Below are 115,343 nucleotides of genomic sequence, written 5' to 3'. Positions count from 1 at the left end.
GGGCCTGCTGGCCAGCCGCTGACCCCCGGGCTGGCATCTTTGATGCAGGCGAGTCTGCGTCAAACAGGTTAAGGTAGTGTCATGGGCCAAGGGGCCCTTGACCATGAAGCGGGCAACGAGCGTGCCCCCTATCGCGAGAAGAGCATATGAGTCAGCATTTTTACGTACATCCCGACAATCCCCAGGTTCGCCTCATCAGCCAGGCGGTGCAGATCCTGCAAAACGGCGGCGTCATCGTCTATCCCACCGACTCCGGCTACGCCCTGGGCTGCCAGATGGGCAACAAGGATGCCCTGGAGCGCATCTGCCGCATCCGTCGCATCGAGCCGAACCACGACTTCACCCTGGTGTGCCGGGATCTCTCGGAGATCTCCACTTACGCCAAGGTGGACAACACCGCCTTCCGGCTGGTCAAGAACAACACCCCCGGACCCTACACCTTCATCTTCAAGGCCACCAAGGAGGTGCCGCGCCGCCTCATGAACGAGAAGAAGAAGACCATCGGCATCCGGGTCCCGGCCAACAACATCGCGCTGGCCTTGCTCGAGGCCCTCGGTGAGCCGCTGCTCTCCACCACTCTGATCCTGCCGGGCTCCGAGATGGCGGAGTTCGACCCCGAGGAGATTGCCGACAAGCTCGGCAAGCAGCTGGATCTGGTGGTCAACGGCGGGTATCTGGGCGAGCAGCCCACCACTGTGGTGGACTTCTCCGACGACGAGCCCGTGCTGCGTCGCCGCGGTGCCGGGGATCCGACGCCATTTGAGTGATCTTGCCGACCCCGTGCCCGCGCTGACAACCCCCGCGGGCACGACGGGGGACGCTTCCCTTCCCCCGCCCATCGCCACCGTGCTGGGGCAGCCCTACCATGAGCTGCCCCAGGACTTGTTCATCCCCCCCGATGCGCTGGAGGTGTTTCTCGACACCTTCGAGGGGCCGCTGGATCTCTTGCTCTACCTCATCCGGCGCCAGCAGCTCGACATCCTCAACCTGCCCATCCTGCAGATCACCGCCCAGTACATGGAGTACGTGGAGCTGATGCAGGGTCTCAACCTCGAGCTGGCGGCGGAATACCTGCTGATGGCGGCCTGGCTCGCGGAGATAAAGTCCCGCCTGCTGCTGCCCAAGGCCCCGGAGCTGGAAGACGAGGAGGAGGGAGAAGACCCTCGCGTCACCCTCATTCGTCGCCTGCAGGAGTACGAGCGCTACAAGCTGGGGGCGGAGCGGGTCAATGCCCTGCCGAGGGTGGAGCGGGAGATCTTCGTCGCCGCCGCCATGGCGCCGGATTTTGGTGCCTTGAAGCCATTGGCGCCCGATGTTTCTCTGGTTGAACTCGCCCTTTACATGCAAAGTGTGGTAAAACGCGCGACTCATTTTGAACATCACCAGATCCGCCGCGAGCAGATCCCGACCCGGGTACGGATGGCGGAGATCCTCGCCATGCTCTCCCTGGGCCAGACCCTGCGCCTGGAGCAGGTGCTGCGGGCCGAGGAGGGGCGCATGGGGGTGCTGGTGACCTTCCTGGCCCTGCTGGAGCTGTGCAAGGAACAATTGATCTGGATCTTGCAGGCGGAGCCTCTGGGGCCCATCCATTTTGCCCTGGCGAGTCAGGGGAAGGGGGAGGAGCATGAGCATCTACACTGAGCGAGGGGCTGCGCCAGGGGCGCGGACCCGGGAGGTCCACCGTGGCGCTGCCTGCTGAACGATTGAAGACCCTGATCGAGGCGGCGATCTTCGTGGCGGGGCGTCCCCTCACGGTGAGCGAAATCAAGGGCAGCGTGCTCTCGGACTACCCGGTCACCGGCCGCTATGTCCAGCTGCTGCTGGCAGAGCTCAGACAGGATTACAGCGAGCGGGGGGTCGAGCTCAAAGAGGTGGCCTCCGGCTGGCGTTTCCAGGCCCGCCAGGAGTATGCCGAGGAGCTGTCGCGCCTGTGGAGCGAGCGGGCTCCCCGTTATTCCCGCGCCGTGATGGAGACGCTGACGCTGATTGCCTATCGTCAGCCCATCACCCGGGCGGAGATAGAAGCCATCCGCGGGGTGGCGGTGTCGAGCCAGATCGTCAACACCCTCAAGGAGCGTGGCTGGGTGCGCAGCATCGGCCACAAGGAGGTGGCGGGTCGCCCCGAGCTGCTCGCCACCACCCGTGAATTTCTGGACTATTTCAACCTGCAGAGTCTGGAGCAGCTCCCCGAGCTGGATCCCGAGCTGCAGGCCCCCTTGTCGCTCATGCCGGGCGAGGGCGGTGACGGTCAGCCTCTGGCAGGCCGTGCTGAGCATGAACATGGTGGGGAGACCAACGGGGCCTTCCCACAAGAGCCAAGGTTGTCCGCGATGTCGGCGGGCAGCGATCAACAATCAGGTAAACCCGATGAGTGAAAAACTGCAAAAAGTATTGGCCCGCGCGGGTCAAGGCTCCCGTCGTGAGATGGAGGCCCTGATCACCGCAGGTCGGGTCAGCGTGGATGGCAAGGTCGCCACGCTGGGGGATCGCGTCGAAGTGAACGCCGTGATCCGGGTGGATGGCCACCAGGTCAAGACCCGCGCCGCAGAGGAAGTGATCTGCCGCGTGCTGGCCTACCACAAGCCCGAAGGGGAGATGTGCACCCGTCACGATCCGGAAGGACGTCCCACCGTGTTTGATCGTCTGCCCAAGATGGATGGCGCCCGCTGGATAGCGGTCGGCCGCCTCGACGTCAACACCTCAGGCCTCTTGCTGTTCACCACCGACGGTGAGCTGGCGAACCGCCTGATGCACCCGAGCCACGAAGTGGAGCGGGAATACGCGGTGCGGGTCTTTGGCGAGATCACCGAAGCCATGCTGCAGCGCCTGCGCAAGGGCGTGCAGCTGGAAGACGGCATGGCCAAGTTCAACAAGATCAAGCCGGCCGGCGGTGAAGGGCTGAACCAGTGGTTCAACGTCACCCTGACCGAGGGCCGCAACCGGGAAGTGCGCCGCCTGTGGGAATCCCAGGAAGTGCAGGTGAGCCGCCTGATGCGTATCCGCTACGGCGACGTCAAGCTGGATCGCGGGATCCCCCGCGGCGGCTGGCAGGAGCTGAAGTTGCCCGAAGTGAACTACCTGCGCGGCCTGGTCAACCTGCCCAACGAGACCGAATCCAAGGTCGATCTGCAGCAGGATGGCAAGAGCACCCGCCACAAGCAGGCCGCCCAGATCCGTCGCGCCGTGAAGCGCCACAAGGAGATGCAGGGCAAGGAGCCGCGCGCCCGTGCCACCACCGCCCGTCGCAAGCCGACCTCCTCCACCCGCAATTCCGGCACCGGCAGCAAGTAAGCCGCCGCCACGGGCCGCTCGCCCCCGACACGCCACAAGCCCGCACCCCAAGGTGCGGGCTTTTTTGTTTTCTGTTCCTGCCGGGCTCCTTGAGACTGAATCGCACAGGGGAGAGAAAGGGCCAGACAAGCTCCTCCCCCTTTTGAAGGGGGAGGCTGGGAGGGGGTGAGTAGTTGTTATGCTGACAGGGGTCATAGTCGGAGGAATACTGTCATGAACGAGAAGCCAGTTCGTGTTTTCAACCGCGAGGCCACGCTGGATAAACGGCGTGAACAGCGAAACAATCCAACAGAGCCTGAACGGCGATTGTGGCAGACGCTTCGGGCTGGGCAACTCGGAGTCAAGTTTCGCCGTCAGCAAGGTATAGGCCCATACATTGCGGATTTTTACTGCCCCGGGCGGTTGTTGGTCATTGAGGTTGATGGCGACAGCCATTTCGACATGCGGGGTCTGCGTCATGACAAGCGACGGGATGCCTACATGGCGGCCCTGTCGCTGACGGTACTGAGATTTAGCAACAGGGAGGTGATGGAAAATCTACCCGGGGTGGTTGTCTCTATTCGGGCATGGCTTGATCGCGTCTGACCCCACCCCAGCCCTCCCCTTGCCAGGGGAGGGGGCCAGAGTGCCCTCTGTACGGGCTGGAAAGCGTCATACACTTCCCTTTTTTGAAGGGGAGGTGGTTGCAGACGGGGATGTGCATCAGGATGGTTGCCCTGTCGGGACGGGCTTGTTAGCCTTTCGCGCACAAAGACAGGAGAAACCAATGAGCAAGGTACTGGATGAGCTGCTGGCGTTGCTGGCGCTCGAAAAGATCGAGGAGGGCCTGTTTCGGGGCCAGAGCCAGGATCTCGGGTTGCGATCCGTGTTTGGCGGACAGGTGATGGGGCAGGCCTTGTCAGCCGCCAAGCAGACGGTGGCAAGCGACCGCCAGGTCCACAGTTTCCACTCCTACTTCCTGCGCCCCGGGGATGCCAACAAGCCCATCGTCTACGACGTGGAGAACATCCGCGACGGCCAGACCGTCTCCACCCGCCGGGTCAAGGCCATCCAGAATGGCAAGCCCATCTTCTACCTCAACGCCTCCTTCCAGGTGGAAGCCGAGGGCTTCGAGCACCAGGCGAAGATGCCGGCCGGCATCACGCCCCCCGAGCAGCTCAAGAGCGAGCTGGAGCTGGTGCGTCCCTACGAGCAGATGATCCCGGCGGCCCTGCGGGACAAGATCCTGTGCGAGAAGCCCATCGAAATTCGCCCCGTGACCCTAGTGGACCCCATTCGCCCGGATGTCCACGAGCCCCTTCGCTACACCTGGTTCAAGGCCAATGGCCCGGTGCCGGACGATCAGCGGGTCCACAACTACCTGCTGGCCTATGCCTCCGACTTCCACTTCCTGTTCGCCGCCCTGCAGCCCCACGGGGTCTCCTACTGGGAGCCGGACATGCAGGTGGCCACCATCGATCACTCCATGTGGTTCCACCGGGAGTTCCGGCTGGACGACTGGCTGCTCTACGTGGTGGACAGCCCGAGCGCCAGCGGCGGTCGGGGTCTGGTGCGCGGCCAGTTCTTCACCCGGGATGGGGTATTGGTGGCGAGCACCATGCAGGAAGGGGTGATCCGCCGCCGGGGCTGAGACGCCCTCTTGCGCCAACGAAAAACGGGAGCCGATGGCTCCCGTTTTTTATTGCCTGCGCTATCAGGCTGCGTCCTGCTCGGTGCTGAGTGCTGGCTCGCCCCGGGCGAAGCGGTCGGCCCACAGGGCGATGACGCCGTCACCGGTGACGTTGCAGGCGGTGCCGAAGCTGTCCTGGGCCAGGTAGAGGGCGATCATCAGGGCGATGGAGGCCTCACCGAAGCCGAGCATGGAAGTGAGCAGGCCGAGCGCGGACATGACACCGCCACCCGGTGCGCCCGGCGCGGCAATCATGATGACGCCCAGCATCATGATGAAGGGCACCATGGTGCCGTAGCCCGGAATGGCCAGGTGTTCGGAGAGGAACATCACCGCCGTGGCGCAGGTCACCAGGGTGATGGTGGAGCCGCACAGGTGGATGGTGGCGCACAGGGGCACGGTGAAGTTGGCGATGCCGTCGCTCACGCCGTTGCGCTTGCTGGCTTGCAGGGCCACCGGAATGGTGGCGGCGCTGGACATGGTGCCAAGGGCGGTGAAGTAGGCGGGCAGCATGTTCTTGATGAGCATGACGGGGGAGCGCCCCTGAGCGAGGCCGGTGCCGACGAACAGGACGCAGAGCCAGATCCAGTGCATGACGATGGCCATCACCAGCACCACTCCGAAGGTCTTGAGGGTGGCGAAGACGGTGCCTTCCACCGTCATCTCGACGAAGACGCCGGCGATGTAGAAGGGGAGCAGGGGAATGATCACGCGTGCCAGCAGGCGGTCGATGATGTCACGGCCCTGATCGGCGACCCGGCGCAGGTCGGTGGCCTGGGTGGCGCTGATGCCGATGCCGAACACGAAGGCGGCGGCCAGGGCCGACATCACCCCGAACAGGGGCGGGATCTCGAGATTGATGTAGGAAGCGAGCTTGGTGGCTGCCTCGGCGGTGGGCTCGGCGGCCGTGGTCAGGTGCGGGATCAGGTGGCTCGCCACGGTGAAGGCGAACAGGCCCGCCAGTATGGTGGAGCAGTAGGAGAGCCCCACTGTCTTGCCCAGCAGCTTGCCGGAGTTCTTCGGCAGGCTGGCGATGCCGCTCATGATGAAGAAGAGGATGATGAGCGGGATGGTGAAGGTGATGAGCTGGCCTATCACCGTCTTGGCGGTGAAGAGTACGCGGGCGACCCATTCGGGGGCATAGAGACCGAGCAGCAGGCCGGCGAGGATACCGGCAACCAGATTGAGAACGAGTTTCATGGGGGAATCCAGGTGTTGGTGTCTGATTTGTTATTTAATTTTGATTTTAATGCCGCTTTTTAACACAAACACCGCATCTTGTCTGCTTTATGGTGGTTAACTCAGGGTTAAATATTGTTAACGGGCTGAATGCCGTGAGGTGTCACTGTCCCCGGGGGGGGCGCGGATCAGCGCCGCACCAGCAAGGCGTGCAGCCAGGGGCCGTTCACTTCATCTTCCGCCACCCAGCCATGGTGCAGGGTGAAGGGGAGGGGAGCGATCAGGCGTCGCAGCCCCGCCTCGTCGAGCCGGGTCTGCAGGGGATATTCCCCCGACCGTGGCAGCGGTTCGCCCTTCCCGTGGGGGAAGGAGGCGTAGAGGGGGCCCCCGGCCTTGAGCAGGGTGGCCAGATGACCGAGCGCCGGGGCTATCTCGTGTTCGGGCAGACAGGGGAGGGAGCCGCTGGCCCAGATGCCGTCATAGGGAACGACGCTTTGCATCTGCTCAAAGCGGCAGACCCGCACCGGCTGGCCGCACAGGCGCGAGGCGGCGGCGGCCAGCGCCCGGCTCGCATCGAAGGCGGTCACGGTGAGGCCTTGCTGGCGAAAGAGGCGCAGATCCTCTCCTGCCCCGCAACCGGCCTCCAGCAGATGACGGCCGCTGCCCAGCAGGGCCAGGAAGAGGGCATGGGCGCCTGCCACGAGGGCGGGGCGAGGGGCGGCGTCGTTCGCCGGCGCGGGGGCGTGTGGCAAGGGTGTCGGGCTCATCGTGGTGGGGGACGTTACTCTAGCAGGTTTGCCCCCGGCTGTTGAGCATTGGCGGGGGCGGCGCGTCTTGCCGACTCAGGGGTGGCGGCGAAGGGTGGGGCTCGCGATGAGCGTGAACAGGGTATCGAGGAGAAAGTCCGACTCCTCAATCAGATCGATGCGATCCGGGAAGTGCAGCCAGTTGATGATGTAGCCGTCCAGGGTGCAGTGGAGCAGGGTGGCGGCGCGGCGCAGATCCAGCCCCTCGGGCAGTTGGCCGCGACGCACGGCATTGGCCAGGGTGATCTCCAGATCCCGGAAGAAATTCATGGATTGCAGGTGCATGTGCTCGCGCATGACGGCGGCCTCTCCCTCCATGGATTCCAGATTGAACATGATGGTGAACATCTGCTGGTGGGCGGGCTCGGTGCTGATCTTGAGCATCACCTCCTTGAGAAAGCTGCGCAGCTTGCCCAGAGGATCCGGCTCCGCCTCGTCGACGCAGGCATCGAGCTGGTGGGAGAGGGGGGCACACAGCTCCTCCCACAGGGTGACGAACAGCTCTTCTTTATTCTTGAAGTGCCAGTAGATGGCGCCCCGGGTGAGGTCCGTCGCCTTGGCGATATCGGTCAGGCTGGTGCGCGCCAGCCCCTGTTGGCAGAAGAGATCCAGGGCCGTGCTCATGATGTTGCAGCGGGTTTGCTGCGCCTCTTCTTTGGTGCGTCTGGCCATTGACTCCGGTCCTGTTTAAAAGTGAAAAAAGTTTCTTACATACATTCATGAATGTATGTATATTGCCTCATCTTCGCCGTTTTACCAACAGGGGCCTTATAAACCCTGTGGTTTTGTCACTTCTTTTTGATTGAAACTGAGGTTCAGAGACTTGATGCATAAACATATTCTCGCACGTTCGGTCGGCCTTGCCTTGCTGGCAAGCGGCCTGCTGGCTGGCTGTGGTGACAAGGACGGGGCCCAGCAGGCCATGGGGGAGATGCCTCCCGCCGCCGTGGACGTGGTCACCCTCCATACGGCCCCCCTGCAACTGTTGTCCGAGCTCACCGGTCGCACCGCCCCCCTGCGGGTGGCCGAGGTGCGTCCCCAGGTGAACGGCATCATCCTCAAGCGCCTGTTCACCGAGGGGAGCGACGTCAAGGCCGGTCAGCTGCTCTATCAGATTGATCCCGCCGTCTATCAGGCCGAAGTGGCCTCCGCCAAGGCCAACCTCGCCAAGGCCGAGGCCAACGAGCGCAGCGCCCGCCTCAAGGCCCAGCGCTACGCCGAGCTGGTGAAGGTGAAAGCCATCAGCAGCCAGGAGTATGACGACGCCGACGCGGCCTGGAAACAGCAGCTGGCCGAGATCGGGGCCGCCAAGGCTGCGTTGCAGACCGCCAACATCAACCTGGCCTACACCCGCATCACGGCCCCCATCAGCGGCCGTATCGGCAAGTCGGCGGTGACCGAGGGAGCCCTGGTGACAGCCCAGCAGGCGGACAGCCTCACCTCTATTCAGCAGCTCGATCCCATGTACGTGGACGTGCGTCAGTCCACCGCCGACCTGCTGCGCCTCAAGCGCCTGGTGGCCGAGGGCAAGCTGACCCAGGGGGAGAAGGACGGGGCCGGTGTCAGCTTCCAGCTGGAAGATGGCAGCCAGTATGGCGAGAAAGGAGCCCTCCAGTTCTCCGACGTGACCGTGGACGAGGCGACCGGCATGGTGACCCTGCGGGTGATCGTGCCCAACCCGGATCAACTGCTGCTGCCCGGCATGTTCATGCGCGCCACCCTGCAGGAGGGCGAGCGCCCGCAAGGCCTGCTGGTGCCCCAGACTGCCGTGACCCGTACCCCCAAGGGCGGTGCCACCGTCATGGTGGTGACGGCGGACAACAAGGTGGAACTGCGTGAAGTGCAGGTCGGCCGCATGTCCGGCGACAGCTGGGTGGTGGAGTCCGGTCTCAAGGCTGGCGAGAAGGTGATCGTCGCCGGTCTGCAGAAAGTCAAACCCGGGGTCGTGGTGGCGCCCACTGAACGTGCCGGTAACAGCGCACAACAGACCCCGGCAACCAAGCAGTAGGATGGAGTAGTCGCCTCATGGCACGTTTTTTCATAGATAGACCCATTTTCGCCTGGGTGATCGCTCTGGTGATCATGCTGGCCGGGGCCATGGCCATCATCGGCCTGCCGGTGGCCCAGTACCCGACCATCGCCCCGCCGGCGGTTGGCATCTCCGCCAGCTACCCGGGGGCCTCCGCCAAGACGGTGGAAGACTCGGTGACCCAGATCATCGAGCAGAACATGACCGGGCTGGATCACCTGCTCTACATGTCGGCGCAATCCGACTCGTCAGGGAACGTCAGCGTGACCCTCACCTTCAAGCCGGGCACGGATCCCGACATCGCCCAGGTGCAGGTGCAAAACAAGCTGCAACAGGCCATGTCGCTCCTGCCCCAAGAGGTGCAGCAACAGGGCGTGCGGGTCCAGAAGACCTCCAGCAGCTTCCTGATGGTGGCCGCCTTCATCTCCACCGATGGCGCCATGACCAACGATGACCTGGCGGACTATGTGGTAGCCAACATCAAGGAGCCCCTGAGCCGTCTGGACGGGGTCGGTGACATCACCTTGTTCGGCAGCCAGTACTCCATGCGCGTCTGGCTCGATCCCCACAAGCTCAACCGGGTGCAGATGACCCCGGCCGACATTCAGGCCGCCATCAAGGCCCAGAACGCCCAGGTTGCCTTCGGCAAGCTGGGGGGGACCCCTGCGGTGAGCGATCAGCAATTTACCGCCACCATCATGGGCCAGACCCGGCTCTCCACCGTGGAGGAATTCAACAACATCCTGCTGCGGGTGAACCAGGACGGCTCCAAGGTCCAGCTCAAGGATGTGGCCCGGGTCGAACTTGCCGGTGAAAACTACGACGCGACCGCGCTCTACAACGGCCAGGCCACCGCCGCCGTCGCCATCAAGCTGGCGACCGGTGCCAACGCCCTGGACACCGCCGAGCACGTGCGGACCAAGCTGGGTGAACTCTCCGAGTACTTCCCGGCCAACATGGAGATCGTCTATCCCTACGACACCACGCCGTTCGTGAAGATCTCCATCGAGGAGGTGGTGCAGACCCTGATCGAGGCGATCTTCCTGGTGTTCTGCGTCATGTATCTGTTCTTGCAGAACTTCCGGGCAACCCTGATTCCGACCATCGCGGTGCCCGTGGTCCTGCTCGGCACCTTCGGGGTGATGGCGGCCTTCGGCTTCTCCATCAACACCCTGACCATGTTCGGTCTGGTGCTCGCCATCGGCCTCTTGGTGGATGACGCCATCGTGGTGGTGGAGAACGTGGAGCGTCTGATGAGCGAGGAGGATCTCTCCCCCCTCGAGGCGACCCGCAAGTCCATGACCCAGATCACCGGCGCCCTGGTGGGCATCGCCCTGGTGCTGTCGGCGGTGTTCGTGCCCATGGCCTTCTTCGGTGGCTCTACCGGTGCCATCTATCGCCAGTTCTCCCTCACCATCGTCTCGGCCATGGTGCTCTCAGTGCTGGTGGCCCTGATCCTGACCCCGGCCCTGTGCGCCACCCTGCTCAAACCCATGAAGCACGGTGAATTCGGCGCCCAGCGCGGCTTCTTCGGCTGGTTCAACCGCTTCTTCGACACCAACGCCAACCGTTACCAGAACGGCGTGCGCAAGGTGATCAAGCAGGGCACCCGCTACGGCATCATCTATCTGGCCATGCTGGCGGTGCTGGCGGTGCTCTTCATGCGCATGCCCACCTCCTTCCTGCCGGAAGAGGATCAGGGGGTCATCATGTCCATGGTGCAGCTCCCGGTGGGGGCGACCAAGGAGCGGACCGAGGTGGTGCTCGGGGAGATGCGCGACTACTTCCTCGAGAACGAGAAGGAGAACGTGGACTCCGTGCTGACGGTGGCGGGCTTCAGCTTCGCCGGTAGCGGTCAGAACAGTGGCATGGCCTTCATCAAGCTCAAGGACTGGAGTGAGCGCAAGGGAGAAGAGCGCAGCGCCAATGCCATCATCGGCCGCGCCATGGGGTTCCTGTTCAGCATCAAGGAAGCCCAGGTCTTCGCCTTCAACCTGCCCCCCATTCCGGAACTCGGCACGGCCACCGGCTTCGACTTCTTCCTGCAGGACCGCGGCGGTCTGGGTCACGAGAAGCTGATGCAGGCGCGCAACCAGCTGCTCGGCATGGCGTCGCAGGATCCCAACCTGGTGCGGGTACGCCCGAACGGGATGGAAGACACGCCCCAGCTCAACATCAAGATCGATTACGAGAAGGCGCTGGCCCAGGGGCTCTCCATCACCGACATCAACAACACCCTGTCGGCGGCCTGGGGCTCCTCTTATGTGAACGACTTCGTCGACAGAGGCCGGGTCAAGAAGGTCTATCTGCAGGCGGATGCCCCTTTCCGGATGAACCCGGAAGATCTGAAGCTGTGGTACGTGCGCAACAGCGCGGGCCAGATGGTGCCCTTCTCCGCCTTTGCCAGCACGGAGTGGAGCTTCGGCTCGCCCCGTCTTGAGCGCTACAACGGTGTCTCCGCCATGGAGATCGTCGGTGAGGCGGCCCCTGGCAAGAGTACGGGTGACGCCATGGCGGCCATCGAGGAGATGGTGAAACAGTTGCCGGAAGGGATCGGCATCGAGTGGACCGGCCTCTCCTTCCAGGAGCGTCAGGCAGGCTCCCAGGCGCCGGCCCTGTACGCCATCTCGCTCCTGGTGGTCTTCCTCTGTCTGGCGGCCCTCTACGAGAGCTGGAGCATTCCGTTCTCGGTCATGCTGGTGGTGCCGCTCGGGGTGCTGGGGGCCATTTTGGCCGCGACCCTGCGCGGGCTTGAGAATGACGTCTACTTCCAGGTGGGCCTGCTCACCACGATCGGGCTGTCGGCCAAGAACGCCATCCTCATCGTCGAGTTCGCCAAGGAGCTGCACGACAAGGGGATGAGGCTCGGGGATGCGGTGGTGGAGGCCTCGCGTCAGCGCCTGCGCCCCATCCTGATGACCTCGCTCGCCTTCATCCTGGGGGTACTGCCCCTGGTGATCAGTACCGGGGCGGGCGCCAGCAGCCGAAACGCCATCGGGACCGGCGTGATGGGGGGGATGATCAGTGCCACCGTGCTCGCCATCTTCTTCGTGCCGCTGTTCTTTGTGCTGGTGATGCGCTATTTCACCGAACGCAAGCATGCCGGGGAAGAGAGTGTCCACACCAAGGAGATCAACCATGACTAAGACCCTGATCGCCCTGGGCGTGACCCTGATGCTGGGGGGCTGCTCCATGGCCCCCGACTACCAGCGCCCCGAGCTGCCCCAAGGCGCCTCCTGGCAAGCTGACCTGGCCGCCAAGGGGGAACTTGCCCCCTGGCGCCAGCAGTTCCAGGACCCGGCCCTGCAGACGCTGATCGGCACCGCCCTTGAGAGCAACCGGGATCTGCGCCTGGCAGCCCTCAACGTCGAGGCCTACGAGGCGAAATACCGTATCCAGCGGGCGGCCCAGTTGCCGACCCTGGCCGCCAGTGGCAGCGGTACCCGCCAGCAGGGATCCGATGATCTCAGTAGTACGGGGCAGGGCACCATCAGCAGCCAGTATGGCGCCAACATCGGCATCACCGCCTATGAGCTGGATCTGTTTGGCCGGATCCAGAGCCTGAAAGATCAGGCCCTTGAGACCTATCTGGCGCAAATCGAGACCCAGCGCAGCACCCAGATCGCCCTGGTGGCTTCGGTGGCCAATGCCTACTTCACCCTGCTGGCGGATCAGGAGTTGCTGGCCCTGAGCCAGGCGACCCTCGCCACCGAGCAGGAGAGCTATGCCCTGACCGAGCACAAATACCGCCTGGGCGCTGCCTCCGAGATGGAGCTGGCCCAGGGGCGCACGGCACTGGAAAACGCCAAGGTCAGCCAGGCGCAATACCAGCGTCTGGTGAAACAGGACAGAAACGGTCTGGCCCTGCTGCTTGGCACCGATATCCCGGTGCTGGCGGCACAACCGGCCACCCTGGCCGAGGTGAAACTGGCGCCGATCCCGGTGGGGGCTCCTTCCAGCCTGTTGCAGCAACGCCCGGACATCCTGGCGGCGGAGCACAACCTGAAGGCGGCCAACGCCAACATAGGGGCGGCCCGCGCCGCGTTCTTCCCGACCATCTCGCTCACCGCGACGGCTGGCACCGCCAGCAACCAGCTGAGCGGTCTGTTTGACGGCGGCACCGGCACCTGGACCTTCATGCCCCAGATCAATCTGCCCATCTTCGATGGCGGCAAGCGCGTTGCGGATTTGGACGTGGCCGAGGTGGGGACCAGGCAGGCGGTGGCCAGCTACGAGAAGAGCATCCAGACCGCCTTCAAGGAGGTCGCGGACACCCTCGGTGCCCAGGCGGACTACGCGCAGCAGTTGCAGGCGCAACAGGCACTGGTGGATGCCAACCAGACCTACTTCAGGCTGGCGGAGGTGCGTTACGAGCAAGGGGTGGACAGCTACCTGACCCGCCTCGATGCCCAGCGCTCCCTGTTCAGCGCCAAGCAGGGGCTCATCAGCACCCGGCTCGCCCAGCTGAGTAACCAGGTCGCCCTCTACAAGGCCGTCGGTGGCGGCTGGCAGGCGCCGAAGGACGCAGAGTTGGCATCAGACAAACAGGGTTGACCCGTCGGGGTTGACGTAAAAAGCATCAGGGGTGAACCACTAGGTTCGCCCCGTTTTTTATCTGTCATGTCGAGAAGCCAAATCGAGGCAGGTGACAACGGCGCTCCCTGCCCGGGGCAGGGAGCGGGCAGGAGGTGCCCCACGCTCATGGGCGCCGTCCTCAGCAGCCATCATGGCCCGCCTGGAGGTGACTACCTCATCGCCGTCATCCGTTGCGCCGGACCCAGGAGATGCCATTTATCGCATAAGCTGAGCAGTAATTATTCTTTCAAAGAATAAATGGTCGGCTCTTATAGTCAGTCACTCGCCCCTCATTCCAAGGATGTGAAATGAAACGACTCGTGCCCGCCACCCTGCTTGTTGCAGGACTGGCTCTCGCCCCGCTGGCCCAGGCGACCACCCTGCTCAACGCCTCCTATGACGTGATGCGCGATTTTTACAAGGAGTACAACGGAGCCTTCCTGAAGCACTGGCAGGCCGAAGGCGGGGAGCCACTGCAGATCAACATGTCCCACGGCGGATCGAGCAAGCAGGCGCGCGCCGTCATCGACGGCCTGCCCGCCGATGTCATCAGCATGAACATGGCCACCGACATCAACGCCCTCGCCGAGCATGGGGGCCTGGTGCCCAAGGGGTGGGCGGATCGCCTGCCGGATCACAGCGCCCCCTTCACCTCGGCCACCGTGTTCATCGTGCGAAAGGGCAACCCCAAGGGGTTGAAGGATTGGCCTGATCTGCTCAAGGAGGGGTACAGGTCATCGTGCCCAACCCCAAGACCTCGGGGAACGGCCGCTACACCTATCTGTCTGCCTGGGGGTATGTGCTGGAGCAGGGGGGCGATGAAGATGCGGCCAGGGCATTTGTCGGGAAGCTGTTCACGCAGGTTCCCGTGCTCGACACCGGCGGCCGCGCCGCCACCACCACCTTCATCCAGAACCGCATAGGGGACGTGCTTGTCACGTTCGAAAACGAAGCCGAGATGATTGCCCGGGAGTTCGGCCGTGGCAGCTTCGAGGTGGTCTATCCGAGCGTCACTGCCGTGGCCGAACTGCCGGTGTCAGTGGTAGACAAGGTGGTCGACAAGCAGGGTACCCGCAAGGAGGCCGAAGCCTATCTGGCCTATCTCTGGTCTGACGAAGGCCAACGCATTGCTGCCAGCAACTATCTACGCCCGCGCAACCCGGCGATCCTCGCCGAGTTTGCAGACCGTTTCCCGAACGCCACCTTCCTCGACGTGGTGAAGACCTTCGGAGCGTGGCCTGTGATCCAGCGCACTCACTTCAAGGAGGGCGGGGTGTTCGACCAGATCTATGCCCAGCGCTGAGGCGCCCCGGGATAACGATGCTTGCCCAGGTGCAGCCGAGACGTGGCTGCCTGGCAGCCCTCTCTGTCGGTGGGGCCAGGTTGGTGCATCAGGCTCTGAATGATAAACAGGGCCGTCGCGGATGGCGGTGTCCTGGAGGGGGAGGGGGTTCTGGCGCAGTCACACCGGCGTCTTGGCCAGAGACCCGAGACAAACAGCACGAAGGGTTGGCCTCGCACTGAGGCCAACCCTTCGTCTGTCTGGTGCCGGTAATAGGAGTCGAACCTACGACCTTCGCATTACGAATGCGCTGCTCTACCAACTGAGCTATACCGGCGGTTTGATGTTCAGAGTCGTGAAAAAAGCCGGACAAGTCAATTGAGCCAACTCGATTTTATGAGTTGGCTCATGATGTTAAGGCATATCAGAGGTCAACGAACTCCGGGATGTGAGCACGGCCGCGGCTCTCGAGAAAATCGAGCAGTGCGCGGGGGGTGCGGGCCAGGATCCGCTCATGTGGGAAATTGGCTTCGGTGACCAGCCGATGGCAGTGATCAAAGTCGCCGAGGCTGAATGCCACGTGGGAGTCGGAGCCGAAAGTGAGGTAGGCACCCAGATCGCGCGCTGCCTCGACGATGGCGCGGCAGTTGCTTTCACTACCTGCACGGGAGTGACTGAACGAGGAGTTGTTGAGCTCCAGCGCCACTCGATACTCAGCCGCTGCCTTGACCACCGCCTGGATATCGATAGGGAAGGCGGGGTTGCCGGGGTGGCTTATCATGTCGACCCGACCACTTCGAATGGCGTTGATCATGGCCTGGGTATGGGTCGCCTGATCGCAGGGGGGAAACACCGGTTCGTGAAAGCCCGCCATGATCATGTCGAGCCGCGATTCGTAGCGCTCGGGGAAGTCTATTTCACCGTCGATGTTCTTGATGTTGGCTTCGATGCCGCGCAGGATGCCGACCCCGTCCACGACCCTGGGCAACACGTGCAGATTGACGAAATGCCAGTAATGCGGAGCATCTGCCATGTCCGGGCCATGGTCCGTGATGGCGAACAGCTTGATCCCCTTGGCTTTGGCGATGGGCAGGTAATCGTGAATGGTGCTGTAGGCGTGGGTGCTGGCGACGGTGTGCGTGTGGGTATCGACCGTATACTTCATCTTCTCTCCCCTCTGGCATGAGGCGACAGCATAGCAAGATTGGCGAAGCCGGGCCATGTGGCTGGTTGCCATACTTTGTCACAATTTGGGTCTGTGCTGACAAAGTCTGATGACGTTTCACTGCGAGGATAGCGACATCGATGCAAGCCTGAACACCCATCGATGGGTCGACACTGGATGGTCAGACCCGTTTTCCCCGCCGTCGCCCCTGCGACGGTTTTTTTTGGTTCTCTGTCGGCGCCTCGGGTAGCGGCAGGACAAAAAAATGCCCAACTAGCATGATGCAGGTTGGGCGAGACTTAATGTTTAATTGCAGTGGCATAGATATAGAGTGCCGTCTCGCTGCGAAGTTCCCGCCATCTTCCCTCTTTTTTGATTAAAAACATTTAGCCAACACCTGTTCACATTCTCTTGACATGGGTGGGCGTGAAACGTAATTTTTAAACATTCGTTTAAGTGAGGTGTCCAGTGAGTAAAATCGATACCAAGAACCGTATTCTCGATGCCGCCGAGGTGCTGTTTGCCGAGCGGGGGTTCGCCGATACCTCGTTGCGTCTGATCACCAGCGAGGCCGATGTGAACCTGGCTTCGGTCAATTATCACTTCGGCTCCAAGAAGGAGCTTATCCAGGCGGTGCTCGACCGTTATCTGAGCCTCTTCATGCCGGCACTGGACGGGCGGTTGCAGACGTTGATGGCGCAGGATCAGTTGACCCTGTTGCAGGTGTTCGAGAGCTTTGTCGAACCCCTGATGAAACTGTCGGCCGTCAGGGCGAATGGCCCGGCGCTCTTCATGCAGTTGCTGGGGCGCGGCTATATCGACAGTCAGGGTCACCTGCGCCGCTTTATTACCACCCATTATGGGGCGACCCTGCACGGGATCACCCAGGCCATCTCCAAGGCCAATCCGGATTTGTCGCCAGCGGATCTCTTCTGGCGCCTGCACTTCACCCTGGGCACCGTCGTCTTCACCATGGCCTCTGCGGATGCCCTGCGTGACATCGCCCAGGCCGATTTTGGCCAGCAGCTCGATGTGGAAGGGCTGGTGCGCAACGTCATTCCTTATCTGGCGTCCGGTGTCGGGGCGCCCGTGGAGTCGACCAGGCTCTCCCTGGCCGTGTAACACCTAACAATAATCAACGGAAACAGTGAAATAGAAGGAACTTCGGTATGATCACATTGCTTGTCCTGCTGGTGCTGGCGATAGCCGTGGTGCTCGGTGTCCCCGCCATCCGTAAAAAGGTGGTGACCCGCCCCGTGTTCGGCATCTTCAAGAAGATACTGCCGCCCCTGTCGGCCACCGAGCGGGAGGCCATGGAGGCCGGCTCCGTCTGGTGGGACGGGGAGCTGTTTCGCGGTAACCCGGACTGGAAGAAACTGCACGGCTACGGCAAGGCCGAGCTGAGCGCAGAAGAGCAGGCCTTTATCGACAATCAGGTCGAAACCCTGCTCGCCATGGTTGATGACTTCAAGATCGTCAACGAAACCAAAGACCTGCCGGAGCCGGTCTGGGACTATCTGAAGAAGGAAGGCTTCTTCTCCCTGATCATCCCGAAATCCTACGGCGGCCGCGAATTCTCGGCGATTGCCAACTCCACCATCGTCACCCGCATCGCCACCAAGAGCCTGAGCGTCGCGGTCACCGTCATGGTGCCGAACTCCCTCGGCCCGGGCGAGCTGCTGATGCACTACGGCACCCAGGCCCAGAAAGATTTCTGGCTGCCGGGGCTGGCCAATGGCAAAGAGGTGCCCTGCTTCGCCCTGACCGGGCCGGAAGCAGGCTCCGATGCGGGCGCCATTCCTGACAAGGGGATAATCTGCAAGGGGATGCACAAGGGTGAAGAGGTGCTGGGCATTCGCCTGAACTGGAACAAGCGCTACATCACCCTGGCGCCGCGCGCCACCGTGCTGGGGCTGGCGTTCAAGCTCTATGACCCGGAAAAACTGCTGGGTGACAAGGAAGAGATCGGCATCACCTGTGCGCTGATCCCGACCAGTCACCCTGGCGTGCGCGTCGGCGATCGCCACTACCCCATGGGGTTGGCGTTCCTGAATGGCCCGACCTTCGGCAAGGATGTGTTCATTCCGCTCGACTGGATCATCGGTGGCCCGGATTACGCCGGCCGCGGCTGGCGCATGCTGGTGGAGTGCCTCTCCGCCGGTCGCGGCATCTCGCTGCCGGCCCTTGGCACCGCCTGCGGTCACATGGCGAGCCGCACCGTGGGCGCCTACTCCTATGTGCGCAAGCAGTTCGGCATGTCCATCGGCAAGTTTGAAGGGGTGCAAGAGGCGCTGGCCCGCATTGGCGGCCTCACCTATCAGCTCGAAGGCGCTCGTCGCATGACCGCAGGTTCCCTGGACTTGGGTCAGGCACCGGCCATCGTCACTGCGATTTCCAAGTACCACATGACCGAGATGGCCCGCCAGGTGATGGATGACTCCATGGACATCCATGCCGGTCGCGCCATCCAGCTGGGCCCGAAAAACTACACCGGCTACGCCTACATGGGCATTCCGGTAGCCATCACGGTGGAAGGGGCCAACATCCTGACCCGCAACCTGATGATCTTCGGGCAAGGGGCCACCCGCTGCCATCCGTATGTGTTTGCCGAGCTGGAAGCGGCGGCCGACACCGATGTGGAGCGCGGTCTCGAGAAGTTTGACGCCCTGTTGATGAAGCACATCGCCTTCGGTACCGGCAACTTCTTCGGTGCCCTGTTCCAGGGGCTGACCCTGGGCCAGTTCAACAGCGCGCCGGTAGCTGGCGAAACCGCCCGCTACTACAAGCAGCTCTCCCGCATGAGCAAGGGGCTGGCCCTGTGCGCCGACGTCTCCATGCTGATGCTGGGCGGGGATCTCAAGCGCAAGGAGATGATCTCCGCCCGTCTGGGTGACGTGCTGAGCCACCTCTACCTGGCCTCCGCCACCCTCAAGCATTACGAGGATCAGGGCCGCATGGTCTCTGACCTGCCGTTCGTGCAGTACGCGGTGGAGCGCAACCTCTACCTGATTGGCAAGGCGTTCGAGGGCTTCTTCCAGAACTTCCCGAACAAGGTGGTGGGTGCCGTACTCAAGCGGGTGGTGTTCCCGTTCGGCGTCGGTTACAAGATGCCGGCGGACGATCGCTGCCATGCCATCTGCCTGGCCATGATGACGCCGGGCGAGTTCCGGGATCGTCTGACCGCGCTCTGTTACGTGGGCAAGGACGAGGCGGATCCGGTGGGGCTGATGGAGCGTGCCTTCCAGGCCATGGTCTCGGTGCAGCCCATCGAGAAGAAGCTGGTGCAGGCCCAGAAAGAGGGCAGACTGCCCCGCAAGCTGGCGCTGCCTGAGCTGGTGGCTGCGGCCCTGTCCCAGTCCATCCTCGGCAAGGAGGAGGCGGACAAGCTGCTGGCCGCCGATGCCCTGCGCTACGAGGCTATCCAGGTGGACAACTTCGCTCCTGGCGAGCTGGAAGGATTGTCTCAACCGAACCCGGTCGAGCATGCAGCCTGACCCCGAGCATAAACCGACAACCGGCCCTAGTGGCCGGTTTTTTTGTTGTTTAACCAGGCATTTACAAGGTCGATTAATTCCAGTTTAATGCAATGGCCCCCACCCTTGGGGCAGGAAGCAAGGCCATCGGAATGGCCGATAACAACAACTCAGGAAGAGTGAATGAACCTCGCCAAAATGGCGATCGAACGCCCCATCTGGGTGGCGGTCTCGGTCGTGCTGATTTTTTTGCTGGGCCTGCTCAGCATCCGGGGACTGCCCGTCCAGCTGTTTCCCGACATAGACCGTCCTCACCTCAACATCACGGTGGACTGGCGCTCGGCCTCGCCCCAGGAGATGGAGTCGGAGATAACCGATCCCATCGAGCAGGAGATGCAGGGGGTACAGGGGCTCAAGAGTCTCAGCAGCAACAGCTACCCCGGCTTCACTGAAATCGACATGGAGTTTGCCCTCGGCACCGACATGCAGCGGGCCCAGCTTGACGTCATCTCCCGCCTGAACCGGGTCTCGGGGCTGCCGGACAACATCGGTGGCCCTTACGTCAACAACTACAGCAGCAACGACACCCTGACCTTCTTCTTCATCCAGCAGCTGCCCGGCGCCAAGGGGGAGATAGACGATCACCAGGCGCTGATCGAGGCGCGGGTCAAGCCCGAGCTGGAGCGGATCCCCGGGGTGTCCACGGTCGACATCGAGGGGATCAACGAGCGCCAGATCCAGATCCGTTTCGACCCTTACCGCGCCGCTGAGCTGGGGGTGGAGATCCCGGTGCTCGCCAGCCGGGCAACGACGGGCTGGGATGTGTCGGCCGGCACCCTCGACATCGGACGCTGGGAGTACAAGCTGCGCTTTGCCGGTCGCTATGACGTGGCGGCCCTCGGGGACAAGGTGGTGGACTGGCGTGACGGCCTGCCCATCTATCTGCGGGACGTTGCCGAGATCAGAGTGGCCCGGGAGGAGAACCCGGTGCTGCGCATCCAGAACGGCAACACCGCCATCGCGGCGCAGATCTTCAAGGAGAGCGGTGCCAATGCCCTGGCGGCGCTCGAGGGGATCAAGGCCAAGGTCGGGGAGCTCAACCGGGAGGTGCTGGAGCCGGTTGGCCTGCACATGGAGCAGTCGTTTGACGCTTCCCTCTACATCAACCGGGCGGTGAGCATGGTGACCGCCAACCTGGGGCTCGGGGTGCTGCTCTCCTGCGCCATCCTCTGGGTCTTTCTGCGCCAGCTCAAGGCGACCCTGATGATCGCGATCGCCATCCCCATCAGCATCATGCTCACCTTCTGCCTGCTCAAGGTGATGGGGCGGACCCTCAATATCATCTCCCTTGCGGGCATTGCGTTTGCGGTCGGCATGGTGCTCGACGCCGCCATCGTGGTGCTGGAGAGCATCTACCGGCGCCATGAGCGGGGTGACATCAGCAAGGGAGAGGCGGCGCTGGCGGGCACCCGCCGGGTGTGGACCGCTCTGGTGGCGTCCACCCTGACCACGGTCGCCATCTTCCTGCCGGTGCTCCTGCTCAACGACGTGGAAGGGCAGTTGTTTGCCGATCTTGCGCTCACCATCGCCTGCGCCGTGACCGTCTCCATGGTGGTGGCGGTGACTGTGTTGCCTGCGGTGGCGGCGCGCTGGATGGGGCACGAGCGGCTGATTGATCCCTTTGAGCGCCTGTGGTGCCGCGCCACCCGCCATGTGATCCGCTGGACTGCCACCGCCCCCAGGCGCTGGGCCATCATCGTCCTGATGATGACGGGGCCTGTGCTGGTGAGCTGGTTGATGTTGCCCAAGATGAACTACCTGCCGGATGTGAAGCGGGACGCCATCGACGTCTGGATGAGTTTCACCCCCGGGGTCAATCTCAAGGCCCAGCGGGAGGAGGTGATCGATACCCTGATTGCCCGCCTCGACCCCTATATGAAAGGGGAGAAGGAGCCTGTCCTCAAGAACTACTACATCCTGCGCTACCCGGGCGGTGCCCAGATCGGGGTGCGGCCAAAGGAGGATAACCAGATCAAGGCGCTGGAGCAGCTCTTGATGAAGCAATTGCTGGTGGGCATTCCCGACACCCGGGTATTTGGCGGTCAGGGGTCCCTGTTTGGCGGTTTTGACAGTGAAAACAGCATCTCCCTGCTGATCCAGGGGGGCGGGCTGCCCGAACTCTATCAGGCGGCCAGGGAGAGCATGACCATAGTGCAGCGGGACTTGCCCGGCGCCCAGGTCAGGCCAGAACCTGGACTCGATTTCACCGCTCCCGAGCTTCGGCTGGTGCCCCAGGACAGGCGCCTGGCCGAGGTGGGCTGGGATCGCTCCCCCATGCCCGCCATCATCCAGACCTTCGGCGATGGTCTGCGGGTCGGCGAATATTTCGACGGGGATGAGCGGCTCGACATCCTGCTGATGGGGCAGGCCTCAGCCAACCCGGACGAGCTCAAGGCGGTGCCGCTTGCTACCCCGTCCGGGCGCATCGTTCCCCTTGGGGAACTGCTGCGGGTGGAGCCGCAACTCGGGCCTGAGAGCATCTTCCGATCCGATGGACGGCGCAGCATCAGCCTGCAGATTTCGCCCCCTGCGGGGATGAGCATGGAGCAGGTGCTCGACACCCTGCAGCACAAGAGCTTTGCCGCCATCCGGCCGTTGCTGCCTGCCGGGGGGGAGCTGCGGGTCGCCGGCAATGCCGACAGCCTGCAACAGGCGCTCGGCAACCTCGGCAGCATCTTCCTGTTCGCCGTGATGATACTGCTGATTCTGCTGTGGGGGGTCTTCGCCTCCCTCAAGGATGCCGTGCTGGTATTGCTCACCTTGCCGCTCGCCACCGTAGGCGGCGTGCTGGCGTTGCACCTGAGCGGTCTGGTGGCGCCGCTGCCGATGGACTTGCTCACCATCATCGGCTTCGTCATCCTGCTCGGGTTGGTGGTCAACAACGCCATTCTGCTGGTACACCAGACCAGGATGGCCGAGCGGGAGGGGATGAGCCGACAGTCGGCAGTCACCGATGCCCTGCAAAGCCGGATGCGTCCCATCGCCATGACCAGCCTCACCAGCATCTTCGGCATGCTGCCCCTGATGCTGAGTCCGAGCGAGGGGAGCGAAATCTACCGGGGGCTGGCCACCGTCATCGTCGGCGGCATGAGTTGCAGCACCCTCTTCACCCTGATCCTGTTGCCCGCCTTCCTGCGGTTGGGGGAGCAGACCGACATACCGCACGCCCTTCGGCAGCGTGCCTGAGCAAGGAGCTCATCGATGACACAAGGTTTCACAAGGATAGTGGTGGGGGCTCTGCTGCTGGCTGGCGGGCTGCCTGCGCTTGCACAAAGCAAGATGGTGACGCTGGCGGAGGTGGCCCAGGGAGAGGCGGGGGCCAGCATCTGGGTCAGCGGCACGGTGGCGAGCCGCCAGCAGGCGGCGCTCAGCGCCGAAGTGAGCGGCCGGGTGGAGTGGATAGCCGAGTTTGGCAGCCGGGTGAAGGCGGGGGACGAGTTGCTGCGCCTGGACAGCGCGACTCTGCGCCTCTCGCTGGAGCAGGCGAGGGCGGAACAAGCCAGAGAGGGGAGCAACCTGCGTTACGCTCGCGCCGAGTTCCAGCGCCTGGATCGTTTGCACCAGCAAAAGAGTGCCTCCCAGAGCCAGTATGACAAGGCGCGCTATGACGTGGAGCAGGCTGAGCTGGCCGAGCAGCTGGCGCGGGTGCAGGTGCGCCAGATTGAGGAGCAGCTGCGCAGAAGCCGCATCTTTGCCCCGTTTGACGGAGTGGTGAATGAACACTTCATCCAGCCGGGGGAGCATGTGGATGCGGGCGAACAGGCGCTTGAGCTGGTCAATCCGGACCAGCCGGACATCCGGTTGCGTGCGCCTATCGCCTGGGCCCGGCAACTGGTCACCCAGACCCGGTTGCGGGTGGAAGGGGAGCAGCTCAGCAGCCACGCCATCTATTACCAGCGGGCGGCGAGCGCCGATCCCAAGTCCCGGCTCATCGAGCTGCGCCTCAAGCCGGAAGCGGGCACGTTCATCATCGGCTCGCCGGTGCGGGTGGCGCTGCCGATGGGAGAGCAGCACACCATGCTGCTGCCACGGGATGCCCTGGTGCTCGGCACCGAGGGAAGCGTGGTCTATCAGGTGGAGCAGCGCGGCGAGGCGCTCACGGTGAACCGGGTGCCGGTCACCGTGCTCTTTGGGGACAGCCGGTCAGTGGCGGTGAGCGGCGCTCTCAAGCAGGGAGACAAGGTGGTGGTGCGCGGCGCCGGCAGCCTGCAGGATGGGGACAAGGTGGAGCTGTTTCGCGGTTGAACCTGGGCAGATCCCATAAAAAACGGCTCCCGCGGGAGCCGTCTTTGTTGCAGGGAGGAGGGGCGATTACTCGACCATCATCACCTTGCAGGTGTTGGTGCTGCCGACGGTCTCCATCTTGTCGCCGTGGGTGAGCAATACCATGTCGCCGCTTTGCAGCAGTCCCTTGGCCTTGAGCACGTCCAGCGCGTCGCGGCACACCTCGTAGACCGGCTTGGTCTCGTCGCCATCAAACAGCACGGGGGTGACGCCGCGGTAGAGGTTGGCCCAGGCCAGGGTCTTGTTGTGAGGAGACATGGCGAAGATGGGCAGGCCGGAGCTGATGCGGGACATCAGCAGCGGGGTGGTGCCCGATTCGGTCAGCGCCACGATCGCCTTGACCCCTTCCAGGTGGTTGGCCGCATACATGGTGGACATGGCCACCGCCTCTTCCACCGAGGTGAAGGTGTAGCTCATGCGGTGGTTGGAGACGTTCAGGCTCGGGTGCTTCTCGGCGCCCACACAGACGCTGGCCATGGAGGTCACGGTCTCGATGGGGAACTGGCCGGCGGCGGTCTCGGCGGAGAGCATCACCGCATCGGTACCGTCCAGCACGGCGTTGGCCACGTCCATGACTTCGGCACGGGTCGGGAGCGGCGCGTTGATCATGGACTCCATCATCTGGGTCGCGGTGATGACCACGCGATTCAGGCGGCGGGAGTGGCGAATGAGCTTCTTCTGCACACCCACCAGTTCGGGGTCGCCGATTTCGACGCCGAGATCGCCACGGGCCACCATGACGGCATCGGAGCCGAGGATGATGTCTTCCATCGCCTCGTCGCTGGCGACGGTCTCGGCGCGCTCGACCTTGGCCACGATCTTGGCGTTGGAGCCGGCTTCGCGGGCCAGTTCGCGGGCGTAGCGCAGATCATCGCCGCTGCGGGGGAAGGAGACCGCCAAGTAGTCCACGTTCATGCGGGCGGCGGTCTTGATGTCTTCCTTGTCTTTCTCGGTCAGGGCCGGTGCGGAGAGGCCGCCACCTTTCTTGTTGATGCCCTTGTTGTTGGAGAGAGGGCCGGCCACGGTCACCGTGGTGTGGATGCGGGTGCCTTCGACCTGCTCGACCTTCAATTGCACGCGGCCATCGTCCAGCAGCAGGATGTCACCGGATACCACGTCCTGCGGCAGGCTCTTGTAGTCGATGCCGACCTGCTCCTGGCAGCCTTCGCCCTTGCCGAGGGCGGCATCGAGAATGAACTTGTCACCGATGGCGAGGTAGATCTTGCCATCCTTGAAGGTGGAGACGCGGATCTTGGGGCCTTGCAGATCGCCCATGATGGCCACGTGGCGGCCCAGCTTGGCGGCGATGTCACGCACCTGGTTGGCGCGCTGGATATGATCTTCAGGAGTGCCGTGGGAGAAGTTCATCCGCACCATGTCGGCACCGGCGCGAATGATCCCCTCGAGAATGCCGTCGCGATCGGTCGCCGGACCGAGTGTGGTAACAATCTTTGTACGTCTTGGCATGAAAGACTCCAATGTGAAGTTGATATGACTTGAAATACTGCCCCGTCAAGCATGTGGCATGGCGCCAACTGGCAGGCCATCTGGGTGGCCTTGTTTGATTGAATTTCGATACTACACCAAGCCCGTTGGCATAGACAGTCGGGGGCGGACCCCCGAATGATCAGGAGGAGTGCGGGGTATCAAAGCGGGATTCGCGCAAACCTTCTTTGACTTTCTTCAGGTTTTCGCGAAATTTCATGCCACGGCGCAGGGTGAAACCGGTGGCCAGCACGTCCACCAGGGCGAGCTGGGCGATGCGCGAGGCCATGGGCATGTAGACGTCGGTGTCTTCCGGCACGTCCATGGAGAGCACCAGGTTGCATTCGCGGGCCAGGGGAGAGTCCTTGGCGGTCATGCCGATGACGGTGGCATCGTTTTCCCGGGCCAGCGCGGCAATTTCCACCAGAGCCTTGGTGCGGCCGGTGTGGGAGATGAGGACCACCACGTCCCCTTCGCTGCTGTTGATGCAGCTCATGCGCATCATGACGATGTCATCGAAGCTCACGACGGGGATATTGAAGCGGAAGAACTTGTTCTGGGCATCCCGGGCCACGGCGGAGGAGGCGCCCAGACCAAAGAAGCTGATCTTCTTGGACTGGGTCAGAATATCGACGCAGCGGTTGATGGCCGAGATGTCCAGGCTGTTCTTGGCGGCATCGAGGCAGGCCATGGTGGATTCGAAGATCTTGGCGGTATAGGTATCCGGGCCGTCTTCCGCTTCCACGTGGCGGTTCACATAAGGGGTGCCGTTGGCCAGGCTCTGGGCCAGGTGCAGCTTGAAATCGGGAAAACCCTTGGTATCGAGGCGACGGCAGAAACGGTTGACGGTCGGTTCGCTCACATCGGCCAGCTTGGCCAGGGTAGCAATGCTGGAGTGAATGGCGGTCTGGGGTGAGGCCAGGATCACTTCAGCCACCTTACGCTCTGATTTACTGAAACTTTCCAGATTGTTCGTAATTTTATCGAGGGTATTCATCATTACCACCAGGCATTTTTGTAATTTAACTTCAGTGTCTGTGCACTAAATTCACAGCTCAAGCAGGTTTCCAGTCTCCGCGATGACTATACAAGACAAGCGCTTATCGGAACTAATCTCGGCCCTGCAAAGTATGACTCATGTCTAATTATTTCGTGTTTTTAGTTGCAAACTTCCATTTTCGTCTTGAAAACGCTTACAAATGTTGCAAAGCAACAACACTGTGAGCGGGCGCACACTTGTCTGCATAAATCGCGCAGCCCGGCTGCGGGCTCGAGTAGTATTGCAGCCAAATAATAATGTCGGGACGGTAAGGGCCGCCCCGAGTCGGTAACGAAGGAGTTTGTTATGCAGCATACCCATGCGCTGGTGGGCGACGTTGGCGGTACCAATGCCCGGCTGGCCCTGTGCGAACTGGCGACGGGCGCCATTTCCCAGGCAAAAACCTATTCGGGGCTGGCCCATCCCAGCCTGGAGGCCGTGGTGCGCCTCTATCTCGAAGAGCACGATGCCACCGTGGGCGAGGCGTGCATCGCCATCGCCTGTCCCATCAATGGTGACTGGGTCGCCATGACCAACCACAGCTGGGAGTTCTCCATCCGCGAGATGCAGGCTAACCTCGGCCTGGCACGCCTGCAGGTGATCAACGATTTCACTGCCGTCTCCATGGCGGTGCCCGTGCTCGGCGAGAGCGATCGCATCCAGCTCGGGGGCGCGGCCCCAGTCGCCGGCAAGCCCATCGCCATCTATGGCGCAGGGACCGGCCTTGGCGTTGCCCACCTGGTGCAGGCCGGTGAGCAGTGGCTGAGCCTGCCGGGTGAGGGCGGTCACGTGGACTTCGCCGCCAACACGGAAGAGGAAGATGCGGTGCTGCAGGTGATGCGCGGCGAGCTGGGCCATGTGTCGGCGGAGCGTTTCCTCTCGGGCCCCGGGCTCGTCAATCTCTATCGCGGCCTGGTCAAATCCGATGGCCGCGAGCCCGAACCCTTTGCCCCCAAGGACATCACCGAGCGCGCGCTGGCGGGGGATTGCCTCGATTGCCGTCGCACCTTGAGCCTGTTCTGCGTGCTCATGGGCCGCTTTGCCGGCAACCTAGCCCTCAACATGGGCACCTTCGGTGGTGTCTACATCGCCGGTGGCATAGTGCCGCGCTTCCAGGAGTTCTTCATCGGATCGGGCTTTCGGGTCGCCTTCGAGGACAAGGGGCGCTTCAAGCCTTATCTCAAAGACATTCCGGTCTTCCTCATCACCCATGAAGGGCCGGGGCTGCTCGGGGCAGGGGCCTATCTGCGCCAGTCGCTCGGGATCCGTCTCTGAGCGTTGCCAGGGTGGACATGGTTCAGTCCCGATTCAGTGACCGGGGCGTAAAGTGAACCTACGTACTCAAGAGGACGGGGCTTCATAGGGAATTGAAACCGGTCTTCATCCGCTGGGTGCGCATTGTCACCTGACAAGCCTGAACTGTTTTACCGGCCCTCGCGGCCGGTTTTTTTATGCCTGTCGTTTCTGCGCGAGCATGGGGCCGAGGGGAGCGGCAGGCCAGCTTCTGATGGGGGTGCAAGCTCGTCAGCCCCGCTGCCATGTGCTTGGCCTGGTCGAAGCATAAGGAGTGAGGCGTGAGACAGGGAAAGCACCGGGATGGCAACGCCCGAATGCGGCAGAAGCCAGGTACTGGCCTCTGCGCTGTCAGGGGAGGGTGATGTGGAATCTCGCGCCGCCGAGCGGGGAGTCATCCACCCGGATCTCGCCGCCGTAGCTGTGCACGATTTCGGTCACCACGGCGAGGCCAATCCCCTGGCCGGGGGAGCTGTCAGCCCGCACGCCGCGCTGGAAGATCTGCTGCGATTTGCCGGGGGCGATGCCGGGGCCGTCGTCTTCCACCACGATGAGCAGACCCCTCTCCCGGTGGCGGACATGAACCCGGATCTCGCTGATGGCGAATTTGCAGGCGTTGTCCAGCAGGTTGCCCATCAGCTCCATCAGATCGCCCTGCTCGCCGTGAAAGAAGACATCGTCGTCAAACTGGAAGCCGGTCTGCAGCTTCTTGTGGCGATAGACCTTGGCGAGGCTGGCCAGCAGCTTCTCGATGAGGGGAACCGGTTCGGTGCCCTTGCTCGCGAGGCGCTTTCGCCCGGTGACGGCGCGGCGCAACTGGTACTGGATGATCTGATCCATGGTGGTGATCTGTTCATTGATGTTGTCATGGATGTCGTGGCCGAGCTTGAGCTCCTGGGCGGTGATCTGGATGAGCGCCAGCCGGGTTTTCAGGCTGTGGGCGAGATCGTTGAGGGCGTGCTGGTAGCGCTGGGTCTGCTGGCGTTCGTTCTCCAGCAACTGGTTGACCGAGCTTGTCAGGGGGGTCAGCTCGCGCTCGTAGTCGTTTGACAGCGCCTCTCGCGTACCGGCGCGGATCTCGTCAATCTGGCGCGCCATGGTGCGCAGGGAAGAGAGGCTCCAGAAACTGGTGAGCAGCAACAGAGCGCCCAGCAGACAGTAGGCGAGCAGCGCCTGGCGAATGCAGCGGTAGAGGTAATCGCGGGTCTGGGCCTGATAGCGCCGGGCGGAATCGACCATCACCACGTAGTAGGTGGTGGGGCCGGCGCCATGATTGCGCAGGAAACGCAGGCTGTAGATGAAGTAGCTCTCGCCGTTCTTGATGGTATGCAGCTTGAAGAAATAGTCCTGATCCAGTCCCCCCAGGTATCTCATCAGATCCCGGCAGATGGTCTCCTTGATGGAGACCACCTCCGGCATGTGGAGGCTGGACCAGCTCAGCACTCCGTCGGCGCGGCAGATCAGGGTATCGAGATTGGGATCGATGGCATCCGGGGTGAGCTTGCCTAGATCCGTCATGGCGTGGGGCTCCGGCTGCTTGGACGAGAACAGCTTGGAGAGGTTCTCCTGCATGCGGACACTGGCTTTCTGGGCCTGCTCCTCGGCATGGCCGAGGTAGAGGATGTAGACGGAGAAGGCCATGATGAGCGCGATGACCAGCATGGCACTCAGCATCAGCTTGAGGTGCAGGGAGCGGCGGATCAGGGTCAGGGGATGCAACATGGCAAGGCGCATCAGCTGCAGGCGAGGTTGAAGATGTAGCCCTGGCGGCGGATGGTGGAGATGGGCTGGATGCTCCCTTCCGGATCCAGTTTTTTGCGAAGCCGGCTCACCATCACCTCGATGGTGTTGGGATCCCCTTCACCATCCCCATAGAGCTGATCCAGCAACTGCTGTTTGGAGACCACCTGACGGGCATTTCGCATCAGGTATTCCAGGATCAGATATTCGAAACTGGTCAGCACGGTGACCTCGCCGGCGATGGTCAGCTCCTTGCGGGAGAGATCCAGCTCGTAGTCACCCGCCTTCACTCTGGGGGAGATGAAGCCGGCGCTGCGGCGTACCAGCGCATTGAGACGGGCCAGCAGTTCGTCCTTCTGGAAGGGTTTGACCAGGTAGTCGTCCGCCCCGGCCTCCAGTCCTTCCACCTTGTCCTGCCAGTTGCCTCTGGCCGTCAGCACAATGATGGGAAAGGGGATCTGCTGCTCGCGCAGGCGGGTGATGAGCTGAAGGCCATCCATGTCAGGCAGGCCCAGATCGATGATGGCGACATCGATGGGGTAGTCGGCCGCATAGTGCTGCGCCACCTGGGCATTGTCCGTGCTGTAAACCTGGTTCTGGGCCTCGGTCAACAGGGTGGAGAGGTGGTGATTGAGCAGCTTGTCGTCTTCAACCAGTAGGATTTTCATAAGATGCATGATGATGAGGGTCCAGGCTGCCAATTAGAGGGTCAACAAGAGGGAGAGTCAATCCGGATCCTACCTGACCCCGCTGTATCGGGACTGAATCATCCCAGACTGAACTCCTCAATAGAGTGTTTAATAAGATGCCAAAACTCTGTGACACGAAGCGATTTACATACGGTGACAGCAGTATGCGACCGTTATGATCGCAGTGGAGGGGTAGTAAGGTACGTTAATGGATCAACAGAAGAGCTCACTCTTGATCTCTTGGAAGCTGATGCCCAAGAATGAAGCGATCAGAGCATACATGCTAGATATGTTGTTTCTATTTTTCATCGAGAGGTTTCAATAGAGGATTATGAGTAGAAACATCGGTGATGCTGATGTCAGTTGAGGTTAGTGGGAATGCTGTTTAATCCTTATCCTATTCAGGGTCTTTCACACCTTGTGACTATTCACTCTTGGGTTAAACAAGATAGAATCTGATCCGCGATCGGGTTTGGGGCACAAAAAGCCCTAGATGTGAGCAATGCAGGTTCCGGACGGCTGCTACGGCAAGGGAATGCTGCTAAATTGTTAAACATCAATCAAAACAAGAAGCTGGAGGATCTGATGGCCAACAGCACGGACAATCAGGTTAAAAGCAGCATGTTGGGAGCTGTAACCCAAGGGCGGTAGCGTTTTCGTTTGACAGTGAGTGCATAATTTTAGTTACCATCCCTCCTAAATCTCACTATAAATGAGAATTATTTCTTTTTTATAGAGTCTATAGACTTTCAAAAAACAACCAACTTTGTACCTCCATAGATGCCTTTAAGGTACTAGAAGCATTAACATTCAACGTTGAGTGTCCGGTTTAAGCAAAACTTGTAGTGATAATGCTTGAACGCAAATATCAAATTAATATCTTGCAATTTCGTTACCTTGAAATCGGGAACCCTTGAATGAAGATCCTTGTGACAGGCGGTGCCGGCTTTATCGGTTCAGCCGTTGTTCGCCATATTATCCAACATACCCAAGACTCAGTGATCAACCTCGACAAGCTAACCTATGCGGGCAACCTGGAATCCTTGGTCGCTGTCTCTGCTAGCGATCGCTATGTGTTTGAGCAAGTGGATATCTGCAACCGCTCCGAACTGGATCGGGTGTTTGCTACCCATCAACCCGATGCCGTGATGCACTTGGCCGCCGAGAGTCACGTTGATCGCTCCATCACCGGCCCGGCCGACTTTATCGAAACCAATATCGTCGGTACTTATATGTTGCTCGAAGGGGCTCGCGCCTATTGGAACGGCCTGGACGAGATGCGCAAGTCTGCTTTTCGCTTCCATCATATCTCTACTGACGAGGTGTATGGCGATCTGCCCCATCCGGATGAAGTCGCTGCAGGTACTGAGCTGCCACTGTTTATCGAAACCACGCCTTACGCCCCAAGCAGCCCCTATTCAGCCTCCAAAGCTTCAAGTGACCATCTAGTGCGCGCTTGGCGCCGCACCTACGGCCTGCCCACCATCGTCACCAACTGCTCTAACAACTACGGCCCGTACCACTTCCCCGAGAAGCTGATCCCGTTGGTGATCCTCAATGCGCTGGATGGCAAGCCACTGCCAGTTTATGGCAAGGGTGACCAAATTCGTGATTGGCTCTATGTGGAAGACCATGCGCGTGCGCTCTACAGGGTAGTGACCGCGGGAGTGGTAGGGGAGACCTACAACATCGGTGGTCACAACGAAAAGCAAAACTTGGAAGTCGTGCATACCATTTGTGACCTGCTCGATGAAATGGTACCGAAAACGGGCTCCTATCGTGAGCAAATCACTTATGTGGTGGATCGCCCCGGCCACGATCGTCGTTATGCCATCGATGCCCGCAAAATGAGCATTGAGCTGAACTGGCAACCTCAAGAGACTTTCGAGTCTGGTATTCGAAAAACTGTGCAGTGGTATCTGGAAAATCAGCAATGGGTAAATAATGTCAAGAGCGGAGCCTACCAAACGTGGATAGTTCAACAATATGGGGATAGAAAATAGTGAAAGGTATTATTCTTGCCGGCGGCTCTGGCACACGTCTTTATCCAATTACCATGGGCGTCTCAAAACAGCTTTTGCCAGTTTATGATAAACCTATGATTTACTACCCCTTGTCTGTATTGATGCTGGCAGGCATTAGGGATGTACTTATTATTACCACTCCAGAAGATCAGGCTAGCTTTCAACGTCTTTTAGGCGATGGTAGTCAATTTGGCATTGAACTGGAATATGCCGTACAACCAAGCCCAGATGGGCTTGCACAAGCATTTATTATCGGTGAGAAGTTTATTGGAAATGATTCGGTATGCTTGATCCTGGGGGATAATATGTTTTGGGGGCAAGGATTCTCACCGATGTTACGTGAGGCTGCCAAAAGGGAAAAAGGTGCAACAGTGTTTGGCTATAAAGTTCAAGATCCAGAACGATTTGGAATCGTTGAATTTGATGATAAGCAAAGTGTTCTTTCTATTGAAGAAAAGCCAACACAACCTAAGTCGCACTTTGCTGTAACTGGACTCTATTTTTACGACAGTCAAGTAGTCAGCATTGCCAAGCAAGTAAAACCGTCCAAACGAGGAGAGCTAGAGATAACTAGTATTAACCAAGTGTATTTGGAGCAGGGACAGCTGAATGTAGAGTTATTGGGGCGAGGTTTTGCCTGGCTTGACAGTGGAACACATGAAAGTTTACTCGAAGCATCGAATTTTGTGGCAACGATTGAAACTAGACAGGGTTTCAAGATTGCATGTCTTGAAGAAATTGCATTGCGAAATAATTGGTTAAGTAGAAATGAAGTGGCTGTTACAGCAGAACGCATGGCTAAAAATAGCTATGGTCAATATCTACTAGATTTGATAAGGAATTAAAATGAACCTTATTAAACTAATTGAGTTTCCAATGCTCGGTGATGAGCGAGGTTCTTTGCTATCATTGGAAGGAAATAAGAATATCCCTTTCGAAATAAAACGGGTTTATTATATTTTCAATACAGTAAAAGGCATATCTCGTGGATATCATGCCCATAAAGCACTAAAACAGCTTGCTATTGCGGTGTCTGGATCTTGCCGTTTTGTCCTTGATGATGGAATGGTTAGATCAGAAGTTATTCTTGATAGACCGACAAAAGGGTTGTTAATAGAGTCTTTTATGTGGCGTGAGATGCATGATTTTTCTGAAGATTGTGTCCTGATGGTATTGGCTGATCAAGAATATGATGAATCTGACTATATAAGAAACTATGAAGATTTCTTGTGCCTAGCTAGGAGAAATATAAATGTTTATTCATCATCTTAGCGACGTGATGTCAAATAATATAGGTGATGACACTCGTATTTGGCAGTACTCGGTTGTATTGCAAGGCGCAAAAATTGGTAAGGAATGTAATATATGTGCACATACTTTGATTGAGGGGGACGTCACAATAGGTGATCGTGTCACGATCAAATCTGGTGTGTATGTCTGGGATGGTATCACAATTGAGGATGACGTTTTCATTGGTCCCTGTGTTGCATTTACAAATGACAAACATCCTCGCTCTAAAATTTACCCAGTACAATTTCCTAAAATGATAATAAAATGTGGCGCATCGTTAGGTGCCAACGCAACTATATTACCTGGTATCACCATCGGAAAATATGCAATGGTAGGCGCTGGTGCCGTTGTCACCAAAGATGTACCAGATTATGCTGTTGTCGCTGGAAATCCAGCTAAAATAATTCGTTATGTTGAGATGGAAAAATGATTAACTTCCTCGATTTGAAAGCTATAAATAATCAGTATAAAAATGAACTGAAAGATGCCTGTGCCAGAGTCATTGATTCTGGATGGTATATTATGGGGCATGAGCTTGCTCAATTTGAAAAAGAATTCTCTCACTATTGTGGAACCAAGCATACGATTGGTGTAGCAAATGGACTAGATGCTCTTAATCTAGTACTGAGAGCATGGAAAGAACTTGGTAAGTTACAAGGTGGCGATGAGGTTATAGTACAAGCAAATACATATATTGCTTCCATTTTAGCAATAACTGAGAACGACTTGGTTCCTGTTTTAGTCGAACCCAATCCAGAAACTTTTAATCTGGATCCAGCCCAAGTGAGAGAGGCTATCACACCTAGAACTAAAGTTATACTACCTGTACACCTGTACGGCCAGCTATCTCCTATGCCAGAACTGATGACAATTGCTACGGAGTTTAATTTATTAGTGTTGGAAGACTGTGCCCAAGCGCACGGAGCTGAAATTCATGGAAAGCGTGCTGGTAACTGGGGAGATGCTGCAGGTTTCAGCTTCTATCCAGGTAAAAATCTAGGTGCTTTAGGAGACGCCGGTGCTGTGACAACCAATGATGATGAATTGGCACAGACAATCAGTGCACTGCGCAATTATGGTTCACATAAAAAGTATGAAAACTTGTATCAAGGAGTCAATAGTCGGTTAGATGAAATTCAGGCTGCTATGATGCGCGTGAAACTACCTTATCTGGAAAAGGAGACTGCTCGTCGTCAGAATATCGCTCAATCTTATCGTACAAGAATTAAAAACCCTTTAGTGAAATTACCTAATGTGGAAAATGAAGGTGCACATGTGTGGCATTTATTCGTTGTACGCTGCGATGTACGCGAGAAGCTTCAGCAGTGGTTATTGGAACAAAAAATCCAAACTCTGATCCACTATCCAATACCTCCTCATAAGCAACAAGCATATCCACAGTATCGGGATTACCTATTGCCAGTGACAGAACGCATTCATCAGCAAGTACTTTCCTTGCCTATGGATCCTACCATGAGCGATGAGGCAGTGACACAGGTGATAGATGCGGTAAATGGCTTTACAGCATGAGACGCTTGCTAAAAGTGACTGCCATGACAGGGCTTTTAACATTGCTCAAAATGGCGATGGGTTTTGTTATTGCAAAAGTTGTCGCTATATATACAGGCCCTACTGGTATGGCTATGTTAGGCCAAGTACAAAGTCTGGTGGGCAGCCTCAATGGAATTATTAATGCTCCTGTTGGTAGTGGTGTAGTACGTTATACCGCTGAAAATAAACAGCAGGGTTTTGAGTCTTGTGCACCTTGGTGGCGAGCATCACTGCAGTGGGTTTTAGTCATTTCTGCTCTACTCATCCCTAGTGGACTGTTATTGGCTGAGCATATTGCTAACTGGCTGTTCCAAGATACGAAACTGGCTTGGGTTGTGATGGCTACTGTGTGTGTTTTGCCTTTATCTGCTGTAGGCACACTTTGTAATTCAGTTATAAACGGTCAGCAACTTTATCGTCGCTATGTTTTACTGGGTATGTTATCGGTAGTCATATCCAGTAGTGTGATGTTGATGATGATTGTGATGGCGGATATCCGAGGTGCCTTATTTGCAGCGGCAGTACAAGCCGGACTGATAGGGTTGGTTATGTTGATCGCGAACTTCCATCAAGCCTGGTTTCGAGTACAGTATTGGTGGGGGGGGACAAGTGTTGAGGCAAGGAAATCAATTGGTGGATATATGCTGATGGCGATCACCAGTGCTTTAACATTTCCAATATCACTCATCTTGGTCAGGACAATTTTAATCAAATCAGTTGGATGGGAGGCTGCTGGGTATTGGCAAGCAGTGTGGAAAATATCTGAAGTTTATCTTGGTGTTATCACGATGGCTCTAAGTACATATTACCTTCCACGTTTGTCATCTTTAGTTGGTGTTGATGCCATTGTCGATGAAATTCATAGAACTGCTCGGGTTGTAATCCCTGCTGTAGCAGTGATGGCATTGTTAGTTTATTTGTTACGTGATATAGCTATTTGGCTTCTTTTCACTGCAGAGTTCAGTGCTGCACGTGATTTATTTGCCATTCAGTTGTGTGGTGACATAATGAAGATCGCCAGCTGGTTGTACGCATATCCCATGTTGTCCCGTGGTGCTACCAGAATTTTTATTACGAGCGAAATATTATCCTCAATGACACTTGTGGCTTTATCGTATTCGCTTATCAGTGTTATAGGGGTTGAGGGAGCACCTATGGCATATCTAATTAATTATTGCATATATTTTATTTTTGTTTTTTTCAATGTAAGAAAAATATCCAAGTGAATTGCATTAATTATCATCACCGAGACTAAATATATAGCCATGAAAAAAACAATATCTGTTGCTGTTATAACTTACAATTCAGCAAATACTGTTACTGAAACATTAGACAGTATCTATAGTCAAACGTATGGTGCGGAAAATATTGAATTGATAATTTCCGATGATGCATCACCAGATAATACTGTGGCAGTTATTCATGACTGGTTGACACTACATGAGTCTAGTTTTAACAGAGTTGTCTTTTTCGAAAACAAAAAAAATGGTGGTGTTTCAAAGAATATCAATGTTGCATGGACTGCATCTACTTCAGAATGGATAAAAACTATTGCGGGAGATGATATACTCTTGCCAAATTGTCTCGATGACAATATTGACTATGTTCTTGATAAAGGAAACCATGAAGTTGGTGCTGTCTTCTCATTAATGCAAGTTTTTTATGTTGATGAACAGTCTAATAAGATCAACTCTCATTTAATGCCATCATCAGCGTATCATCACTTTTTTGATCTGACTTCTGAAGCTCAGTATGACTATTTGAAAATTAATGGTATTCCCATCGCTCCCTCATCCTTTATTAAAAGAAGTGCATTGATATCGGTAGGCTACGCAGATGAACGATTCAGATTAATAGAAGATTACCCGTTATGGCTTAAACTGACAAAGCATGGTTACACGCTTAGATTTTTAAAAAAAACCACTGTTCAATACCGTAAATCTGATAGCATTAGCAGCAGTCGATCAAAAATCATCAATGAACATTACTTCAATGAGATGGCATTAATTGATGACATAGTTGTAATACCTGACCTGAAGAAAAGTCAGTATATTTTAAAGTTAAGAAAAAAAGCATGGCCAAAAGCGATGGTGTATGTAGCCAGGATTTTTAATAATACTCCCAATGCCATTTCCAATATCATTGTTGGTTTGATTAACTTCTTGAAGCCAGGATTTATATCTCTTCAATTGAGGAAGTTTAAAATATATATTGGTTGTTAATTTTCAATGCTTGTTATTGAATGCAGTTGAAATTTACTATGTGTAACTTACTTCACAACTAAGGACTAAATAATGGTTAGTGAGGTTATCATAGCAGTTCTAGTTGGGGTGCTTTTTAGTATACTGGTGATAAGCATGCTCCAACGAAAAGAGCAAAGCATGTCTTGTTCTATATTGATAGCATTTAATATTTTCTTTACCTCTTGGCTTTCTACAGTGCTGGTTGTATTTGTTCCAGATATATCGGCTAGACTAGATGGGTTCAATAAAGAAGTCATACATAATGTTTATTACATGACATCGTTTTCAGTAATTATTATTTTAACAGGGTTGCTCGTATACTTTTTTTCAGTAGATAATAAAAGAGTTTCGTTACATGACCAAGCGGAAGTTAATGAAGCTGTATATATCATCAATCCATTATCTTTACTTTTTATTATATACTGCTTGGTAAAATTTATACTTTTTTATCAACAATCCCCACTCTACTATGTTGCGATAGGTGATTATACGCAAGCTGCATTATCTAGAGCTTCGATTCAGAAAGGGGATGTTTTTGTGGATATCCCTTATATCGGGAAAATATTTTATTTCTTCTGTTTTTATATAACAATATCCACGATGATATTGGTAAGCAATAATAAAGCATCTAGAGCGAGACTATTCCTTATTATTGTAATATCTTCAATTCAGCTCACGTTTGATGGTCAGAAAGCACATTTATTCTTGCTCTTTATGATGATGGGAGTGACGTATTTTTTGCTATCTAAATCAGTATTTAAAATCGTCATTTTTTTGATCGTCTTCGCTTTTTCTAGTGGTTTAATTTATTCTACGATGATGTCTGGGGATGGGAACGCCTTAGTCAGAATTCTTGATCGAAGTATATTTGGTCAAGCGCAAGGTATGTACTATATCATGCAGTATTATAAACCCCAGCTTACAGGAGTATTCTCTGATTTACCATTCTCACATCTTCTTGGATTAAAAGAATTAAAGCCAGATGAATGGATAGTTCCATATATATATAATGATAGCGGACATGTAATCAACTCTAACACATTTGTTGTTGGTGAGATGTGGGCATACTCTGGAGAGTCAGGAGTGTATTTGTTCTCTTCTTTCATATTATTCTCATTGTTGGTCTATCTGATATTCTTTCGATGGTTGACATCGCTGAACAATATAGTTTACTGGCCAATTTCACTTATATTTTTCTCAACATTGCCAATAAACCAATCTTTACAGTTTATTATATATCAAAAGTATTTTTTATATGTTTTGTTTTTTTTGGTTTTGCCAATATACACTGTTGGTGCTCTAAGGTATTGGGGATGTCATAAAGTAGGTGATAATAGTGATCAATCAATGCTAATAAAATGACGAGATACAATCTGAGCATTTTAATTAAAACATTAAACCTTTCTAAGTGATTATATGGCCTTTTTGTCAATAGCAATTTCTACATATGCTAATAGGGTTAGCAATTTAAAGCTGGACTTCAACCCAAATGTTGAATATGTGATTGTTCACCAAAAACCACATGAGGCGCTTTTGGATGTAGTCAATAAATTTAAAAATAGAGATGATGTCTCATATATCCCCACTGATACCAATGGCTTGTCTATTAGCAGGAATATAGCATTAGAAAATGCTAATGGTGAATACGTGATGATCATGGATGATGATGTCGTTTTTTCCATCGAAAAAATTCTAGACATTATCAAGAGAATGAAGAGAGATAATGCTGATGTAGGTACCTATTATCATAGGTACCTAGATGGAAGAACTACGCTAAGTACCCAAGTGTCACATAAATTAAATTTTTTTACTATCGCCAAGCCCTCATCAATTGACATCTGCTTTAATAGGGACGCCATTTTAAGTAACCAGATTAGGTTTGATGAAAAGTTTGGGTTAGGGACAGATAATCCTTCAGGTGAGGAAATGATTTTCCTGTCAGACTGTTTGAGGAATGGATTATCCATCCAGCGTTATCCTGTTGAAGTATCTTCGCACCCACCGATTACTTCAGGGGCTGACTTTTATTCAACGGATAAAAAAATAATAGCTAAGAGAAATATGTTTGTAAGAGTCTCTCCTCGCTACGGTCTATTTCTCTTTATTCTATTTGTTATGAAAAAAAGTGCTATCGCATACAAAGCTGGCTTTGGGTTTTTCTTTATCAAAACGGCACTAAAATCCGTTCTATGGCGAGGTTGAATCAGGTTATGAAAAAAACATCGCAACCCTTGGTTTCAGTTATAATGCCAACGTATAACTCATCCAATACTGTTGTTGATAGCATAAACAGTGTATCGCATCAAAGCTATGATAATTGGGAGCTAATTATTACGGATGACTGCTCTGAAGATAATACTGTGGATCTCATTGAGAAAATGGCAATAGATGAACCAAGAATTTCCATTGCTGTTAACGACAAAAATAGAGGTGCTGGTTTTTCAAGAAATGCATCTATTGAGCGGGCTAGTGGAAAATACATTGCATTTCTAGATGCGGATGATCTTTGGTCTACAAATAAGCTGGAAATGCAAATCTCATTTATGGAAAAGAATAACTATTTTTTCACTTTTACATCTTACCAGATGTTTTCACATCTTGGTGATGGAAAAATAATTAATACACCGGAGTCTGTGTCATATAATGAGCTTCTCTATGGTAATGTAATAGGGTGTCTTACTGCCGTATATAATGCCGAGGCTTTAGGTAAACAGAGAATGCCCTTAATAAGAAAAAGGCAAGATATGGGGCTTTGGCTAACTCTTCTTACAAAATGTAGTAAAGCCTATGGTTTACCGGATATTTTGGCGAAATATAGAACTGATTCAGGTATGACTCAAAACAAAATGAATGTTGCAAAATATCAATGGGAATTTTACAGGGAGGTAGTCAAGCTAGGTTTTCTAAAATCCTCTTGGTATTTTTTCTGGTATGCCCTTAATGGGATTAAGAAGCATAAACAATAATAATCAACGCTTGATGTTTTCTGTAACTTTAACATCTGACATATAACATGCAATGTGTGATTGTTTCTTCATGGATAGATCATTCTATTTAAATTTAATCTAGAGGTTTTTACAAGTAATGTAGCTTGGGATATAACAAGAGCTGTAGTGCAAACCTTGATGACATGTGTTAAGCAATCTACACTCTAGAATTGTTATACTCCTGGCTTCCGAGCGATGTTGAATTTCATTTTATAAGAATAATCCCGAGGTAATAATTGAGCTACCAACGCCGTCACTCACGCTGGTATGAGCGTGTATTATTTAGCCCACCCTCTTTGTTTCTGTTTGGAGCCTTACTAGCCGTATGCGTCCCTGCAATTGAACGCTGGGGATGGGGTTTTTGGGGAGGACTCGATGCTGTAAGAGTCAATACCTTGGCCGGAGCCTTTGTTGCCTTCCTACTCACAGGCATCGTTCTTCATCGTTTTCTGAGATACCCAGGTGCAAGCCCTGTTGCCTACATGATCCCAACAGTGACGGCACTTTATGGTCTGCTGGTCGGAATTCTTTTCTTCCTGCGTTTACCTTACAGTCGTCAGGTTTTGTTTGAATCATATGTTGTGGCGTTGCTCTGCTGTTGGCTTGTTTATTTTATCGGCCGTCGTTATCGGACACCCAAGTATGCCTTGCTCCCATTTGGGGATTATCAGCCTCTGACCAGGCATGAGAGTGTACAGTGGCGCCTGCTGGATAAACCTGATCTAGGGGAAGTTCGTTATGATGCAGTAGTGGCAGATCTTCGAGATGAGAAGTTGGCGGGGGAATGGGAGCGCTTTCTGGCACGTTGTGCTTTGGCTCATATCCCCGTTTATCACATCAAGCAGATCAGTGAGACCCTGACAGGGCGTGTCAAGATAGACCACCTCCATGAGAACCAGCTTGGCTCCCTCTTGCCGTCACCCATCTATGCCTTCATCAAACGGGGAATGGATATTCTGGCTGCGTTGATCGCGATTCCGGTGTTTTCCCCCTTGATGCTGGTGACGGCGATCATCATCAAGCTTGAGAGTCCGGGCCCCGTGATGTTCCTGCAAAATCGGGTAGGGAAGGGGAACAAGGATTTTCGCATCTACAAGTTCCGCAGCATGTGCAAGGATTCGGAAAAAGCCGGCGCCCAGTTTGCCCAGGACGGTGACATGCGCGTCACCCGGGTGGGCAAAGTGATCCGCAAGCTGCGCATCGACGAGCTGCCGCAATTCTTCAACGTCCTTAAAGGGGACATGAGCCTGATTGGTCCAAGACCGGAGCAGCGCACGTTCGTCAATCAGTTCGAGCGGGAGATCCCGTTCTACATGTACCGTCATATCGTGCGGCCCGGGATCAGCGGTTGGGCCCAGGTCGTGCACGGCTATGCGGCTGATGCCGATGATACCCGCATCAAGATCGAGCACGATTTTTACTACATCAAGCATTTCTCCCTCTGGCTGGATGTGCTCATCGTGTTCAAGACCATTCGTACCATTCTGACCGGTTTTGGCGCACGGTAATCGCAATGAAGATCTTGTTGCTAGGGGCTCGTGGCCAGCTGGGACGAGCCTTTTTTTCTACACTGTCTCTGAATTATCCTCATTGGCCCGTGGCTGCTTTGGGCAGAGACGAGTGTGACATTACAAAGGCGGCTTCCTTGAAAGGTGCCATGAACCGCTATCACCCCGACGTGATTATCAATTGTGCAGCATATACGGCTGTCGATGAGGCACAGACCAAGACTCAGCTCGCAGAGCTCATCAATCATGAAGCTGTCGTAACTCTTGCACGAGAGGCAAGGACATACGGCGCTTTCTTGGTGCATTTCTCGACCGATTATGTCTTCGATGGCAGCGGTACCGAACCTTGGATAGAGACGGATGAACCCAGACCTCTGAATATTTACGGCACCAGTAAATACGCAGGTGAACAAGCTATTCAAGCCTTATGCCCTGACCATTTGATTGTGCGTACCAGCTGGCTTTATGGTGGCGAGGGGAGGCATTTTGCGAGCACCATACTTGGCCGAGCCAGAGAAGGACTCCCCCTCCAAGTTGTAGATGATCAATGGGGTGCTCCGACTCAAGTGCATTGGTTGGCGCGTATGGTGCTATCTGCCTTGGAGCAGGTGTCGATGGTTCCTGGCAAGCGAGGCCTCTATCATCTGAGTAGCCAGGGAGAAACGAGTTGGTATGGTTTTGCATCCGATCTGGTGCATGCAGCCTATGGGTTGGGTCTATTGGCTAAACCCGTACCGGTGAAACCCATTTCTTCGGCAATCGGGTCCCAGGTAGCTACCCGGCCTCTGAACTCCAGGCTCGATTGCGGATTATTCTCCACCACCTTTGGTATCGTTCAGCCCTCTTGGCAGGAACAGATGATGGATTGGTTGCTCAGATTGAAGGCTGAAGCCAATCCCAGGGATGAGGAACACCTCCCATAATATCCACCACATCCACCGTATTGTTGGCTATCTCTATTCGCTAGCGTTGCCTGCAATTTCCCTGTCGAGTGAATGAGGCATGTGATAGCTCTCCTCCATTTGCTACAACGCAACCTCCTGATTCAACATCTGAAAAGGCTTATGAAATACCAATCTCTTGCGATTCCAGACGTCAAATTGTTGCTGCCTACTCGTCGTACGGATGAGCGTGGTTTCTTCATGGAGACCCTGCGCCAGAATGAGTTTGAACGCCAATGTGGCCCATACACCCTGGTGCAGGATAATCACACTCGCTCCTGGCAAGGCACGCTACGTGGGTTACATCACCAAGTGGATAAGCCACAAGGAAAATTGGTGAGGGTTGTTCGGGGCTGTATCTTTGATGTGGCGGTGGACGTGCGCCCTGACTCACCGTCATATGGTCAATGGGTTGGCCAAATTCTGTCAGAAGAGAATGACCACCAGATGTGGATTCCGCCTGGTTTTGCTCACGGTTTCTATGTATTGAGTGACGTGGCTGACCTGCTTTATCGGTGCAGTGACTATTACTACCCTGCGGGAGAAAGGGCCCTGCGCTGGAATTCCCCCCATCTGGCTATCGATTGGCCTCTGCTGAATGAAGTGCCATTGCGCTTGTCCGAAAAGGATGCCAATGCTCCCTGCTTCTACCCCCGGGATTAGTGTAAGTCCGTGTTTTTGTGGCACAATTGCTGACTAGAATCAGACCCTTAATTTAATTAATCAGGTAGTCCCATGGTGAAAATTGCCGTAGCGGGAACCGGCTATGTCGGTCTGTCCAATGCCGTGCTGCTTGCCCAGCACAACGAAGTGGTTGCTCTCGATCTGGTGGCTGAAAAAGTTGAGCTTATCAATCAAGGCAAATCGCCCATCGCAGACAGTGAACTTGAGCACTATCTTGCCCATAAGGCCCTTAACCTGACAGCGACGTTGGATAAGCACCAAGCTTATCAAGGCGCGGATTTTGTCATCATTGCGACACCGACCGACTACGATGCGGATACCCACTATTTCAACACCCATTCTGTTGAGACGGTGATCCGGGATGTGATGATCATCAACCCGACTGCCGTCATGGTGATCAAATCCACAGTCCCTGTGGGTTATACCAAGACGATAAGGGACAAGCTGGGCTGCAATAATGTCATCTTTTCACCCGAATTCTTGAGAGAGGGAAGGGCGCTTTATGACAATCTGCATCCCTCGCGCATCATCGTAGGGGAACGTTCCGAGCGTGCCGAGCGTTTCGCCGTCCTTTTGCAGGAAGGGGCCATCAGGCAGGATGTGCCGCTGTTGTTGACCGACAGCACGGAGGCGGAGGCGATCAAGTTGTTTGCCAATACCTATCTCGCCATGCGGGTTGCTTATTTCAACGAGCTGGATACCTACGCGCAGACCCATGGTCTCGACAGCCGCCAGATTATTGAAGGTGTGGGGCTGGATCCACGTATTGGCTGCCACTACAACAACCCCTCTTTCGGGTATGGTGGCTATTGTCTACCCAAGGACACCAAGCAATTGTTGGCCAACTATGATGATGTGCCAAACAATCTGGTGCGGGCTATCGTAGATGCAAACACTACCCGTAAGGACTTCATTGCTGATTCCATCATTCGTCGCGATCCCAGGGTGGTCGGTGTCTATCGACTGATCATGAAGTCGGGCTCAGACAATTTCAGAGCCTCGGCCATTCAGGGGGTAATGAAGCGGATCAAGGCCAAAGGAATAGAGGTGGTGGTGTTTGAACCTGCGCTCAAGGAACAGACCTTCTTCAACTCCCGGGTGATGGCCGATCTGGAAGCGTTCAAACAACTCTCCGATGTGATCCTCTCCAATCGTATGGCCAGTGAATTGAACGATGTGGCTGACAAGGTGTATACCCGTGATCTATTTGGCTGCGACTAGCCAGAACGCTGGTGTTCCCTCATGCAAGGGTGGGGGATTATGTCACCGCCTTGCACAAGTAGGCAGTGATCATCATCACTAACGTCGTCAAGCGTCCACTCGTGACATGCCAGTCTGCCGTTGGTGATCAAGTGACATTGGCAATCGCAGCGATGGGAAGATTCAACGCCATGATCCTGTCCCGATAATGCTCCTGGCACAGTGTCATGCAGGTGATGTTATCGCGCGTGCAGGCATGGCTCGGCTATTCGATGAATCTTGCGATGTGGCGTCATCCAATCAAGCATCTGAACCGGCAAAATGCTTGTTCAAGACAACCCGCGAGTCTGTGCTCGCTGTCTTGGCCACATTGCTAGAAGTACACAACAATGGTGTCATTTTGTGTGTCGATGACCTTCTGCCTGCAGTCTCGTCTTGGCAATCAGGAGGGATTTGGTGCCACGGAGTGGCATATCCTCGTGATCGCGAAGCCAGCGACAAGCCTGCCAACGAAGCTGATGCTGCATGATAATAGGTTTGATTCCTCAGCCATGGTTGGGGATGCCATCGGCTATCAACCAAGGCTGGCAGCCAGCGGATGTGAAAACCGGCCGCGATGGATATCGTGGCAAGAATGTTCAGCCTGACCAGGCTTGCAGACCCTCTTTTGCCGTGGGCTTGCCTACCCAGTTTCCAATCAGAGAAGTGTAACAATATGAGTAATCAAGAACCGACCCTGACTCCTTCCAACGCAGACTTCCCTCAAGGCTGGGTTTCGTCCCGTCCTAGCCACTACATCGATGTGAGAGCACTGCTACTGGAGCTTTGGCGCAGCAAACTGCAGGTTCTCTGCGTGGCTGGTCTGTTTGCCGTGGCAGGTATTGCTTATGCGCTGTTGGCTCCTCAGGTGTGGATCAGCCAGGCAGAGATCAAGAAACCTACGCTCAAGGAAGTCGAATCCCTGGAACTCAACATCAATCAGCTCATGAATGCGCTGGTGCCGGCAAACGCCTTTTCTTCTTTTGAAAAGAAGGCTATCTATGATGATTTTGTTAATAATTTCAACAGCTTCAATAACAAACGCCAATTCCTGATGGCGCAAGGCTATCTGGATGCGGAAGCGACGAAGAACGATATAACGGATGAAAGGGGTAAGCGCCTGCTGCTCAAGAAGCTGACCGAAGGGATTGATGCCCGAAGCCCAGACAAGCTGAGCGAGGAAGTTACCCTCTCCTTTGCGGCAGAGTCTGCAGACGAAGCAAAGTCCCGTCTGGAGAAGTACATTGCCTTTATCCAGCAACAAGAGATAAATGCCAAGGGCAAGGAGCTAAATACCATCTGGCAGAACCGGATTAAAACCCTGCAGAGCCAGTATGAAAGCGCCCGGGCAGATACCCTCAAACAGTTGCAAGATGACATTCTGAGGACGGAATACAGCTTGCGTATCAGCCAGGCTGCCGGCATCGAGACCCCGGTGCAAAATCTGCAAAATCAAGACAGCTTTGCCATCGATCTGGGGGCCAGAGCGTTGGCAGAGAAACTCAAGGTACTCAAGGAGATCAAAAATCCTGAGTTCATGAACCCCAATATCAGTGACCTGCGTTTGCAGTTGAGCAGTCTGCAGGCCATCAAGCTGGAAGCGCTACCCTTCCAGTCCTTTGCATACCAGGCATCTCCGAGCGAGCCTTTGTCTCGTGACAAGCCCAAGCGTCCTCTGGTGGTCGTGTTGGCCACGTTACTTGGCGGAATGCTGGGGGTGGGCATCGTAGTAATACGGTACGCAATAAAAGGTCAAAAAGCATCCACTAATAGGATGTATTCATGACTCAAGGAGGCCCAGGCCTCCTTTTTTAATGTCTGTGGCAGGGATAGCCCCCATTTCGAGGGAGAAAAATCAGCACAAAATGAGTGGGAAGATATAGAAGAGAGCCATGGATGTCTTTTGAGGCCCATAATTGAGTGGTATTTCTATGTCAATGAATTTGTTGTGATCCCTCCTGATATGGGGGGTAAAAGTTTATTCGGCAATGCTAATTGGTTGTTTTTTGGTCGATCAAAAACTGATTAGACCAGATTGGCTACCCTTTTGAGCAAACCATAGGTAGAATCACGCCCGCCGATTCAAAATTAATCTTGTATCTTCTTGCGCTTAATAGGCTCAACATGATCATGGTTATAACCATAAAGTAAGCATAACGAGCGTCTCGCTGTCTTGTTTGCAAAGGTGTGCAGGATCAGAACGGTCATAAATCTTTGGCAAACTAAACAATATATAGACTGCGAGCGAACTGGGAGCTGTAACTCAGGGGCGGTAGCTAACTTTTTTCAATGCTCTGCGCCATCCTTTAATGACAATATTGTTTTTATAGCCGACTAGTCTGGCACTTGAGCGGCGGTAGATTGTCAGAGCCGCTTTAGGTTAGGCACCTGTTTGACACATATATTTGAATGAATGCACAAAAAATGTGTTTTTGCAATACATTATTATCATTCAGATACTTAGATCACGTGCAATAACGAAATAACTGCTCACATGAGGTTGCTTGGTAGGCATACACAATAATTAAAATATTTGCCTTCCGGAATATTAAAATTAGAGAGTAAAGGGAAATGGATAATAAAATCAACAGCAGTGCTGCATTATGGAACGCAGCGAATGAAAAATTGACAGAGAAGATTCACTCACAAGATATTGGTCATCTCATACGTGAGCTGAAGCGAGTTCACATGAAAAGTGATGAGCTTTATGTGTATTGTAGTGATAGTGACAAGGCTCTTATTGAGCGTGTGTTAGTCGATTATCCGTTCACGTTGCATTTCAATGTGACGGACATGTCCCAGCTAAAAGGCAAAACCCTTGTGCATTACAAGAGTGGTGACCTCCCCGATGAACTGGCCGCAATGCTGGTGTTGGCCACCAAATATGGTGCTTACGTTGAGCCGTTGGTCAGTTATCTGGACCGTCGTTTCGGCCGCACTGAAGTGGAGTTGCTGCACAGCGGCTACTTCCTGCACATGAAATCTTTCTCCATCCTCTCCCGTCCATCCAATCGCATTGTCAAGCGTGCGCTGGATCTGGTCTCTGCCATTACGCTCAGTCTGGTTGCCATCCCCATCGGTCTGTTGGCTGCACTGGCCATCAAACTAGAATCACCAGGCCCCATCTTTTATCGTCAAGCCCGGGTTGGCCAGTTCAACCAGGAATTCGACGTCATCAAATTCCGCTCTATGCGAAACGATGCCGAAAAAAATGGCGCTCAATGGGCAAGCAAGAATGACGCCCGAGTCACTCGTGTTGGCCGCTTCATTCGCAAGACCCGTATTGATGAATTGCCACAACTGATCAACGTCTTTAAAAGTGAAATGTCACTAGTTGGTCCGAGACCAGAAAGGGAAGTGTTTATCAAAGAGTTGGAAACGGTCATTCCATATTATCGTTTCCGCCATGCGGTCAAGCCCGGCATTACCGGTCTGGCCCAGGTCAAATACCCCTACGGCGCATCTATTGAAGATGCCGTGTGGAAGCATAAATACGATATCTTCTATATCAAGCATCAAAGCCTGATGTTGGATATCAAGATCCTGCTGTTGACTGTCAAGACTGTGCTGTTTGGGATGGGGCGGTGAAAATGAAATTCTCAGTGTTAATGTCTCTTTATTTTAAGGAGAAGGCAGAGTATTTAGAACTTTGCCTTAACAGCTTATATGAACAAACGGTAACTCCTGATGATATAGTTATTGTGTTTGATGGTCCTGTTGGGGAATGTTTGGAGCTAGTCATTAGTAAATGGCAAGAAAAACTACCAATTAATATTGTTAGATTGGCTGAGAATGTGGGGCTTGGCAAGGCACTTAATATTGGTATTCAGCACTGTAAACATAATCTAATTGCTAGAATGGATACAGATGATATATGTGAAAAATATAGATTTAAAATACAGTTAGATAGATTTTTTGAGAATAAGAATTTATCGCTTCTTGGGGGATATGTGACAGAGTTTGATGGTGAAACTACAGCATCTAAAAAAGTTCCATTAGACTTTTACACAATCAAGAAAGTTGCGTTGTACAGAAATCCATTTAATCATATGAGCGTAATGTTTAAACGTGACATGATTGAAGCTGTAGGCGGTTATAGAGACCATCATTTCATGGAGGATTATAACCTATGGATAAGGTTAATAGCAAAAGACTATATTTGTGAGAATCTTGACATTTCTTTAGTGAAAGCTCGAGTTGGTCAAGATATGGTTAAGAGGCGCCTTGGTTTAAGGTATGTCAGAAGTGAATTTTTATTAATGCGGCATAAAATTAAGTATTTGAATCAACCAGCATTTAATGCATTTAATGTGTGCTTCGTGCGTAGTATAGCTAGACTGCTGCCGCCATATTTTGTTGGCAAAATATATGATTACCTTCGAGGCGGTCGCACTTATGCATGATTTTTTAGTTAGTATTATTGTTCCTGTATATAATGTTGAAGATTTTCTTGAAGAAACGATTGTAAGTATATTGAATCAATCATATAAAAACTATGAAGTTATATTTGTCAACGATGGATCTACAGATAATAGTGCTGATATTATAAACAGGTATATGTCTAGCTTTAAATCTGTAAAGTTAATAAACCAAGAAAATAGTGGTGTTTCAATTGCAAGGAATGTAGGAATAGATGCATCATCTGGGGAATACATATATTTTTTTGATAGTGATGACTTGCTTGATCCAACGGCGTTAGAATCTTGTGTTAGTCTAATGAGTAAAAAAAATCTAGATATGTTATTTTTTGAGGCTGCAGTATTATATCAGGTAAGTCAGAATAGTGTTAAAGGGGATTTCCTGTACGAAAGACCTGTTACTAGAGACGTTGTTACAGGCTTAGAGTTCTTTAAACGTTCAATAACCGAGAGGAAGTATATAGTATCACCATGCTGTTATATTGCTCGTAGGGAAGTATATGAGAATTTACGTTTTTTACCAGATACTCTCCATGAGGATAATTTGTTTACAACTTTAGCCTTAATTAAGGAAGCACAGCGTGTCTTTAGTGTAAAAGATGCTTTCTTTATTAGGAGATTAAGGCCTGGTTCGATAATGACAAAAGATAAGACGATTGAACATATGAATGGCTATATGACATGCTATCTTGAATTGCTGAAAGAATTAAATGCTGATGCTATATCTGGTGGGAAGAAAGAATTCTCCTATTATATTCAGGATTTGCTGGGAGGAGCTGTTAATACAGCGTCACTGATATATCCATCATTTATTCCTTTTTCTCTTAGAATGCGTTTTATTCGCGATTCATTTAGATTGCCATGTCATCTCAAAAGGATCAAAATAACATTGATCTCATTCTTTCCTGAGATGTTGACCATAAAGAGACGTATGCGAAATAAATATGATTGAATTATCTTCGATAAAATGGGTCGGGTTGTCGCAATCTATAAAAGTTATTACTCAAGTTGCTAGCTTGATTATCTTGACTAAATATATATCAGTCAGTGAATATGGTATTATGGCTATTGCAACAGCAATAACGAACTTTGCTCTTGTGATCAGGGATATAGGAATATCCTCTGCAATCATTCAGAAAAAGAACATCAATGAAGAGCTAAATAATACTCTTTTTGTAGTTAGCTTAAGTGTTGGTACTGGGTGCTTTATTTTTGTGTCATTGCTTTCACCTATAATTTCTTATGTTTATGAAGTAAAAGAGATTATCTATGTCCTTATTGCCCTAGCGTTAAGTTTTCCAATTGCTAGCATTACCTGTGTACAGCAAGCTCTGCTAGAAAGAGAGTCTAAATTCGAGTTAGTAGCAAAGATAGAAGTTTTTTCATATGTGATTAGTTTTTTTATTGCTTTAATACTTGCAGTAAATAATGTGGGTGTGTATAGCCTTGTCGCTCAAGTGGTTTCTATATCACTGATTTCATCAATTCTATTAATATTTATTAGCCCATGGAAACCATCCATTAGTTTTTCATATTCTCATTTTAAAGAGGTCGTTTCATTTACTGGTAATGTTACTGCCTTTAATATTGTAAATTATATATCCAGAAATTTTGATAATTTAATCGTTGGGAAGTGCTTTTCACCAACAACATTGGGTGAATATAGCCTTGCATATAGGTTAATGCTTTTTCCGTTACAAAGTCTTTCTGTGATATTTACGAGGACATTGTTTCCTAAAATGAGCAGAAATCAAGGTGATATTAATGAATGTCAAAGATTATTTTTTGATGTTGTATTTATTATCTCTGCAATAACTGCACCCATGATGATGGGATTGTTTATTTTAAAAGATGAAGTCGTTTATTATTTTTTTGGTGAGTCTTGGATGGCTGTATCACCGTTGTTAATATGGCTTGCCCCCATCGGCTATTTGCAGTCTGTTGTAACAACAACAGGTGTTGCTTTTATGGCATTAGGGTATGCAAGAAAAATGCGTCAAATGGGAATTGTTGGGGCTTTATTGTTTTTGACATCGTTTCTGATTGGTGCAAATTTTTCGGTTTCCACTTTTGTTATGTGTTATTTCATTGCTAATGTCATTAATTTTGTTTTTGTATTTTATTTTTTGCTGGATATACTAAAGTCTAATTTTAAGCAGCTGTTTTGCACGATTTTTCCATCGATAATTTCATCACTCTTTATGGGGGGGGGGATCGCTGTAATAAAAACCTATTATCCGGTATTACATTCAATGATTGAGCTTTTTGGAGTTGTAATCCTAGGGGCTTCTGCGTACTTTATTGTATTTATGACTTTATTTAGAAGCAGAGTCATGTATTATCGTAAAAGGTTGTGAGGTTAATTTTGAAAATATTATCATATCACGGATACAAATCTACTGGGGTTGGTGGCGTTGAAGTCTTAATAAGACAGTTTCACCGAATATTTAAAAAGCATGATTTTATTGAGGTTTATAGCGACGTTTATGGTGAAGCTCATCGTAGTGATGAATACGAGAACAAGAGATTTTTGTTAAATGACGGTTCTGTTAAGTTCTTTTCGAAGATAGCAAGAAAGATTAATCTTTTTCTATATCTCATGAAAATGAGACCTGATGTGATAATAGTATACTCACCTGCTGCACTATTATCTGTTCCATTTCTGTTTAGAAAAATAAAAGCAATTGTTGTACAAACAAACAGTTTTGACAGAGTCTTTGCATCACCAGCCGCAAGACTCGGGATGCTATTATTTAAACGTAAAATATATGCATATACTGTGTACACAGAGAGTGATAAGAGCAATCTTATAGACTTGTATCATGATATATCTGAACAGATAAATATCATCCCGAGAGGGTGCCGTCTCGATACTATCTGTAGAAAGAAAACTGATAACATAGTAACTGAAAGAAAAAAACTGGTTACTATAGCAAGAATAGAAGAAAAGCAGAAAAATTTTTCCACTATGATATCTATAGTTGAAGAGTTGGGTGATAATTACTCGTTAGATATATATGGAGATGGTGAAATCATTGAAGTATTACAGCTGAAGGAACGAATAAAAAATTCAACGCGTATTAGATACTTAGGTGCTGCTACTGACGTAAAGAAAATACTTTCTGAGTATGCTGTGTTCCTTATAACGTCAACATTTGAAGGTTTTGGCCAGACCTTGATTGAAGCTCGCTCACAAGGGTTACCAATAGTTGGTTTTGACACATACCCCTCATTTAGATGGATAGTTGATGATGGTGTAAATGGATATGCAGTAAAATATGGTGATAATAGTTCATTTATCTCAGCAATCAAGAGAATTACTGATAATGAAACAACATACAGTATGTTCTCACAGGCTGCACTAAGAAAAGCAAAAGAAACCGAAATGAGTTATGTCGATGACTTATGGTTAGCACTTATTGAAAAAATAAATGAAGGGAAGTGTTCATGAGTTTTGATATTTATAGTGACATAGATTATTCTGGTTATCAACATGTCAATCAAATGCTTTTCAATGAATTGAGCGGTAGGGGCTTGAATGCCAAGTTTTACCATAGATTCTATATGAATATGCCGTCTATTAAAATTTTCAAAAGATGGTTTTCATATCGGAGGGCGGCAGAGCGAAAGGTGAATAATAACTGCGTGGTATCTCTGAGAAATGATTTGCCAAATGTTATTAAGATAAATAATTTCCCATCTTTAAACATGGCAATGGATTTATTAAATTCATTTTATGTAACTTATCAAGTTGAGGGTGGGCTAAGTGAGCGATCTGCTATAACATTTACTCCATCAATGGCACTTAAGTATCATTTCGAGAAATACAGAAAGTTAATTTATTATTGTGTTCATGACTCACTCCAACAATCTTATCATGGAAGGCATAGAGAATATGAAATAGAGCTATCAAAAAAAGCTGACTTTGTATTCTGTGATAATGAAATCGTTATTTCTAGATTAGCTGCTGATGCTAACTATACTGGAAAAATTGTTAATATATCTGACTACGATACTTTAAGTATACTTAACGAAGTGGAGTGCGGGTGCCGTTTTTTTATTGTTCCACCTCCTGTTCCTGACGTTTTTTATTCCGCAACCGTAAATACAAATAGTCAATTTAAGTATGATTTTGTCTATTTCGGTAGCATTCATGAGAATATTGATGATGAGATTATTTATTCTCTAGCTGATGATGAACTCAGAATTCTTATGATAACCAATCAAAGGTTAAAATATGAGCATAAAAATATACATTACACTCAAGCAACAGCAGATATGAATCATCTTGTTACATTGATAGCTTCAGGTGAATTTATTATACTGCCATATAAAAACACTCGCTTTATGGAGACAGTAAGTCCTGCCAAAATATACCAGTCAATTGCGACAGGAAAGCGAGTATTTACAACCAATAAAAGCATATCTTGTAAATATCGAATTGATTATATAAGTGTTGAAGACCAAAAGAATGTGTTGATGCCACTCGAATTTCATTCTGATTCGTTTTTTGATATCTCTAAATATAAAGCCTCAATGCTTTTGGATAAAATCATACATATAATTAGCGTAGATTAAACATGGACTATTTAATAGTTTCTTTTGGTATTTTATCATTTTTATTTATGATGGTATTTGTTTTTAAAAATGATATCGGCTTATCAGCCTTAACTAGCTCTTTTCTCTCTAGTATGACAGTACTGGGATCGCTAAATATTAATGTTGTGCTTATTTTTTTATCTTTCATTATTTTGTTTCTTTCCGGGCGGTTGGTTTTAAATGAAAGGAAAATAATATTTTTTTATCTCTTTGCAATTTTAATTATGGTATTCACTTTACTGTCTAGTATGAATAATGCCACAATGTGGCAAGCGCTCGGAAAGTGGCTTAAAGTTATTCTTGTTTTTTTTCCATTTATTTTTAATCTAAATCTAGAACGTTGCAGATTTAATGTTAGGGATGTAGCTGTATCATTTATTACATCTTCATTAATTTTGGGTTTTTTTTATTTTTTCCTTATCGGTTCCGCAAGTGGGTTATATGGAATTCCACGATTTAGTGGTTATTTTTATGATGCAAATTATTTTGCTCTTGTGTGCGTCGTAATTTTATGGTTTTTATTCTTCGAAAAAGTTCTAAAGGCACGAAGCTATCTATTTGTTACGAGCTTTGTGGTTTTCATGATTTTTTTATCTCAGTCATTTACGGCGGTGACATCAATGTGTATGTTGATGTTATATCTGAAAGTAAAGAATGGAAATATTAATTACTTTAGGTGTTACCATACTAAATTAAATTATACTTACCTGATTCTTGCTTTTTTCTATCCAACATTTTTATTTATAACATATCATACTTTAGATATTCAGCTGCTACCAGATTATGAAACAAATATGGTTTCATTTAAAATAAACTCACTATTAATGAGAATAAAGGCACAAATATCTATATTTGATATTTTTAGTCATGATTACACTTATTTTTTGGCAGGTTATGGGTCTGGTAATTCAGTAGCTCTTTTTGGTAGGGTTTTGCACAACGCATATTTGCAAATGTTATTCGATAATGGGGTGTTCTTTTTTGTTACAATAGTATTGCTTGTCTCATTCTATATCAATTTAGTAGGGTTAACGTTCCCGATGGTTCTTTTTTTAGCTTGTACGAATTACTTATTTGATAATATATTTATGTATCTTATGTCATTCGTTATTTTATTGCATGTTTATTGTGCAAGAAGATTGGCTTTAAGAGAAGTATGACAGGGGTATTTAAAGGCTATGTACAATAGTTTCATTTTAATCGTGCGACTTTGTAGTGACTCATAATCTTTTTTACCAATTTCTACTTATGGTAATACGTGGGGTTTATTGTGAAAATTGCTATAGCTGGCACGGGATATGTCGGTTTATCAAATGCTGTTTTACTTGCGCAACACCATGAAGTGGTGGCCGTCGATGTGATTGCCAACAAGGTTGAGCTGATCAATCAGCGCCGCTCCCCTATCGTAGATAAAGAGATTGAAAGCTATCTTGCCAGCCAAGATCTGAATCTGCGTGCCACCCTTAATAAAGAAGAGGCTTATCAAGGGGCAGACTTCGTTATTATTGCAACGCCAACAGATTATGATCCCGAAACCAACTACTTCAATACCAGCACGGTGGAGTCTGTGGTGAAGGATGTGATGGCTATTAATTCCGATGCAGTGATGGTGATAAAATCCACCATTCCGGTCGGTTTTACTGCTAGGCTGCGTGAAGAGTTGGGATGTGACAATCTTATTTTCTCACCAGAGTTTTTGCGTGAAGGTCGCGCCCTTTACGACAACCTGCACCCGTCTCGCATTGTGGTAGGTGAACGGTCCGAGCGGGCTCACGTGTTCGCTAATTTGCTATTGGAAGGGGCGATCAAGAAAGATGTGCCTGTGTTGTTTACCGACAGCACAGAAGCCGAGGCGATCAAGCTGTTTGCCAATACCTATCTGGCCATGCGAGTGGCATTTTTCAACGAGCTCGATACCTATGCCCAACTGCACGGGCTGGACAGTCGGCAGGTGATTGATGGCATCGGCCTCGACCCACGTATTGGCAGCCATTACAACAACCCCTCCTTTGGTTATGGTGGCTATTGCCTGCCAAAAGACACCAAGCAGTTGTTGGCGAACTACAACAATGTTCCCAATAACCTGATCCGTGCCATTGTGGACTCCAATACCACACGCAAGGATTTCATTGCCGATTCGGTGATCCGTAAAAATCCATCCCGTGTCGGTGTTTATCGACTGGTGATGAAAGCGGGGTCGGACAATTTCCGTGCGTCTGCCATTCAAGGGGTCATGAAACGGATCAAGGCCAAAGGCATTGAACTGGTGGTCTATGAACCTAGTCTGACAGAATCCGAATTCTTCCATTCCCGGGTAATGACTGATCTTGCCGAATTTAAAGCAAGCTGCGATGTGATTCTGGCAAACCGCATGGTCGATGAGCTGAGTGATGTCATGGACAAGGTATATACCCGCGATCTGTTTGGTAGTGATTAATCCCTGACACAGGCTGCCCTTTGGGGCAGTCTGTCATGGCGCGTTTATCAAGCATCATCCGTCGCTCATATCGGATCGTCCATCATGTTTTCATCATGGGACCCTGCCACTGAACCTGGCAGGGTCATGACCCGATATAGGAAGCGATTGGGTTGGGGGTTGTTGATGGGCATGTTATGCATGTGGTTACTTCGTGCTTGATGCCTTGTGTCTTCAGACGATCTATCCGTTTTTCTTGGTAAATATTCCTCATGATTTTCCCTGAACTCCGCTATCATACTGCGTTTTTTTCCAGTCAGTTTTTGATGGCAAGCTAAATAAGGTGTGGAAGTGAAAAGGATTCAGCTCATCCCTCTGTTGTCGGCCGTGGCTCTGCTCAGTGCATGTACTGTGGTGCCGGGTACCAATCTTTCAACCAGCGGCAAGACCGAGGTGGCTACCGGAACGGTTGATGTTGATCAACTGGCCGATGTCTACCCGGTGACGCCAGCACTGGTCAGCGAGTTACGCAAGGCGCCTGTGGTGGGCAAGGCCAACCCTGAGCTCAATCGCCAGATCAGCAGTTATGAGTACCGTATCGGGGTTGGCGACATCCTCAATGTGACGGTGTGGGATCACCCGGAGTTGACCATTCCTGCTGGCTCCTACCGCAGCGCGAGCGAGGCGGGTAACTGGGTACATGCGGATGGCTCCATCTTCTACCCCTATATCGGCAAGGTCGCCGTGGTGGGAAAAACGGTATCTGAAATCCGTGTGGATATTGCCAAGCGGTTGGCTCAGTTTATTGAAAGCCCACAGGTCGATGTCAGCATTGCCGCTTTCCGCTCCCAGAAGGTCTACATCTCCGGCGAAGTAGCCAAACCTGGCGCGCAGCCCATCACCAATGTGCCGATGACGCTGCTCGATGCCTTCAATCTGGCCGGGGGCTTGAGCCCGACGGCAGATTGGCACCATGTGGTCCTGACTCGCCAGGGCAAGGAATACCCGCTGTCGCTGCAGGATCTCTTGCAGTATGGCGACCTCTCTCACAACCAGCTGATGCGCGATGGCGACATGCTCTATGTGCCGCGCAATGATGCCCAGAAAGTGTTTGTCATGGGGGAAGTCAACAAGGCTTCAACCTTGACCATTGGTCGTGAGGGAATGAGCCTGACGGAAGCCCTGAGCAGTGCCGAGGGGTTGAACCAGAATGCTGCCAATGCCACAGGGATTTTCGTATTGCGCCCGGCAGGCAAGTCACAGCAGAAAGCCGCCATCTATCAACTTGATTTGAGTGACGCCACTGCGCTGGTGATGGGGACGGAGTTTGCGTTGCAACCCTATGACGTTGTGTATGTGACAACCGCACCTGTGACGCGCTGGAACCGCGTGTTGAGTCAGTTGGTTCCCTCCATCAATGGCTTTAACGAGTTGACGGAAGGTATGTTGCGGGTTCGCAACTGGTAACGCTCAATGGATATTGACTCGGGGCCCTTGGCATCGAGTTGAAGATGAAAGAGTGACAGTAATATGTTTGAGAAAATTCTCGTCGTGTGTGTGGGCAATATATGTCGTTCCCCGACGGGTGAGCGTCTGCTGCGGGAGCGTTTGCCCGGCCGTGATATCCGTTCTGCCGGAGTGAGCGCCCTGGTCGACAAGCCTGCCGATCAGGTCGCTAGCGAAGTAGCCCAGCAACATGGGGTCTCGCTGGAAGGGCATGTTGCGCGTCAGCTTAACCGCGCGTTGTGCCAGGAGGCCGATCTCATCCTTGTCATGGAGAAAGGGCATATTTCCGCCGTGACCGCCATTGATCCTGGCGCCCGCGGCAAGACCATGCTCTTTGGCCACTGGCTGGGGGAGTGCGAGGTGCCAGATCCCTATCGCCTCAGCCGGGAAGCCTACGAGCACGTTTATCAGTTGCTGGTGCGTGGCGCCGATGGCTGGGTGAAAAAACTGTAACCACAGCCTGTGTCTGTGTTCGGGTTTATCTGACAATAAAAATGGACTCTGTGTAATGACGACTTCTTCTGTTTCGTCCCGGCAAAACAGTGCCGCGGTGGAGAACGATGAGATCGATCTGGGACGCCTGCTGGGCTACCTGATCGATGGCCGTTGGTGGATTGTGAGTATCACCGGCTTCTTTATGGTGATGGGTGTTGCTTACGCCTTGTTGGCAACACCTGTCTTCAAGGCCAATGCCCTGCTGCAAGTGGAGAAAAAGGCCAGCGGCACCGCTCTTCTCGGTGACATGGCCGATATGCTGGGTGGCGAACAGGCTGATGCCGCCGCCGAGATAGAACTCTTGACCTCGCGCATGGTGCTTGGCAGCACAGTGCAAGAGCTCCATCTTGATACCGTGGTGACCCCCGATTTCTTCCCACTGGTTGGGCGTGGTGTGTCTCGCCTGATGGGTCAGCCCTATCCCAAGATGGCGATTAGTCGTTTTGAGGTGGCACCCGAGCTGATTGGCACCCCCTTCACCTTGACCTTGACCGGAGAAAACCGTTTTACCCTGGAGGTGGAAGGTCGGGTGCTGGAAGGACAGGTGGGCAAGCTGCTGGAAAAAGAGGATGTGACCCTGCTTGTCGCAGACGTTGCCGCACAAGATGGCCAGGAATTTACCCTGGTCAAGCAGCCGTTGCTGGATGTGATTGGCGAGCTGCAGCGGGATCTTCAGGTCAGCGAGAAGGGCAAGAATACCGGGATCATCTCCCTGGCGCTGGAAGGCGAAGACAAGGGGCGCATTCGCGCTGTGCTCGATAACATCAGCCAGAACTATCTCCAGCAGAACGTGCTGCGCAAGACTGAAGAAGCCCAGAAGAGCCTGGATTTCCTGCAGACCCATCTGCCCCAGGTCAAAGATGACTTGAACCGTTCGGAAGAGCTGCTCAATACGTATCGTCAACAGAACGAGTCGGTTGATCTGTCGCTCGAAGCGAAAGCGGCACTGGACACCATGGTCGGGATTGAGAAACAGCTCAATGAGTTGACCTTCCGTGAAGCCGAGCTGCAACAGCTCTATACCCGTCAGCATCCGGCCTATATCGCCTTGATGGAGAAGCGCCAGACTCTGATCAACACCAAGAACAACATCAACAAGTCGATCAAGCGCTTGCCGAAAACCCAGCAGGACATCTTGCGATTGACCCGTGATGTGCAAGTGGGCCAGGAGATCTTCGTCCAACTGCTCAACAAGCAGCAAGAGCTCAATATCATGAAGGCGGGGACCATCGGCAATGTGCGTATCATCGATGATGCGGCAGTCGAAACCCGGGCTGTCAAGCCCAAGAAGCCGCTGATCGTGGTGCTGGCGACGCTGCTTGGAGGCATGTTGTCAGTGGGCCTTATCCTGGTGCGCGCTGCATTCCACCGCGGTGTCGAGAGCCCCGAACAGTTGGAAGAGATGGGGCTGTCCGTCTACGCCACTATTCCCTATTCAGAAGATCAGGCCAAGATAGAACAGCAACAGAAGAAAAAGCGGCGCCAGGCGATGCCACTCAATGAAGCCTTGCTGGCCGCCCGTAATCCGGCCGATCTGGCAATGGAGTCGCTGCGCAGTCTGCGTACCAGCCTGCATTTCGCCATGATGGAGGCCAAAAACAACATCGTAATGATCTCGGGCCCTGGTCCTGGTCTCGGTAAAACCTTCGTGTCGACCAACTTTGCTGCCACCTTGGCCATGGGTGGCAAGAAGGTACTGGTCATCGATGCGGACTTGCGCAAGGGCTATATGCAGAAAGTCATGGGGCAAGAGATGGGGGCTGGTTTGAGCGCCTATCTGGCGGGTCAAAGTGAGATGATGCAGGTGATCAGCAAGACTGGCTTTGATGGGCTCGATTTTGTCTGTCGTGGCGCAGTGCCACCTAACCCCTCAGAATTGCTGATGCATCCTCGCTTCAAAGCGCTGCTGGATTGGGCCGCAGAACATTACGACTTTGTCATCGTCGACTCCCCGCCGATCCTGGCGGTCACCGATGCGGCCATCGTCGGCCAGCATGTCGGGGCGTCTTTGTTGGTGGCTCGTTTTGCCAAGACGGCTGTGAAAGAGGTGGAAGTGGCGATTCGTCGCTTCGAGCAAAATGGTGTGGCTATCAAGGGTATTCTGCTCAACGCGGTAGAAAAGAAAGCCAGCAGTTATTACGGTAATTACGGATATTATCAATATAGCTATGGTGATAAAACCAAAGCCTGATCCGGCTGCAGATGATAGATAAGGGATTGGTAATATTCAGGGAGGCGAAATTGAAGGTTCAATTGATGCCTCCTTTGAGTAATACTAGATAAGACTGAGAGCGTTAACCTTCTCAGTATTATGTTTTAGCTGTGTCAACAAAAAGGAAGATAACATGAAGAAGACTGCGTTTGTTTTGGCCGCCCTGCTGGCTGTTTCTGCTAATGCCATGGCTGCCGAAGAAGCTGGCGGTGCTGCAGGTGCGGGTGCCAGCGGCGCTGCTGCCGGTGTGGCTGGTACTACCATTGCAATTGGGGCTGCTGCTGCGCTGGTTACTGTGGTTGCGGTATCTGAATCCAACAACCGCAACAACAACACCAGCACTACCACCTCAACCCGATAATATTCAACAAGGCTGCTCTGTTTGAGCAGCCTTGTTTTCTTCTTATCCCTCATGGATGGTGTATTGCGCGTGGCACAGTATTTATCTTATTTCCCCTCTCGATTATTGGCATGGTCAGCCACATTGTTATTGGCTGGCTGCAGCACCTCGACCCATCAGACGATCGAGACTCTGGGTTATGTGTTCAACAAGCCTGATGATATTGTACTGACCTCATCCGAGCTGAGAGCGCTACCCTATGCGAGTGCCTATATCAAGGTGGGCGATCTCCCCCAGGCGTTGGTTGTACTGGCATATGTCAATGGTTCGCGCATGTCATGGATGAGCGCCGATGGTGTGATGTTTGTGACCCAGCATGGGCGCTTGATTAAAACGGTGGGTTTGCCAAATGATTTGCGCTATCTGGGCAGTCTGGATAAGGATCCGCTGAAGACTTCCCGGTTAGACAAGACACCCTCGATGGTGTGGTATAGTGTCGCTGAGTGGTCGAAAAAATACACCAGTGGCTATCCCTTGAGTATGCATTACACGCAGATGGGGAATGAGGTTCTGAATATTATGGACCGCCCCTATAAAACGACGATTGTAGAAGAGCATGTCGTTACCGCCCCGAATGAAGAGCGATGGCTGAATCATTTCTGGATCGATGAGCAGACAGGTCAAGTTCGTAAATTCCAGCAGCAATTAGGCCCTTCCTTGCCAATGATCGAAATGACATTCCTTAAGCCCTATTCATCATGAAAATAATATATAGCTTATTGCTCGCAACCTTGGGGGCTGCCCCCGTTATGGCAGAAGTGTCCGTGTCTGTTTGGTGGCAAGGTCAACCGACAGCAACAATGACTCATCCCCAGTCCATGCTGTTGAGTGACGCGTTGTTAAACTCGGCAGTCTCTCAGTACGATAATTATTGGCCTGTCGCTCATATTTCTACTCCTGCGCGCCAAAAAGACATTGAGTATCAACAGCAAGCCGTGCTGAAGGATCTCAGATTGCTGGCAACGTACTGGCAGCAGCATGATGAAGCTGAGCTCGCCCATGCCGCTTTACAGTTGAATCAACAGTTACAGCAGTTGCATTTGACAGGGCGTTTCGAATTGCCTGTGGATCCGGATATCAGCCTGGTGCCATCAGGTGCCAACCCCGTATTGCAGGGGGACTATCAGCTGTATCTTGCCCCTCGCCGTTCGCAAATCTATCTGGCCGGCTTGATTGGTCGCCCTGGCGAGGCCCCGGTTTTGCCTGCGGCAGGGCTGAGAGAGTACTGGAAAAAGCTGGATCGCTTGTCCGGAAGTGATGACACCGGCGCGTATCTGATTTCCCCCAGTGGCAAATCTGAGTGGATCCCCGTTGCCATCTGGAATGAACGCCATGTTGAAGCCATGCCTGGCGCCACTCTGTTTGTCGGTTTTGCTCCGAGTGTGCTGCCTGAGCAATATACAGACTTGAATACACGCATGTTGACGTTGTTAGCGAATCGGATGCCCAAATGACCTATCCAAGACTCTCACTGATTGCCCTGCTGGTATCCTTTGCAACACACGCTGATGCCGACATTTTTGAGCCGTTGGGTCCATCACAAAGTGACTTCGGCGGCGTTGGCTTGCTGCAAATGCCAACCGCCAGAATGGCCAAGACGGGTGAATTCAGTGCCAATTATGTTGATGATGATCAGTACCGTCGCTGGTCTATGTCAGTGCAGCCGTTCGACTGGCTTGAAGCCACTTTGCGTTATACCGACGTAAGAACTCGCCTTTATAGTGCAAACTCCGGATTCAGTGGTGACCAGACTTACAAAGACAAGGGCATGGATGTCAAAGTCAGGTTGCTGGAAGAGTCTACCTGGATCCCGAATCTCTCTCTGGGTTTTCGTGACCTGATGGGGACGGGGCTGTTTGACAGTGAGTACATTGTCGGCAGCAAGCGTGTTGGCCCGTTTGATTTCACCCTTGGTATGGGCTGGGGAAATATGGGGGAGAGCGGGAACATTACCAATCCTTTTTGCGAGTGGAAAAATGATTGGTGTTCACGAGATAATGGTTATTCCAGCGGTGGTGGCAAATTTGAAACAAAAAATATGTTCCACGGTAATGCTGCCTTGTTTGGGGGGGTTGAATACCAGACACCTTGGCAGCCACTTCGCCTGAAGCTGGAATATGATGGCAATGATTACAGCAATGAATTTGCCGGGAAGATTGATCATTCATCTCCTATCAATATAGGTGCTGTTTATCGTCTTTTTGATTACATGGACACTCATCTTAGTTATCAGAGGGGAAATACTCTGATGTGGGGTGTTACTCTTCGGACCAACTTTAATGATTTACGTCAGAATCATTTAGATGAGCCTCGCCCTGTGTATACCGCTGAAAAGGCCCCGATAGACTCGTCACACGTTGATTGGCCTGTCATGGCCGGACAGTTTGAAAGCAATGCTGGTTGGAATACAGCATCACTTTATAGTGACCAGTCCACTGTAACCTTGCTGGGTCAACAGCACAAATATAGGGACCAGCAAGAAGCGATCGATCGTACTGCTCTGGTTGCGATTAATCATCTGCCTGACACTGTCGAAGAGTTGAGAGTCATTGAGCGCCAGCGAGATTTCCAGTTGCAAGAGACGGTGATTGATCTCGACTCTGTGCGAAAGGCGAACCAGCCCCAGGTTCTTGGGCAGGAGGCAGTGGTAGAAGAGCATCAAAAAGTACCTGCTCCTGTTCAGGGAACGCTCCGTTACCAATCTGAACCAGAGTGGTTCTCTTATTCATTTGACCCGGCCCTGACGCAATCTTTTGGTGGTCCTGAATCATTTTATATGTATCAGATAGGCATTAATGCCAACAGTGAGCTGCGTCTTTCCGATAAGGATTGGTTACAGGGTACGTTGTTCTTCAATATTGCGAACAATTACGACAAATTTAATTACAAAACACCACCTGCCGACACGGATGCGTTACCGAGAGTACGCACTTGGGTGAGAGAGTATGTCGACTCTTCCAATATTCTGCTGAACAACCTCCAGTTAACACATATGGAGCAATTTGGTCAGGAGTGGTACGGCCAGGCATACGGCGGCTATCTGGAAATGATGTACGCCGGTGTCGGGGGAGAGGTGCTTTATCGTCCTTTCGGTCAGTCATGGGCTCTGGGTCTGGATACCAACTGGGTCAAGCAGCGTGATTGGAACAACACCCTGAAGATGGCTGATTACGACGTTGCTACGGGTCACTTGACTGGCTATTGGCAGTTGCCTTTCATGGACAATGTCACTGCCAAGGTAGCTGTCGGGCGTTATCTGGCTGGTGACCTGGGGGCCACGTTTGATTTCTCCAAGCGCTTTGACTCCGGGATTGTGATGGGGGCATACGCAACCTTGACGGATGTGTCGGCCGAAGAGTATGGGGAAGGCAGTTTTACCAAAGGTATCTACATCACGATTCCCTTTGACTTGATGTTGATTCGTCCCACAACATCCAAGGGAACAATTGGATGGGTTCCTCTGACAAGAGATGGGGGGCAGATGCTCAGCCGTAGCCATACCTTGTATGACATGACCGAACGCCTGCCGCTGTAAGGCTCTTCTCGGTATTGATTCGTTAGTCTAATGAGCCGTGATAGTGTTTTCGCTGTCACGGCTTTTTTTATGCATGATGAGGCATAAATGGGAAGAGAGTGCAGTTTGGTTCAAAAGGTTTTTTGGGGAACATCAGTCTTGTACTGGTTGCTTGGCATGCATTTTTTCATGCACAACCCGGGCGGGGCAGGGCTCTATCTGCCGTTCAATGCCTGGGGCTGGATCTTCGCCAGCCTGGTGATGGCCCTGGGGCTGTGGCATGTGACCCTCAGCCAGCGACTGGTGGTCTCGCCGCTGCTGACTGCCCAGTGGCTGGGGGGGATCTTGTTGTTGCTGCCCATGGCCTATCCGGGGTTCGAGCTCAAGGACTATGCCATTCCCCGGCTGCTGGGGCTGTTTGCCGGCCTGCTGTTTCTGGCAAGCCTCTATCAGTGGCGATTCGGCCGCGAGGCGCGAGACAGGCTGCTCTATCTGCTGCTGGGGGCCGTCGCCATCGAGGCGCTGCTCGGCCTGGTGCAGTATTACCTGCTGGTGCCGGGCAACTGGATTGGGTACGACACCCAGACCAACCGCCCCTATGGCATCTTCCAGCAACCCAACGTGATGGCGAGCTTCATGGCGACCGGCCTGTCACTGGCCATCTGGCTGGAGCTGCGCGGTGATGCCAACCCCTGGCTCAAGGGGTTGCGCTATGGGGTGATCCTGGCCACTTCCCTGCTGCTGGTCATCTTGCAATCGCGGGTTGGGCAACTGGGCGGCATGATGGCTCTCTTGTTGCTGTCTGCCCAGTTGGGTCGTGAGCGGCTGCTGGGCAGGATGCTCGCGCTGGTAGCGCTGGGCATCTTGATCGGGCTGGCTTCGCAATACCTGATGGCCGGAGCCAGACGAGGGCTGGAGATCTACCAGTCCGGCGGCATGCGCTCCATCTATTGGCCCTACGCCGCCAAGCTGATTGCCCAGATGCCCTGGACCGGTTGGGGCTATGGCAGCTTCGAGTCGGTGTTTCTCCATCATTACATGGCCGACAAGGCGCTGAACTCGGCCATGGTGCAGATTGAGTACAACCTGGATCACCCCCACAACGAGTTTCTCTACTGGGCGGTGGAAGGGGGTCTGGCACCCATGCTGGGCATGGTGCTGATGGGCGGGGCCCTGCTGTGGCGTCTGAGCCGGGCGGGCTGGGTCAAGGGCGCCGCCTTGCTTGCATTGCTGACCCCCATCTTGCTGCACACCCAGACCGAGTACCCCTTCTACCACGCCATCGCTCTGTGGTGGGCGCTGCTGCTGCTCCTGTATGCGATGGATGCGGAGGTGGAGGAGCAAGACTACGGCAACTGGCGCGACCATCTGTGCCGCCCCTGGTTGCTGCTGCGCTTCATGGCCATCGCCATTCCCCTGATTGTCATCCCCTTCATGCTGACCGCCATGCATACCGCCTGGGTGGTGACCAAGTATGAGCGGGGCGGTTACAAGCAGCCTGCGCTCCTGCTCGACATCGTCAACCCCATGGCCTGGCTGACCCGTGTGGAGTTCGACGTGAACGCGGTGCGCCTCATGGTCGGTCTGCAGGCCAACAACAAGGCGGAGCTTGAAGCCTACCTCGACTGGGGGCAGGCCTTTGTGCGCCATACCCCGAGGGCCAACATCTACGCCAACATGGTGATCGCCCTCAATGCCCTCGGGCGCACGGCGGAGGCGGACAACCTGCGGGCAAGCGCCCTGATGCTCTATCCGGGTGAGCCTTTGCTCACCGTGTCGGCCGCAAGAAAGGTGGCCGCGACCCTGGAGCGCAAGCCCTCTTCGTGAGGGCCGTCTCAACCTGTCTACCATCACGGCCGCCTTTGCGGCCGTGATGGTTTTTGTGCCCGCCTCGTTGAAGTGGGAGGGGGCTGGTTGCCAAAGAGGTTCCCGGCCATCCGTTCACCTCGCCCGCGCACCGCGACCGTTTTGCTGTACAAGGTTGCAGCAAGGGTTTCATCGGCTCGCAAAAATGGGGTTATCTGCTGGACGGCGCAAGCGCCTTGGTTAAGATAACCGTCTTAACGTCTTGTTTGGCAAGGGAGTATGACATGGAGATAGTACTAGGCCCATTAGAGGCCCGCGTGATCGGCTGCCTGATTGAGAAAGAGATCTGCACGCCGGATCAGTACCCTCTCTCGCTCAATGCACTGGTCAATGCCTGCAACCAGAAGAGCAACCGGGAACCCGTGCTGGAGCTCGCCGAGCTGGATATTCGTGCCGTGATCGACGAGCTGATCCGCCGCCGTCTGGTGGTCAATACCGCCGGTTTCAACGCCCGGGTGCCCCGCTATCAGCATCGTTTCTGCAATACCGAGTTCGGCGAGCTGAAGTTCTCGGCCCAGGAGCTCGGCATTATCTGCGAACTCTTGCTGCGTGGCCCGCAGACCCCGGGTGAGCTGCGTTCGCGCACCAACCGGCTGTGCAGCTTTGACGATGTGACCGAAGTGGATGCCGTGCTGGCCACCCTCATCGAACGGGGGCCCTATGTGGTCAAGCTGCCCCGTGAGCCGGGCAAGCGGGAATCCCGCTACGCGCACCTGTTCAGTGGCGAGGTGGATCTGCAGGCGCTGGCCGACGCAGCGCCCGCTGGCAACCTTGTGTCACCGGCGGCAGACAGACTGGCAGCGCTCGAAGAAGAGGTCGAGCACCTCAAGGGGCAGTTGCAGGGGGTGGAAGCCCGTCTGGCCCGGCTGGAAGGCTGAGCCAACAATCTGGTTCCAGAAGGCGCTGCGGCGCCTTTTTTGATGACCGAGCCCCTCCTGCGGCCCGTTGCCCGGTGGCAGGGGCGAGTGCCCTGTCAGCCCTGTCGCTCGCGTACCCATCAAAGGCGCCAGCTTTTTTGCACTATTTCGCGCTTAAGGGTCGAGCCGCCGCCGCTTTCCCGTTAAAATTCCGCCTTTGCACTTGCCCGTGAGTTCTGATGTCAGCCTTCACCCTCTCTTCAGATTGCCATGCCCTGCTGTGCGAGCTGCATTTGCAGCGCGCCGCCAGCACTCGTTACCTGCAAGACACCCTCTATGCCCCGGGCGCACCCGGGCGTGCGCTGCTCGACACCCTCGAACAGTTGCAGCAGTGGGGGCTTGTCCGTCAACGAACGGAGCAGCAGTGGAGTCTGACGGCAGAGGGAACCCTGACCCTGATCCTGGCGGTGCGTGCGGGGGAGTGCCCCATGCCGCAGTGGTCCCGCATCCCCTCGGTCACGGGCCTGGAGCGGGCACAGGAGGTGGTGCGCGAGCTCTGTCTGGGGGAGGCGGGGCAGATCCCGGCCTATTACCAGAGTGCCGAACTCCTGAGCCTCCTGGATCTCGCCGATGCTCACCGCCTGCTGGCAGGCTCCAGCCCCGCCTGGCAGGCCCTGCTGCTCGAGCACTTCGCCCTGCAGGCCCTGCTTGATGCTGAGCCTGACGAGGGCTGGCCGCTGGCAACGCTGGTCGCCTCCTGCTCCCCGGCGCTCTCTGGCCAGATCCAGGCTCGCGCCCAAGAATGGGAGTGGCTCTGCGGCCCCTTTGGCGGCGAGGTAACCACTCACTGGCCTGCACTGCAACAACTGGCGCAGCAGGGGGATGAGCAACCCCTGGCCGAGCGGCTGCTGGGCGCGCTTGGCCAGTGGCAGGGGCAAGAGGCGTCGCCCTGGCCCCGGATGTTCAGCGCCCTGCTCTGGCTCGGCTGGTTGCAACAGGCAGATCCGGTGCAGGGGAGCGAGCAGCGCAAGAAGTGGCAGCGCAGTCTGGGCAATCACTCCCCCCTGCTGGCCGATCTGCTGGGGCAGTGGGCCGGTGATCGCCACGGCCAGGCGGTCGGCCTGTTCGATACCCTGCAACTGCCGCTGGAGGAGCTCCACTGGGGTTACCTCTGGCTCGATCTCTGCGCCCTGGCGCGCCATGGCGAGCAGAGCCCCCAGGTGACCATCTTGCACAAGTGGGACCTCTCTCACGTGCTGGACGCCGAGCCCCGGCATCGCCTGATGGTCTTCTGCCAGGATCTGCTGCGACTCCTGCTTGGCCGGGAGGCCGCCCATTGGCCCCTGCGCGCGTTGCGTCCTGCTCAAGGAGAGGAAGAGGATGCCACCGAGGGGGAAGGCAAGGCCCCCGCCTCGGCAAGCTGGCTCAACTGGCTGCAGGGATTGGGACGCTCGAGTGGGGTGCGCAAGCCTCGGGAGCGGCTGGTCTGGCTGCTCCACGCGGAGGGGCCAGAGCTTGAGTGCAAGATCCAGAAGCAGAGTACCAAGGGGGAGTGGACCGCCGGGCGAAGGGTCGATCCTGCCCTGCTTTCCACCCAGTACGCCAGCCTGCTGGATGAGGCGGACTGGGCACTGGTGCGTACCCTGCCGCGCAACATGGACAAGCTGCCCCGGGATGCCTGGGTGCCCCTGGCAAACCATCCTCGTCTCTTCAATGCCAAGGGGCAGAAGCTGCAACTGGCCGTCAGCGCCCCCCTGCTGCAACTGGTACAGAGCGGGGAGGGCATGAGTGCCAGACTACATCCTGCTCCCGCCGCCCGCGGTGCGCACATCGTCCCTCTGGCTCAGGATTTGTGGCAGCTTATTCTGACACCGCAGGCGCTGCTGGACAGACTACCGGCCCTGGAGGCCATTCCGGCATTGCCGCCGGCCGGGCTCGAGGAGCTGCAACGCACGCTGGATGCGATCCCCGATCTCCCCTGGCACAGCCAGGTGGCGGGCCTCAGGGGCAATGCCGAGCTGGCCCCCTGGCCCGGCGTTCCCTCCGTCCTGCTCGACTGGCAGGAGGGGCAGCTCGTGGTCCAGCTGGTGACCCGGGATGGGGACCTGCCTCCCTTGCCTCTGGGCAAGGGGGAGGCCATTGTGCGCCAGGGTATCCTGGAGTATCACTACTGGCAGCGGGATCTGGCTGCCGAGAAGGACGAGGCCCAGCGCCTTCGCAACCAGTTGCCCATCGGCCTGCCCGGCAACGAGTGGAAGCTGGACGGGGAGCAGGCGCTCACCCTGGTCAACGCCCTGCCCGAGCTGGTGGACGCCGGTGTGGTGGTGCACTGGCACCAGGACAGCGCCCGCCTCAAGAGCCTCGATGAAGAAGCCCTGAGCCTGCGTATCGAGCGGCGTCAGGACTGGTTCCAGGTGGAAGGAGAGCTCTCGCTGGACGAGCATCAGATCCTCGATCTTCGCCTCATCCTGCGACAGCTGACCCCGGGCCAGCGCACGGTGCAGCTCGACGATAAGACCAGCCTGATGCTGAGCGACAAGCTGGTTGAACGTCTCACCGTGCTTGGCGCCATGCTGGACGACGAGCAGCGCATCAACAACAAGCTGGCCTATCCGCTGGCCCGCCTGCTCTCCGTCATCACCACCGAGGGGGATGCCGCCTGGCAGAACCTTCAGCAGGAGTGGCAGCAGGAGGTGAGCTGTCCCCCCGAGCTGCTGACGGCGCTGCGGGACTATCAGAAGGAGGGGGTACGCTGGATGGCTACCCTGGCCCATCACGGCTTTGGCGCCTGTCTGGCCGATGACATGGGCCTTGGCAAGACCTTGCAGGCCCTCATCGTGCTGCGCATGCGCCAGCACCTGGGCCCGGCGTTGGTGGTGGTGCCCAAGTCAGTGGTCACCAACTGGCAGGAGGAGGTGGCCCGCTTTGCCCCCGAGCTCGAGGTGGTGGTGTTCGACCATCCCGCCGAGCGGGAGACCCTGATCCAGGGGGCCAGGGCCGGACAGATCGTCCTGGTCAACTACGGCATGCTCGGCAGTCTCTCCCAGGCGCTCAAGTCCCGCCGCTGGTCGAGCATGGTGCTGGACGAGGCACAGCAGATCAAGAATGCCGGTACCCAGCGCGCCAAGCTGCTGTTCCAGCTCGACGGGGATTTTCGTCTCGCCCTCTCCGGCACCCCCATCGAAAACCATCTGGGGGAGCTGTGGAGCCTGTTCAGCTTCATCAACCCCGGCCTGCTCGGGAGCCTCGGGGAGTTCAAGCGCCGCTTTGGCAAGGCGGTCAAGGATCCACAGCACATGGCGATGCTGCGGGCGGTGATCAGCCCCTTCATCCTGCGCCGCCTCAAGCAGCAGGTGCTGACGGAGCTGCCGGACAAGACCGAGATCATCCATCACATCAGCCTCTCTCCCGAGGAGCGTCAGCTCTACGAGGCGACCCGGCGCGAGGTGGTGCAGCAGGTGCAAAGCGCCGATGGCCGTGCCCTGATGCATGTGCTGAGCGGCCTGACCCGGCTGCGCCGACTCTGCTGCTCCCCCCAGCTGGTGATGCCGGAGTGGTCCCAGACCAGCAGCAAGCTGGACGAGGCGATGGCGCTGCTGGACGAAGCCATCGATGGTGGCCACCGGGTGCTGGTGTTCAGCCAGTTTGTCGATCTGCTGAGCCTGCTGCGCAGCCGTATCGAACAGCGGCAGTGGGACTACTGCTATCTGGATGGGGGCTGCTCGGCCAAGTCCCGTCAGGAGTCCATCCTTCGTTTTCGCCACGAAACGGTGCCACTCTTCCTCATCAGCCTCAAGGCGGGGGGGACGGGCCTCAACCTGACCCAGGCCGACACCGTGCTGCACCTCGATCCCTGGTGGAACCCGGCGGTGGAGGATCAGGCGAGCGATCGGGCGCACCGCATGGGCCAGACCCAGCCGGTGACCGTCTATCGCCTGGTGTGCGAGCAGACGGTGGAGGAGAAGATAGTGGCGCTGCACGACGAGAAGCGGGCACTGGCCGACGGCCTCCTGAGCGGCCAGTCCGAGGTGAAGGGGCTGGATGTGGAGAGCCTGCGGGCACTGCTGATGAGCTGACGGCGATGGGCTGTCGCCCGATGTGACAAGGGGAGCATCACGGATGCTCCCCTTGTCGTTTGTGGCGGTGCCGAGCCTGCGCTACCCCTGATAGAGGTAGAGGTGCAGCCGCTCTATAATGGGGTCACCGCCAATCTTGCGATCCCGGCGTGCCTGGCGCAGCTTGGGCGGGTAGTGGCCCAGATGGGTGACGGCCGGCTGGGTATCGGAGCAGAGCAGCAGGGGAAGGCTCGCCTTGATCTGCTGCTTGCGGGGCTCCCGGTCCTGCCAGAGCAGGTTGATCATGGGGTGGGTCTTGACCGGCCTGCGGATCCGCAGGGCGGCATCCGCCGGCAGGCGGCGAATGTCGTATACCTCCTGATCCACCATCTTGCTCCACTCTTCGTTGTCAAAGAGCGCCGGTACATACCGGCGGCTTCGCTCCAGCATCTCCAGTACCTGCTCCCGGCTGAGGCGGCTGATGCTCTGCTTGTCGGCCCAGGTGAAGCCCAGCGAATGGAGATCCCCCTGAAGCCAGGTCAGCTTGCGATAGACCTGCAGGGTGATGACACCGGGCAGGGCGCTGTGCACCAGCTCGAACTTCTCGTCCCGCCCGCCCGCCGCCTGCACCATGGCCTTGAAGGCGAGCTTGTGCGCGTTGATCTCCTCGATGACGGGGGCCAGCTCCCTGGCGCAGGCGGCAGGAAAGCGCAGCCAGCCGGGCAGACGGTGGGTCGCCTTGGTGGAGCAGCCGGGGCGGGCGCTGTGGTCCTGAAAGGCTGCGAGGGTGGCGGCCAGGGCCGCCTCGCCCGAGAGATAGCCCACCTCGATGGCCTCGATGGGCTCATGCTCTTCCCCCTGGGCCACGGCCGGGAGGGGATAGACATGAGCCTCCAGCAGCTCGAGCTGGCCCAGTTGCCGGGCAAGGCGTGCCAGCGACGCCTCCAGCAGGGCCATCTGTTGACGCAGGGCGGCGGTGGGGGTAAAGGTGTCCATCGGCAGATCCTGTGTGTGTGCCGCTCCCCTGTTCAGCATGATATTGGGGCAGTGTGGGGAGGCAGCATGATAAACTACTGTATAAATAACCATACCAGTATGATGGCAGGGTGCCAAGTGTCCGGTGCCACCCTGACGATGGGGGTGACATGGGGGCATCCGGTTCAGGTTGCCTGTTCGTATCTTTTTGTTAAATAACGATCTTGTTGCGATCTATTTGTTAACAAACCCTGGTGACCGAGAGTTTGCAACCTGCTGACTCGGCGTCGTGCCGTGCATAGCTAGCGTGGGAAAGTGCATAGTTAGAAGTGGGTGGCGCAGGAGAAAATGCTGTCAGGCTGCCAGGGGGAAAGTTTCTGCATTATTTCATTTTAAAATCATATGGTTATGGTTATTGCCCTGGCGATATCAACCATTACTTTTACTAATGTCATGTATCAAAATTCGTCAATTGAGGCACCTCCCCGCCCTGACTAAGCTTTGCGCATCAAATCCGAGCCTTGCGCAGAACGAGAGAGAGGAGCCATATCATGGCCAACATGACTTATACCGAAGCCGGTTACCAGCATTCCAGCGAATCGAATCTGGTTGCTCGCGTCAAGATGACCGTCCTGACCTGGCTGGAACGCAGCCGCAGCCGTCGCCAGCTCTCCGAGCTGCCCGCCTACCTGCTCAAGGACATCGGTCTGAACGAAGCCGACCGCTATCAAGAGACCACCAAGCCGTTCTGGCGTGGTTGATCAGCCGGGCATGGATGCCTTGTTTTTCTGCTGATCCCAGGGGCATGCTGCCCACCCGTCTGCCGAAGGCATGCTGTCTTCACCTGCCGATACCCGTTCACCACTTTCCCTCTCCCGTGTTTCCCCCCGCTTGATCCTGTTGCATGAGTTGTCACTCATTCTCGCCATTTTTGTATCCTTACTGTTTGAATTTGTTTAAAAACTGATTTTAAGCCCGGTTGCCTTGCGTATAATCCGGCCATGGCATTCCAGACTAAAGGGTGAGACGGATGATTCCCCAGCATGACTTTTTGGCCCTGACGCGCCGCCATGAGTGGCAGCTCGAGCCTTTCGCCTTCAATCTGACCAACGGTACCCGGGTGAGCGTGTGGGATACCGGCGTGATCTGCCTGGAACCCGCTTCCGAGGCGGGGCAACCCGGGCACAAGGACATCGTCCTCTCCTGCGGCATCCACGGCAACGAGACAGCCCCCATCGAGATCTGCAACCGGTTGCTGACCCGGTTGCTCGCAGAGGAGCTCAAGGTTCGTCACCGGGTGCTCTTCCTCTTTGGCAACCCTGCCGCCATGAACCAGGGGGTGAGGGAGGTGGAAGAGAACATGAACCGCCTCTTCTCGGGCGCCCACAGCAAGGGGGAGGGGCTGTGCAACCGGGAGCGCATCCGCGCCATGCGTCTGGAGCAGTATGTGAGCCGCTTCTTTGCCGACTCGGCCAGGCCCCGTTACCACTACGATCTCCATACCGCCATTCGCGGCTCGCGCCACGAGAAGTTTGCCGTCTATCCTTTTCCCCACGAACGCCCCCACTGCAAGGAGCAGGTACGTTTCCTCGGTGCCTGCGGCGTGCGCACCATACTACTCTCGAGCGGCCCGACCACCACCTTCAGCTATTACAGCTCGCACCAGCACGGCGCCCATGCCTTTACGGTGGAGCTGGGCAAGGTGCGGCCCTTCGGTGAAAACGACATGACCCGCTTCATCGAGGTGCGCCAGACATTGCAGGAGCTGGTGACCCAGGATGAGGTGGCCCTCGAGCCATGGCGAGCCGATGACTTCACCCTTTTTGCCATAGATCGGGTGATCAACAAGCAGTCGGAGCAGTTCCGCTTCCTGTTTGCCAGCGATGTGGACAATTTCACCGAATTTCCCCAGGGTTTTGTGCTGGCAGAAGATGGGGATCGGCAATACAGGGTAGAGAAACCGCGGGAGGCGGTGGTCTTCCCCAACGCCAACGTGGCCATCGGACAGCGCACCATGTTGCTGGTGGTACCCACCCGTTTGTGGGAGTGAATTGACGCCTTTTTGTCATGCTGATCCTGCGCCACGGGCGGTGGCAAGCAGCATGGCGGTGATGGGTATGATCCCGAACTCGATATGACAGGGAGCCTGAACAGGCTCCCTTCTTTGTTTATGCTCGCCGAAAATTCCGATTACCTTCGAAAATAAAAGAAGTTTCTACTGGTCTTACCTGGATGAATCTCGTTGCCCTTTGGTTAACATGTTGTTTACATTTTAAATGTCACCTCATGGTGGTGACGCTGACAACGGCAAGGAGCCAGTTATGACCCATGTCGACATCCCCTTCCTTCGTTACCTCGATGAGGAGGGGCGCCCGGTCGCGACACTGCCGACCTGGCTGGACAAGGCGATGCTGCACACCTTCTACCGCAACATGGTGATGGTGCGCAGTTACGACAAGAAAGCGATAGCACTGCAGCGAACCGGCAAACTCGGCACCTTTCCCTCCCATCTCGGGGCGGAAGCGGTGGGGATCGGGGTCGGGCTCGCGATGCAGCCAGAGGATGTCTATGTGCCCTACTACCGGGACATGCCCACTCTCTACGTGAGGGGCGTGCCCATGGAGCAGAACCTGCAGTATTGGGGCGGCGATGAACGGGGCAGCGTCTTCTACAAGGCCGATGGCGAGTTGTCGGAAGACTTGCCCATCTGCGTTCCCATCGCCACCCAGATCACCCATGCTGCCGGCATCGCGGCCGCCTTCAAGCTGCGCAACCAGCCCAGGGTCGCCGTGGTGACCATCGGCGATGGCGGCACCTCCAAGGGAGACTTTCTCGAGGGGCTCAACTGTGCCGGTGTCTGGCATCTCCCCATGGTGATGATCATCAACAACAACCAGTGGGCCATCTCGGTGCCGCGCAAGTTGCAGTCGAGCGCGCCCACCCTGGCCCAGAAGGGCATAGGGGCCGGGGTGCGCAGCCTCCAAGTGGACGGCAATGACGTGGTGGCGGTCTATGAGGCGACCCGCGCCGCCGTCGAGCGGGCTCGCAGCGGCAAGGGGCCGACGCTCATCGAAGCCGTCAGCTACCGGCTCGGGGATCACACCACCGCCGATGATGCGACTCGCTATCGTGACGGCGCCGAGGTGGAAGCGGCCTGGGCCAGGGAGCCGGTCAAGCGGCTGCGCCAGTTCATGTTTGAACGGGGCTGGTGGGACGAGCAGCAGGAACAGGCGCTGCTGGCAGAGGCGGGCCGGGAAGTGGAACGCGCCGTTGCCGCCTACGAGGCCATCACGCCCCAGGCGCCGGAGACCCTGCTCGATTACCAGTTTGCCGAGCTGCCGAAGGCCTATCTTGCCCAGCGCAAGCGCATCATCGCCAAGGGCATGCAGCAGAGCGGGGAGGGACTATGAGCGATATCACGCTGCTCGAAGCGATCAATCTGGCATTGCACCACGAGATGGCACGCGATCCTGATGTGGTGGTACTGGGGGAGGATGTGGGGGTCAACGGCGGTGTGTTTCGCGCCACTGTGGGGCTTCGCGATAAATTCGGGTTCAAGCGAGTTATCGATACGCCGCTGGCCGAAGGACTCATCGCCGGGGTGGCGGTGGGCATGGCGACCCAGGGGCTCAAACCCGTGGCCGAATTCCAGTTCCAGGGCTTCATCTTCCCGGGCATGGAGCAGATCATCTGCCAGGCGGCACGGATGCGAAACCGGACCCGTGGCCGCGTCACCTGTCCCATCGTTTACCGCTCCCCCTACGGCGCCGGCATCCATTCACCCGAGCACCACAGCGAGAGCGTCGAGGCCCTGTTTGCCCATATCCCCGGGCTGCGGGTCGTGATCCCTTCGAGCCCGAAGCGGGCTTACGGCCTGCTGCTGTCGGCCATTCGGGATCCGGATCCCGTGATGTTCTTCGAGCCGGATCGCATCTATCGCTCCATGAAGTCGGATGTGGTGGATGACGGCGTCGGCCTGCCGCTGGATGTCTGCTTCACCCTGCGTCCCGGCCGGGACATCACTGTGGTGGCCTGGGGTGCCTGCATCCAGGAAGTCATGCGGGCGGCGAACCTGCTGGCGGAGCAGGACATCCAGTGCGAGGTGCTGGATCTTGCCACCATCAAACCCCTGGACATGGAGAGCATCCTGACCTCGGTACGCAAGACCGGGAGGCTGCTGGTGGTACACGAAGCCTGTGGCAGTTTCGGGGTGGGTGCCGAAATCGTGTCCCAGGTGACCGAAGAGGCGATGACTGCCCTCAAGGCGCCGCCAAGACGCCTCACCGGCGTGGATGCCGCCGTCCCCTACTATCGCAACGAGGAGTATTACCTCATCACCGAGCAGGAGATCGCGCAGGCGGCTCGGCAACTGATGGAGAACCAGTGGCTATGACGCTCGACAGGTACGGATACGCAAGTGCCAGGGCCACAGGGCTCCATGGTGTCTGTCAATGTTTGGTGATGTCCCAGCAGAGGGAGAGCAGGTCATGAAATTTTTCAAATTGCCGGATCTGGGCGAAGGACTGGCCGAGGCCGAGATCGTCGAGTGGAAGGTGAGCGCCGGTGATACGGTGCAGGTAGATCAGGTACTGCTGTCGGTGGAGACAGCCAAGGCGCTGGTGGATGTGCCCTCACCGGTGGCCGGGGTCATCGCCAGATTGTGCGGGCAGGAGGGGGACATCCTCCACATCGGGGCACCGCTGGTGGAGTTTGAAGGGGGCGAGGATGACGGCACCGTCGTTGGCAAGGTCAGCGCCCATCAGCAGCATATCGAGGATCATTTCGTGGTGGGGGCCATGGCGCCCGGCGGCACGCTGGTGCAAGCCATGCCAGCGGTCCGTCTGCTGGCGCAAAAACTGGGGCTGGACATCGACAAGGTCAAGGGAACCGGCAGCGCTGGCATGGTGACCGAGCAGGATGTGCAACAGGCGTTCGAGGCCCAGCAGGAGAGCGGCAACGAATTCCTGAAAGGCTCGCGCCGGGCCATGGCCAAGGCGATGGAGCTCTCGCACCGGACTGTGGTTCCGGTGAGCATCACCGACGAAGTGGACTTGCGCCACTGGCGCCCGGATGAAGATGTGACGGTGCGCCTCATCAAGGCGATCGGCGTGGCGTGTCGGGCCGAACCCTCCATGAACGCGTGGTTTGACGGAGAGACCCTGTCGCGGCGCCTGTTCAGGGAGGTCAACGTGGCCATTGCGGTCGACTCCAGACATGGGCTCTATGTGCCCGTGATGGAGAACGTGGCAGAGCGGGACCAGGCTGACATACGGCAGGGACTGGATCGGATGATCGCCGATGTGAAAGCCCGTGCCGTACCGCGGGAAATGTTGCAGGGGGCGACCATCACTCTCACCAACTTTGGCGCCATCGCTGGCCGTTACGCCAGCCCCATCGTCACACCACCCCAGGTGGCCATCATAGGAGCGGGCAAGTTGTTCGAGAAGGTGGTGTTCATCCACGGCGAGGCGCGCCCGGTGCGTGCACTCCCTCTGTCGATGACGTTTGACCACAGAGCCTGCACCGGTGGAGAGGCGGCTCGCTTCCTCAAAGCCCTGGTTCAGGCACTGGAGTCGGCACAGGTCTAAACCGCTGTACCCCGCCGCTGGCGGGGTACAAATTTGTTTGCGTAATCGACAAAGGCACGTATAATCTCAACCAGCTTGAAAGGGCGATAGTTATGTCAATGAATATGATGTTTTACATCTTTTCCTGTTGTTCATAAGTAATCCCGTTTTTTGAGCTTTACCCGCTGAAAAGCATAAGTAATTATTTTGAATACAGGTTTAAAGATATGTCTAACATGATCACCGGTACCGTTAAGTTTTTCAACGAAACCAAAGGTTTTGGCTTCATCCAGCAAGAAAACGGCCCGGACGTTTTCGTTCACTTCAGCGCCATCCAAGGTAACGGTTTCCGTACCCTGGCTGAAGGTCAGCGCGTACAGTTCTCTGTGACCCAAGGTCAAAAAGGCCCGCAGGCTGAGAACGTAACTGCTCTGTAATTCTTGCAGAATTTAAGAAAGCCGTGGTACCTCTGGTGCCACGGCTTTTTGTTTTCATGGCTTCTCAATACGCGTCATGACCCTGCTCTCCTCCCTCTTGCTGACCGTGGCGTTGACCGGTCAGGCCAGCCCGCCAACGCCGGATCCTGCGGTGAATGATGCCGTGTCCGTGTGTCAACAGTTTGTACATGTTCGTCTGGGAAACGCGGTGAAACCCGATGAGATCAGGGTACAGCCGGTGCCAAAACGGGCGGGAGAGTGGCTGGTCGATGGCAAGATAAAAGGACCCGAAGGTCCTTTGCTGTTTGCTTGTCTGCTGCGACAAGGAGAGCGCTGGGAGTTGCTCAACTTCTCGCTCTGGGCACCACAACCGCTCAATTCGGCTTGAGTGCGACCAGCAGGTGTTGGAGATGCTCCAGCATGGTCATGCCGAAAGGGGTCAGATAGCCGCCATCTGCCGCGGTGATCAGGCCCTGGCTGTGCAGGCGCGCTGCCGCCTGGCAAAGCGCTTCCGACATGTCGCTGCGCAGCTTGATCCCCAGGCTCATGTTGGCCGGATCAAAACACGCCAGTATTTTCAGCTCATTCACAAAATCGTCAGAAACCTGGTTGATCCCACTCATGGATGCACTCCTTACGCTAAAGATGTATGCAACCTAGCATCCCCGGTGCCTCTTTAGTGGGCGCTGGCTCAAACAATTGGCCTTTATCGGGGCCGCTCTGGTTCAAACGCTGCTTTTTTGGACGCTATCTATCACCGGCCCGGCTGGACGCAAACGCCCCCAGCAAGGCAAACATGCTAGAATGGCACCCTCGTTCACCCTCATGACCAGGCGTGATGCCAGGTCATCTTGTTCAAGGCGCGTCTCATGATCACTGTTACTCTGGTCTCTCTGCTGCACTCTCTGGGTCCCCGTTTTCCTGTTTATGCTCCCTCCTTGCTGCTCCCTCTCCTGGCGCAACATCAAGGAGATCTCTGGCTGCCGGCCATTCGTGGGGAAGACGTGACAACCCTGCGCCAGCATGGCAAGAATGCCCAGAGTCTGGCTATCTTGTCGGCAGGCTGGTGCGAGTTCGCGGCCCAGAGCAAAGAGACGCCGGAGCTCGATGCGCTGGCAAGCTACGATGAGGAGATGCTGGACAACCTGCAGATGTACTGGCGCCACCCGAGCAAGATAAACAGCCCGATCACCGATAACCTGTTCGAGCTGCGCCGCGAGGTGGTGGACGAGGCCCATGACGGCAAGCTGGTTGCTGCCTGGAGTGCCGCCCAGCAAGCACGGCTTGAGCAGATCATGGTGGGGGTCGCTGCGGGGAGGGATCAGCTCTGCTTTGTGGAGGTGGAGTCCGCCTATTGGCTGAGGGAGCGACTGGGTGAGACCGCGGGACTCCGGCTGTTGACCCCCGAGCTGGGGTGAGGTGATGGAAAGACGGATGACCCATTACTCCTGCTGGACAAGGGGTCGGCAAGATGTGAACATGTCGCCCTTTATTGAACGAGAGACTTGACCGATGAGCTATGAACTTAGCGACACCGAGCGCAATGCCGCGCTGCAACTGAACGCCGATTACCGCTTTGATCACTTCATCAGCAAGCTGGTCGAGCACGAAGAGCTGTTTGTCCTGACCGACGAACACGGCGTCATGATGCTGACGACCGAAGAGGAAGACTGCATCCCGGTATGGCCGCATCCCGACTACGCCAAGGCCTGGGCCGAAGGGGAGTGGGCCGAGTGCAAGCCGCAGTCCATTACCCTCAAGGTGTGGCTGGATCGCTGGGTGGACGGCATGGAGCAGGATGATCTCTGCGTGGCCGTGTTCCCGACACCGGATCAGGAAGGCATTGTGCTGGACCCGGCCGACGTCGCCGATGCCATTGCGCAAAAGCAGGCCAAACGTGGCTGAATGCCCTCTGCCTGGTGCCATCCCGGTTGTAACAAAGACCCCGCCAATGTGCGGGGTCTTTTGTTTTGGGGCCGACGGTGCCAGCTGCCCTATTTTTGCTGGTAGGTGGTATCCGTGATGGTCACCGGCGGGAAGGTCTGCCCCTCTTTGATGGCGGCCCGGGTCTGCGCCTTTGCCGCTTCGTCAATCCAGAGCAGGCCGCCGAAGCTGTAACCCGAGTTGGAGCCGTCGAGGGGCCAGTAGAGCAAGTCGCTCTGGGGGGTTGCCGGCACCTTGGGCAGGCGTACCCAGCGCCAGGCGCCGGCCCGGGTATAGGGCACCTGATAGGCGGGGACGAAGCTGGCGAGCTCATAGAGTCGCTGCTGGATCTGGCGGGAGAGGTCGGCCTTCTTGCCGAAATCGAACGCCTTGTCGTATTGCTCCACCAGGGCCGAGATCCTGTCGTCATCGATGTTCATGATGTTGTTGGTCTGGGGCTTGTTGGCATTGACCCTGTGGAAGTGTTCCCAATAGGCGGGATAGCGACCGCCGCTCCAGGCCATCCAGGCACTCTGGTGTTTTTTCTCCAGCATGGATTTGAAGCCGGCAGACGCATCCATCAGATTGAGCTCGAGGTTGAGCCCCGCCTTTTTCGCCTCTTCCCGCAGCAGGGTGAGGCGCTGGGCATGCTCCGCCGTGGTGTAGGTGATGCTGAGGGAGAGGGGCTGGCCCTTGTCGTTTCGCAAGATGCCATCCGGTCCGGCCTTGGTGAAGCCCGCCTTGGCAAAGAATTCGCGAGCAAGGGTGGGATCGAAGGGGCGCGCCTTGAGGTCGGTATTGGTGAAATCTCCCTGGCCCGAGCCATAGGTGTTGAGACGCTGGTAGTCCCCCCGCAGCAGGGTCGCGATCATCTTGTCCAGGGCGAGGGCGTGCTGGATGCCGAGTCTGACGTCGAGATTGCTCAGCAAGGGATCGGCGGTATTGAGATAGAGCCCCATGGGGGGCTGAGGCGTCTGGTTGTAGAACCAGAGCCGCTCGATATAGCCCTTCTCGAATTCGGCGGTCTTGCTCTTGTCGTGCCACCAGTTGGGCATCACGAGGGGGAAGGTGTCGAGCTCACCGCGCAGGAAGTGCTGCCAGGCGATGTTCTGATCCCTGAGCACCTTGATCTCGATGCGATCCGGATTGAAGCGGTGCTGGAAGTAGCGCTCGTCGTTCCCCCACCAATCCTTGACCCGGTCGAAGGTAACCGACTTGCCCTTCTTGAGCTCGCCAATCTGGTAGGGGCCGGTGACCGGCAGCACCTTCCAGTTGTACTCCTTGACCCAGTTGGCGGTCAGCTTGATGGCGTGGCTGGGCTCCGGGGTGAAGGGGAGGGCTTCGAGCAGATCTTCCCGGCTCTTCTCGGTGCCGCTGGTGATGGCGAGGGTGTGATCGTCAAACTTGGTCACTTCGCTTATCTGGGTGCTGTAGTAGTTGTTGTACCAGGGGTCGTTGATCTCCTTGCTGCGCATCATCTTGAGGGTGAAGACCCAGTCGTCCGCAGTGACGGGCTGGCCGTCCGACCAGCGGGCCTTGGGGTTGATACGAAAATAGAGCGTCTTGTTATCCGCACCGAAAGCCCACTGATTGGCCAGCATGGGGATGGGATTGCGCGTCACGGGATGGGTGCTCAGGAGCGGCAGGTTGGTCTCGCGCACGTAGGCTGCAAAGCCGCCGTTGGAATCCGGCCCGTATTTGCGCAAGGTGAGCGGAAAGCTCGACATGAAATCCCGGAAGGTGCCGCCTCGCTTGGCCTCGGGGTCTGCATAAACGGGGTCGGTGTCGTTGCTCTCCCATTTGAGATCTGCCGGCAGGGTGGCACTCCAGCCGAACGGGCTCCAGCAGAAGGGGAGCAGCATGGCCGTGACCCGCATGATGCCTGGTAAAGAGGGGATGATCGAAAATGACGGATGACGCATGTCCTTGCTCTCCTGATGATGGCGTCCTGCCGAAATAACGGGGTGGGCCCAAGAGGGCCTGACCCATGATGGGAAGTTTCCCGGGCGAGGTCAATCCTCGGTTTGGGTCTTCAAGAAGCGCATCTTGCCCCCCAGCAGATGCACCACGAAGCCGAGCAGCACCAGACCCGAGCCCAGCCATTGCAGGGGAGTGGGGTGTTCATCGAGCAGCAGGGCGGCGGCCACCATGCCGACACAGGGAACCAGCAGGGAGAGGGGGGCAACCTGGGCCACCGGATAGCGCATCAGCAGCCTCCCCCACAGGCCATAACCGAGCCAGGTGGCGATAAACGAGAGATAGAGCACGCACAAGACGCCCTGCCAACGGATGTTGAGCAGGCTGCTCGCGATGAGTTCGGGCCCCTCGAACAGCCAGGAGAGCGCGAAGAAGGGCAGGATGGGCACCAGCCCGCCCCAGGCGACCAGGCTCGGCAGAGAGGTGCGATAGCGCAGACCTATCTGGCGATTGATGACGTTGCCAAGGCCCCAGCAGGCGGCTGCGCACAGCGTCAGCACAAACCCGATGAGGGTGAGGTTGCCCTCGCCATGGGTGGCAATGAGATAAAGACCTGCTCCCGCCAGCGGCAGTGCCACCCAGTGGTGGGGCTGCCAGCGCTCTCCCAGCCAGATCATGGCGAACAGCAGGGTGAAGACCACCTGGGATTGCAGCACCAGGGAGGCCATGCCGGCGGGCATGCCGAATTTCATGGCGCAGAACAGGAAGGCAAACTGGCCCAGGCTGATCGCACCGCCATAGGCCAGCAGCCAGCGCCAGGGCATGGCAGGCCTGGGGACCAGCAGAATGGCGGGGAAGACGACTCCGACGAAACGCAGTGCTCCCAGCAGCAGTGGGGGGATGCCTTCCAGCCCCCACTTGATGGCAACGAAGTTGAGTCCCCAGCAGAGAATGACCAGGGCGGCCAGACACTTGTCCTTGGTTTGCATGCAGCATCCTTGTTTGAGCGGCGCCGGCACGGCAGGGCGCCGAAGGGGTCGAGCATACCTGCTACAGGGTGGGCACCGTCAAGGGCGCAGGTGTCTGCCGGGCGAGTGCAGGCGGGCTAAGCTAAAAGTGAGAGCCCGGATTGACGGGCTGGCGTCGATGGCTGACCGGAGGTATTCCATGAGCGACCATACCCTGCTGCCCCATGGTGAAGACTTGCGCCGCGCGGTGCGCTGGCTCAGCGAACACCATCAACACGACATCCGGGCCATCGAAGAGGCCTGCCTGCGCTTCGATCTCTCCCCGCTGGATGAGGAGTTCCTGATTCGCCATTGCCGCGAGCAGCCGCCAACAAGCCGGATAGGTTAGACGAAGTTGGCCAGGTTGATGCCAAACTCCTTGGGGTCCACCGTGCTCTCTATGGTCTCCTGAACCCCGTTTTTGGCGAGATCCAGCCACTGCACCTCGAGATAATGGCGATGGCCTGCGTGATAGATCACCTTGACCACGGGCTTGAGCGGTTGCTGTTCGTTGCGCTGCATCACGATGGCCAGGCGCTGGTTGGAGAGCTGCACCAGGGTACCCACCGGATAGACCCCCATGCACTTGATGAACCTGGTTACCAGGTCGGCATCAAAATGCAGATCAACCCCCTTGAGCAGAATGCGAAACGCCTGGGTTGGCTGCATGCCCTGTTTGTATACCCTGTCTGCCGTCACCGCATCGTAGACATCGACGATGCCGCTCATGCGGGTGTAGAGGGAGAGCTGATCCCCCTTGAGGCGCCGCGGGTAGCCGGTGCCATCGATCCGCTCGTGATGGTTGGCGGCCACCTCCAGCATGATGGGGGTGATGCCGGCGGTGGCGGCCAGGATGTCGTGGCTGTGGACCACGTGCTCGCGCATCACCTCCAGCTCCTCATCGGTGAGCTTGCCCGGTTTGTTGAGCACCTCGTCCGGGGTCATGATCTTGCCCACGTCGTGGAGCAGGCCACCGAGGGTCAGCTCCTTGAGGACGCTGCGATCCAGCCCCAGGTAGCGGCCGAAGTTCGCCAGGAGGATGGCGACATTCATGGAGTGCTCCATCAGGTAGGCATCCTTGGCACGGATCCGCGCCAGACAGAGCATGGCATCGCCGTGGGTGAACATGGTATCGACCATCTCTTCGGCCACGGCGGCAAGGGGCGTGATGTCGATGGGCTCTCCGGCCTTGAGATGGCGAATGAACTTGCCTTGCAGTTCGCGCGCTTCCTGATAGAGCCGACGGATCTTGAGCTCGCGCCCTTCACCACTGCCGATCTGACGAGAGGAGCCCGCCCCGTTTGTCACCACATCCGCCGGGCTTGCCGAGCCCCCTCCCGGCAGCTTGCTGCGGGCAAGATCCACACGCACCGTCAGCACGCCGCGCCGGATCAGCGCCTCCACCTGCTGGGGGTTGGTCACCATGCCGGTCTGGGCAATCTCCATGGCGCCGGTCTGGCTGGCAATGGCAATGACGTACATGCCAGGTTTTAGCTGGCTGACGGGGATGACGGGGTGAGACTTCGTCGGCTTCATGGGTACATCCTGGGCTTATTATTATGTGTGATGTCGGTCTGCTGACGGCAGTCTATCACTGGCACATCATGGCGTCAGGCGCCATCTTGAGTCCCTGTCGCTTAGTACTGGTGTTGTCGGGTCTGACCGATATAATGTCGCCCCCAATCATGATGGATTCCGAGGTTTTTGCATGCGGCTCGACAAATTTCTTTGCGATTGCTCCGATTTGACCCGTTCCCAGGCGGGCAAGCTGATCCGTCAGGGGGAAGTGCTGGTAGACGGCGTGCTGGTCAAGCAGCCCGCCTTTCACATCAATGAGCAACACCAGATCGAGTTTGACGGTGTGACCTTGACCCTGAACCTGCAGAATCGCTACTTCATGCTGCACAAGCCGGAAGGATATGTCTGCTCCAACGAGGACCCGGACCACGCCACCGTGTTCCACCTGCTCGACGAGCCGGCCATGGGCAAACTGCACGTGGTGGGGCGCCTCGATCTCGATACCACCGGGCTGGTGCTGATCACCGATGACGGCCAGTGGTCCCATCGCATCACGTCGCCCCGGCACGAGTGTGCGAAGACCTACCATGTCTGGCTGGCTGATCCCGTGAGTGAAGAGGCCATCTCGCTCTTTGCCGACGGTATCTACCTGCGCAACGAGAACGACAAGACCCGCCCTGCGGAGCTGGAAATCCTTGACGAGCGGGAAGCACGTCTGACCATCCACGAGGGCAAGTATCACCAGGTGAAGCGGATGTTCGCCGCCATCGGCAACAAGGTGGTCGGGCTGCATCGGGAACGCATTGGCGATCTGGCTCTTGACGATGAGCTGGCACCGGGGGAATACCGGGAGCTGACCGAAGAGGAAGTGGCCCTGTTCTAGGGGCGCGATCGCCTCTCTCCCTGTCCGGCACGGGGGAGCATCGGCGGCTCAGTGTCGCCGATGGGCGTGTTGGTCCTTCCTGGAGGATAGACGGGGCTCAGTTCCCCATTCCCAGCACCAGGGCCGTGCCCAGGGTGGCCAGCAGGGCTCCGGCCCAGGCGGGGAGCGAGGGACGCATCCCCGAGTGCCACCACAGCAAGGGCAGCAGAATGACCGGTGTGGTGGAAGACAAGATGGCCACCATACCCACATCTCCCTGACGCAGGGCCACCAGGATCAGGGTCATTCCCAGCGTCATCGCCAGAAATCCGTTGATGCCTATCATGCCGAGCACCTGCCGGTTGATGGGGTTGTGCGGCATGGCGAGCGGCAGGCGCAGTGCCCGCAAGACGCAGTGTGCCAAGAGGGCGCTGCCCATGCGCACGCCGGAAGCGCTCACCGCGTCCACGGTGCCGCTCATCATCACCGGCTTGGCGATGATGGCTCCGAGGCTCTGGCACAGGGCTGCGGTGAGGCCAAGGGCTATGCCGACCACGAGGCGGCCGCGCACCTGCTCCCATTCGTTCTGCTGGTTGTCGCCACGACGACCAAACAGGATGGCGAGCATGACCCCGGCCAGGACCAGCAAGGCGCCTGGCAGGCGCCAACCATCGAGCCGCTCGCCAAAGAGCCAGAGCCCGAGCAGGGCGGAGAAGAGGGCGTGGCAGGAGAAGAGCAGACCGCTGCGCCTGGGGCCGAGCCGGTTCATGCAGGCAAAGAGGGCGGTGTCGCCGACGAAGATGCCGATGAGGCCGGAGAGGGCCAGCAGGGGAAGGGCGCTCTCGGTGAGGGTCTGCCAGCCTCCCGTCACCAGACTTGCGCTGGCCAGCATCAGGCTGACCAGGAACATCCGCCAGCGGCTGTAGGCAAAGGCCCCCAGATGGCGAGCCGGTTTGACGGAGATGAGGGCGGCGATCGCCCATAAACTGGCGGCAGCCAGCGCCAGCCATTCGTAACCCATAAAGACCCCTGAAACGGTAGACGACAACCGGACTTGCAGGCGACACATCGCCCCGGGCCGATTGCCAACGAGGCAGGGGAGTGCGCCTTCTGGCGATTGCGCCCACCCGTGGCGGCCGTGTCGTCATAAAACCTTGAAAAAAATAGCCCGAAAGACTCCCTCTATCGGGCAGGCCCGATACAATACGGGTCGTCTTCGGGGATAACAAGCGCGGCATGATGCATTCGATTCCAGGCGCGCCGCCGGCCTTCCCCCCATTGCAGTCAAAAGAATTGAACGAGGTTGATGTCATGTTTTACCGTTTCGCCGCCAGGCCAGCCCGCCGCTGGCTCTCTCCCTTGCTGTTCGGGTTGATGGCGGTGCCGCCGCTTCAGGCCACTACCGTGGTGCAGCAGCCCGTGCTGTCGGACAGGCAGACCCTGGTCAAGGGCAATGGCGCCGAACCCGAGTCCCTCGATCCGGCCCTGATCCGCTCCGGTTTCCCGGGGGAGGTGGTGCTGGTGGACCTGTTCGAGGGGCTGGTGAGCGAGGATGGTCAGGGCAAGATAGTGCCCGCCCAGGCCCAGCGCTGGGAGACCAGCGAGGATGGGCTGGTGTGGCGCTTCTTCCTGCGTCCCCAGCTCAAATGGTCCAACGGCGAGCCCCTCACCGCCCGGGATTTCGTCTACGCCTGGCGGCGGCTGCTGAACCCGGCGCAGGCTTCCCCCTCCGCCGGCCTGCTGCTGGCGACCGGCATCAACAATGCCCAGTCCATCTATGCCGGGGCGCTCGACCTCGATGCCCTGGGGGTGGAGGCAGAAAGCGACCAGATCCTGAAAGTGACCCTGGAGCGCCCCGTTCCCTATTTCCTGCAACTGGTCAGCCAGCGCCCCTTCGTGCCGGTCAACGAGCGGGTCATCGCCCAGTTTGGCAAGCAGTGGACCCAGCCAGGCAAGATGGTGAGCAATGGCCCCTACAAGCTGGCGAGCTGGGTGGTGAACGAGCGCATCGAAGCCGAACGCAACCCCCAGTACTGGGATGACGCCCATACCCGGATCCAGCGGGTGACCTACCTGCCGCTCGCTTCCCAGCATGGGGAGCGGCTGCGTTACGAAGCGGGGGAGATCCAGCTTACCAACAAGGTGGCGCTGGAGTACTACCAGAAGACCATGCAGGAGGCACCGGAGCGGATCTGGGGTCTGCCGCTGCTTGGCACCTATCTTTACACTTTCAATCTCAATCGCCCCGAGTTGCAGGATGTGCGGGTGCGTCAGGCGCTCTCCATGGCCATCGATCGCCACCTGCTGACCGAGAAGGTGAGCGGCCAGGGGGAGCGCTCTGCCTGGTCACTGCTGCCCGCCATGCCGGGTTATGACGAGCTGGATATCCCCCTCTCCCGGGAAGACCAGCCGACCCGGTTGGCCCGGGCCGCCGCGCTGTTGGCCCAGGCGGGCTACAACAGCGCCCATCCCCTCAGGCTGACGCTGACCTACAACACGTCGGAGAACCACAAGAAGCTGGCCCTGGCGGTGGCGGCCATGTGGAAACCGCTGGGGGTCGAAGTCTCCCTCAACAACATGGAGTGGAATGCCTATCAGGTCGCCAAGGACAGTGGTGATTTCATGCTGGCTCGTTCATTTTTGTTTGGTGATTATGTCGAGCCGTCGTCCATGCTTGGCAGTTTCCGCTGCCAGGATCCCCAGAACGAGAGCGGCTACTGCAACCCCGCCTTCGATGGTCTGCTGCAGCAGGCTTCCGAGACCCTGGATGCCAACGCCCGGTCCGGGATCTATCATCAGGCCGAGCAACTGCTGATGGAGGAGGTGCCCGTCATCCCCGTCTATCACTACAACCAGATGCGACTGGTGGACCCGGCACTGCGCGGCTTGCCGAGCCGCAACCTCAAGGGCGCCATCGCCACCAAGGATCTCTATTTCAGCCAGCCATGAGGAGTGTGGAATGAAGATTGCCATTATCTCGGATCTGCACGGCAGTCTGACTGCCCTCGAGCAGGTGCTGGCGCAACTCGCTCCCTGGCAGCCTGATCACTATCTGCTGCTCGGGGATCTGCTCAATCACGGGCCGCGCAATCCGGTGCCGGCGGGGTATGATCCTGCCGCCGTGGCGGCAAGGCTCAACGAGCTGGCCCCCCGCATCATGGCGGTGCGTGGCAATTGTGATTCGGAGGTGGACCAGATGCTGCTCCACTTCCCCATCACGGCGCCCTACAACCAGCTGCTGGTGGATGGGCGGCGCTGGTTTGTCAGCCACGGTCATCTCTATGAGCCCGGCAACGTGCCCCTGCCAGCAGGGAGCCTGTTCATCAGCGGTCATACCCATGTGCCTGTGCTGCGCCAGGAGGGAGAGATTTTCCTGATGAACCCGGGGTCTATCTGTTTTCCAAGGGGCGAGTGGGTGGCCAGTTATGGGCGCTATGACGAGGGCTGCATGAGCATCCATGCCTGCAAGGATGGAGAAACCCTGATGCAGCTGGTGCTCTGACTAGGGGCCCAAAAGGAGAGGAAGCCCGAAGGGGGAGAGGAGATCAGGCCTTGATCCCGAAAGAGCGGGTGCCTGAGCGGGTATTGCCTTTGGCGTCATAGGTCAGGGAGCTGCTGTCTCTGAGCTTGCTGAGGAAGCTGGCGAGACGGCGATTGGAAACAATGCTGAGTTCGAGCAGACGTCCATTGAGGTTGTTCTGCTCCTGACAGGCTTCCAGCTTGGCTTGCAGGGCCTGCAATTGGGTCGGGAAGGCGCCCAGCTGTTGCTGCAGGTCGGGTAGCTCCGCTAGAGTCTTGTCCAGCGTCTCGATGGCCACCAGCAGTTGCTGCTTGCGATCGGCGAGTGCCGGCAAGGCAAGGGCCCGGTGAGCCTTGAGCAGGTCGAACTCCTCTGCCAGCAAGCCTTGCATCTGGGAGAGGTTGTCGTCCTGAGCGCGCAGCAGCGAAGGGAGGTCCATCATCCCAACCGTTTATCCAGATCGGCTTCGAAGCTGAACATCTTTCTGGCCACGGCTTCGCTGTTGACCTTGTACTCCCCACTGGCCACGGCCTTCTTCAGGCTCTCGACGCGGCTCTCGTTACCGGTGGAGGCGGTGTTGAGGGTCTTCTGCATCTGTTGCAATTGCTGCGCCTCACTGGTCAAGGAGACAGAGTCGCTCTTGACGGTCGTCGCACGGCTGCTCTCGCTGGAGGTCGCCGACTTGGTGGCTACACCTTGGCTGTTGCCGCTGTTTTGCAGGCGGTTGTTAGCCAAGTTGTTGATATTGTTGATAGCCATAAGGTTTACCTTCGTCTGCTTTACTGTTCGCTTACCTGTATATCGGTGACGGCGGTCAGAACTTTAGAAAAAAATTGCGCAGTGCATTCATGTGTCAGAATGTAACGACCACGGAGCCCACAGCACTGACCTGGCCTTGCACCGTTCTGCCCGAGCGCGTGTTGACAAGCCGGATCATGTCTCCGAAGCTGCCATCTTGCAAGGCGCGGGCCATGGTTTTGATCTGCATGCTGCTGTTTTCGGCGCTCAGGGTGACCTGGTCCCCCTTGCAGACCACGCATACCTGGGTGAGCCTGATTGGCTGACCCGGTTTGAGCTCACGCTTGCTGCGTACCCCGATGAGGGCGGTCGGGTCGGTAAGGTAGTCGCCACGGATCAGGGTCTGATCCTGGTATGCCAGGGTCAGCATGGGTTCACTCAGAATATCTCCCTTGGCAACCGGGACGGCGACGGTGACATAGGGTTTCTGGATGCTGACCCGGACCGGTAGATAGAGATCCCAGGATTTGTCTCCCTCGCACTTGAGGTAGACGGTGGTGTTGCGACGGATCTCCATCCTGGCGGGGAGGGAAATGGTGAGGGCATCTTCGCAGCGCGTGAGGGGGAGGCGCTCGTCAATGGTACCGGCCTTGACGTCGGCCTGTGCATCGAGGGGAATATCGAGCTGGTCGAGCACGAACGCCTGTGCCTGTTCTTGCAGATAGTCGGTGACCTCGGACGCCATGGCGTGAGACAGACTGCAAAACGGCAGTAAGATAAGGAAAAGTCTACTAATCATTTTTGCTTACCGGTCGATAAGTTATTCACGTATACCACCGTAGTTAACTATGCTTGCTCCAGAATTATTCGATTGTTGAAACAACGATGATCTGATGCAAGCCAATGTGCATGCATAATGACATGCACGATCAGTGCCAAGCATTTTTAGGGAGTGTTTATGGCGAGTATTCTGGACTCGGTCAACCAGCGAACCCAGCTAGTGGGACAAAACAGGCTGGAGCTGCTGTTGTTTCGTCTCAATGGACGTCAAAGATTTGGCATCAACGTATTCAAGGTACGCGAGGTGCTGCAGTGTCCCCCTCTGACCGTCATGCCCAAGCTCAACTCCTGCATTCGCGGCGTGGCACATATCCGTGGCCAGACCATCTCGGTGATCGATCTCAGCATGGCGATGGGCAAGCGCCCCATCCAGGACCTCTCCAAGTGCTTCATCATCATCTCCGAGTACAACCGCTCCATTCAGGGGTTCCTGGTCCACTCGGTCGAGCGCATCATCAACATGAACTGGGAGTCCATCCTGCCGCCACCCAAAGGGGCCGGTCGCATCAACTACATGACGGCGGTGACCGAGGTAGATGGTGAGCTGGTGGAGATCCTGGACGTGGAGCGCATTCTCAACGAGATCTCGCCGGTCTCCACCGAGGTGTCCACCGAACTGGTGGAAGCAAGCGTGGAGCGCAATCCTCACGGGCGTCCCGTGCTGGTTGCGGACGACTCTTCGGTGGCGCGCAAGCAGGTTCAACGGGCACTGGAGGCTATCGGGGTACAGTGCGTGCTGGCCAAGGATGGACGGGAAGCGCTCAACATGTTGCTGGAGATGTCCAAGAACGGTCCCATCAAGGATCAGATAGCCCTGGTCATTTCGGACATCGAGATGCCGGAGATGGACGGTTATACCTTCACCGCCGAGATCCGCAACAATCCCAACCTCAAGGATTTGCATGTTATCCTGCACACTTCCCTCAGTGGGGTGTTCAATCAGGCCATGGTGCAGAAAGTCGGAGCGAACAATTTCATTGCCAAATTCCAGCCGGATGAATTGGCCAAGGCCGTACAAGGCGCTCTCTAATCAAGAAGAACAACTGCATGAAGACACTTTCGGACGACTTATACAGGCAATTCAGCAATTTTCTGGCGCAACAGAGCGGCATAGTGCTGGGTGACAACAAACAGTATCTGGTCAAGAGCCGCCTGTCGCCCTTGATGACTCAGTTTGGTATCGAGAGTCTGTCTGATCTGGTCACCCGGGCGATGAGCGTGCGCGAGCGGGAGCTCAAGATGGCGGTGGTCGATGCCATGACCACCAACGAGACCCTGTGGTTTCGCGATACCTATCCGTTCCAGCTGCTGAGCGACAAGATTTTCCCGGAGCTTGGCAAGAGCGGTCGTCCCATCAAGATATGGTCTGCCGCCTCTTCATCCGGGCAGGAACCTTACTCCATCGCCATGACGGCGCTGGAGCAGCAAGTCAAGCGACCGGGTACCTTGCCGGGCGGGGTGCAGATAGTGGGGACCGATATCTCCAGCACCATGCTCAACCAGTGCAAGGAGGGGGTCTACGACAGCCTGGCGCTGGCTCGCGGGCTCTCCCCCGAGCGCAAGCGACTCTTTTTCGAACCCTGTGGCGACAACAAGATGCGGGTGGTGGAGCGTGTCAGAAAATTGACCAGCTTCCGTCCCCTCAACCTGCTGGAGAGCTACAGCCTGCTCGGCAAGTTTGACATCATCTTCTGCCGCAACGTACTCATCTATTTTGCGCCCGAAGTGAAATCCAAGATCCTCAACCAGTTCGCCAGCAGCCTCAATCCTGGCGGCTACCTGATGCTGGGGGCCTCCGAGTCTCTGGCCGGCCTCACCGACAAGTTCGAGATGATCCGCTGCAACCCCGGCATCGTCTACAAGGTCAAATAACCCCGCTCAATACCCTCTTGGCACACCTCTTGCTAAATATTCATGAAGCAGGAGGTGTGCTATGGCAATTTCATTCGACAAGGCATTCGGTGTTCATCAGTACACGCTGAGCGTGCGCGCCAAGCGTGCCGAGGTGTTGTCCAGCAACATCGCCAATGCGGACACGCCGGGCTTCAAGGCCCGTGACATCGACTTCTCACAGGCGTTGCAGGATGCCCAGGGCCAGCAAGGGTTCGGGCTCAGCACCACCAGCGAGAAGCACTTCGCCTTGCAGATGGATACCCCGGGCACGACCCAGTACCGCAATCCCCTGCAACCGGATACCGGTGATGGCAACACGGTGGACGTGCAGCAGGAGCGCAGCGAGTTCCTGCGCAACAGCCTCGAATACCAGGCCTCCCTTGAATTCATGAACAGCAAGATAAGCGGCCTGCTCAAGGCACTGAAAGGAGAGCAAGGATGAGTTTGTTCAAGGTCTTTGACATTGCAGGCTCTGCCATGAGCGCGCAGTCCGTTCGCCTCAACACGGTGGCGAGCAACATGGCCAACGCTGACAGCGTCAGCTCCAGCGTGGAAAAAACTTACCACGCCAGGCGGCCAGTCTTTGCCGCCCAGCTGGATCAGGCCATGTCCGACAAGCAGGCCTCGGTCGGGGTGGATGTGAAGGGCATCGTCGAGAGTGATGCGCCCCTGCTCAAGGAGTACAACCCGAATCACCCCATGGCGGACAAGGATGGCTTCATCTTCAAGCCCAACGTCAACATGGTGGAAGAGATGGCGGACATGATAGCGGCGTCGCGCAGCTACCAGACCAACGTCCAGGTGGCCGATGCGGCCAAGAAAATGTTGCAGCAGACCCTGGGTCTGGGCAAGTCCTGACAGAGGTGAACCCGGATGAGAGTGACCCGTGATCGCCTGCCAGGCGGCAACAATCGGCCCAGTGGGCACGCCCTAGAGGGGGGAGCATAAGTGGCAGATACCTATGACAGCCTGCTGGGCGTCAACCGGACGACGTCGGCCCAGACCAGTACGGTCAACACCAGTACCCAGAAAAAGGAGCTGGATCAGGAGTCCTTCCTGAAGCTGCTGACCATGCAGCTCTCCTATCAGGATCCGTTCAAACCGGTGGACAACGCCCAGATGCTTTCCCAGATGACCTCGATGTCGACGTCTCAGGGGATCAGCAGCCTCTCCACCCAGATGGAGAGCCTCAACAGCCTGATGACCTCCAGCCAGGCGCTGCAGGCCTCCGCGCTGGTGGGACAGAACGTGCTGATCCCGTCCAACACGGGTTACGTGGAGAAGGGGGGGACCCTCACGGGGGTCATCGCCACCGGCGATGGCGGCAGCAACATCAAGGTGACGGTGAAGGACGAGAGCGGCCAGGTCATCAGGGAGTTCGCCATCGAAGGGAGCCACAAGGGAAACGTGGCCTTCGAATGGGATGGCAAGGACAAGTCCGGCAACCAGGCCAAGAGCGGCAAATATTCGATAGAGGCGCATGCCACCGTCGACGGCAAGTCGGAGAGCGTCCCCGCCCTGACTTACGCCAAGGTGGAGAGCGTCACCCTGGGAACGAGCACCAACCCCAGCACCCTCAAACTCAAGGGACTGGGTGGCATCTACCTGACCGATGTATTGGAAATTGGCGCGACGACCGGCAAGACCACCACCCAGTCGGCTTCGTCCTCTAACGCAGTGATCTAAGGAGAAAGACATGTCATTCAACAATGCCCTCAGCGGCATCAATGCGGCTCAAAAAGACCTGAACGTCACCGCGAACAACATTGCCAACGTCAATACCACCGGCTTCAAGGAGTCCCGTGCCGAGTTTGCCGACGTCTATGCCAACTCCATCTTCGTCAACGCCAAGACCCAGGTCGGCAACGGGGTGGCGACTGGCGCGGTAGCCCAGCAGTTCCACCAGGGCGCGCTGCAATTCACCAACAACGCGCTGGATCTCGCCATCCAGGGCAACGGCTTCTTCGTGACCTCGGACGGCCTGACCAACCTGGATCGCACCTACACCCGTGCGGGCGCCTTCAAGCTCAATGAAAGCAGCTACATGGTCAGCAACTCCGGCGGTTATCTGCAGGGGTACGAGATCAACTCTGATGGCACCCCCAAGGCGGTGAGCATCAACGCTACCAAGCCCATCCAGATCCCGGACAAGGCCGGTGAGCCGGTGCAGACCACGACGGTCGAGGCTGGTTTCAACCTGCCTTCCAGCACGAAAACGCTGATGGATGTCAATGCCTCCAAATTCGATCCCACGGACTCGACCACCTACTCCTCCTCTACTTCCGTGGTGGTCTATGACTCCCTGGGCGAGCCACACACCATCACCCAGTACTTCACCAAGGAAGCGGATCCGGCCGATCCTACCCAAGCGGCGGTGCCGACTGCCTGGCGTATGTACCTCTATGAAGGGGACAAGCCCATCGACATCGTAGGCGGTACGGCCACCACCATGGCGACCGGTCTGAGCCAGGCTCCCCTGAGCGCCCGGGTGACCTTCGATGCCTCCGGCAAGATGGTCACACCCACCACCCCGGCGGTCATCAAGACGGAACCCCTGGGGGCGACAGGGGCCGGTATCATCACCAATGGCGCCGATGGCACCCAGGAGATTGAGTTCAAGCTTGGTACCGTGACCCAGTACGCCTCCCCCTTTGAAGTGAGCAAGCTGACCCAGGACGGCTCCACCGTCGGTCGCCTGACCAAGGTGGAGATCGGGGCGGATGGCATTGTCTCCGCCACTTACAGCAACGCCACCACCGTCAAGGTGGCCATGGTGGCCATGGCGAAGTTTGCCAATGCCCAGGGGCTCACCCAGGTCGGCGACACCTCCTGGCGCCAGTCCCTGCTCTCTGGCGATGCCTTGCCCGGCACCCCGAACTCCGGCACCTTCGGCTCCATCAAGTCGTCGGCACTGGAGCAGTCCAACGTGGACCTCACCACCGAGCTGGTCGATCTCATCACTGCCCAGCGCAACTTCCAGGCGAACTCCCGTTCCCTGGAAGTGAACAGCTCCCTGCAGCAGAACATACTGCAGATCCGCTAAGACGGCGGGTAGTTGGCAGGGGCGCTTCGGCGCCCCTTGTCATTTCCGTCCCGCCTCATTTCCTCCTTTCATTCCGTCTTCGTCATCTCTATTGGCATTCAACTTGCAGTTGAGCTGTGAGAGTCATCTGTTTGACGGAGGATCCCATGGATCACCTGCTTTACATCGCCATGTCCGGGGCCAAGGAGAACATGAACAGCCTGGCTGTTCGTGGCAACAACCTTGCCAACGCCAACACCATTGGCTTCAAGTCCGACTTCGAGCAGGCGCGCAGCATGCAGGCGTTTGGCGAAGGGCTGCCCACGCGGGTGTTCGCCATGACCGAGCGGCCGGGCCAGAACCTGCAGCACGGCATGCTGATGACCACGGGTCGGGATCTTGACGTTGCCGTCGATGGGCCGGGCTGGATTGCGGTGCAGGATCCCAACGGTGCGGAAGCCTATACCCGCATGGGCAACCTGCAGCTCAATGCCACCGGCAATCTGCAGACTTCCACCGGTCTGAATGTGGTGGATGATGCCGGTCAGCCCATCGTGCTGCCCCTGCCCATGGAGAAAATTGAGATCAATCGTGACGGTACCATCAGCGGCCGTCCCGAGGGGGCAGCCGCCAACCTGCCGGAAGATTTCCAGCGTATCAAGCTGGTCAACCCGGCGGCAGATGCGGTGGAGAAAGGCCAGGACGGCCTGTTTCGCCGCAAGGATGGCCAGAATGAGGCCGCGTCTGCGGATGTGGGCCTGATCGCCGGCTCCCTTGAGGGGAGCAACGTCAACGTGGTCGACGAGATGACCAACCTTATTCGCTTGCAACGTCAGTTTGAAACTCAGGTCAAGATCATGAAGACCGCCGAGGAGAACGACGAGGCACAAACCCAGCTGCTGCGTATCAGCTAATCAAGGAGCACCCCATGAATCCTGCACTCTGGATCAGCAAGACCGGCCTCGATGCCCAGCAGACCAACATCTCGGTCACCTCGAACAACCTGGCGAACGCCAGCACAGTGGGCTACAAGAAGGCGCGGGCCATCTTCGAGGATCTGCTTTATCAGAACATCAACCAGCCTGGCGGTCGCTCCTCGGCGGACACAGAGCTCCCTTCCGGCCTGATGCTGGGGGCGGGGGCCAAGGTGGTCGCCACCCAGAAAAACCACAGTCAGGGCAACGTCCAGACCACGGACAACTCCCTTGACTTGATGATCAGCGGTCGCGGCTACTTCGAAATCCAGCTGCCCGATGGCAGCGCCGCCTATACCCGTAACGGCCAGTTCACCCTGAACGACGAGGGGACCATCGTCACCCCGGGCAACGGTTACCCGCTGCAACCAGAGATCCAGATCCCCGAGAACGCCCAGAGCGTCACCGTGGGGGAGGATGGCCAGGTCTCCGTCCAGCTCAAGGGGGATGGCCAATCCCAGGTGGTGGGCCAGATCAACACCACGGACTTCGTCAACCCCACCGGCCTGCAGCCCATGGGGGAGAACCTCTTCCTCGAGACCCAGTCCAGCGGCGCCCCCATTCAGGGGACTGCCGGTGCGGACGGGCTGGGGGTGATCAAGCAGGGGATGCTGGAGACCTCCAACGTCAACGTGACCGAGGAGCTGGTGAATCTCATCCAGGCTCAGCGGGTCTACGAGATGAACTCCAAGGTCATCTCCGCCGTCGACTCCATGATGTCCTTCCTGACCCAGCGGACCTGATGAAAGGAGTGTCATGATGAAAGCCATATGGATGCTGGGACTGCTGACGCTGGCGGGTTGCACCAGTACCCCCAATACCGCCAAACCGGATGACCCGGATTTCGCCCCCGTCTACGGGGAGTCGGAGCCGGTGTCGGTGCGCCCGACCGGCGCCATCTTCCAGCCCGAGCAGGTCAACGGCATCTACTCGGACATCAAGGCGCACCGGGTGGGTGACATCATCACCATCCAGTTGGCGGAGTCGACCTCGGCGTCGAAAAAGGCCAACACCCAGAGCGGCAAGGACAACAAGCTGGCGCTCGACCCCGTCACCCTAGGTGGCGTGCCGGTCACGGCGGGGCCCTACGATCTGTCGGCCTCCATCGGCCAGAACAGTGCCTTCAAGGGGCAGGCCAAGGCGGATCAGAGCAACAGCCTGCAGGGCAACATCTCGGTCAGCGTGGTCAAGGTACTGCCAAACGGCAACCTGCTGGTGCGCGGCGAGAAGTGGATCATGCTCAACAATGGCAACGAATACATCCGCATCACCGGTCTGGTGCGCCCGGAGGACGTGAGCTCGGAGAACAGCGTCTCCTCCCAGCGGGTGGCCAATGCGCGTATCTATTACGGCGGTACCGGGGATCTGGCGAACACCCAGGAACAGGGCTGGCTCACCAGCTTCTTCAACGGCCCCTGGTGGCCCATTTAAGACTCAAGAGTCCGGGGCGTTCACGGGCCCTGGATCAGGAAGGTTTTGTTAGGAGATGTCATGAACCGATTCCGTCTGCTTGCCCTGCTGTGCTGCCTGCTGCCCTTCGGGCTGGCGCACGCATCCCGCATCAAGGACCTCGCCTCGGTGGAAGGGGTGCGCAGCAACCAACTGATCGGTTACGGTCTGGTGGTGGGCCTGCCCGGCACGGGGGAGAAGAACAACGCCTTCACCGAGCAGACCTTCAGGACCATGCTCAACAACTTCGGCATCAAGGTGCCTGACAACATCAAGCCCAAGATCAAGGACGTGGCACCGGTGGCCATCCACGCGGATCTGCCCCCCTTCTCCAAGCCGGGTCAGACCATAGATGTCACCGTCTCCGCCATCGGCGAGGCGAAGAGCCTGCGTGGCGGCACCCTGCTACAGACCTTCCTGAAAGGGCTGGATGGCCGCGTCTATGCGGTGGCCCAGGGCAGCCTGGTGGTCGGTGGCCTCGGGGCCGAAGGGGCGGACGGCTCCAAGGTGGTGGTGAACACGCCCACAGTGGGGCGCATCGCCAATGGGGCGACCGTGGAGCGGGAGGTTCCCAACTCCTTCAGCCAGGGCGACACCATCACCTTCAATCTGAACCGGCCGGACTTCACCACCGCCCGCCGTCTGGCGGACGTGGTCAACGATCTGGTGGGTCCGAACACCGCCCAGGCGATGGACGCCACCTCCATCAAGGTATTCGCACCGCGGGATCCGGCCCAGCGGGTCTCCTACCTCTCCACCATCGAGAACCTGGAAGTGGACCCGGCGAGCGAGTCCGCCAAGATCATCGTGAATTCGCGCACCGGGACCATCGTCATCGGCAGCGAGGTCAAGCTGCGCCCGGCGGCCATCAGCCACGGTGGGCTGACGGTCACCATCGCCGAGAACCAGCAGGTCTCCCAACCCAATCCGCTCGCTGGCGGGCAGACGGCGGTCACCAACAACTCCACCATCAACGTGCAGCAGGATCCCGGTCGGATGTTCAAGCTCGATACCGGCGCGACCCTGGACGATCTGGTGCGGGCGGTGAACCAGGTGGGGGTCGCCCCCGGGGATCTGATGGCGATCCTGGAGGCGCTGCAGCAGGCGGGCGCGATCCAGGGCCAACTGGTCATTCTGTAATTTCGTGAGCGGCAAGCGGTTGCCACGGGCGGCAAAGAGGTAGGTTATGGCAGAGTTCGACACCCAGAGCGGTATCAATATTGGCATGGTGCAGGACGTCCAGAACCTGGACAAACTGCGCCAGATGAGCCTGAGCAAGGAGGGGAAGCAAGGGGCCCTGATGGCGGCCGCCCGCCAGTTCGAATCCATCTTCACCCAGACCCTGTTCAAGGGGATGCGCCAGGCCAACTCGGTGCTCACCGAGGGCAACCCGATGAACAGCAGCTACACCCAGTTCTATGAAGGGATGCTGGACGAGCAGCGGGTTGCCGACATGTCGAGCAAGGGGGGGCTGGGCATTGCCGAGATGGTGGCCAGGCAGCTCTCACCCGAGCAGACTTTCACCCATCAGGATGGCCGGGTACTCAAGCTGCCCCAGCGTACCGAGCGGGTCTACAAGCCCTATCAACCCCCCAGTGCCTCCAACGATCTGATTGCTGCCTCCAAAGTTGGCAAAGATTTTGCTGATAACGAAATGAAGGGTGAGCTGAATGGGGCCGAGCGTACGCTGGCCATGCCAAGACGTCCCCACCGCACCGTGCCGCCCATGGGCAGCAGCCAGAGGCCTTCGGCCCTGGATGGCAGCGCCAAGGTGTTTGACAGCCCGGAAGAGTTCGTCGACAGGCTGATGCCGCTGGCCAAGAAGGCGGCGGACAAGCTGGGGTTGAGCCCGGCGGTGCTGGTGGCCCAGGCCGCCCTTGAGAGTGGCTGGGGCAAGCGGGTGATCAAGGATGCAGACGGAAACGTGACGCACAACCTGTTCGGCATCAAGGCCGATCCGCGTTGGGAAGGCCCCAAGGCGGTGGTGAGCACCCTGGAATACGAGCAAGGGGTGGCCTCGCGCCAGAAGGCGGCGTTTCGCTCCTACGAGTCGTTCGAAGAGAGCTTCAACGACTACGTGGATTTTCTGACCTCTGGGAGTCGCTACAAGGGGGCGCTGGCCAAGGTGGACAGCCCGGATCGTTACTTCGAGGCGTTGCAGCAGGCCGGTTATGCCACCGATCCCCAGTACGCCAGGAAACTTAAACAAGTGTTGCGCAGTGATGCCATCGCCGGTTACTCGACGTCCGGCAACATTGCAGACAGGAACACAGAGATGGAGCTGTAAGCTATGGCAAGCGATCTGCTTGGAATTGGGACCTCGGGTGTGTTGGCCCAGCAGCGACTGCTGCAGACCACCAGCAACAACATAGTGAACGTCAATAGCCAGGGCTATGTACGTGAACGCACCCTGATCTATACCAATTCCGTCGGATTGGGGACGGGCGACATGGTGAGCGAGCGCATCATCAACGCCTATGCCCAGGCCGAGGTGCGCCGGGATACGTCCGCCTATCAGGCGGCCAACACCCGCTACGATCAACTGTTCCGGCTCGACAGCCTGCTCGGTGATGCCAGCAACAGCGTGGGGACCACCATCACCTCCTACTTCAAGGCTTTCCACACCGCCAACGAGTCACCGTCCGAGATCGGGGGGCGCAAGACGACCCTGAGTGAACTGAGCGGCATGGTGGACAGATTCCATACCCTCTCCGCCCAGCTCGACAAGCAGTCCGATACCATCAACGCCACCATAGGGGACGAGACGGACAGGGTGAACAGCCTGCTGAACAGCATCAACGATCTGAACCAGGCCATCGTCCGCACCCAAGGCTCCCCTGAAGAGAACCTGATGCTGTTCGATCAGCGGGATGAGGCCATTCGCCAGCTCTCCGAGAAGATGGAGATCCGCACCGTGACCCAGCCCAATGGCAGCATGCTGGTCAACATGAGCACAGGGCACTCCCTGGTGCTCGATGGCGGCGTGGCCCAGTTCAAGGTGGTGCCGGGGGACCCGGATTCCCGTGAGCCTTCCCTGCAGCTGACCCTGGGCAAGAACCAGGCCAGCATCAACGACAAGGATATTGGCGGTGCCATCGGTGGCCTCTTCACCGCGCGCCGGGATCTGGAGCCCGCCAAGCGGGAGCTGGGGCAGCTGGCCGTCGCCCTGGGGGATGCCATGAACCAGCAGAACCGGCTGGGGATGGATCTCGACAACGAGCTTGGGGGGGATCTCTTCACCCTCAAGGGAAGCCAGGGGCTGCCCTACGCCAGCAACCAGGGTAACGGGGCGGCCAGCGTCAACTTCGTCCCCGGCAAGGGGAGCGAGGTCACCACCTTCGACTACGAGGTGCGCTTCAACAGCGCCACCGGTTACGAGGTATTCGCCATCGACGGCAGCGGGCAGCGTACCTCGCTCGCCACGGGGACCACGCCGCCAGCCACCTTCGAGGTGGCGGGGCACGGCATCGAAATCGATCTCTCCGGCACTCCGGTCGCGGGTGACAAGATCTTGTTGCAACCCACCCGGAATGCGGCTGCCAACCTGGAGCAGGCGATCACCCGTCCCGAGGATATCGCGCTGGCATCCCCCCTGAAGGCGGACAAGGGATCCCAGAACCTGGGCTCGGGCGAGATAACGCTGGGCGGTGTCTACAACACCGGCACGGGCTCGGGTTTTGGCACCAACACTCTGGACCCGAGTGCCCCCCAGGTCATCAAGATCGACGGCAGCGGCAACTACGAGGTCTATGACAAGAACAATAACCTGCTGGGTGTCGCCCCCGCCTCCAGCAAGGGAAAGAACCTGATGGCCGCCCTCGAGAGCCCCCTTGGGGGGCCCAAGGTCTACGCCGATCCGACCCAGAGCCCGGGCTATGAGTTCAGCATCACCGGCAAGGTGGAGGCCAGCGACAGCTTCATGCTCAGCTACAACAAGGACGGCTTTGCGGACAACGCCAACGGCCTGGCGCTGGCGGAGCTGCAGAACAAGGAGCTGGTGCGCAAGAACAACAACGCCGCCACCAGCAACGACAAGATGACCTTCAACGATGCCTACTCGGGTCTGGTGAGCGGCATTGGCAACAAGACCAGCCAGGCCAAGACCCTGCTGCAGGCCAACGAGGCGAAGCTGACCCAGAGTACCGCCATCTTCGAGAGTGTCTCCGGCGTCAATCTGGAGGAGGAGGCGGCCAACCTCATCCGCTTCCAGCAGTCCTATGCGGCCTCGGCCCAGATAGTGAACACCGCCAAGACCATCTTCGACACCCTGCTCTCCTCCGTGAGGTAAGTCATGCGCATCACCACCAACATGATCTATGACCGCAACCTTGCCTCCATGAGCAAGGTGAGCGAGCGCCAGAACACCGCCTACAACCAGTTGATGACGGGGGATAAATTCTCTCGCTCCGGGGAGGACCCGGCCGGCATGAGCCAGAAGATGGCGCTGACCAAGGAGATCGATCTCTTCAAGCAGTACGGCGTCAACGGCAGCCTGCTGGAGAACAGCCTGGGCCACGAGGAGACGGTGCTGACCTCCCTCAACAACGCCATGCTCAGTGCCCAGACCCTGATCCAGAAGGCGAACAACTCCGCCATGGGCTCCGAGGAGCGCAGCGCCATCGCGAGCGAGCTGGAGGGGCTGCAAAAGCAGATGTTCGACCTGATGAACAGCAAGAACTCCCAGGGGGAGTACATCTTCGGCGGCAATCAGAGCAAGACCCAGCCCTTCGTCAAGGATGCCAGTGGCAACTATGTGTTCCAGGGGGACACGGGGCAGCGCAACATCCAGGTCTCACCCACGGTGCAGATCCCGGCCAACGACTCCGGTTTCGATCTGTTCGAGATAGTGGCGACCCGGCGCACTGCCAGCGCCGCCAGTGGCAACATCCAGGTGTCGGTGGCGGATCAGGGGAACTTCGAGAGCTTCTATCGCAACAACTATGACTCTTCCCTGCCGAGCAACCAATATGCGGTCAGCACCCTGGCCGGGCCGCCGGACACCTACGAGATCCGTGACAGCGGTGGCACCCTGCTGCAAAGCGGCGACTATGTGGCGGGCAACAAGATCCCCTTCAACGGCCTGGCGCTCACCCTCGACCTCCCTGCGGGGTCGGCGACCCAGAACTTCGTGCTGGATACCCCGAAAAACGACAACATCCTCAATGGCATGTCCGATTTCATCTCCGCCATGCGTGATCCGACCCTGTCCGAGAGCGATTTCCAGCTGGCGGTCTCCGATGCCACCACCCACATGAGCAACGCCAGAACCAAGATAGACCGGGGACTGGGGGAGCTGGGGGGAAGGATGAACAGCCTGGAGCAGGTGATGAGTTCCAACGATGGACTCAGCACCCTGAACCAGCAGGCGCGGGCCAAGGTGTCCGAGGCGGACATGTACGAGGTGATCGCGGCCCTCTCCAAGGAGGATGCAGCCATGAGCGCCTCCCAGCTAGCCTTCAGCAAGATAAGCAAGCTGACCCTATTCGACTATATCCGCTGACGTTCGTCCGTTGACCGCAGGCTCCCCCGTGCCACGCACGGGGGAGCCTCGTTTCATGAAGGGCCCGCCGTCCGGCCAATTTGTAACAACCCGTTGCCAGGGGCCCGTTTGCCTTGACTCGACCTGCGCCTGGGCAGATGATGCCGCCCGCACGGTAGCGCCGTGCAATCAATGTTCGCAGCATCTCGTTAGGCGAGGCTCCTGCATAAACACAGGCCACTGATCTCACGACGTCCAGAGACGCCCAAGATCAGGACAGTTTTCATCGGATTAAGGTGTCAACCCAAGTGGCTTCCGGCATGCCGGATACGTTATGCAGTGCTAAAGCTGGTACGTGGGGATGAAAACACGCCGGACGGCGTCATTTCCTGCCTGTTACTCGTCAATCAAATTGCTGTTTTCTTGCCGTTGCATCCGGCCAGGTGCCGGAGGCGTTCAGGTTCGCCTGAAATCACATGAGGACATCTGTGATGAAGAAAACACACACCCTGCTCAATCGTCATCAACTGCTCGACCCGGTTGCCCTGCGCAACTGGCTGGCGCACAACCTGGATCCGGTGGCCCGTGCCGATCAGCTTCTGACCCTGCGCCCGGAAGAGCTCAGCTGCATCTTCGATACCCTCTCCATGCCGGAAGGGGCGTCCTTGCTCGCCTCCCTCCCGGCGGAGTGTGCCGGCCATCTGCTGCTCAGGCTGCATGGCAGCATCGTGGGAATACTGCAGGGCACCCTGGCCCGTCGTGACCTGCTGGCCATCCTGCGCAGGCTCGACGAGCACGATCGCAAGACCCTGCTCGCCCGGCTGCCGGAGCCCGCCCGCAAAGCCTTCCAGTCCCTGCTGGCCTGGCCGAACGAGTCGGTGGGGGCCAACATGCGCCACGAATACCTGGCAGTGGAGGCCAATGCGACGGTGGAAAGCGCCAAGCAGCTGATCCACGGCGCCTGGGATCAGGCCAGGCTGTTCGGTCATCTCTATGTGGTTGACGGCGAGCAGCGCCTGCTTGGCAGCGTCTCCCTCAAGTCGTTGCTGATCGCCGATCCTCTGCTGCCGGTAGGGGACCTGATGGAGGGGGAGGCGGTGCGCATCAACGCCCGGGCGGATCAGGAGCTGGCGGCCCGCCTGCTCATTGACCGCGACCTCTCGCTCCTGCCGGTGGAAGATCAGGGGCGTCTGGTGGGGGTCTTCCACGTGGACGATGCCGCCGACATCCTGGAGCTGGAGTCCACCGAGGATGCGGAGCTGCAAGGCGGCTCCTCGCCGCTGGATACCCCCTATCTGCAGGCCACCCCCTGGCAGTTGTGGCGCAAGCGGGTGGGCTGGCTGCTGATCCTGTTCGTGGCGGAAGCCTACACAGGCACCGTGCTGCGGGCCTTTGAAGAGCAGCTGGAGGCGGCCATCGCCCTGGCCTTCTTCATCCCGCTCCTCATCGGTACCGGTGGCAACAGCGGTACCCAGATCACCACCACCATAGTGCGTGCCATGGCGGTGGGGGAGGTGAGCCTGAAAAACCTCGGCACCGTGCTGAAAAAGGAGATCTCCACCGGTCTGCTCATCTCGGCCGCCATCGCACTGGCGGCCTGGGTGCGGGCCTGGAGCCTGGGGGTGGGGCCCGAGATCGGCATGGTGGTGACCCTGACCATCGTCGCCATCGTGCTCTGGAGCGCCACCGTCGCCTCGGTGATCCCCATGGTGCTGCGTCGCTTTCGCATCGACCCGGCGGTGGTCTCCGCCCCCTTCATCGCTACCCTGGTGGACGGTACCGGCCTCATCATCTACTTCGAGATAGCCAAGCTGATCCTGCCGGATCTGCAGTAGGAAAGGACAAGAGACAAAAAAGGCAGCCATCGGCTGCCTTTTTGCACAGAGGGGCGGATCACCCGAGCTGGAACAGCAGGGGCCAGCCCTGCTCGTGGCAGTAGCGGTGCTCCTTTTCCAGGTTCTGCATCAGCAACTTGTTCTCGTCGCACCAGTCCAGGGGCAGGGTGACCACCAGCTGATCCCCGGCGGCCTGCACGTTCCACTCGGGCAGCAGGTTGTCCTGACGCCTGTGGTGGGCCGCCACCGCGAGGCGCAGGATGCGGATGCAGCGCAGCACCGTCTGCTCGTCGTGGTTGGGCAGGGCCGGCAGCTCGGAGAGCTTGAGCCCCTTGCGGTGAAAGCGCACCAGGGCCGCCAGCAGGGCCTGATCGTCCTGGTTGAAGCCGGGCAGATCGGTGTTTTGCAAGATATAGGCGGAGTGTTTGTGGATGCCGCTGTAGTTGATGGCAAGGCCGATCTCGTGCAGCCGCGCCGCCCAGCCGAGGATGGCGCGATAGGGCTCTTCCGGCATCTCCCAGGGGCCGCTCAGGGCGTCGAACAGGGAGAGGACGCTGCTCTCTACCCGGGTGGCTTGGCGCTTGTCGATGCGATAGTGAGTGCTGAGTGCAAGCGCGGTGCGTTCGCGAATGTCGTGATGCTGCAGGCGCTCCTCGAACTCGTAGAGCAACCCTTCGCGCAGGGCGCCGTCGGAGTACTCCATCCGCTCGATGGGCAGGGAGGTGAAGAGTCCGAGCAGGATGGCCACCGCGGCGGCAAAGACCCCCTGACGCTCCTCGGTGAGGCCTGCCAGTTTGAGCTGGTCGACCCGTTTGTGCTTGAGCATCTCTTCCTTCAGCCGCTCCAGTCCCGCCAGGGTGATGGCACCATCGGTCCACTCTTCTCCCTGCAACACGTCGCGCACGGTGCGGATGGAGCCCGAGCTGCCGAGGCAGCTCTGCCAGCCCAGCTTGCGGTACTGGTTGATGATGGGGGCGAGCTGATGTTGGGCCTCCAGCACGGCGGCGTTGAAGGCCTTCTCGCCGAGCTTGCCGTTGCCAAAGAAGCTCTGGGTGAAGCTCACACAGCCCATCTTGCGGCTGGTGAGCGCCAGTGGGGAGAACCCCTCACCAATGATGAGCTCGGTGCTGCCGCCGCCGATGTCCACCACCAGCACCTGGCCCTCGATGTGCTGGGTATGAGCGACCCCCTGATAGATGAGGCGGGCCTCTTCCTGGCCGCTGATGATCTCGATGGGGTGGTTGAGCACCTTGGCCGCCTCGCGCACGAAGTCGCGAGCGTTGCTGGCGCGGCGCAATGTGTAGGTGCCGGCGATGCGGATCTGATCCGGCTTGATGTTGGTGAGCCGCTCGGCGAACAGGGCGAGGCAGTCCAGCCCGCGCGCCATGGCCTCCTGGGACATGCGGCGCTGCTCATCCATCCCTTCGGCGAGGCGCACCCGCTCCTTGATGCGATCGATGATCTGCATCCGCCCCTCGGTGAGGCGGGCAATGACCATGTGGAAGCTGTTCGAGCCCAGATCGACAGCGGCGTACAGACTATTGTCCATGGTTTGACTCTATGCGTTTGAGGTAGTCGTAAATCGCCACCTGGGAACGGACCTTGCGGCGGTTGCCCCGCTTCACGTACTCGTTCTTCTGGTCGGCATCGATCACCCGCGCCTTGCAGGTATCACTCAGTTGTAGCTCGAGAATGTCGAGGATGCGCTGCTTGAGCCGCTCGTCATAGATGGGGGTGCCCACCTCGATGCGACCGTCGATGTTGCGGCTCATCCAGTCGGCACTGGAGATATAGAGCTGGGGATTGCCCTTGTTGTGGAACACCATCACTCGCGGATGTTCGAGGAAACGGTCGATGATGCTGATGACCCGGATGTTGTCGCTCAGACCCGGCACCCCTGGGCGCAGGGCGCACATGCCCCGGATGATCATCTGGATGGGCACCCCGGCCTGGCCGGCGGCATAGAGCCGGTTGATGAGGTCTCTGTCCACCAGGTTGTTGATCTTGAGGGTGATACCGCTGGGTTGCCCCGCCTTGGCGTTGGCCAGCTCGTTGTCGATGAGGCGATAGAGCTGGCGGCGGCTGTTGATGGGGGAGACCAGCAGGTGGTTGAACTTGTAGCGCCGGTACGGGTACTCGATGTACTCGAACACGCTCTCCACCTCGGCGGTGATGTCCGGATGGCGGGTCAGCAGGGAGAAGTCGGTGTAGATCTTGGCGGTCTTCTCGTTGAAGTTGCCGGTCCCGATATGGGCGTAGCGCACCGCCTCGCCGTTCTCGTGGCGGGTGATGAGGCAGAGCTTGGAGTGGATCTTGAGGCTGGGCACCCCGAACACCACCTTGACGCCGGCGTCGGTCAGGATGTTGGCCCAGTCGATGTTGGCTGCCTCGTCGAAGCGGGCGCGCAGCTCCACCACCACGGTCACCTTCTTGCCGTTGTTGGCGGCGTCGATGAGGGAGTGGATGATCCGCGACTTCTTGGCCACCCGGTAGATGTTGATGCGAATGGCGCTGACCGCCGGGTCGAAGGCCGCCTGGCGCACCAGCTCGGTGAAGTGGTGGAACTTGTGGTACGGGTAGTAGAGCAGGATGTCCTGCTTGGCGATGGCGTCGAAGGCGTTGACGAAGCCGTCAAAGTCGCGGCAATCGAGGGCCGGCAGCTTGGGGTTTTCCAGATAATCCCGGCCCACATTGGGGAAGCCGATGAAATCCTTGAAGTTGTGATAGCGCCCACCGGGCATGATGGCGTCGTAGGAGCTGATCTGCAGCTTGAGCTTCAAGAAGCTTATCATGGCCGCCGGCATCTCCCGCTCGTAGACGAAGCGCACCGGCATGGCGGTGAGGCGCTGTTTCAAGCCGTCACTCATCTTGTCCACCAGGCTCAGATCCAGCTGGTCGGAGAGGTCATATTCGGCATCCCGGGTCAGCTTGACCGCGTAGGCGGCAATCTCGTCGTAGTCGAAGAAGCCCTTGAAGATCTCGTCCAGACAGAAGCGGATAACGTTGTCCAGGATGATGATCTGCTTCTTGCGACGGGTGCCCTCCGGCGGTAGCTGGAAGAAGCGGGGCAGATCGTCGGTGGGTACTTCCACCAGGGCGTACTGGATCACCTGGCCGTTCTTCTTCATCTCGATGGCGAGATAGGTGTGCTCGTCTTTCAGGAACTTGACCGGGTTGACCTCCTTGTTGAGGAGGATGGGGATGATGTGGCGCAGCACCTTTTCCCGGAAGAAGACCCGCAGCCACTGCTGGATGGACTCGGAGAGCTGGCTTTCGTTCACCAGGAAGATGTTGTGGCGGGCCAGCGCGATCAGCAGCTCCTTGTAGGTGTTGTCGAACGCCTCGCCGAGCGCCATCACCTTCTGCTGGATGGCGCGCAGCAGCACCTTGGCCTCGTCGTCGCCGCCGTGGACTTCGTTGATGAGGATGCGGCGCTTGACGTCCGACACCCGAACCTTGAAGAACTCGTCCTGATTGGAGGAGAAAATCCCGAGGAAGCGGACCCGCTCGATGAGGGGTACCGTCTTGTCCATCGCCTCTTGCAACACCCGTTCATTGAATGAGAGCCAGCTAAGCTCTTTCTCTTCATACTGCTTGTCGGTGCTCATCTGGTGCCTCTTTGCTCTGGTTGCGTCTGCGCGGAAGTTATGGCGTCAAACCATGACAAATTTATGACAGGCGACACTATTCGCTCAGATCCTGATCGATGTCGACGACGAGGTCGTCGGAGAGGGACTCCAGGGCCGTGACGAGATCGTCCAGTTCGAGCTGCGGCGGCAGGGCCACCAGGGCGTGGGCATAGAAGAGGGGGGCGCCTGAGTGGGGCGCAGGTTCGCAACCTGTGGTGAGGTCGGCGACGTTGATGTTGAGCTGTCGCAGGATGCTGGCCACTTCGTGGACGATGCCCGGTCTGTCGTTGCCGGTGACGCTCAGCATCACCTGATGGGCCGGTTGCGGGCTCAGCTGCCCTTCGGCGAAGCTCACGGTGAGGCCAGGCAGCATCACCAGGGCCTCGCATAGGCTGCGGTAATGCTCGTCAGGCACGGCGACGTGCAAAATGCCGGCAAATTGCCCCGCCAGCTCGCTCATGGAGCTGGCCAGCCAGTTGCCCTGCTGCCGAGTGATGATATCGGCCAGGCTCTCGACGATGCCGGGTTTGTCTGCGCCGATCACGGTGACGACCAATTGCTTTTGCATCCTGCTCTCCTTGAATGGGGCTGCGTGGGGTCCGTTGACACCTGGCGGCGACGGGGTGCGCGCCAGAACGTCCATGGGCTCTAGCATTGTGCCTGCTGTGACAGGCCATATGAAGCCCGCCTTGCGCAAATTCAGTGAAAAAACGCGAATGCCGGGACGGGCTTGATTTCTGCGCTGCCTGAGTCGCTTTCCCCGTGGTAGAGTGTGCCCCTTCCTCTGGTGTGAACTGAATTTGTCTTGTAAACGGGATGTGCGTGTATGAATAGCCTTGTCGTATCGGGAGCCGTGTTGCTGGGGTTGCTCCTGCTGGTGATCGTCTGGCGCAGGGAGAAAGGGGGCAAAGCCGAGCCCTATGATCTGCAGGAAACCTTGATGAGCCCAGCCGAGCGCACCTTCTTCGGGGTGCTTGATCAGGCGGTGGGGGACAAGGCCCGTGTCTTTGCCAAGGTACGAGCCTCCTATGTACTGACGCCCGAGGCGCACCTTGGCAAGGGCAAGCGCCAGCAGGCGCTCGGCAAGATAGGGGAGAAGCACTTCGATTTTCTGCTCTGCCACCCGGCGGATCTCTCTTTCCTGTGTGCCGTGGAGCTGGATGACGAGGGGCACCGCCACCAGAAGCGCAAGGCGCGGGATCTCTTCCTGAAGGCGGCTTGCGATGGCGCCGGCCTGCCGCTGTTGCAGATCCCGGCCAGCAGCCACTACCAGGTCGACGAGTTGCGGGAGCAACTGCTGCCCCTGCTGGCGAGAACGACGGCGCCGGTGGATGACCTGCTGCCCGGCGAGCGCCGCGAACCGACCTTCAGCCCGCTGCTGCTCGATGGCGTCGAGCTGGGCACGTCACACCCGGGGGCTGCCAGGGAGCCCCAGGTGCCGCCCCCCCAGGCCGAAGAGGCAATGCCCGTGTTGATGGAGGAGAACCCCTTCCTCGATCCGGATGAGGAGGAGCCCCGGGAGACGATCCCCCATTGCCCCCGCTGTGCCGCGCCCCTGGTGGCACGGGAAGCACGAAAGGGTCCCCACGCCGGTCGCCTGTTCCTCGCCTGCAGCCGGTTTCCCGAGTGCCGCTATGCCGCTCCCCAGGAGAGCGTGAAACACTGATCCCTTCTCTGACGCCGCGCCCTGTCGGCGTCATTCTTTCCCCTTCGCTGGTTTTCATCCGATACTCAATCTGACTGGAAGCGTGATCCCCGTCCCGCCAGGGTCCGGGAGGATGCGACAAGTTTTGACAATCCGCCAGAATTTTGGCACTTTGTCCCCCTTATGACACAGTGCGAAATTGGTTTTAATAAGCACTTAAAAAACAATAACTTGGCGTCAGGTGTGAAAATATGGATAGGATGGCTATGGGTGTGCTGCTTGTTGATGCCGATGATGTGCGGCGCCAGCAACTGGGGACTGTGCTCTCCTTCATGGGGATCCCCTGGCAGGAGGTGGTTGAGAGCGATCTCGATGTGGCCATCGAGACTGCCGGGCCCTTGCAGGGGATTCTGGCCGGGGAACTGCGCGAGCGCGCCCTGAGTGAGCTGCTTGCCGCCCATCCTCGTCTGCCCTTCCTCTCCCTGATGCCGGCGAGCCATGGTTGCAGCAACTTCATCGGGGTGGCCGAGGCGCCCTTTACCTATGAGTCCCTCACCCGTCATCTGCACTTCTGCCAGGCCTTCATCTCCCTGCATCCCCGTCATCAGACCCACGACAAGGGTCAGACCCTGCTGCGCCTGCTGGTGGGCAAGGGGAGGGGCATCCAGGAGGTGCGCCGTCTTATCGGCCAGGTGGCCGAGACCGACGCCAACGTACTGATCCTCGGTGAGTCCGGAACCGGCAAGGAGGTGGTGGCTCGCGCCATCCACGAGCTGTCCGCCCGAAGCGCGGGCCCCTTCGTGCCCATCAACTGCGGCGCCATTCCGGCGGAGCTGCTCGAGAGCGAGCTGTTCGGTCACGAGAAGGGGGCCTTCACCGGTGCCATTGCCGCCCGGCGCGGCCGCTTCGAACTGGCCCAGGGGGGCACCCTCTTCCTCGACGAAATCGGCGACATGCCGCTGCCGATGCAGGTCAAGTTGCTGCGGGTGCTGCAGGAGCGCCAGTTCGACCGGGTCGGGGGCGGCAAGGCCGTCCAGGCCGATGTGAGGGTGATCGCGGCGACCCACCGGGATCTGGAAGCCATGATCCGCACCCAGGCATTTCGCGAAGATCTCTACTATCGCCTCAATGTGTTTCCCATCGAGACGCCCCCCCTGCGGGATCGGGCCGACGACATCCCGCTGCTGCTGCAGGAGCTGCTCAATCGCCATGCCGAACAGCACAAGGGGATCATCCGTCTGACCCAGCGCGCCATGGAGTCCCTGATGCAGTACGCCTGGCCCGGCAACGTGCGCGAGCTGTCCAACCTCATCGAGCGCCTGCTCATCCTCTATCCGAACCAGATCGTCGATGTGGCGGATCTGCCCGGCCGCTATCGCCTGCTGCCCTGCGAGCCACGAGATGAACGGCTCACCGAGATGGACGAGCGGGACGCCCTGGCTGCCGTGTTCCAGTCCCCACCAGAGCTGGATCCCGGCATCGCCATGCCCCTGCCCATGCAGTTGCCCCAGGAAGGAGTCAATCTCAAGGAGATGCTGGCCGACCTCGAGGTGGAGCTGATCCGCCAGGCCCTGGAGTCCCAGGACGGGGTAGTGGCCCGCGCCGCCGACCTGCTCAGCATGCGCCGCACCACCTTGGTGGAGAAGATGAAGAAGTACGGCATGAGCAAGGACAATTGAGGTCAATGCTTTGACGCATTGACCCAATACATTGATAAATAACGTCTATTTTGCTGGCATGGAAATTGAATAAGCTGACTCAATCGCCAGTTTGAGGTCAGCTTTATGACAATCTTGCAGCAGGATGCCCCCCTCCAGTCACATGAAGTGAGTCAGCTTTACGCCATCTTCACGGCGCTGCCGACCGGCGTGCTGCTGCTCGATGGCGAGGGGCTGATCACCCGCGCAAACCCTGCCGCCCTGGCGCTGCTGGGAGAGCCACTTGAAGGCCTTTCCTGGCGCCAGATCATCGCCCGCTGTTTCGAACCCCGTGAGGATGACGGTCACGAGATCTCCTTGCGCGACGGCCGCCGGGTCCAGCTGTCGACCCAGCCGCTGCCGGATCAGCCCGGCCAACTGGTGTTTATTACCGACTTGACCGAGACCCGCCAGTTGCAGGACAGGGTCAACCACATGAAGCGCCTCTCCGCCCTTGGCAACATGGCGGCTTCCCTGGCGCACCAGATCCGCACCCCGCTCTCCGCCGCCATGCTCTATGCGGCCAACCTGGCCAACCGCACCCTCAAGCCTGAATCCCGCAGCCAGTTCCAGCAAAAATTGATGGCGCGCTTGCAGGATCTCGAGAAGCAGATCAACGACATCCTGCTGTTTGCCCGCAATGGCGACAACCAGGTGGTGGCGCCCATCTCGGTGCAGGGCTTGCTGGCGGAGGTGCAGGCGGGGGCCGAAGCCTTCTGCCAGCAGCAGGGCTGCGCCTTGCATCTGGAGGCCCCTGAGCCCGATCTCTGTCTGCTTGCCAACAGCAGTGCCCTGGCGGGGGCCATCAACAACCTCATCGCCAATGCCCGGCAGGCCGGCGCCGATTCGCTCCTGGTGAGCGCTGTGCGCAGCGGCAACCGGGTGGAGATGCGGGTCATCGACAATGGCAAGGGGATGGCCCCCTCCCTGCTCAACCAGATCTTCGAACCCTTCTTTACCACCCGATCCCAGGGCACGGGCCTCGGTCTTGCGGTGGTGCAGTCGGTGGTACGAGCCCATCAGGGGGAGGTAAGCGTGGCCTCGGTCCCTGGCGAGGGCACCTGTTTTACCCTGTCCTTCCCCCTGCATCAGCAACAGGTTCAGTTGGGGGGCGTGGCATGAGGCGCGCAAAAGCCGGAGCGCCGGTGAAGATGATTCTCGACAAGGCCATGTTGGTTGTAGGAGGTGTGGCATGACCCAGGCTCGCATTCTGGTAGTGGAAGATGACAACGGCCTGCGCGAGGCGCTGGTGGATACCCTGCTGCTCGGTGGCTATGAGTGCCGCGAGGTGGACAGCGGCGAGCGGGCACTACTTGCCCTGTCCCGTCAGCGCTTTGACATGGTGATCTCCGACATCCAGATGGGGGGCATGGATGGTCTGACCCTGCTCGCCAACATCCGCCAGCAATATCCCCAGGTGCCTGTGCTCCTGATGACTGCCTACGCCAACATTGACGGGGCGGTGCGCGCCATGCGCGAGGGGGCGATCGACTATCTGGCCAAGCCCTTCTCCCCCGAGGTGCTGCTCAACCAGGTCAGCCGTTATGTGCCGGCCCAGAAGGTGGAGAAGCGTGCCGTGGTGTTCGGGGACCCCAGGACTGCGGAGCTGTTCCAGCTGGCGACCCGGGTGGCCAGAAGCGAAGCCACCGTCATGGTGACCGGACCGAGCGGGACGGGCAAGGAGGTGTTGGCTCGCTACATTCACGACCACTCCAGCCGGGCAGAGCAGGCCTTCGTCGCCATCAACTGCGCCGCCATTCCGGAGAACATGCTGGAAGCGACTCTGTTTGGCTACGAGAAGGGCGCCTTCACCGGTGCGGTGCAGGGGTGCCCTGGCAAGTTCGAGCAGGCTCAGGGAGGAACCCTGCTGCTCGACGAGATCACCGAGATAGATCTGGGGCTGCAGGCCAAGCTGCTGCGGGTCTTGCAGGAGAAAGAGGTGGAGCGGCTCGGCAGCCGCAAGATGATCCCCCTCGATGTGCGGGTTATTGCCACCAGCAACCGGGATCTGAAAAAAGCGGTGCAGGACGGGTTGTTCCGCGAGGATCTCTACTACCGCCTCAACGTCTTCCCCCTGCGCTGGACGGCGCTCTGGGAGCGCCCGGGGGACATCCTTCCCCTGGCGGAGCATCTGCTGGCGCTGCATGCCAGCCAGATGGGGCTGCCGACGCCGCAGCTCGCAGAGGACGCCCGAGAGCGTCTGATGGTTCACCCCTGGCCCGGCAACGTGCGCGAGCTCGACAACGTGGTTCAGCGCGCCCTGATCCTCTGTCCAGACGGCCTCATCGACTGTGAGCACCTGATCCTGGAGGAGACGGACGAGACCCTGGTGCGCCCGCTCGAGCGGCTGTCAGGGGAGGGGCTCGGCGGCGAACTCAAGCAGCAGGAGCACCAGATCATTCTGGACACCCTGCAGGAGTGCAACGGCAGTCGCAAAGCGGTGGCCGACAAGCTCGGCATCAGCCCGCGCACCCTGCGCTACAAGCTGGCCCAGATGCGTGACGCCGGCATCGAGCTGCCCGCCTAGGCCTGACAGGCGCATGGCCTTGCCGGTCCGGCTCGATTATCATGGGCTCTGACGATCGGAATCCGGCTCCCCGCACAGTGCGTGGGGAGCCCAGCTAGGAGACCCCCATGATCTCTCATCGTAAACTGGAAAGCCTGCTCAACCACCTGCTCGAACCCCATGCCATCAAGGATTACTGCCCCAACGGCCTGCAGGTGGAGGGGCGCGAGCGCATTCGCAAGGTGGTGACCGGCGTCACCGCCAGCCAGGCCCTCATCGATGCCGCCGTGGCCGCTGATGCTGACGCCATCCTGGTCCATCACGGCTACTTCTGGAGCGGCGAGCCGGCCCAGATCACCGGCATGAAGCAGCGTCGTCTCAAGACCCTCTTGACCCACGACATCAACCTGTTTGCCTACCACCTGCCGCTAGACGTGCACCCCGAGGTGGGGAACAACGCCCAGCTTGCCAGGCTGCTCGGCATCAAGGTGCGTCGCGGGCTCGAACCCTGGAACAGCAAGAGCGTCGCCATGGTGGGCAAGCTGGAGGAGCCCATGAGCGGCAGCGATTTTGCCAAGCTGATTGCCGAGCGTCTCGGTCGCGAGCCGCTTCATTGTGGTGACAGTGGTCCCGAGCTTATCCGCTCCGTGGCCTGGTGCACCGGCGGTGGTCAGAGCTACATCAGCCAGGCGGCGGAGCAGGGCATCGATGCCTTCATCTCCGGTGAAGCCTCCGAGCAGACCATCCACACCGCCCGCGAGATGGGCATGCACTTCTACGCCGCAGGCCACCACGCCACCGAACGTTACGGCGTAAAGGCGCTGGGAGAGTGGCTCGCCACTGTACACGGGTTGGAGGTGAACTTTATCGATATCGACAATCCGGTGTAGGGCCGATTAGCCGCGCAGCAGCGTCATCGGACGTGATGACAACCATTGCGCTGGTCGATGGAAATGACAAGGGAGGCCTAAGCCTCCCTTGTTGTGTCTTACTGCTGCTCGCGGTTACTCGCTGGCATAGCCTGCCAGGCCAAGCTGCTTGCCATC

Annotated in this window: 101 protein-coding genes, 1 tRNA gene, 1 pseudogene and 1 riboswitch (2 of these 104 only partly in view); of the genes and pseudogenes, 81 read left to right on the top strand and 22 right to left on the bottom strand. The window is 56.8% G+C overall.

From position 1 onward, the window contains the following. The 7 genes from AB5Y54_RS10310 to tesB form a co-directional block, all read left to right on the top strand. Positions 1-22 carry the 3' end of a PHP domain-containing protein gene (locus AB5Y54_RS10310; protein ID WP_111896898.1) on the top strand. 860 nt of this gene lie to the left of the window's left edge, so 22 of the gene's 882 nt are visible here — the last part of the coding sequence; its start codon lies beyond the left edge, outside the window; the stop codon is at positions 20-22. Positions 23-146: 124 nt separating this feature from the next. Further along, positions 147-767: an L-threonylcarbamoyladenylate synthase gene (locus tag AB5Y54_RS10305; RefSeq protein ID WP_010673702.1), complete on the top strand. Its 621-nt coding sequence runs from the start codon at positions 147-149 to the stop codon at positions 765-767. Then, a complete protein-coding gene (locus AB5Y54_RS10300) occupies positions 760-1,641 on the top strand; it encodes a ScpA family protein (RefSeq protein ID WP_279981548.1) in 882 nt (293 codons plus the stop codon). The genes AB5Y54_RS10305 and AB5Y54_RS10300 overlap by 8 nt, the downstream gene beginning before the upstream one ends. A 41-nt stretch (positions 1,642-1,682) precedes the next feature. Then, positions 1,683-2,375 carry an SMC-Scp complex subunit ScpB gene (gene scpB, locus AB5Y54_RS10295; protein WP_041213209.1) on the top strand — a complete coding sequence of 231 codons (693 nt, stop codon included), beginning with the start codon at positions 1,683-1,685 and terminating at the stop codon, positions 2,373-2,375. Beyond that, entirely contained in the window at positions 2,368-3,291 is a 924-nt protein-coding gene (rluB, locus tag AB5Y54_RS10290) for a 23S rRNA pseudouridine(2605) synthase RluB (RefSeq protein ID WP_039039190.1), read from the top strand. The genes scpB and rluB overlap by 8 nt, the downstream gene beginning before the upstream one ends. A 213-nt stretch (positions 3,292-3,504) precedes the next feature. Beyond that, positions 3,505-3,876: an endonuclease domain-containing protein gene (locus tag AB5Y54_RS10285; RefSeq protein ID WP_045524070.1), complete on the top strand. Its 372-nt coding sequence runs from the start codon at positions 3,505-3,507 to the stop codon at positions 3,874-3,876. Between the two features lie 181 nt (positions 3,877-4,057). Next, complete coding sequence (gene tesB, locus AB5Y54_RS10280; RefSeq protein ID WP_039039188.1) at positions 4,058-4,921, top strand: acyl-CoA thioesterase II; 864 nt, start codon at positions 4,058-4,060, stop codon at positions 4,919-4,921. 63 nt (positions 4,922-4,984) lie between these two features. Here tesB and AB5Y54_RS10275 read toward each other — a convergent pair whose 3' ends face one another. The 3 genes from AB5Y54_RS10275 to AB5Y54_RS10265 all read right to left on the bottom strand — a co-directional run bounded on the left by AB5Y54_RS10275 (position 4,985) and on the right by AB5Y54_RS10265 (position 7,617). Then, positions 4,985-6,160, bottom strand: a complete 1,176-nt coding sequence (locus tag AB5Y54_RS10275; RefSeq protein ID WP_042014198.1) for a dicarboxylate/amino acid:cation symporter — start codon at positions 6,158-6,160, stop codon at positions 4,985-4,987. 167 nt (positions 6,161-6,327) lie between these two features. Beyond that, positions 6,328-6,891: a class I SAM-dependent methyltransferase gene (locus AB5Y54_RS10270; protein WP_368153650.1), complete on the bottom strand. Its 564-nt coding sequence runs from the start codon at positions 6,889-6,891 to the stop codon at positions 6,328-6,330. 90 nt (positions 6,892-6,981) lie between these two features. Then, positions 6,982-7,617, bottom strand: a complete 636-nt coding sequence (locus AB5Y54_RS10265) for a TetR family transcriptional regulator (RefSeq protein WP_010673709.1) — start codon at positions 7,615-7,617, stop codon at positions 6,982-6,984. A 154-nt stretch (positions 7,618-7,771) separates the two neighbouring features. Here AB5Y54_RS10265 and AB5Y54_RS10260 point away from each other — a divergent pair, with 154 nt between their 5' ends. From AB5Y54_RS10260 to AB5Y54_RS10245, 4 genes and pseudogenes are all read left to right on the top strand, one after another. After that, a complete protein-coding gene (locus AB5Y54_RS10260; RefSeq protein WP_125117354.1) occupies positions 7,772-8,953 on the top strand; it encodes an efflux RND transporter periplasmic adaptor subunit in 1,182 nt (393 codons plus the stop codon). 17 nt (positions 8,954-8,970) lie between these two features. After that, a complete protein-coding gene (locus tag AB5Y54_RS10255) occupies positions 8,971-12,120 on the top strand; it encodes an efflux RND transporter permease subunit (RefSeq protein WP_368153646.1) in 3,150 nt (1,049 codons plus the stop codon). Then, positions 12,113-13,528, top strand: a complete 1,416-nt coding sequence (locus AB5Y54_RS10250) for an efflux transporter outer membrane subunit (protein ID WP_247631679.1) — start codon at positions 12,113-12,115, stop codon at positions 13,526-13,528. The genes AB5Y54_RS10255 and AB5Y54_RS10250 overlap by 8 nt, the downstream gene beginning before the upstream one ends. A gap of 329 nt (positions 13,529-13,857) precedes the next feature. After that, a pseudogene (locus AB5Y54_RS10245) lies at positions 13,858-14,852 on the top strand (sulfate ABC transporter substrate-binding protein). Between the two features lie 240 nt (positions 14,853-15,092). Here AB5Y54_RS10245 and AB5Y54_RS10240 read toward each other — a convergent pair. Both AB5Y54_RS10240 and AB5Y54_RS10235 read right to left on the bottom strand, forming a co-directional pair. Next, a tRNA-Thr gene (locus AB5Y54_RS10240) sits at positions 15,093-15,168 on the bottom strand. A gap of 87 nt (positions 15,169-15,255) precedes the next feature. Then, complete coding sequence (locus AB5Y54_RS10235) at positions 15,256-15,996, bottom strand: phosphatase (RefSeq protein ID WP_368153643.1); 741 nt, start codon at positions 15,994-15,996, stop codon at positions 15,256-15,258. Between the two features lie 468 nt (positions 15,997-16,464). Between AB5Y54_RS10235 and AB5Y54_RS10230 the strand changes: the two genes are divergently transcribed. The 4 genes from AB5Y54_RS10230 to AB5Y54_RS10215 all read left to right on the top strand — a co-directional run bounded on the left by AB5Y54_RS10230 (position 16,465) and on the right by AB5Y54_RS10215 (position 23,774). Then, positions 16,465-17,118, top strand: coding sequence for a TetR/AcrR family transcriptional regulator (locus tag AB5Y54_RS10230; RefSeq protein ID WP_005324182.1), 654 nt, complete (start codon positions 16,465-16,467; stop codon positions 17,116-17,118). A gap of 47 nt (positions 17,119-17,165) precedes the next feature. Continuing rightward, positions 17,166-19,490, top strand: coding sequence for an acyl-CoA dehydrogenase (locus AB5Y54_RS10225; RefSeq protein WP_368153640.1), 2,325 nt, complete (start codon positions 17,166-17,168; stop codon positions 19,488-19,490). 162 nt (positions 19,491-19,652) lie between these two features. Continuing rightward, on the top strand, positions 19,653-22,715 hold the full coding sequence (locus tag AB5Y54_RS10220; RefSeq protein ID WP_368153637.1) for an efflux RND transporter permease subunit: 3,063 nt from the start codon (positions 19,653-19,655) through the stop codon (positions 22,713-22,715). Between the two features lie 15 nt (positions 22,716-22,730). Then, positions 22,731-23,774, top strand: a complete 1,044-nt coding sequence (locus tag AB5Y54_RS10215; RefSeq protein ID WP_043155082.1) for an efflux RND transporter periplasmic adaptor subunit — start codon at positions 22,731-22,733, stop codon at positions 23,772-23,774. Positions 23,775-23,840: 66 nt separating this feature from the next. Here AB5Y54_RS10215 and pyk read toward each other — a convergent pair whose 3' ends face one another. Together pyk and AB5Y54_RS10205 are read right to left on the bottom strand one after the other, a co-directional pair. Continuing rightward, positions 23,841-25,280, bottom strand: coding sequence for a pyruvate kinase (gene pyk, locus AB5Y54_RS10210; protein WP_041214849.1), 1,440 nt, complete (start codon positions 25,278-25,280; stop codon positions 23,841-23,843). 160 nt (positions 25,281-25,440) lie between these two features. Continuing rightward, complete coding sequence (locus AB5Y54_RS10205; protein WP_029314760.1) at positions 25,441-26,295, bottom strand: MurR/RpiR family transcriptional regulator; 855 nt, start codon at positions 26,293-26,295, stop codon at positions 25,441-25,443. Positions 26,296-26,643: 348 nt separating this feature from the next. On the opposite strand from AB5Y54_RS10205, the gene glk reads away from it, so the two are divergent. Next, a complete protein-coding gene (gene glk / locus AB5Y54_RS10200; RefSeq protein WP_039041241.1) occupies positions 26,644-27,612 on the top strand; it encodes a glucokinase in 969 nt (322 codons plus the stop codon). Positions 27,613-27,981: 369 nt separating this feature from the next. On the opposite strand, the gene AB5Y54_RS10195 is transcribed toward glk, so the two are convergent. Further along, positions 27,982-29,364: an ATP-binding protein gene (locus AB5Y54_RS10195; RefSeq protein WP_190285548.1), complete on the bottom strand. Its 1,383-nt coding sequence runs from the start codon at positions 29,362-29,364 to the stop codon at positions 27,982-27,984. Continuing rightward, positions 29,364-30,038: a response regulator gene (locus AB5Y54_RS10190; RefSeq protein WP_162540546.1), complete on the bottom strand. Its 675-nt coding sequence runs from the start codon at positions 30,036-30,038 to the stop codon at positions 29,364-29,366. The genes AB5Y54_RS10195 and AB5Y54_RS10190 overlap by 1 nt, the downstream gene beginning before the upstream one ends. A 938-nt stretch (positions 30,039-30,976) precedes the next feature. Here AB5Y54_RS10190 and rfbB point away from each other — a divergent pair. The 33 genes from rfbB (at position 30,977) to AB5Y54_RS10025 (ending at position 70,885) form a co-directional block, all read left to right on the top strand. Beyond that, a complete protein-coding gene (rfbB, locus tag AB5Y54_RS10185) occupies positions 30,977-32,062 on the top strand; it encodes a dTDP-glucose 4,6-dehydratase (RefSeq protein WP_109112226.1) in 1,086 nt (361 codons plus the stop codon). Next, positions 32,062-32,928 (top strand): glucose-1-phosphate thymidylyltransferase RfbA, encoded by an 867-nt coding sequence (rfbA, locus tag AB5Y54_RS10180; protein ID WP_109112227.1) that lies wholly within the window; start codon positions 32,062-32,064, stop codon positions 32,926-32,928. The genes rfbB and rfbA overlap by 1 nt, the downstream gene beginning before the upstream one ends. Before the next feature lies 1 nt (position 32,929). Beyond that, on the top strand, positions 32,930-33,355 hold the full coding sequence (locus AB5Y54_RS10175) for an FdtA/QdtA family cupin domain-containing protein (protein ID WP_368153630.1): 426 nt from the start codon (positions 32,930-32,932) through the stop codon (positions 33,353-33,355). Beyond that, a complete protein-coding gene (locus AB5Y54_RS10170; protein ID WP_323935313.1) occupies positions 33,336-33,803 on the top strand; it encodes an acyltransferase in 468 nt (155 codons plus the stop codon). The genes AB5Y54_RS10175 and AB5Y54_RS10170 overlap by 20 nt, the downstream gene beginning before the upstream one ends. Then, complete coding sequence (locus tag AB5Y54_RS10165; RefSeq protein WP_323935315.1) at positions 33,800-34,903, top strand: DegT/DnrJ/EryC1/StrS family aminotransferase; 1,104 nt, start codon at positions 33,800-33,802, stop codon at positions 34,901-34,903. Before AB5Y54_RS10170 ends, AB5Y54_RS10165 begins: the two co-directional genes overlap by 4 nt. Further along, positions 34,900-36,150, top strand: a complete 1,251-nt coding sequence (locus AB5Y54_RS10160) for an O-antigen translocase (protein WP_323935316.1) — start codon at positions 34,900-34,902, stop codon at positions 36,148-36,150. Before AB5Y54_RS10165 ends, AB5Y54_RS10160 begins: the two co-directional genes overlap by 4 nt. Positions 36,151-36,189: 39 nt before the next feature. Continuing rightward, positions 36,190-37,146 carry a glycosyltransferase family 2 protein gene (locus AB5Y54_RS10155; RefSeq protein WP_368153625.1) on the top strand — a complete coding sequence of 319 codons (957 nt, stop codon included), beginning with the start codon at positions 36,190-36,192 and terminating at the stop codon, positions 37,144-37,146. Positions 37,147-37,218: 72 nt separating this feature from the next. Then, the gene (locus AB5Y54_RS10150; protein ID WP_162540547.1) at positions 37,219-38,529 is read left to right on the top strand and encodes a hypothetical protein; all 1,311 of its coding nucleotides are present in this window, start codon (positions 37,219-37,221) and stop codon (positions 38,527-38,529) included. Positions 38,530-38,583: 54 nt separating this feature from the next. Beyond that, positions 38,584-39,369 (top strand): glycosyltransferase, encoded by a 786-nt coding sequence (locus AB5Y54_RS10145; RefSeq protein ID WP_109112233.1) that lies wholly within the window; start codon positions 38,584-38,586, stop codon positions 39,367-39,369. Positions 39,370-39,377: 8 nt separating this feature from the next. Then, entirely contained in the window at positions 39,378-40,133 is a 756-nt protein-coding gene (locus AB5Y54_RS10140; protein ID WP_368153621.1) for a glycosyltransferase family 2 protein, read from the top strand. A 257-nt stretch (positions 40,134-40,390) separates the two neighbouring features. Continuing rightward, positions 40,391-41,662 carry a sugar transferase gene (locus AB5Y54_RS10135; protein WP_368153618.1) on the top strand — a complete coding sequence of 424 codons (1,272 nt, stop codon included), beginning with the start codon at positions 40,391-40,393 and terminating at the stop codon, positions 41,660-41,662. Positions 41,663-41,667: 5 nt separating this feature from the next. Next, a complete protein-coding gene (rfbD, locus tag AB5Y54_RS10130; protein ID WP_216987220.1) occupies positions 41,668-42,585 on the top strand; it encodes a dTDP-4-dehydrorhamnose reductase in 918 nt (305 codons plus the stop codon). Between the two features lie 141 nt (positions 42,586-42,726). Continuing rightward, the gene (gene rfbC, locus AB5Y54_RS10125; RefSeq protein ID WP_109112239.1) at positions 42,727-43,266 is read left to right on the top strand and encodes a dTDP-4-dehydrorhamnose 3,5-epimerase; all 540 of its coding nucleotides are present in this window, start codon (positions 42,727-42,729) and stop codon (positions 43,264-43,266) included. Positions 43,267-43,341: 75 nt separating this feature from the next. Continuing rightward, the gene (locus AB5Y54_RS10120; RefSeq protein WP_368153672.1) at positions 43,342-44,508 is read left to right on the top strand and encodes a nucleotide sugar dehydrogenase; all 1,167 of its coding nucleotides are present in this window, start codon (positions 43,342-43,344) and stop codon (positions 44,506-44,508) included. A 694-nt stretch (positions 44,509-45,202) separates the two neighbouring features. Then, entirely contained in the window at positions 45,203-46,312 is a 1,110-nt protein-coding gene (locus tag AB5Y54_RS10115) for an LPS O-antigen chain length determinant protein WzzB (RefSeq protein WP_337971543.1), read from the top strand. A 785-nt stretch (positions 46,313-47,097) separates the two neighbouring features. Then, positions 47,098-48,114, top strand: a complete 1,017-nt coding sequence (locus tag AB5Y54_RS10110; protein ID WP_319882822.1) for an exopolysaccharide biosynthesis polyprenyl glycosylphosphotransferase — start codon at positions 47,098-47,100, stop codon at positions 48,112-48,114. A 2-nt stretch (positions 48,115-48,116) separates the two neighbouring features. Further along, a complete protein-coding gene (locus AB5Y54_RS10105) occupies positions 48,117-48,929 on the top strand; it encodes a glycosyltransferase (protein WP_368153670.1) in 813 nt (270 codons plus the stop codon). After that, complete coding sequence (locus tag AB5Y54_RS10100; RefSeq protein WP_368153613.1) at positions 48,895-49,896, top strand: glycosyltransferase; 1,002 nt, start codon at positions 48,895-48,897, stop codon at positions 49,894-49,896. The genes AB5Y54_RS10105 and AB5Y54_RS10100 overlap by 35 nt, the downstream gene beginning before the upstream one ends. Continuing rightward, positions 49,889-51,301: a lipopolysaccharide biosynthesis protein gene (locus AB5Y54_RS10095; RefSeq protein ID WP_368153610.1), complete on the top strand. Its 1,413-nt coding sequence runs from the start codon at positions 49,889-49,891 to the stop codon at positions 51,299-51,301. The genes AB5Y54_RS10100 and AB5Y54_RS10095 overlap by 8 nt, the downstream gene beginning before the upstream one ends. Positions 51,302-51,309: 8 nt before the next feature. Continuing rightward, complete coding sequence (locus AB5Y54_RS10090) at positions 51,310-52,395, top strand: glycosyltransferase (RefSeq protein WP_368153607.1); 1,086 nt, start codon at positions 51,310-51,312, stop codon at positions 52,393-52,395. Further along, positions 52,392-53,522 (top strand): hypothetical protein, encoded by a 1,131-nt coding sequence (locus tag AB5Y54_RS10085; RefSeq protein WP_319882818.1) that lies wholly within the window; start codon positions 52,392-52,394, stop codon positions 53,520-53,522. The genes AB5Y54_RS10090 and AB5Y54_RS10085 overlap by 4 nt, the downstream gene beginning before the upstream one ends. Positions 53,523-53,524: 2 nt before the next feature. After that, complete coding sequence (locus AB5Y54_RS10080; RefSeq protein WP_368153604.1) at positions 53,525-54,703, top strand: hypothetical protein; 1,179 nt, start codon at positions 53,525-53,527, stop codon at positions 54,701-54,703. 110 nt (positions 54,704-54,813) lie between these two features. After that, complete coding sequence (locus AB5Y54_RS10075; RefSeq protein WP_368153602.1) at positions 54,814-55,980, top strand: nucleotide sugar dehydrogenase; 1,167 nt, start codon at positions 54,814-54,816, stop codon at positions 55,978-55,980. 330 nt (positions 55,981-56,310) lie between these two features. Next, positions 56,311-57,426, top strand: coding sequence for a polysaccharide export protein (locus AB5Y54_RS10070; RefSeq protein ID WP_103859176.1), 1,116 nt, complete (start codon positions 56,311-56,313; stop codon positions 57,424-57,426). A gap of 63 nt (positions 57,427-57,489) precedes the next feature. Next, entirely contained in the window at positions 57,490-57,918 is a 429-nt protein-coding gene (locus AB5Y54_RS10065; RefSeq protein ID WP_043156573.1) for a protein-tyrosine-phosphatase, read from the top strand. Between the two features lie 55 nt (positions 57,919-57,973). Then, positions 57,974-60,151, top strand: a complete 2,178-nt coding sequence (locus tag AB5Y54_RS10060) for a polysaccharide biosynthesis tyrosine autokinase (protein ID WP_368153598.1) — start codon at positions 57,974-57,976, stop codon at positions 60,149-60,151. 154 nt (positions 60,152-60,305) lie between these two features. Next, on the top strand, positions 60,306-60,533 hold the full coding sequence (locus AB5Y54_RS10055; RefSeq protein WP_113725121.1) for a hypothetical protein: 228 nt from the start codon (positions 60,306-60,308) through the stop codon (positions 60,531-60,533). Between the two features lie 21 nt (positions 60,534-60,554). Further along, entirely contained in the window at positions 60,555-61,274 is a 720-nt protein-coding gene (locus AB5Y54_RS10050) for a YjbF family lipoprotein (protein WP_279977233.1), read from the top strand. Then, positions 61,271-62,026 (top strand): capsule biosynthesis GfcC family protein, encoded by a 756-nt coding sequence (locus AB5Y54_RS10045; RefSeq protein WP_368153593.1) that lies wholly within the window; start codon positions 61,271-61,273, stop codon positions 62,024-62,026. The genes AB5Y54_RS10050 and AB5Y54_RS10045 overlap by 4 nt, the downstream gene beginning before the upstream one ends. Next, positions 62,023-64,107 carry a YjbH domain-containing protein gene (locus AB5Y54_RS10040; protein WP_069785278.1) on the top strand — a complete coding sequence of 695 codons (2,085 nt, stop codon included), beginning with the start codon at positions 62,023-62,025 and terminating at the stop codon, positions 64,105-64,107. Before AB5Y54_RS10045 ends, AB5Y54_RS10040 begins: the two co-directional genes overlap by 4 nt. 156 nt (positions 64,108-64,263) lie before the next feature. Continuing rightward, positions 64,264-65,913: a Wzy polymerase domain-containing protein gene (locus tag AB5Y54_RS10035; RefSeq protein WP_368153590.1), complete on the top strand. Its 1,650-nt coding sequence runs from the start codon at positions 64,264-64,266 to the stop codon at positions 65,911-65,913. Positions 65,914-66,176: 263 nt separating this feature from the next. Further along, positions 66,177-66,830 carry a YceH family protein gene (locus AB5Y54_RS10030; RefSeq protein WP_368153587.1) on the top strand — a complete coding sequence of 218 codons (654 nt, stop codon included), beginning with the start codon at positions 66,177-66,179 and terminating at the stop codon, positions 66,828-66,830. Between the two features lie 218 nt (positions 66,831-67,048). Then, positions 67,049-70,885 carry a DEAD/DEAH box helicase gene (locus tag AB5Y54_RS10025; RefSeq protein ID WP_368153584.1) on the top strand — a complete coding sequence of 1,279 codons (3,837 nt, stop codon included), beginning with the start codon at positions 67,049-67,051 and terminating at the stop codon, positions 70,883-70,885. Between the two features lie 81 nt (positions 70,886-70,966). Here AB5Y54_RS10025 and AB5Y54_RS10020 read toward each other — a convergent pair whose 3' ends face one another. Continuing rightward, on the bottom strand, positions 70,967-71,860 hold the full coding sequence (locus tag AB5Y54_RS10020) for a DNA replication terminus site-binding protein (RefSeq protein ID WP_143237768.1): 894 nt from the start codon (positions 71,858-71,860) through the stop codon (positions 70,967-70,969). A gap of 530 nt (positions 71,861-72,390) precedes the next feature. Here AB5Y54_RS10020 and AB5Y54_RS10015 point away from each other — a divergent pair. The 7 genes from AB5Y54_RS10015 to AB5Y54_RS09985 all read left to right on the top strand — a co-directional run bounded on the left by AB5Y54_RS10015 (position 72,391) and on the right by AB5Y54_RS09985 (position 78,231). Then, positions 72,391-72,600, top strand: a complete 210-nt coding sequence (locus tag AB5Y54_RS10015; RefSeq protein ID WP_010675316.1) for a DUF1127 domain-containing protein — start codon at positions 72,391-72,393, stop codon at positions 72,598-72,600. A gap of 269 nt (positions 72,601-72,869) precedes the next feature. Next, positions 72,870-73,889: a succinylglutamate desuccinylase gene (gene astE / locus AB5Y54_RS10010; protein WP_368153581.1), complete on the top strand. Its 1,020-nt coding sequence runs from the start codon at positions 72,870-72,872 to the stop codon at positions 73,887-73,889. Positions 73,890-74,160: 271 nt separating this feature from the next. After that, entirely contained in the window at positions 74,161-75,249 is a 1,089-nt protein-coding gene (gene pdhA / locus AB5Y54_RS10005) for a pyruvate dehydrogenase (acetyl-transferring) E1 component subunit alpha (RefSeq protein WP_039040221.1), read from the top strand. Beyond that, positions 75,246-76,232, top strand: coding sequence for an alpha-ketoacid dehydrogenase subunit beta (locus AB5Y54_RS10000; protein WP_042864128.1), 987 nt, complete (start codon positions 75,246-75,248; stop codon positions 76,230-76,232). The genes pdhA and AB5Y54_RS10000 overlap by 4 nt, the downstream gene beginning before the upstream one ends. Before the next feature lie 94 nt (positions 76,233-76,326). Next, positions 76,327-77,427, top strand: coding sequence for a dihydrolipoamide acetyltransferase family protein (locus AB5Y54_RS09995; protein ID WP_324044540.1), 1,101 nt, complete (start codon positions 76,327-76,329; stop codon positions 77,425-77,427). 206 nt (positions 77,428-77,633) lie between these two features. Continuing rightward, complete coding sequence (locus AB5Y54_RS09990; protein WP_005302803.1) at positions 77,634-77,843, top strand: cold-shock protein; 210 nt, start codon at positions 77,634-77,636, stop codon at positions 77,841-77,843. Between the two features lie 76 nt (positions 77,844-77,919). Then, on the top strand, positions 77,920-78,231 hold the full coding sequence (locus AB5Y54_RS09985) for a hypothetical protein (RefSeq protein WP_089503662.1): 312 nt from the start codon (positions 77,920-77,922) through the stop codon (positions 78,229-78,231). Here the strand turns inward: AB5Y54_RS09985 and AB5Y54_RS09980 are convergent. After that, on the bottom strand, positions 78,218-78,466 hold the full coding sequence (locus AB5Y54_RS09980) for a TIGR02647 family protein (RefSeq protein ID WP_010675310.1): 249 nt from the start codon (positions 78,464-78,466) through the stop codon (positions 78,218-78,220). The two genes, AB5Y54_RS09985 and AB5Y54_RS09980, sit on opposite strands and share 14 nt — an antisense overlap. A 246-nt stretch (positions 78,467-78,712) precedes the next feature. Between AB5Y54_RS09980 and AB5Y54_RS09975 the strand changes: the two genes are divergently transcribed. Together AB5Y54_RS09975 and AB5Y54_RS09970 are read left to right on the top strand one after the other, a co-directional pair. Beyond that, positions 78,713-79,261: a hypothetical protein gene (locus AB5Y54_RS09975; RefSeq protein ID WP_368153576.1), complete on the top strand. Its 549-nt coding sequence runs from the start codon at positions 78,713-78,715 to the stop codon at positions 79,259-79,261. A gap of 94 nt (positions 79,262-79,355) precedes the next feature. Beyond that, on the top strand, positions 79,356-79,748 hold the full coding sequence (locus AB5Y54_RS09970; RefSeq protein ID WP_010675308.1) for a DUF2750 domain-containing protein: 393 nt from the start codon (positions 79,356-79,358) through the stop codon (positions 79,746-79,748). 89 nt (positions 79,749-79,837) lie between these two features. Here the strand turns inward: AB5Y54_RS09970 and AB5Y54_RS09965 are convergent, their stop codons facing one another. Together AB5Y54_RS09965 and AB5Y54_RS09960 are read right to left on the bottom strand one after the other, a co-directional pair. Beyond that, positions 79,838-81,688, bottom strand: coding sequence for an extracellular solute-binding protein (locus AB5Y54_RS09965; protein WP_368153573.1), 1,851 nt, complete (start codon positions 81,686-81,688; stop codon positions 79,838-79,840). Between the two features lie 90 nt (positions 81,689-81,778). Beyond that, entirely contained in the window at positions 81,779-82,672 is an 894-nt protein-coding gene (locus AB5Y54_RS09960) for an EamA family transporter (RefSeq protein WP_010675306.1), read from the bottom strand. Positions 82,673-82,850: 178 nt separating this feature from the next. On the opposite strand from AB5Y54_RS09960, the gene AB5Y54_RS09955 reads away from it, so the two are divergent. Next, positions 82,851-83,039, top strand: a complete 189-nt coding sequence (locus AB5Y54_RS09955) for a hypothetical protein (RefSeq protein WP_042017535.1) — start codon at positions 82,851-82,853, stop codon at positions 83,037-83,039. Here AB5Y54_RS09955 and AB5Y54_RS09950 read toward each other — a convergent pair. Next, a complete protein-coding gene (locus tag AB5Y54_RS09950; RefSeq protein ID WP_041214868.1) occupies positions 83,036-84,226 on the bottom strand; it encodes an HD-GYP domain-containing protein in 1,191 nt (396 codons plus the stop codon). The genes AB5Y54_RS09955 and AB5Y54_RS09950 overlap by 4 nt on opposite strands. A 172-nt stretch (positions 84,227-84,398) precedes the next feature. On the opposite strand from AB5Y54_RS09950, the gene rsuA reads away from it, so the two are divergent. Beyond that, positions 84,399-85,091: a 16S rRNA pseudouridine(516) synthase RsuA gene (gene rsuA, locus AB5Y54_RS09945; RefSeq protein WP_039040228.1), complete on the top strand. Its 693-nt coding sequence runs from the start codon at positions 84,399-84,401 to the stop codon at positions 85,089-85,091. A 97-nt stretch (positions 85,092-85,188) separates the two neighbouring features. Here rsuA and AB5Y54_RS09940 read toward each other — a convergent pair whose 3' ends face one another. After that, a complete protein-coding gene (locus AB5Y54_RS09940) occupies positions 85,189-86,091 on the bottom strand; it encodes a DMT family transporter (protein ID WP_010675302.1) in 903 nt (300 codons plus the stop codon). Between the two features lie 290 nt (positions 86,092-86,381). Here AB5Y54_RS09940 and AB5Y54_RS09935 point away from each other — a divergent pair, with 290 nt between their 5' ends. Next, entirely contained in the window at positions 86,382-88,019 is a 1,638-nt protein-coding gene (locus AB5Y54_RS09935; RefSeq protein ID WP_039040230.1) for a peptide ABC transporter substrate-binding protein, read from the top strand. 10 nt (positions 88,020-88,029) lie between these two features. Continuing rightward, positions 88,030-88,572, top strand: a complete 543-nt coding sequence (gene yfcE, locus AB5Y54_RS09930; protein WP_042017538.1) for a phosphodiesterase — start codon at positions 88,030-88,032, stop codon at positions 88,570-88,572. A 43-nt stretch (positions 88,573-88,615) separates the two neighbouring features. On the opposite strand, the gene AB5Y54_RS09925 is transcribed toward yfcE, so the two are convergent. The 3 genes from AB5Y54_RS09925 to flgA all read right to left on the bottom strand — a co-directional run bounded on the left by AB5Y54_RS09925 (position 88,616) and on the right by flgA (position 90,049). Next, the gene (locus AB5Y54_RS09925) at positions 88,616-89,032 is read right to left on the bottom strand and encodes a flagella synthesis protein FlgN (protein ID WP_039040232.1); all 417 of its coding nucleotides are present in this window, start codon (positions 89,030-89,032) and stop codon (positions 88,616-88,618) included. Beyond that, positions 89,029-89,349, bottom strand: a complete 321-nt coding sequence (gene flgM, locus AB5Y54_RS09920) for a flagellar biosynthesis anti-sigma factor FlgM (protein WP_042864123.1) — start codon at positions 89,347-89,349, stop codon at positions 89,029-89,031. Before flgM ends, AB5Y54_RS09925 begins: the two co-directional genes overlap by 4 nt. Positions 89,350-89,443: 94 nt before the next feature. Beyond that, complete coding sequence (flgA, locus tag AB5Y54_RS09915) at positions 89,444-90,049, bottom strand: flagellar basal body P-ring formation chaperone FlgA (RefSeq protein WP_029314756.1); 606 nt, start codon at positions 90,047-90,049, stop codon at positions 89,444-89,446. 237 nt (positions 90,050-90,286) lie between these two features. Here flgA and AB5Y54_RS09910 point away from each other — a divergent pair, with 237 nt between their 5' ends. The 14 genes from AB5Y54_RS09910 (at position 90,287) to mgtE (ending at position 104,820) form a co-directional block, all read left to right on the top strand. Further along, the gene (locus tag AB5Y54_RS09910; protein WP_010675296.1) at positions 90,287-91,198 is read left to right on the top strand and encodes a chemotaxis protein CheV; all 912 of its coding nucleotides are present in this window, start codon (positions 90,287-90,289) and stop codon (positions 91,196-91,198) included. Between the two features lie 17 nt (positions 91,199-91,215). Beyond that, complete coding sequence (locus tag AB5Y54_RS09905; RefSeq protein ID WP_010675295.1) at positions 91,216-92,040, top strand: protein-glutamate O-methyltransferase CheR; 825 nt, start codon at positions 91,216-91,218, stop codon at positions 92,038-92,040. A 61-nt stretch (positions 92,041-92,101) separates the two neighbouring features. After that, positions 92,102-92,503 (top strand): flagellar basal body rod protein FlgB, encoded by a 402-nt coding sequence (gene flgB / locus AB5Y54_RS09900; protein ID WP_010675294.1) that lies wholly within the window; start codon positions 92,102-92,104, stop codon positions 92,501-92,503. Then, positions 92,500-92,919 (top strand): flagellar basal body rod protein FlgC, encoded by a 420-nt coding sequence (gene flgC / locus AB5Y54_RS09895; RefSeq protein ID WP_005329775.1) that lies wholly within the window; start codon positions 92,500-92,502, stop codon positions 92,917-92,919. Before flgB ends, flgC begins: the two co-directional genes overlap by 4 nt. 90 nt (positions 92,920-93,009) lie before the next feature. After that, a complete protein-coding gene (locus AB5Y54_RS09890) occupies positions 93,010-93,747 on the top strand; it encodes a flagellar hook assembly protein FlgD (RefSeq protein WP_010675293.1) in 738 nt (245 codons plus the stop codon). A 10-nt stretch (positions 93,748-93,757) separates the two neighbouring features. Next, a complete protein-coding gene (flgE, locus tag AB5Y54_RS09885) occupies positions 93,758-95,104 on the top strand; it encodes a flagellar hook protein FlgE (RefSeq protein WP_039040233.1) in 1,347 nt (448 codons plus the stop codon). A gap of 146 nt (positions 95,105-95,250) precedes the next feature. Further along, positions 95,251-95,997: a flagellar basal-body rod protein FlgF gene (gene flgF, locus AB5Y54_RS09880; RefSeq protein WP_010675291.1), complete on the top strand. Its 747-nt coding sequence runs from the start codon at positions 95,251-95,253 to the stop codon at positions 95,995-95,997. A 14-nt stretch (positions 95,998-96,011) separates the two neighbouring features. Beyond that, the gene (gene flgG, locus AB5Y54_RS09875; protein WP_010675290.1) at positions 96,012-96,800 is read left to right on the top strand and encodes a flagellar basal-body rod protein FlgG; all 789 of its coding nucleotides are present in this window, start codon (positions 96,012-96,014) and stop codon (positions 96,798-96,800) included. A gap of 16 nt (positions 96,801-96,816) precedes the next feature. After that, positions 96,817-97,488, top strand: a complete 672-nt coding sequence (flgH, locus tag AB5Y54_RS09870; protein WP_010675289.1) for a flagellar basal body L-ring protein FlgH — start codon at positions 96,817-96,819, stop codon at positions 97,486-97,488. A 60-nt stretch (positions 97,489-97,548) separates the two neighbouring features. Continuing rightward, on the top strand, positions 97,549-98,646 hold the full coding sequence (locus AB5Y54_RS09865; protein ID WP_010675288.1) for a flagellar basal body P-ring protein FlgI: 1,098 nt from the start codon (positions 97,549-97,551) through the stop codon (positions 98,644-98,646). Positions 98,647-98,692: 46 nt separating this feature from the next. Further along, positions 98,693-99,793: a flagellar assembly peptidoglycan hydrolase FlgJ gene (gene flgJ, locus AB5Y54_RS09860; RefSeq protein WP_010675287.1), complete on the top strand. Its 1,101-nt coding sequence runs from the start codon at positions 98,693-98,695 to the stop codon at positions 99,791-99,793. A gap of 3 nt (positions 99,794-99,796) precedes the next feature. Then, positions 99,797-101,794, top strand: coding sequence for a flagellar hook-associated protein FlgK (gene flgK / locus AB5Y54_RS09855; protein ID WP_368153558.1), 1,998 nt, complete (start codon positions 99,797-99,799; stop codon positions 101,792-101,794). A gap of 3 nt (positions 101,795-101,797) precedes the next feature. Further along, a complete protein-coding gene (flgL, locus tag AB5Y54_RS09850; protein WP_128342603.1) occupies positions 101,798-103,006 on the top strand; it encodes a flagellar hook-associated protein FlgL in 1,209 nt (402 codons plus the stop codon). Between the two features lie 177 nt (positions 103,007-103,183). Then, a riboswitch (M-box (ykoK) riboswitch) is annotated at positions 103,184-103,353 on the top strand. A 123-nt stretch (positions 103,354-103,476) separates the two neighbouring features. After that, the gene (gene mgtE / locus AB5Y54_RS09845; RefSeq protein WP_180898859.1) at positions 103,477-104,820 is read left to right on the top strand and encodes a magnesium transporter; all 1,344 of its coding nucleotides are present in this window, start codon (positions 103,477-103,479) and stop codon (positions 104,818-104,820) included. Between the two features lie 58 nt (positions 104,821-104,878). Here mgtE and ppx read toward each other — a convergent pair whose 3' ends face one another. The 3 genes from ppx to AB5Y54_RS09830 all read right to left on the bottom strand — a co-directional run bounded on the left by ppx (position 104,879) and on the right by AB5Y54_RS09830 (position 109,017). After that, on the bottom strand, positions 104,879-106,369 hold the full coding sequence (ppx, locus tag AB5Y54_RS09840; RefSeq protein ID WP_052814349.1) for an exopolyphosphatase: 1,491 nt from the start codon (positions 106,367-106,369) through the stop codon (positions 104,879-104,881). Then, on the bottom strand, positions 106,359-108,428 hold the full coding sequence (ppk1, locus tag AB5Y54_RS09835) for a polyphosphate kinase 1 (RefSeq protein ID WP_201956279.1): 2,070 nt from the start codon (positions 108,426-108,428) through the stop codon (positions 106,359-106,361). Before ppk1 ends, ppx begins: the two co-directional genes overlap by 11 nt. 76 nt (positions 108,429-108,504) lie before the next feature. Beyond that, the gene (locus AB5Y54_RS09830; protein WP_270804916.1) at positions 108,505-109,017 is read right to left on the bottom strand and encodes a glycine cleavage system protein R; all 513 of its coding nucleotides are present in this window, start codon (positions 109,015-109,017) and stop codon (positions 108,505-108,507) included. Positions 109,018-109,275: 258 nt separating this feature from the next. Here AB5Y54_RS09830 and AB5Y54_RS09825 point away from each other — a divergent pair, with 258 nt between their 5' ends. The 5 genes from AB5Y54_RS09825 (at position 109,276) to AB5Y54_RS09805 (ending at position 115,187) form a co-directional block, all read left to right on the top strand. Continuing rightward, complete coding sequence (locus AB5Y54_RS09825; protein ID WP_368153552.1) at positions 109,276-110,115, top strand: DUF2726 domain-containing protein; 840 nt, start codon at positions 109,276-109,278, stop codon at positions 110,113-110,115. Between the two features lie 239 nt (positions 110,116-110,354). Next, complete coding sequence (locus AB5Y54_RS09820) at positions 110,355-111,773, top strand: sigma-54 dependent transcriptional regulator (RefSeq protein ID WP_041213159.1); 1,419 nt, start codon at positions 110,355-110,357, stop codon at positions 111,771-111,773. A 105-nt stretch (positions 111,774-111,878) separates the two neighbouring features. Continuing rightward, positions 111,879-112,913: a PAS domain-containing sensor histidine kinase gene (locus AB5Y54_RS09815; RefSeq protein WP_368153549.1), complete on the top strand. Its 1,035-nt coding sequence runs from the start codon at positions 111,879-111,881 to the stop codon at positions 112,911-112,913. A 70-nt stretch (positions 112,914-112,983) separates the two neighbouring features. After that, entirely contained in the window at positions 112,984-114,318 is a 1,335-nt protein-coding gene (locus AB5Y54_RS09810; protein ID WP_368153546.1) for a sigma-54-dependent transcriptional regulator, read from the top strand. A gap of 107 nt (positions 114,319-114,425) precedes the next feature. Beyond that, a complete protein-coding gene (locus AB5Y54_RS09805) occupies positions 114,426-115,187 on the top strand; it encodes a Nif3-like dinuclear metal center hexameric protein (protein WP_139736375.1) in 762 nt (253 codons plus the stop codon). Between the two features lie 114 nt (positions 115,188-115,301). On the opposite strand, the gene purN is transcribed toward AB5Y54_RS09805, so the two are convergent. Further along, positions 115,302-115,343, bottom strand: the end of a protein-coding gene (purN, locus tag AB5Y54_RS09800) for a phosphoribosylglycinamide formyltransferase (protein WP_368153667.1). Its footprint extends 597 nt past the window's final position; 42 of the gene's 639 nt are visible here — the last part of the coding sequence; its start codon lies beyond the right edge, outside the window; it ends in the stop codon at positions 115,302-115,304.

Source organism: Aeromonas sp. s9 (genome assembly GCF_040907765.1).
Classification (GTDB): domain Bacteria; phylum Pseudomonadota; class Gammaproteobacteria; order Enterobacterales; family Aeromonadaceae; genus Aeromonas; species Aeromonas caviae.
Note: the sequence above shows the minus strand (reverse complement) of the source record. Positions and strands in the feature narration are given on the sequence as shown.

Coding starts and splice junctions, on each gene's coding strand:
- AB5Y54_RS10040 (WP_069785278.1), top strand. CDS start 62,023: ATGACCTATCCAAGACTCTCACTGATTGCCCTGCTGGTATCCTTTGCA.
- AB5Y54_RS10165 (WP_323935315.1), top strand. CDS start 33,800: ATGATTAACTTCCTCGATTTGAAAGCTATAAATAATCAGTATAAAAAT.
- AB5Y54_RS09815 (WP_368153549.1), top strand. CDS start 111,879: ATGACAATCTTGCAGCAGGATGCCCCCCTCCAGTCACATGAAGTGAGT.
- AB5Y54_RS10275 (WP_042014198.1), bottom strand. CDS start 6,160: ATGAAACTCGTTCTCAATCTGGTTGCCGGTATCCTCGCCGGCCTGCTG.
- AB5Y54_RS10305 (WP_010673702.1), top strand. CDS start 147: ATGAGTCAGCATTTTTACGTACATCCCGACAATCCCCAGGTTCGCCTC.
- AB5Y54_RS09925 (WP_039040232.1), bottom strand. CDS start 89,032: ATGATGGACCTCCCTTCGCTGCTGCGCGCTCAGGACGACAACCTCTCC.
- rluB (WP_039039190.1), top strand. CDS start 2,368: ATGAGTGAAAAACTGCAAAAAGTATTGGCCCGCGCGGGTCAAGGCTCC.
- AB5Y54_RS10215 (WP_043155082.1), top strand. CDS start 22,731: ATGACACAAGGTTTCACAAGGATAGTGGTGGGGGCTCTGCTGCTGGCT.
- flgF (WP_010675291.1), top strand. CDS start 95,251: ATGGATCACCTGCTTTACATCGCCATGTCCGGGGCCAAGGAGAACATG.
- AB5Y54_RS10265 (WP_010673709.1), bottom strand. CDS start 7,617: ATGGCCAGACGCACCAAAGAAGAGGCGCAGCAAACCCGCTGCAACATC.
- AB5Y54_RS09955 (WP_042017535.1), top strand. CDS start 82,851: ATGAGCGACCATACCCTGCTGCCCCATGGTGAAGACTTGCGCCGCGCG.
- AB5Y54_RS10250 (WP_247631679.1), top strand. CDS start 12,113: ATGACTAAGACCCTGATCGCCCTGGGCGTGACCCTGATGCTGGGGGGC.
- AB5Y54_RS10060 (WP_368153598.1), top strand. CDS start 57,974: ATGACGACTTCTTCTGTTTCGTCCCGGCAAAACAGTGCCGCGGTGGAG.
- AB5Y54_RS09950 (WP_041214868.1), bottom strand. CDS start 84,226: ATGAAGCCGACGAAGTCTCACCCCGTCATCCCCGTCAGCCAGCTAAAA.
- flgM (WP_042864123.1), bottom strand. CDS start 89,349: ATGGCTATCAACAATATCAACAACTTGGCTAACAACCGCCTGCAAAAC.
- AB5Y54_RS10100 (WP_368153613.1), top strand. CDS start 48,895: ATGATTACCTTCGAGGCGGTCGCACTTATGCATGATTTTTTAGTTAGT.
- flgL (WP_128342603.1), top strand. CDS start 101,798: ATGCGCATCACCACCAACATGATCTATGACCGCAACCTTGCCTCCATG.
- AB5Y54_RS10175 (WP_368153630.1), top strand. CDS start 32,930: ATGAACCTTATTAAACTAATTGAGTTTCCAATGCTCGGTGATGAGCGA.
- AB5Y54_RS10095 (WP_368153610.1), top strand. CDS start 49,889: ATGATTGAATTATCTTCGATAAAATGGGTCGGGTTGTCGCAATCTATA.
- AB5Y54_RS10160 (WP_323935316.1), top strand. CDS start 34,900: ATGAGACGCTTGCTAAAAGTGACTGCCATGACAGGGCTTTTAACATTG.
- AB5Y54_RS10065 (WP_043156573.1), top strand. CDS start 57,490: ATGTTTGAGAAAATTCTCGTCGTGTGTGTGGGCAATATATGTCGTTCC.
- AB5Y54_RS10150 (WP_162540547.1), top strand. CDS start 37,219: ATGGTTAGTGAGGTTATCATAGCAGTTCTAGTTGGGGTGCTTTTTAGT.
- AB5Y54_RS10085 (WP_319882818.1), top strand. CDS start 52,392: ATGAGTTTTGATATTTATAGTGACATAGATTATTCTGGTTATCAACAT.
- AB5Y54_RS10170 (WP_323935313.1), top strand. CDS start 33,336: ATGTTTATTCATCATCTTAGCGACGTGATGTCAAATAATATAGGTGAT.
- mgtE (WP_180898859.1), top strand. CDS start 103,477: ATGAAGAAAACACACACCCTGCTCAATCGTCATCAACTGCTCGACCCG.
- AB5Y54_RS10205 (WP_029314760.1), bottom strand. CDS start 26,295: ATGAATACCCTCGATAAAATTACGAACAATCTGGAAAGTTTCAGTAAA.
- AB5Y54_RS10220 (WP_368153637.1), top strand. CDS start 19,653: ATGAACCTCGCCAAAATGGCGATCGAACGCCCCATCTGGGTGGCGGTC.
- AB5Y54_RS09820 (WP_041213159.1), top strand. CDS start 110,355: ATGGCTATGGGTGTGCTGCTTGTTGATGCCGATGATGTGCGGCGCCAG.
- AB5Y54_RS09910 (WP_010675296.1), top strand. CDS start 90,287: ATGGCGAGTATTCTGGACTCGGTCAACCAGCGAACCCAGCTAGTGGGA.
- pyk (WP_041214849.1), bottom strand. CDS start 25,280: ATGCCAAGACGTACAAAGATTGTTACCACACTCGGTCCGGCGACCGAT.
- AB5Y54_RS09940 (WP_010675302.1), bottom strand. CDS start 86,091: ATGGGTTACGAATGGCTGGCGCTGGCTGCCGCCAGTTTATGGGCGATC.
- AB5Y54_RS10105 (WP_368153670.1), top strand. CDS start 48,117: ATGAAATTCTCAGTGTTAATGTCTCTTTATTTTAAGGAGAAGGCAGAG.
- AB5Y54_RS10235 (WP_368153643.1), bottom strand. CDS start 15,996: ATGAAGTATACGGTCGATACCCACACGCACACCGTCGCCAGCACCCAC.
- rfbC (WP_109112239.1), top strand. CDS start 42,727: ATGAAATACCAATCTCTTGCGATTCCAGACGTCAAATTGTTGCTGCCT.
- AB5Y54_RS09965 (WP_368153573.1), bottom strand. CDS start 81,688: ATGCGTCATCCGTCATTTTCGATCATCCCCTCTTTACCAGGCATCATG.
- AB5Y54_RS09960 (WP_010675306.1), bottom strand. CDS start 82,672: ATGCAAACCAAGGACAAGTGTCTGGCCGCCCTGGTCATTCTCTGCTGG.
- AB5Y54_RS10140 (WP_368153621.1), top strand. CDS start 39,378: ATGAAAAAAACATCGCAACCCTTGGTTTCAGTTATAATGCCAACGTAT.
- AB5Y54_RS10255 (WP_368153646.1), top strand. CDS start 8,971: ATGGCACGTTTTTTCATAGATAGACCCATTTTCGCCTGGGTGATCGCT.
- ppk1 (WP_201956279.1), bottom strand. CDS start 108,428: ATGAGCACCGACAAGCAGTATGAAGAGAAAGAGCTTAGCTGGCTCTCA.
- AB5Y54_RS09970 (WP_010675308.1), top strand. CDS start 79,356: ATGAGCTATGAACTTAGCGACACCGAGCGCAATGCCGCGCTGCAACTG.
- tesB (WP_039039188.1), top strand. CDS start 4,058: ATGAGCAAGGTACTGGATGAGCTGCTGGCGTTGCTGGCGCTCGAAAAG.
- ppx (WP_052814349.1), bottom strand. CDS start 106,369: ATGGACAATAGTCTGTACGCCGCTGTCGATCTGGGCTCGAACAGCTTC.
- AB5Y54_RS09825 (WP_368153552.1), top strand. CDS start 109,276: ATGAATAGCCTTGTCGTATCGGGAGCCGTGTTGCTGGGGTTGCTCCTG.
- AB5Y54_RS10030 (WP_368153587.1), top strand. CDS start 66,177: ATGGAGATAGTACTAGGCCCATTAGAGGCCCGCGTGATCGGCTGCCTG.
- AB5Y54_RS09830 (WP_270804916.1), bottom strand. CDS start 109,017: ATGCAAAAGCAATTGGTCGTCACCGTGATCGGCGCAGACAAACCCGGC.
- AB5Y54_RS10285 (WP_045524070.1), top strand. CDS start 3,505: ATGAACGAGAAGCCAGTTCGTGTTTTCAACCGCGAGGCCACGCTGGAT.
- AB5Y54_RS09935 (WP_039040230.1), top strand. CDS start 86,382: ATGTTTTACCGTTTCGCCGCCAGGCCAGCCCGCCGCTGGCTCTCTCCC.
- rfbB (WP_109112226.1), top strand. CDS start 30,977: ATGAAGATCCTTGTGACAGGCGGTGCCGGCTTTATCGGTTCAGCCGTT.
- AB5Y54_RS09975 (WP_368153576.1), top strand. CDS start 78,713: ATGATCACTGTTACTCTGGTCTCTCTGCTGCACTCTCTGGGTCCCCGT.
- flgB (WP_010675294.1), top strand. CDS start 92,102: ATGGCAATTTCATTCGACAAGGCATTCGGTGTTCATCAGTACACGCTG.
- flgG (WP_010675290.1), top strand. CDS start 96,012: ATGAATCCTGCACTCTGGATCAGCAAGACCGGCCTCGATGCCCAGCAG.
- AB5Y54_RS10115 (WP_337971543.1), top strand. CDS start 45,203: ATGAGTAATCAAGAACCGACCCTGACTCCTTCCAACGCAGACTTCCCT.
- AB5Y54_RS10260 (WP_125117354.1), top strand. CDS start 7,772: ATGCATAAACATATTCTCGCACGTTCGGTCGGCCTTGCCTTGCTGGCA.
- flgC (WP_005329775.1), top strand. CDS start 92,500: ATGAGTTTGTTCAAGGTCTTTGACATTGCAGGCTCTGCCATGAGCGCG.
- AB5Y54_RS10190 (WP_162540546.1), bottom strand. CDS start 30,038: ATGAAAATCCTACTGGTTGAAGACGACAAGCTGCTCAATCACCACCTC.
- AB5Y54_RS10110 (WP_319882822.1), top strand. CDS start 47,098: ATGGATAATAAAATCAACAGCAGTGCTGCATTATGGAACGCAGCGAAT.
- AB5Y54_RS10025 (WP_368153584.1), top strand. CDS start 67,049: ATGTCAGCCTTCACCCTCTCTTCAGATTGCCATGCCCTGCTGTGCGAG.
- rfbD (WP_216987220.1), top strand. CDS start 41,668: ATGAAGATCTTGTTGCTAGGGGCTCGTGGCCAGCTGGGACGAGCCTTT.
- flgH (WP_010675289.1), top strand. CDS start 96,817: ATGAAAGCCATATGGATGCTGGGACTGCTGACGCTGGCGGGTTGCACC.
- flgE (WP_039040233.1), top strand. CDS start 93,758: ATGTCATTCAACAATGCCCTCAGCGGCATCAATGCGGCTCAAAAAGAC.
- AB5Y54_RS09990 (WP_005302803.1), top strand. CDS start 77,634: ATGTCTAACATGATCACCGGTACCGTTAAGTTTTTCAACGAAACCAAA.
- AB5Y54_RS10080 (WP_368153604.1), top strand. CDS start 53,525: ATGGACTATTTAATAGTTTCTTTTGGTATTTTATCATTTTTATTTATG.
- yfcE (WP_042017538.1), top strand. CDS start 88,030: ATGAAGATTGCCATTATCTCGGATCTGCACGGCAGTCTGACTGCCCTC.
- AB5Y54_RS09985 (WP_089503662.1), top strand. CDS start 77,920: ATGACCCTGCTCTCCTCCCTCTTGCTGACCGTGGCGTTGACCGGTCAG.
- rsuA (WP_039040228.1), top strand. CDS start 84,399: ATGCGGCTCGACAAATTTCTTTGCGATTGCTCCGATTTGACCCGTTCC.
- AB5Y54_RS10045 (WP_368153593.1), top strand. CDS start 61,271: ATGAAAATAATATATAGCTTATTGCTCGCAACCTTGGGGGCTGCCCCC.
- AB5Y54_RS09905 (WP_010675295.1), top strand. CDS start 91,216: ATGAAGACACTTTCGGACGACTTATACAGGCAATTCAGCAATTTTCTG.
- AB5Y54_RS10195 (WP_190285548.1), bottom strand. CDS start 29,364: ATGCGCCTTGCCATGTTGCATCCCCTGACCCTGATCCGCCGCTCCCTG.
- flgJ (WP_010675287.1), top strand. CDS start 98,693: ATGGCAGAGTTCGACACCCAGAGCGGTATCAATATTGGCATGGTGCAG.
- AB5Y54_RS10000 (WP_042864128.1), top strand. CDS start 75,246: ATGAGCGATATCACGCTGCTCGAAGCGATCAATCTGGCATTGCACCAC.
- AB5Y54_RS09865 (WP_010675288.1), top strand. CDS start 97,549: ATGAACCGATTCCGTCTGCTTGCCCTGCTGTGCTGCCTGCTGCCCTTC.
- AB5Y54_RS10015 (WP_010675316.1), top strand. CDS start 72,391: ATGGCCAACATGACTTATACCGAAGCCGGTTACCAGCATTCCAGCGAA.
- AB5Y54_RS10055 (WP_113725121.1), top strand. CDS start 60,306: ATGAAGAAGACTGCGTTTGTTTTGGCCGCCCTGCTGGCTGTTTCTGCT.
- AB5Y54_RS10145 (WP_109112233.1), top strand. CDS start 38,584: ATGGCCTTTTTGTCAATAGCAATTTCTACATATGCTAATAGGGTTAGC.
- AB5Y54_RS10035 (WP_368153590.1), top strand. CDS start 64,264: ATGCATTTTTTCATGCACAACCCGGGCGGGGCAGGGCTCTATCTGCCG.
- AB5Y54_RS09980 (WP_010675310.1), bottom strand. CDS start 78,466: ATGAGTGGGATCAACCAGGTTTCTGACGATTTTGTGAATGAGCTGAAA.
- AB5Y54_RS09810 (WP_368153546.1), top strand. CDS start 112,984: ATGACCCAGGCTCGCATTCTGGTAGTGGAAGATGACAACGGCCTGCGC.
- glk (WP_039041241.1), top strand. CDS start 26,644: ATGCAGCATACCCATGCGCTGGTGGGCGACGTTGGCGGTACCAATGCC.
- pdhA (WP_039040221.1), top strand. CDS start 74,161: ATGACCCATGTCGACATCCCCTTCCTTCGTTACCTCGATGAGGAGGGG.
- AB5Y54_RS10155 (WP_368153625.1), top strand. CDS start 36,190: ATGAAAAAAACAATATCTGTTGCTGTTATAACTTACAATTCAGCAAAT.
- astE (WP_368153581.1), top strand. CDS start 72,870: ATGATTCCCCAGCATGACTTTTTGGCCCTGACGCGCCGCCATGAGTGG.
- AB5Y54_RS10225 (WP_368153640.1), top strand. CDS start 17,166: ATGATCACATTGCTTGTCCTGCTGGTGCTGGCGATAGCCGTGGTGCTC.
- flgK (WP_368153558.1), top strand. CDS start 99,797: ATGGCAAGCGATCTGCTTGGAATTGGGACCTCGGGTGTGTTGGCCCAG.
- AB5Y54_RS10020 (WP_143237768.1), bottom strand. CDS start 71,860: ATGGACACCTTTACCCCCACCGCCGCCCTGCGTCAACAGATGGCCCTG.
- AB5Y54_RS09995 (WP_324044540.1), top strand. CDS start 76,327: ATGAAATTTTTCAAATTGCCGGATCTGGGCGAAGGACTGGCCGAGGCC.
- AB5Y54_RS09805 (WP_139736375.1), top strand. CDS start 114,426: ATGATCTCTCATCGTAAACTGGAAAGCCTGCTCAACCACCTGCTCGAA.